The organism is Planococcus sp. TJ-201 (genome assembly GCF_058268495.1).
Genome location: NZ_JBZDOG010000004.1, coordinates 230,687 through 346,029, shown reverse-complemented (window position 1 = coordinate 346,029; position 115,343 = coordinate 230,687). Strand labels below are relative to the sequence as shown.

At 44.6% G+C, this 115,343-nt stretch carries 111 protein-coding genes (2 of these 111 running past the window's edge); 39 read left to right on the top strand and 72 right to left on the bottom strand.

Features of this window, described 5'->3' with window-relative positions:
- The 4 genes from AC4EG4_RS12290 to AC4EG4_RS12275 form a co-directional block, all read left to right on the top strand.
- Window positions 1-37 carry the final stretch of a hypothetical protein gene (locus AC4EG4_RS12290; protein ID WP_490987996.1) on the top strand. It extends 701 nt beyond the left edge of the window, so 37 of the gene's 738 nt are visible here — the last part of the coding sequence; the start codon falls outside the window, past its left edge; the stop codon is at window positions 35-37.
- Between the two features lie 188 nt (window positions 38-225).
- Window positions 226-1,374 (top strand): NAD-dependent epimerase/dehydratase family protein, encoded by a 1,149-nt coding sequence (locus tag AC4EG4_RS12285; protein WP_490987995.1) that lies wholly within the window; start codon window positions 226-228, stop codon window positions 1,372-1,374.
- A gap of 43 nt (window positions 1,375-1,417) precedes the next feature.
- On the top strand, window positions 1,418-2,557 hold the full coding sequence (locus tag AC4EG4_RS12280; protein WP_490987994.1) for a glycosyltransferase family 4 protein: 1,140 nt from the start codon (window positions 1,418-1,420) through the stop codon (window positions 2,555-2,557).
- A gap of 25 nt (window positions 2,558-2,582) precedes the next feature.
- Entirely contained in the window at window positions 2,583-3,038 is a 456-nt protein-coding gene (locus tag AC4EG4_RS12275) for a GtrA family protein (RefSeq protein WP_490979026.1), read from the top strand.
- Between the two features lie 392 nt (window positions 3,039-3,430).
- On the opposite strand, the gene AC4EG4_RS12270 is transcribed toward AC4EG4_RS12275, so the two are convergent.
- On the bottom strand, window positions 3,431-3,979 hold the full coding sequence (locus AC4EG4_RS12270) for an alpha/beta fold hydrolase (RefSeq protein WP_490979027.1): 549 nt from the start codon (window positions 3,977-3,979) through the stop codon (window positions 3,431-3,433).
- A 263-nt stretch (window positions 3,980-4,242) separates the two neighbouring features.
- Between AC4EG4_RS12270 and AC4EG4_RS12265 the strand changes: the two genes are divergently transcribed.
- The 3 genes from AC4EG4_RS12265 to AC4EG4_RS12255 all read left to right on the top strand — a co-directional run bounded on the left by AC4EG4_RS12265 (window position 4,243) and on the right by AC4EG4_RS12255 (window position 6,256).
- Window positions 4,243-4,455 carry a helix-hairpin-helix domain-containing protein gene (locus tag AC4EG4_RS12265; protein ID WP_490979028.1) on the top strand — a complete coding sequence of 71 codons (213 nt, stop codon included), beginning with the start codon at window positions 4,243-4,245 and terminating at the stop codon, window positions 4,453-4,455.
- 160 nt (window positions 4,456-4,615) lie between these two features.
- Complete coding sequence (locus AC4EG4_RS12260; protein WP_490979029.1) at window positions 4,616-4,993, top strand: YidH family protein; 378 nt, start codon at window positions 4,616-4,618, stop codon at window positions 4,991-4,993.
- Window positions 4,994-5,038: 45 nt separating this feature from the next.
- Complete coding sequence (locus tag AC4EG4_RS12255) at window positions 5,039-6,256, top strand: EAL domain-containing protein (protein WP_490987993.1); 1,218 nt, start codon at window positions 5,039-5,041, stop codon at window positions 6,254-6,256.
- Window positions 6,257-6,307: 51 nt separating this feature from the next.
- On the opposite strand, the gene AC4EG4_RS12250 is transcribed toward AC4EG4_RS12255, so the two are convergent.
- From AC4EG4_RS12250 to AC4EG4_RS12210, 9 genes are all read right to left on the bottom strand, one after another.
- Window positions 6,308-7,153 (bottom strand): YitT family protein, encoded by an 846-nt coding sequence (locus tag AC4EG4_RS12250; RefSeq protein WP_490979031.1) that lies wholly within the window; start codon window positions 7,151-7,153, stop codon window positions 6,308-6,310.
- 288 nt (window positions 7,154-7,441) lie between these two features.
- Entirely contained in the window at window positions 7,442-8,305 is an 864-nt protein-coding gene (locus AC4EG4_RS12245; RefSeq protein WP_490987992.1) for a PPK2 family polyphosphate kinase, read from the bottom strand.
- Between the two features lie 130 nt (window positions 8,306-8,435).
- Entirely contained in the window at window positions 8,436-8,879 is a 444-nt protein-coding gene (locus tag AC4EG4_RS12240) for a VOC family protein (protein ID WP_490987991.1), read from the bottom strand.
- A gap of 19 nt (window positions 8,880-8,898) precedes the next feature.
- A complete protein-coding gene (locus AC4EG4_RS12235) occupies window positions 8,899-9,399 on the bottom strand; it encodes an SRPBCC domain-containing protein (RefSeq protein ID WP_490987990.1) in 501 nt (166 codons plus the stop codon).
- 104 nt (window positions 9,400-9,503) lie between these two features.
- Complete coding sequence (locus tag AC4EG4_RS12230; RefSeq protein ID WP_490987989.1) at window positions 9,504-10,628, bottom strand: zinc-dependent alcohol dehydrogenase family protein; 1,125 nt, start codon at window positions 10,626-10,628, stop codon at window positions 9,504-9,506.
- Window positions 10,629-10,647: 19 nt separating this feature from the next.
- Window positions 10,648-12,111 (bottom strand): aldehyde dehydrogenase family protein, encoded by a 1,464-nt coding sequence (locus tag AC4EG4_RS12225; protein ID WP_490987988.1) that lies wholly within the window; start codon window positions 12,109-12,111, stop codon window positions 10,648-10,650.
- A 340-nt stretch (window positions 12,112-12,451) separates the two neighbouring features.
- A complete protein-coding gene (locus tag AC4EG4_RS12220; protein ID WP_490987987.1) occupies window positions 12,452-12,925 on the bottom strand; it encodes an MEDS domain-containing protein in 474 nt (157 codons plus the stop codon).
- 375 nt (window positions 12,926-13,300) lie between these two features.
- Complete coding sequence (locus AC4EG4_RS12215) at window positions 13,301-13,867, bottom strand: MEDS domain-containing protein (RefSeq protein ID WP_490987986.1); 567 nt, start codon at window positions 13,865-13,867, stop codon at window positions 13,301-13,303.
- A 123-nt stretch (window positions 13,868-13,990) separates the two neighbouring features.
- Entirely contained in the window at window positions 13,991-14,791 is an 801-nt protein-coding gene (locus AC4EG4_RS12210; protein ID WP_490987985.1) for an SDR family NAD(P)-dependent oxidoreductase, read from the bottom strand.
- 134 nt (window positions 14,792-14,925) lie between these two features.
- On the opposite strand from AC4EG4_RS12210, the gene AC4EG4_RS12205 reads away from it, so the two are divergent.
- Window positions 14,926-15,783: a GNAT family N-acetyltransferase gene (locus AC4EG4_RS12205; protein ID WP_490987984.1), complete on the top strand. Its 858-nt coding sequence runs from the start codon at window positions 14,926-14,928 to the stop codon at window positions 15,781-15,783.
- A gap of 98 nt (window positions 15,784-15,881) precedes the next feature.
- Here the strand turns inward: AC4EG4_RS12205 and nhaC are convergent, their stop codons facing one another.
- Together nhaC and AC4EG4_RS12195 are read right to left on the bottom strand one after the other, a co-directional pair.
- Window positions 15,882-17,339: a Na+/H+ antiporter NhaC gene (gene nhaC / locus AC4EG4_RS12200; protein WP_490987983.1), complete on the bottom strand. Its 1,458-nt coding sequence runs from the start codon at window positions 17,337-17,339 to the stop codon at window positions 15,882-15,884.
- Window positions 17,340-17,725: 386 nt separating this feature from the next.
- Window positions 17,726-17,989 carry a hypothetical protein gene (locus tag AC4EG4_RS12195; RefSeq protein WP_490988043.1) on the bottom strand — a complete coding sequence of 88 codons (264 nt, stop codon included), beginning with the start codon at window positions 17,987-17,989 and terminating at the stop codon, window positions 17,726-17,728.
- A 347-nt stretch (window positions 17,990-18,336) separates the two neighbouring features.
- Here AC4EG4_RS12195 and AC4EG4_RS12190 point away from each other — a divergent pair, with 347 nt between their 5' ends.
- Complete coding sequence (locus AC4EG4_RS12190; protein WP_490987982.1) at window positions 18,337-20,163, top strand: LTA synthase family protein; 1,827 nt, start codon at window positions 18,337-18,339, stop codon at window positions 20,161-20,163.
- A 139-nt stretch (window positions 20,164-20,302) separates the two neighbouring features.
- Entirely contained in the window at window positions 20,303-20,833 is a 531-nt protein-coding gene (locus AC4EG4_RS12185; protein WP_490987981.1) for a TlpA family protein disulfide reductase, read from the top strand.
- 164 nt (window positions 20,834-20,997) lie between these two features.
- Here the strand turns inward: AC4EG4_RS12185 and AC4EG4_RS12180 are convergent, their stop codons facing one another.
- The gene (locus AC4EG4_RS12180; protein ID WP_490987980.1) at window positions 20,998-22,140 is read right to left on the bottom strand and encodes an SH3 domain-containing protein; all 1,143 of its coding nucleotides are present in this window, start codon (window positions 22,138-22,140) and stop codon (window positions 20,998-21,000) included.
- Window positions 22,141-22,585: 445 nt separating this feature from the next.
- Here AC4EG4_RS12180 and AC4EG4_RS12175 point away from each other — a divergent pair, with 445 nt between their 5' ends.
- The gene (locus AC4EG4_RS12175; protein ID WP_490987979.1) at window positions 22,586-23,131 is read left to right on the top strand and encodes a hypothetical protein; all 546 of its coding nucleotides are present in this window, start codon (window positions 22,586-22,588) and stop codon (window positions 23,129-23,131) included.
- 221 nt (window positions 23,132-23,352) lie between these two features.
- Here the strand turns inward: AC4EG4_RS12175 and cax are convergent, their stop codons facing one another.
- From cax to AC4EG4_RS12160, 3 genes are all read right to left on the bottom strand, one after another.
- Window positions 23,353-24,408, bottom strand: coding sequence for a calcium/proton exchanger (gene cax / locus AC4EG4_RS12170; RefSeq protein ID WP_490979045.1), 1,056 nt, complete (start codon window positions 24,406-24,408; stop codon window positions 23,353-23,355).
- Between the two features lie 101 nt (window positions 24,409-24,509).
- A complete protein-coding gene (locus AC4EG4_RS12165) occupies window positions 24,510-25,409 on the bottom strand; it encodes a 3-hydroxyacyl-CoA dehydrogenase (RefSeq protein WP_490979046.1) in 900 nt (299 codons plus the stop codon).
- A 100-nt stretch (window positions 25,410-25,509) separates the two neighbouring features.
- Window positions 25,510-26,259 (bottom strand): phosphatase PAP2 family protein, encoded by a 750-nt coding sequence (locus AC4EG4_RS12160; RefSeq protein WP_490979047.1) that lies wholly within the window; start codon window positions 26,257-26,259, stop codon window positions 25,510-25,512.
- 155 nt (window positions 26,260-26,414) lie between these two features.
- Between AC4EG4_RS12160 and AC4EG4_RS12155 the strand changes: the two genes are divergently transcribed.
- Window positions 26,415-27,320 carry an oxidoreductase gene (locus tag AC4EG4_RS12155; RefSeq protein WP_490979048.1) on the top strand — a complete coding sequence of 302 codons (906 nt, stop codon included), beginning with the start codon at window positions 26,415-26,417 and terminating at the stop codon, window positions 27,318-27,320.
- A 54-nt stretch (window positions 27,321-27,374) separates the two neighbouring features.
- On the opposite strand, the gene AC4EG4_RS12150 is transcribed toward AC4EG4_RS12155, so the two are convergent.
- From AC4EG4_RS12150 to AC4EG4_RS12140, 3 genes are read right to left on the bottom strand one after another with little or no spacing between them, the layout of a single operon-like run.
- Window positions 27,375-27,848: an NUDIX hydrolase gene (locus AC4EG4_RS12150; RefSeq protein WP_490979049.1), complete on the bottom strand. Its 474-nt coding sequence runs from the start codon at window positions 27,846-27,848 to the stop codon at window positions 27,375-27,377.
- A gap of 42 nt (window positions 27,849-27,890) precedes the next feature.
- Complete coding sequence (locus AC4EG4_RS12145; RefSeq protein WP_490979050.1) at window positions 27,891-28,616, bottom strand: ABC transporter permease; 726 nt, start codon at window positions 28,614-28,616, stop codon at window positions 27,891-27,893.
- On the bottom strand, window positions 28,613-29,341 hold the full coding sequence (locus tag AC4EG4_RS12140; RefSeq protein ID WP_490979051.1) for an ABC transporter ATP-binding protein: 729 nt from the start codon (window positions 29,339-29,341) through the stop codon (window positions 28,613-28,615). Before AC4EG4_RS12140 ends, AC4EG4_RS12145 begins: the two co-directional genes overlap by 4 nt.
- A 189-nt stretch (window positions 29,342-29,530) precedes the next feature.
- Between AC4EG4_RS12140 and AC4EG4_RS12135 the strand changes: the two genes are divergently transcribed.
- The 3 genes from AC4EG4_RS12135 to AC4EG4_RS12125 all read left to right on the top strand — a co-directional run bounded on the left by AC4EG4_RS12135 (window position 29,531) and on the right by AC4EG4_RS12125 (window position 32,730).
- The gene (locus tag AC4EG4_RS12135) at window positions 29,531-30,424 is read left to right on the top strand and encodes an oxidoreductase (protein WP_490979052.1); all 894 of its coding nucleotides are present in this window, start codon (window positions 29,531-29,533) and stop codon (window positions 30,422-30,424) included.
- 241 nt (window positions 30,425-30,665) lie between these two features.
- Window positions 30,666-31,679: an STAS domain-containing protein gene (locus AC4EG4_RS12130; RefSeq protein ID WP_490979053.1), complete on the top strand. Its 1,014-nt coding sequence runs from the start codon at window positions 30,666-30,668 to the stop codon at window positions 31,677-31,679.
- A gap of 139 nt (window positions 31,680-31,818) precedes the next feature.
- On the top strand, window positions 31,819-32,730 hold the full coding sequence (locus AC4EG4_RS12125) for a DMT family transporter (protein ID WP_490979054.1): 912 nt from the start codon (window positions 31,819-31,821) through the stop codon (window positions 32,728-32,730).
- Between the two features lie 57 nt (window positions 32,731-32,787).
- Here the strand turns inward: AC4EG4_RS12125 and AC4EG4_RS12120 are convergent, their stop codons facing one another.
- The 6 genes from AC4EG4_RS12120 to AC4EG4_RS12095 all read right to left on the bottom strand — a co-directional run bounded on the left by AC4EG4_RS12120 (window position 32,788) and on the right by AC4EG4_RS12095 (window position 39,449).
- Window positions 32,788-33,909, bottom strand: coding sequence for an NADH-dependent flavin oxidoreductase (locus AC4EG4_RS12120; RefSeq protein WP_490979055.1), 1,122 nt, complete (start codon window positions 33,907-33,909; stop codon window positions 32,788-32,790).
- Between the two features lie 193 nt (window positions 33,910-34,102).
- On the bottom strand, window positions 34,103-36,085 hold the full coding sequence (locus AC4EG4_RS12115; RefSeq protein WP_490979056.1) for an FtsX-like permease family protein: 1,983 nt from the start codon (window positions 36,083-36,085) through the stop codon (window positions 34,103-34,105).
- Window positions 36,078-36,845, bottom strand: coding sequence for an ABC transporter ATP-binding protein (locus tag AC4EG4_RS12110; RefSeq protein WP_490979057.1), 768 nt, complete (start codon window positions 36,843-36,845; stop codon window positions 36,078-36,080). Before AC4EG4_RS12110 ends, AC4EG4_RS12115 begins: the two co-directional genes overlap by 8 nt.
- Before the next feature lie 121 nt (window positions 36,846-36,966).
- Window positions 36,967-37,983: a sensor histidine kinase gene (locus AC4EG4_RS12105; RefSeq protein ID WP_490987978.1), complete on the bottom strand. Its 1,017-nt coding sequence runs from the start codon at window positions 37,981-37,983 to the stop codon at window positions 36,967-36,969.
- Window positions 37,976-38,665 (bottom strand): response regulator transcription factor, encoded by a 690-nt coding sequence (locus AC4EG4_RS12100; RefSeq protein ID WP_490979059.1) that lies wholly within the window; start codon window positions 38,663-38,665, stop codon window positions 37,976-37,978. The genes AC4EG4_RS12105 and AC4EG4_RS12100 overlap by 8 nt, the downstream gene beginning before the upstream one ends.
- A gap of 172 nt (window positions 38,666-38,837) precedes the next feature.
- Window positions 38,838-39,449, bottom strand: a complete 612-nt coding sequence (locus tag AC4EG4_RS12095; RefSeq protein ID WP_490987977.1) for a type 1 glutamine amidotransferase family protein — start codon at window positions 39,447-39,449, stop codon at window positions 38,838-38,840.
- A 141-nt stretch (window positions 39,450-39,590) separates the two neighbouring features.
- Between AC4EG4_RS12095 and AC4EG4_RS12090 the strand changes: the two genes are divergently transcribed.
- Window positions 39,591-41,063 (top strand): protein adenylyltransferase SelO, encoded by a 1,473-nt coding sequence (locus AC4EG4_RS12090; protein WP_490987976.1) that lies wholly within the window; start codon window positions 39,591-39,593, stop codon window positions 41,061-41,063.
- A 243-nt stretch (window positions 41,064-41,306) separates the two neighbouring features.
- Window positions 41,307-42,194, top strand: a complete 888-nt coding sequence (locus AC4EG4_RS12085) for a fructose bisphosphate aldolase (protein WP_490979062.1) — start codon at window positions 41,307-41,309, stop codon at window positions 42,192-42,194.
- 58 nt (window positions 42,195-42,252) lie between these two features.
- Here the strand turns inward: AC4EG4_RS12085 and AC4EG4_RS12080 are convergent, their stop codons facing one another.
- Entirely contained in the window at window positions 42,253-43,809 is a 1,557-nt protein-coding gene (locus tag AC4EG4_RS12080) for a class I adenylate-forming enzyme family protein (RefSeq protein ID WP_490987975.1), read from the bottom strand.
- 339 nt (window positions 43,810-44,148) lie between these two features.
- Window positions 44,149-45,360, bottom strand: coding sequence for an aminotransferase-like domain-containing protein (locus tag AC4EG4_RS12075; protein WP_490987974.1), 1,212 nt, complete (start codon window positions 45,358-45,360; stop codon window positions 44,149-44,151).
- 192 nt (window positions 45,361-45,552) lie between these two features.
- On the opposite strand from AC4EG4_RS12075, the gene AC4EG4_RS12070 reads away from it, so the two are divergent.
- Window positions 45,553-46,044 carry a BsuPI-related putative proteinase inhibitor gene (locus AC4EG4_RS12070; RefSeq protein WP_490979065.1) on the top strand — a complete coding sequence of 164 codons (492 nt, stop codon included), beginning with the start codon at window positions 45,553-45,555 and terminating at the stop codon, window positions 46,042-46,044.
- 57 nt (window positions 46,045-46,101) lie between these two features.
- Here the strand turns inward: AC4EG4_RS12070 and AC4EG4_RS12065 are convergent, their stop codons facing one another.
- The 3 genes from AC4EG4_RS12065 to AC4EG4_RS12055 all read right to left on the bottom strand — a co-directional run bounded on the left by AC4EG4_RS12065 (window position 46,102) and on the right by AC4EG4_RS12055 (window position 49,868).
- Window positions 46,102-46,548: an SRPBCC family protein gene (locus AC4EG4_RS12065; RefSeq protein WP_490987973.1), complete on the bottom strand. Its 447-nt coding sequence runs from the start codon at window positions 46,546-46,548 to the stop codon at window positions 46,102-46,104.
- Window positions 46,549-46,793: 245 nt separating this feature from the next.
- Window positions 46,794-47,666 (bottom strand): AraC family transcriptional regulator, encoded by an 873-nt coding sequence (locus AC4EG4_RS12060; RefSeq protein ID WP_490987972.1) that lies wholly within the window; start codon window positions 47,664-47,666, stop codon window positions 46,794-46,796.
- A gap of 588 nt (window positions 47,667-48,254) precedes the next feature.
- Complete coding sequence (locus AC4EG4_RS12055; protein WP_490979068.1) at window positions 48,255-49,868, bottom strand: glycoside hydrolase family 13 protein; 1,614 nt, start codon at window positions 49,866-49,868, stop codon at window positions 48,255-48,257.
- 502 nt (window positions 49,869-50,370) lie between these two features.
- On the opposite strand from AC4EG4_RS12055, the gene AC4EG4_RS12050 reads away from it, so the two are divergent.
- Both AC4EG4_RS12050 and mug read left to right on the top strand, forming a co-directional pair.
- Window positions 50,371-50,583, top strand: a complete 213-nt coding sequence (locus AC4EG4_RS12050) for a TM2 domain-containing protein (protein ID WP_490979069.1) — start codon at window positions 50,371-50,373, stop codon at window positions 50,581-50,583.
- Between the two features lie 38 nt (window positions 50,584-50,621).
- Entirely contained in the window at window positions 50,622-51,131 is a 510-nt protein-coding gene (gene mug / locus AC4EG4_RS12045) for a G/U mismatch-specific DNA glycosylase (RefSeq protein WP_490987971.1), read from the top strand.
- Between the two features lie 40 nt (window positions 51,132-51,171).
- On the opposite strand, the gene AC4EG4_RS12040 is transcribed toward mug, so the two are convergent.
- From AC4EG4_RS12040 to AC4EG4_RS12030, 3 genes are all read right to left on the bottom strand, one after another.
- Window positions 51,172-51,711, bottom strand: a complete 540-nt coding sequence (locus AC4EG4_RS12040; RefSeq protein ID WP_490987970.1) for a DUF1697 domain-containing protein — start codon at window positions 51,709-51,711, stop codon at window positions 51,172-51,174.
- 17 nt (window positions 51,712-51,728) lie between these two features.
- Window positions 51,729-52,706, bottom strand: coding sequence for an Abi family protein (locus AC4EG4_RS12035; protein WP_490987969.1), 978 nt, complete (start codon window positions 52,704-52,706; stop codon window positions 51,729-51,731).
- A gap of 171 nt (window positions 52,707-52,877) precedes the next feature.
- A complete protein-coding gene (locus AC4EG4_RS12030) occupies window positions 52,878-53,378 on the bottom strand; it encodes a pyridoxamine 5'-phosphate oxidase family protein (RefSeq protein WP_490979073.1) in 501 nt (166 codons plus the stop codon).
- A 321-nt stretch (window positions 53,379-53,699) separates the two neighbouring features.
- Between AC4EG4_RS12030 and AC4EG4_RS12025 the strand changes: the two genes are divergently transcribed.
- Window positions 53,700-55,025, top strand: a complete 1,326-nt coding sequence (locus AC4EG4_RS12025) for a sigma 54-interacting transcriptional regulator (RefSeq protein ID WP_490987968.1) — start codon at window positions 53,700-53,702, stop codon at window positions 55,023-55,025.
- Between the two features lies 1 nt (window position 55,026).
- Window positions 55,027-56,391: a YjiH family protein gene (locus AC4EG4_RS12020; RefSeq protein ID WP_490987967.1), complete on the top strand. Its 1,365-nt coding sequence runs from the start codon at window positions 55,027-55,029 to the stop codon at window positions 56,389-56,391.
- Window positions 56,392-56,541: 150 nt separating this feature from the next.
- On the opposite strand, the gene AC4EG4_RS12015 is transcribed toward AC4EG4_RS12020, so the two are convergent.
- A complete protein-coding gene (locus tag AC4EG4_RS12015; protein WP_490979076.1) occupies window positions 56,542-56,871 on the bottom strand; it encodes a DNA-binding protein in 330 nt (109 codons plus the stop codon).
- Window positions 56,872-57,235: 364 nt separating this feature from the next.
- Here AC4EG4_RS12015 and AC4EG4_RS12010 point away from each other — a divergent pair, with 364 nt between their 5' ends.
- The 6 genes from AC4EG4_RS12010 (at window position 57,236) to AC4EG4_RS11985 (ending at window position 61,631) form a co-directional block, all read left to right on the top strand.
- Window positions 57,236-58,135 (top strand): excalibur calcium-binding domain-containing protein, encoded by a 900-nt coding sequence (locus AC4EG4_RS12010; protein ID WP_490987966.1) that lies wholly within the window; start codon window positions 57,236-57,238, stop codon window positions 58,133-58,135.
- A 468-nt stretch (window positions 58,136-58,603) separates the two neighbouring features.
- On the top strand, window positions 58,604-59,083 hold the full coding sequence (locus tag AC4EG4_RS12005) for a DUF2975 domain-containing protein (RefSeq protein WP_490979078.1): 480 nt from the start codon (window positions 58,604-58,606) through the stop codon (window positions 59,081-59,083).
- Between the two features lie 10 nt (window positions 59,084-59,093).
- Window positions 59,094-59,318, top strand: coding sequence for a helix-turn-helix domain-containing protein (locus AC4EG4_RS12000; RefSeq protein WP_490979079.1), 225 nt, complete (start codon window positions 59,094-59,096; stop codon window positions 59,316-59,318).
- Between the two features lie 50 nt (window positions 59,319-59,368).
- On the top strand, window positions 59,369-59,854 hold the full coding sequence (locus tag AC4EG4_RS11995; RefSeq protein ID WP_490987965.1) for a DUF2975 domain-containing protein: 486 nt from the start codon (window positions 59,369-59,371) through the stop codon (window positions 59,852-59,854).
- Window positions 59,855-60,123: 269 nt separating this feature from the next.
- Complete coding sequence (locus AC4EG4_RS11990; protein ID WP_490979081.1) at window positions 60,124-60,453, top strand: PadR family transcriptional regulator; 330 nt, start codon at window positions 60,124-60,126, stop codon at window positions 60,451-60,453.
- Entirely contained in the window at window positions 60,450-61,631 is a 1,182-nt protein-coding gene (locus AC4EG4_RS11985; protein WP_490987964.1) for a DUF2812 domain-containing protein, read from the top strand. Before AC4EG4_RS11990 ends, AC4EG4_RS11985 begins: the two co-directional genes overlap by 4 nt.
- 290 nt (window positions 61,632-61,921) lie before the next feature.
- Here AC4EG4_RS11985 and AC4EG4_RS11980 read toward each other — a convergent pair whose 3' ends face one another.
- From AC4EG4_RS11980 to AC4EG4_RS11945, 8 genes are all read right to left on the bottom strand, one after another.
- On the bottom strand, window positions 61,922-62,920 hold the full coding sequence (locus AC4EG4_RS11980) for an SPFH domain-containing protein (RefSeq protein WP_490979083.1): 999 nt from the start codon (window positions 62,918-62,920) through the stop codon (window positions 61,922-61,924).
- A gap of 32 nt (window positions 62,921-62,952) precedes the next feature.
- On the bottom strand, window positions 62,953-63,732 hold the full coding sequence (locus AC4EG4_RS11975) for a TPM domain-containing protein (protein WP_490987963.1): 780 nt from the start codon (window positions 63,730-63,732) through the stop codon (window positions 62,953-62,955).
- The gene (locus tag AC4EG4_RS11970) at window positions 63,729-64,757 is read right to left on the bottom strand and encodes a TFIIB-type zinc ribbon-containing protein (protein ID WP_490979085.1); all 1,029 of its coding nucleotides are present in this window, start codon (window positions 64,755-64,757) and stop codon (window positions 63,729-63,731) included. The genes AC4EG4_RS11975 and AC4EG4_RS11970 overlap by 4 nt, the downstream gene beginning before the upstream one ends.
- 48 nt (window positions 64,758-64,805) lie before the next feature.
- Window positions 64,806-65,522: a PspA/IM30 family protein gene (locus AC4EG4_RS11965; RefSeq protein WP_490987962.1), complete on the bottom strand. Its 717-nt coding sequence runs from the start codon at window positions 65,520-65,522 to the stop codon at window positions 64,806-64,808.
- A gap of 191 nt (window positions 65,523-65,713) precedes the next feature.
- The gene (locus AC4EG4_RS11960) at window positions 65,714-66,913 is read right to left on the bottom strand and encodes an acyl-CoA dehydrogenase family protein (RefSeq protein ID WP_490987961.1); all 1,200 of its coding nucleotides are present in this window, start codon (window positions 66,911-66,913) and stop codon (window positions 65,714-65,716) included.
- Window positions 66,914-67,201: 288 nt separating this feature from the next.
- Window positions 67,202-67,390 (bottom strand): hypothetical protein, encoded by a 189-nt coding sequence (locus AC4EG4_RS11955; RefSeq protein WP_490979087.1) that lies wholly within the window; start codon window positions 67,388-67,390, stop codon window positions 67,202-67,204.
- A gap of 99 nt (window positions 67,391-67,489) precedes the next feature.
- Complete coding sequence (locus AC4EG4_RS11950; protein ID WP_490987960.1) at window positions 67,490-68,446, bottom strand: diguanylate cyclase domain-containing protein; 957 nt, start codon at window positions 68,444-68,446, stop codon at window positions 67,490-67,492.
- 96 nt (window positions 68,447-68,542) lie between these two features.
- Entirely contained in the window at window positions 68,543-69,409 is an 867-nt protein-coding gene (locus AC4EG4_RS11945; RefSeq protein ID WP_490979089.1) for an EAL domain-containing protein, read from the bottom strand.
- 258 nt (window positions 69,410-69,667) lie between these two features.
- On the opposite strand from AC4EG4_RS11945, the gene AC4EG4_RS11940 reads away from it, so the two are divergent.
- The 4 genes from AC4EG4_RS11940 (at window position 69,668) to AC4EG4_RS11925 (ending at window position 72,201) form a co-directional block, all read left to right on the top strand.
- Window positions 69,668-70,042 (top strand): GntR family transcriptional regulator, encoded by a 375-nt coding sequence (locus AC4EG4_RS11940; RefSeq protein ID WP_490987959.1) that lies wholly within the window; start codon window positions 69,668-69,670, stop codon window positions 70,040-70,042.
- Window positions 70,042-70,914, top strand: coding sequence for an ABC transporter ATP-binding protein (locus tag AC4EG4_RS11935; protein WP_490987958.1), 873 nt, complete (start codon window positions 70,042-70,044; stop codon window positions 70,912-70,914). The genes AC4EG4_RS11940 and AC4EG4_RS11935 overlap by 1 nt, the downstream gene beginning before the upstream one ends.
- A gap of 1 nt (window position 70,915) precedes the next feature.
- A complete protein-coding gene (locus AC4EG4_RS11930; RefSeq protein WP_490987957.1) occupies window positions 70,916-71,635 on the top strand; it encodes a hypothetical protein in 720 nt (239 codons plus the stop codon).
- A gap of 176 nt (window positions 71,636-71,811) precedes the next feature.
- On the top strand, window positions 71,812-72,201 hold the full coding sequence (locus AC4EG4_RS11925) for a hypothetical protein (protein WP_490987956.1): 390 nt from the start codon (window positions 71,812-71,814) through the stop codon (window positions 72,199-72,201).
- 67 nt (window positions 72,202-72,268) lie between these two features.
- Here AC4EG4_RS11925 and AC4EG4_RS11920 read toward each other — a convergent pair whose 3' ends face one another.
- Window positions 72,269-72,865 (bottom strand): TetR/AcrR family transcriptional regulator, encoded by a 597-nt coding sequence (locus tag AC4EG4_RS11920; RefSeq protein WP_490987955.1) that lies wholly within the window; start codon window positions 72,863-72,865, stop codon window positions 72,269-72,271.
- Window positions 72,866-73,021: 156 nt separating this feature from the next.
- On the opposite strand from AC4EG4_RS11920, the gene AC4EG4_RS11915 reads away from it, so the two are divergent.
- Window positions 73,022-73,804 (top strand): SDR family oxidoreductase, encoded by a 783-nt coding sequence (locus AC4EG4_RS11915; RefSeq protein WP_490979095.1) that lies wholly within the window; start codon window positions 73,022-73,024, stop codon window positions 73,802-73,804.
- Between the two features lie 264 nt (window positions 73,805-74,068).
- Here the strand turns inward: AC4EG4_RS11915 and AC4EG4_RS11910 are convergent, their stop codons facing one another.
- The 8 genes from AC4EG4_RS11910 to AC4EG4_RS11875 all read right to left on the bottom strand — a co-directional run bounded on the left by AC4EG4_RS11910 (window position 74,069) and on the right by AC4EG4_RS11875 (window position 83,673).
- Window positions 74,069-75,130 carry an aldose epimerase family protein gene (locus tag AC4EG4_RS11910; RefSeq protein ID WP_490987954.1) on the bottom strand — a complete coding sequence of 354 codons (1,062 nt, stop codon included), beginning with the start codon at window positions 75,128-75,130 and terminating at the stop codon, window positions 74,069-74,071.
- A 51-nt stretch (window positions 75,131-75,181) separates the two neighbouring features.
- On the bottom strand, window positions 75,182-76,318 hold the full coding sequence (locus AC4EG4_RS11905; protein ID WP_490987953.1) for an ROK family protein: 1,137 nt from the start codon (window positions 76,316-76,318) through the stop codon (window positions 75,182-75,184).
- A gap of 253 nt (window positions 76,319-76,571) precedes the next feature.
- Window positions 76,572-78,338 (bottom strand): glycoside hydrolase family 2 protein, encoded by a 1,767-nt coding sequence (locus AC4EG4_RS11900; protein WP_490987952.1) that lies wholly within the window; start codon window positions 78,336-78,338, stop codon window positions 76,572-76,574.
- Between the two features lie 22 nt (window positions 78,339-78,360).
- A complete protein-coding gene (locus tag AC4EG4_RS11895) occupies window positions 78,361-79,194 on the bottom strand; it encodes a carbohydrate ABC transporter permease (protein WP_490979099.1) in 834 nt (277 codons plus the stop codon).
- On the bottom strand, window positions 79,194-80,123 hold the full coding sequence (locus AC4EG4_RS11890) for a carbohydrate ABC transporter permease (RefSeq protein ID WP_490987951.1): 930 nt from the start codon (window positions 80,121-80,123) through the stop codon (window positions 79,194-79,196). Before AC4EG4_RS11890 ends, AC4EG4_RS11895 begins: the two co-directional genes overlap by 1 nt.
- A gap of 89 nt (window positions 80,124-80,212) precedes the next feature.
- Complete coding sequence (locus AC4EG4_RS11885) at window positions 80,213-81,487, bottom strand: ABC transporter substrate-binding protein (protein WP_490979101.1); 1,275 nt, start codon at window positions 81,485-81,487, stop codon at window positions 80,213-80,215.
- 46 nt (window positions 81,488-81,533) lie between these two features.
- Window positions 81,534-82,586 (bottom strand): family 43 glycosylhydrolase, encoded by a 1,053-nt coding sequence (locus AC4EG4_RS11880; RefSeq protein ID WP_490987950.1) that lies wholly within the window; start codon window positions 82,584-82,586, stop codon window positions 81,534-81,536.
- A 166-nt stretch (window positions 82,587-82,752) separates the two neighbouring features.
- A complete protein-coding gene (locus AC4EG4_RS11875) occupies window positions 82,753-83,673 on the bottom strand; it encodes an ArsR/SmtB family transcription factor (RefSeq protein WP_490979103.1) in 921 nt (306 codons plus the stop codon).
- A gap of 246 nt (window positions 83,674-83,919) precedes the next feature.
- On the opposite strand from AC4EG4_RS11875, the gene AC4EG4_RS11870 reads away from it, so the two are divergent.
- The 4 genes from AC4EG4_RS11870 to AC4EG4_RS11855 all read left to right on the top strand — a co-directional run bounded on the left by AC4EG4_RS11870 (window position 83,920) and on the right by AC4EG4_RS11855 (window position 88,273).
- Window positions 83,920-85,098, top strand: coding sequence for a galactokinase (locus tag AC4EG4_RS11870; RefSeq protein WP_490987949.1), 1,179 nt, complete (start codon window positions 83,920-83,922; stop codon window positions 85,096-85,098).
- Between the two features lie 2 nt (window positions 85,099-85,100).
- Entirely contained in the window at window positions 85,101-86,096 is a 996-nt protein-coding gene (gene galE, locus AC4EG4_RS11865; RefSeq protein ID WP_490987948.1) for a UDP-glucose 4-epimerase GalE, read from the top strand.
- A 2-nt stretch (window positions 86,097-86,098) separates the two neighbouring features.
- On the top strand, window positions 86,099-87,577 hold the full coding sequence (gene galT, locus AC4EG4_RS11860) for a UDP-glucose--hexose-1-phosphate uridylyltransferase (protein ID WP_490987947.1): 1,479 nt from the start codon (window positions 86,099-86,101) through the stop codon (window positions 87,575-87,577).
- Between the two features lie 132 nt (window positions 87,578-87,709).
- On the top strand, window positions 87,710-88,273 hold the full coding sequence (locus AC4EG4_RS11855) for a DUF4256 domain-containing protein (protein ID WP_490987946.1): 564 nt from the start codon (window positions 87,710-87,712) through the stop codon (window positions 88,271-88,273).
- A gap of 84 nt (window positions 88,274-88,357) precedes the next feature.
- On the opposite strand, the gene AC4EG4_RS11850 is transcribed toward AC4EG4_RS11855, so the two are convergent.
- From AC4EG4_RS11850 to AC4EG4_RS11825, 6 genes are all read right to left on the bottom strand, one after another.
- Window positions 88,358-89,164 (bottom strand): alpha/beta hydrolase, encoded by an 807-nt coding sequence (locus tag AC4EG4_RS11850; RefSeq protein WP_490987945.1) that lies wholly within the window; start codon window positions 89,162-89,164, stop codon window positions 88,358-88,360.
- Window positions 89,165-89,321: 157 nt separating this feature from the next.
- Entirely contained in the window at window positions 89,322-91,271 is a 1,950-nt protein-coding gene (gene ltaS / locus AC4EG4_RS11845; protein WP_490979109.1) for a lipoteichoic acid synthase, read from the bottom strand.
- A 271-nt stretch (window positions 91,272-91,542) separates the two neighbouring features.
- Entirely contained in the window at window positions 91,543-91,908 is a 366-nt protein-coding gene (locus AC4EG4_RS11840) for a hypothetical protein (protein ID WP_490987944.1), read from the bottom strand.
- Between the two features lie 275 nt (window positions 91,909-92,183).
- On the bottom strand, window positions 92,184-92,699 hold the full coding sequence (locus tag AC4EG4_RS11835; RefSeq protein ID WP_490987943.1) for a hypothetical protein: 516 nt from the start codon (window positions 92,697-92,699) through the stop codon (window positions 92,184-92,186).
- Window positions 92,700-92,871: 172 nt separating this feature from the next.
- Window positions 92,872-93,621 (bottom strand): hypothetical protein, encoded by a 750-nt coding sequence (locus tag AC4EG4_RS11830; RefSeq protein ID WP_490987942.1) that lies wholly within the window; start codon window positions 93,619-93,621, stop codon window positions 92,872-92,874.
- Window positions 93,622-93,625: 4 nt separating this feature from the next.
- Complete coding sequence (locus AC4EG4_RS11825) at window positions 93,626-97,399, bottom strand: DEAD/DEAH box helicase (RefSeq protein ID WP_490987941.1); 3,774 nt, start codon at window positions 97,397-97,399, stop codon at window positions 93,626-93,628.
- 297 nt (window positions 97,400-97,696) lie between these two features.
- Between AC4EG4_RS11825 and AC4EG4_RS11820 the strand changes: the two genes are divergently transcribed.
- A complete protein-coding gene (locus AC4EG4_RS11820) occupies window positions 97,697-98,131 on the top strand; it encodes an OsmC family protein (RefSeq protein WP_490979114.1) in 435 nt (144 codons plus the stop codon).
- Window positions 98,132-98,313: 182 nt separating this feature from the next.
- The gene (locus tag AC4EG4_RS11815) at window positions 98,314-98,787 is read left to right on the top strand and encodes a GerW family sporulation protein (RefSeq protein ID WP_490987940.1); all 474 of its coding nucleotides are present in this window, start codon (window positions 98,314-98,316) and stop codon (window positions 98,785-98,787) included.
- A 118-nt stretch (window positions 98,788-98,905) separates the two neighbouring features.
- Here AC4EG4_RS11815 and AC4EG4_RS11810 read toward each other — a convergent pair whose 3' ends face one another.
- From AC4EG4_RS11810 to AC4EG4_RS11740, 15 genes are all read right to left on the bottom strand, one after another.
- Window positions 98,906-100,633 (bottom strand): M28 family peptidase, encoded by a 1,728-nt coding sequence (locus AC4EG4_RS11810; protein ID WP_490987939.1) that lies wholly within the window; start codon window positions 100,631-100,633, stop codon window positions 98,906-98,908.
- Between the two features lie 35 nt (window positions 100,634-100,668).
- Window positions 100,669-101,937, bottom strand: coding sequence for a DUF885 domain-containing protein (locus tag AC4EG4_RS11805; RefSeq protein WP_490979117.1), 1,269 nt, complete (start codon window positions 101,935-101,937; stop codon window positions 100,669-100,671).
- Window positions 101,938-101,941: 4 nt separating this feature from the next.
- Window positions 101,942-102,670: a creatininase family protein gene (locus AC4EG4_RS11800; RefSeq protein ID WP_490987938.1), complete on the bottom strand. Its 729-nt coding sequence runs from the start codon at window positions 102,668-102,670 to the stop codon at window positions 101,942-101,944.
- A gap of 18 nt (window positions 102,671-102,688) precedes the next feature.
- On the bottom strand, window positions 102,689-103,819 hold the full coding sequence (locus AC4EG4_RS11795; RefSeq protein WP_490987937.1) for a M20 family metallopeptidase: 1,131 nt from the start codon (window positions 103,817-103,819) through the stop codon (window positions 102,689-102,691).
- Window positions 103,820-103,822: 3 nt separating this feature from the next.
- Window positions 103,823-105,208: an amidase gene (locus AC4EG4_RS11790; protein ID WP_490979120.1), complete on the bottom strand. Its 1,386-nt coding sequence runs from the start codon at window positions 105,206-105,208 to the stop codon at window positions 103,823-103,825.
- Between the two features lie 2 nt (window positions 105,209-105,210).
- On the bottom strand, window positions 105,211-106,161 hold the full coding sequence (locus AC4EG4_RS11785) for a M14 family metallopeptidase (RefSeq protein ID WP_490979121.1): 951 nt from the start codon (window positions 106,159-106,161) through the stop codon (window positions 105,211-105,213).
- A 101-nt stretch (window positions 106,162-106,262) separates the two neighbouring features.
- Entirely contained in the window at window positions 106,263-107,888 is a 1,626-nt protein-coding gene (locus AC4EG4_RS11780; RefSeq protein ID WP_490987936.1) for an ABC transporter substrate-binding protein, read from the bottom strand.
- Window positions 107,889-107,975: 87 nt separating this feature from the next.
- Complete coding sequence (nikC, locus tag AC4EG4_RS11775) at window positions 107,976-108,791, bottom strand: nickel transporter permease (RefSeq protein WP_490979359.1); 816 nt, start codon at window positions 108,789-108,791, stop codon at window positions 107,976-107,978.
- A gap of 18 nt (window positions 108,792-108,809) precedes the next feature.
- Window positions 108,810-109,823, bottom strand: coding sequence for an ABC transporter permease (locus AC4EG4_RS11770; protein WP_490979123.1), 1,014 nt, complete (start codon window positions 109,821-109,823; stop codon window positions 108,810-108,812).
- A 42-nt stretch (window positions 109,824-109,865) separates the two neighbouring features.
- Window positions 109,866-110,828 carry an ABC transporter ATP-binding protein gene (locus AC4EG4_RS11765; protein ID WP_490979124.1) on the bottom strand — a complete coding sequence of 321 codons (963 nt, stop codon included), beginning with the start codon at window positions 110,826-110,828 and terminating at the stop codon, window positions 109,866-109,868.
- Complete coding sequence (locus tag AC4EG4_RS11760) at window positions 110,776-111,792, bottom strand: ABC transporter ATP-binding protein (RefSeq protein WP_490987935.1); 1,017 nt, start codon at window positions 111,790-111,792, stop codon at window positions 110,776-110,778. Before AC4EG4_RS11760 ends, AC4EG4_RS11765 begins: the two co-directional genes overlap by 53 nt.
- Before the next feature lie 14 nt (window positions 111,793-111,806).
- Window positions 111,807-112,466, bottom strand: a complete 660-nt coding sequence (locus tag AC4EG4_RS11755) for a GntR family transcriptional regulator (protein WP_490979126.1) — start codon at window positions 112,464-112,466, stop codon at window positions 111,807-111,809.
- Window positions 112,467-112,477: 11 nt separating this feature from the next.
- Window positions 112,478-113,530, bottom strand: coding sequence for a ketopantoate reductase family protein (locus AC4EG4_RS11750; RefSeq protein WP_490987934.1), 1,053 nt, complete (start codon window positions 113,528-113,530; stop codon window positions 112,478-112,480).
- A gap of 11 nt (window positions 113,531-113,541) precedes the next feature.
- Window positions 113,542-114,354, bottom strand: coding sequence for an SDR family NAD(P)-dependent oxidoreductase (locus AC4EG4_RS11745; protein WP_490987933.1), 813 nt, complete (start codon window positions 114,352-114,354; stop codon window positions 113,542-113,544).
- Between the two features lie 208 nt (window positions 114,355-114,562).
- Window positions 114,563-115,343 carry the 3' portion of an SMI1/KNR4 family protein gene (locus AC4EG4_RS11740; protein WP_490987932.1) on the bottom strand. The gene runs 503 nt beyond the window's last position, so only the last 781 of its 1,284 coding nucleotides appear in the window; its start codon lies off the right edge, out of view; it ends in the stop codon at window positions 114,563-114,565.

The following is a 115,343-nucleotide window of genomic DNA, read 5'->3' as shown; positions in this document are numbered from 1 at the left end:
TGTTCTTATCACCGTACTGCTTCAGCTCATTTTGTAAAGTGGATACACCCTTTATTTCAGCGACTATAAGATTTCGTAAAAAATTCTCCGTTTCATTGTCAGGTTTAATTTTTGCGGTAAAGTGGTACAAAAGATTTATATAATACCGGTTAAAATTTTATTCTCGTGAGGTTTTTAACAAAAATAGTAAATGTCAGACAAAATGCCTGAATGGGGGAATTTTTGATGAACATTATTATAGCTGGTGGAGATGGATTCTGCGGATGGCCAACTGCTTTGTATTTATCCAGACAAGGACACGATATTTCCATCATTGATAGCTTGGTCAGAAGACATATCGATGAAGAGCTAGACTCAAATTCACTCACACCCATCGCCAGTCTCGAAGAACGAGTAGCAAAATGGTTGGAATTGACTGGCAAAGAAATACGTACATACGAAGGAGACCTCCAGGATTACGATTTTTTAAAAAGTGTTCTTGAAAAAGAACAGCCGGAGGCATTTGTCCATTTTGCCGAGCAGCGTTCTGCTCCGTACTCCATGATTGACCGGGAGCATGCTGTCTATACGCAAGTCAATAATGTTGTTGGGACACTAAATGTCCTATACGGCATTAAAGACATCGTTCCAAATTGTCATTTGATTAAACTTGGAACGATGGGAGAATATGGAACACCAAATATCCCGATTGAAGAAGGTTATTTGGAAATTGAACATAAAGGCCGTAAAGATCGCCTCCCTTTCCCCAAGCAACCTGGTTCGTACTATCACCTGTCCAAAGTGCATGATAGCCATAACATTATGTTTGCCTGTCGAGTTTGGGGGATCCGTGCAACTGATTTGAACCAAGGTGTAGTGTATGGACTTTCCACCGAAGAAACCGAACTGGATCCAATCCTGGCAAATCGGATGGATTATGATTCTGTGTTTGGAACAGCATTGAACCGGTTCATTATTCAGTCTGCCATCGGCCATGATTTAACGGTTTATGGAATAGGCGGACAAACTCGTGGATTTCTAAGCATTGAGGATACGGTTCGTTGCATTGAAATTGCAGCTGAAACTCGGGCTGACGTGGGTGAATTTCGTGTGTTCAATCAATTTACCGAAGAATTCTCAGTAATGAAACTGGCTGAAATGGTTCAAAAAGTAGCCGCCGAAGAAGGATTAAATGCAGAAATTGTCCACTTGGAAAATCCTCGAGTTGAAAAAGAAGAGCATTTCTTTGAAGCCATCAATACAAATTTGTTGGATCTAGGATTGAAACCACATTTTCTGACAGATGATGTCATACGCAAAATTTTAAAAACTGCCATCACTTATAAAGATCGGGTCATTATAGAAAACGTCCTGCCTACCGTTACGTGGAAATAAGCATTGGTTGCCGATCCGAATGTTTTGGAAGGGAGATGTTTCGATGAAGATCATGATCATTACCGAGACTTTTTTGCCTTCTACCGATGGGGTGGTTACCAGGCTGATGGCCTGCATCCGCTGGCTTCACAGGGATGGCCATGAAGTCCGCATTATCGCACCTGATCTGGGGGTTAAGGAATTTGACGGAGCTGTCGTTAATGGTGTCCCTGCCTATACCTTGCCATTTTATCGATCCAGAAAGTTTGCTCTTCCAAGCCGTATGATAAAAAAATACATGAACGACTTTAATCCCGATGTTGTTCATGCCGTCAACCCGGTCGTTGCTGGCTATTCAGGCGTTACTTACGCTAAAAAGCTCGAGATTCCGTTAATTGCGTCCTATCATACCAACATTCCTCAATATATGGCTTATTATAGATTTGGCAAGTTTGACTCACTTGTATGGTGGTATATAAAAAAGCTGCATAATCAGGCGGACTTAAATTTATGCACGTCTCACACAGTTTTAGATGAGTTGACCGAAAAGGGATTTAAGCGGATGCAGGTATGGAAACGCGGAGTCGATACGGAACAATTTCATCCAAGACATGCCTCAGAAGACGTCCGTTACCGGCTATCCGGCGGACAAAAAGATAAAATTGTTCTACTTTATGTCGGTCGTCTGGCGGCTGAAAAAGAAATTGAAAAAATTCGCAGCGTCCTAGCAGAATCAGATCGATTTTGTCTGGCTCTTGTTGGAGACGGCCCCCACCGCTTACAACTCGAAAAATATTTTGATGGAACCCAGACAGTATTTACAGGCTTTTTGCATGGAGATGAGCTGGCTTCGGCTTTTGCTTCGGCAGATGCCTTTATCTTTCCTTCAACGACCGAAACCTTAGGCTTGGTTATTATGGAAGCCATGGCTTCAGGATTGCCCGTAATTGCAGCAGAAAGCGGGCCGACAAAAGAACAGATTACGAACCGAAGAAATGGACTGTTCTACAACTCAAAAGATCCTGAAAGCTTAAAAACCTGCATTCTGCAACTAGAAGATGTCAACTTTCGCCGTCAATTGGGGCAACAAGCAGCCGCAGACGTAGCCGAATTGGGCTGGGCTGCTGCTGCAGAACAGATTCGAGATCTGTACAGCCAGTTAGCTGAAATGAAAACAACAGAGCCTATCCAGACTGCGGAATAAGACGATTGCAGAACGGGGGAAAGTTATGGTGAACAGTCGAAAATCCCAGGCTCCCATCCAAACCCTGCAATTTACTGTAATTGGCATTTCGAACGCGGCTGTGGATATCGGATCACTCAATCTGCTACTGCTGCTCCACCCTACTGACCAAAGCGGCACTTTAACGCTTTTCAATACACTTGCCTATTGCCTGGCAGTGGGCAATAGCTATTTTTGGAATTCCCGTATTACCTTTCGACATACATCCAATGGCAACAACAAGCAACGTCTCGGCTTTTTTCTGCAGGGACTGGTTAGTTTGCTGATCAATAACGGTATTTTTCTGGCTTTCAATATACTGTTTCAATCTATCGGTATGCCCGCATGGATTCGGCATAATCTGTCAAAATTTTTGGCAATGTTTGCTTCTTTCTTAACAAGTTTTTTTATGATCAAGTACTTAGTTTTTAAAGACGGAGAGACTCGAAATCAGCATAAATAAAGCTATCCCCCTCTCATTCGTTTATAGGATCAGAGGGGGATTGCACCGAACAGCCAGACGATCTGTTCTGCTTTACTTTTCACATCAGTGTTATCGTAATTTATGAATGCATTACTCGAAAGTGGAAGTGACAGCTGGATTTGATTTAACCCTTCGTTAAAAAGACAGTCCTTTTCTTGAAAGCGAGAGCTCCAAGTCATTGAGCAAAGGGTTTGACTCCTCCCCTGATTCGGGTACTTGATAGTATCTCCAAAAAGGTGGCATGATTATGCGAATTTCCTGTATGGGCAGCCTGCTCATTTCTATTTTCCTTTCAATCATTGTGACGATTCTGTTGAATCTGTTGTTCTTCTAGATAAAATGCCCCATCATTCCAATGATGAGGCATTTTCTTATGCTTTTCGGATTTCTTCTGCCAACTCTTTAAGGCCGTTCTGAAAAACATGATCATTTCCCGATAGTTGCCTAGCTGTGGCGCTTGGAATATGATTCATGTATTTTTCTAAATGATCGAACGGTACGATGTCGTCACCAATACTATGCAACAAAACGACAGCTGGCAAAAGTGAGCTGCGGGAAACAAAATCCTCTGGCAACGTAAAATTCTCTACTTTCCAATTTGAATTGCTTCCCCAGAAAGGTGCAGCAATCGCAATTAGCTTAGCAAATGACTTTCCCAACTCTTCTTCCGATAAAAACTTAAACAACACCGAGCCGCCAAGTGAATGTCCCACCAACACCGCTCCATCGTCCAGAGAAGCAATTTCTTCTTTTAATTTTTTCTTCCATGTTGCGTATTGTGGATCATCAGGATCCGGCATTTCCGGTGCAACCACTTGAAATTCCGATCCCAATTCATCTACTAGATATCGCAGCAAGCCAAAACTTCCTTCCCCCTCTTCCTGAGGACCCGCGCTGTGGATAAACAAAACCTGCTTCATTAGAACCGCCTCCTGTTATCTCTTCGCACTCCTTCCATTGACCATCAATCAGACCCCGAACTAAAGATATTTTCATTTTATGTTTCTCCATTATTTTGATTTTCAAACATACCTTTTTTCTTGGAACCTTGATAAAATACAGCTAACTATACAAGTCACTTCGCTGTTTTAGAGGCAAATTTTCTAACCCAGTTGTCACCTAGCTTATGAGAGATATGGCACAGACTTACGGACTATACTCGAAAACAAAAGGAGTGATAGAGATGGAAAAGAGAACTTCCGAAGAAAAAGATGCGTTTCCAAAAAGCATCGGCAAACCAGCACAGCGTGCGCTTTTGGCTGCGGGCTATCAACAACTTCAAGATTTGACATCAGCTACCGAACAGGATTTGCTCGAACTGCATGGCTTCGGTCCAAAAGCTTTGGGCATTCTTCGGGAAACACTTGCTGAGCAGGGCCTGCATTTTAAGTCATAAAAATTGTTCTGATAAAGAAATTTGTTGATAAGTTTCCCGAAAAAAATTCGAAATTTCTTTTTATTCCCCCTTCCTTTATACTGGAAATACATTAAGATTTTTCTCAATTCCAGATTTTGAAAATTCCACATCCATTTATTGCTGGGAGGAGAAAATAAATATGTCGCGGCAGTCTTATCGAAAAGAAAAAAATCAATTGATTTATACACAACAGCACCTTGCCAATGAGCGCACGTACCTGGCTTGGATTCGAACGGTCATCTCCATCGTAGGAGTCGGCTTTCTCGCGACAAGCCTGCATTTCACGATGGGGGTTACACGCAACGCTTTTGTTGATGTGTTTACTGTGGCGCTTGGCATTTTCGCCTGTGTTTTCGGGCTCACTGTTATTTTTTCAGCCACCCAAAACTACAAAACAAAGCGGCAGCAAATCATCAATGAAACCTTTACTCCTTCGAATATGCACATTACCTTAATTTCCTCCATGCTTTCTATCATGATTATTATGGTCATTATTTACTTTTTTATGATTATGTAAATGGCATATGCCACATTAACGTTTCGTTGCGAAGGAGCACATGCTATGGATCCATTAGATATTCTTGAAAACCTGAACAAGGTCAAACCCGCATTCCAACCAATCATCAGTGCAGTTAAGCACGATGTGGTCGGTTATGAAGTTTTAGGCCGGTTTCAATTCGAAGACACATGGGTCAGCTTGGACGACTTTTTTCACAACAGCGATGTACCCGATGAATACAAAGTGGAAGTCGATCAGCATTTATTGAGACAGGCAATTGCGCAAATGCTCGATACTGAAAATAGCGGCCTGTTGTTCATTAACCGCAACGCGAAGCAATTACTGATTAATAGCGGGGAAGATTTTTTGGATTCTCTTAAGGAGTACGCGGAAAAGGGCTTTTCTATGAACCGGATTGTTCTGGAAATTACCGAACACGATTTTGATGAAGATTTTGATGTGCTGGAACATCTGCTAATTTACTACAAGACCTATGGAATACAAATTGCCGTCGATCACGTGGGGGCAAAAAGCTCCAATATAGATCGAATTCGCCAACTGCGCCCCCATATTTTAAAAGTGGATACCACCTTTGTCCGTAATTCCAATCCGGATATTTTTCAAGACGTTATTCAAACCCTTTCGGTACTGGCACGGCGCATTGGTGCGAAGCTGTCCTATGAAAATATTGAAGACAATTATCAATTGTATTTTGCCTGGAAACATGGCGGCCATTATTACCAAGGTTTTTATTTGGCAAAACCGGCTTTCGAACTTCCAGTGAATGGGTCCATTCCGGTTGATGTCGGAGAAAAAATTGACGCGTTTGTTCAACGGGAAAAATCAATGGTGGAAGGTCGTTATGCGTTTACCCACATCCAAGAAGAAAAAATAAAAAAGCTATTGCCCAAATGGAAAGGTCCCGCAGAAGCCGATCATTTTATCAAAGCCGTGGCCGAAGCATTTCAAGAAGAAAGTTTCCGCTTGTACATTTGCAACAGTGATGGTCGACAAGTGTCTTCCAACTTCAGGAAACATGGCAGCCAGTGGGTTTTAGAACCGGATCAACTTGGTTCACATTGGGCTTTCCGTCCATATTTTTTGGAAAATACGATGCAGATGAAAACCAGGCATAAAGGGATCCTATCAGACATCTACTCGGATATTGAAACCGGCGAAATGATTCGCACCTTCAGCTACCCGTTATCAGAAGACTGTTATTTGTTTATCGACATCGGCAATGACTTTATTTCTGGCAAAGATTATCTGCTGTTTCAATAATCGGTAGATGAGCACCATACAAAAAACCTCTCCATTTCTGGAGAGGTTTTTTCACAAGATTGGATTTTTCATGAAGTTATCGTCTTTTCTGAAATTCCCCATGACTTCCATTGTCTCACTGATGCTCACAAATGCTTTTGGGTCGATATTTTTAATCAATGGCCGCACAAATGCCAGCTCGTGGCGGCTGATGACGCTATATAAGACTTTAACTTTTGCTTCTGAGTAAGCGCCTTCGCCATCCACTACGGTAATGCCGCGGTAAAGATTATCAAGCAATTCTTTTTTAACGGCATCGCCTTGATTGGTTACAACCATCAAACTCAGTTTAATATGCCGCGTGTGAACTCGGTCTATCACCAGTCCACTAATGTAGATGGAAGCCATCGTATACATGGCGAGTTCCCACGAAAAGATAAATCCTGATACGAAAACAACAGCACTGTTGAGCACGAATACCAATGCTCCTAATGGAATATCCCGCTTCATCGACAACAGCAGTCCGATGACATCAAAGCCGCCAGTTGAGCTGTAGAAGCGGATGATAACGCCAATGGCTGCGCCTGAAATAACTCCGCCAAACACAGAAGACAACAAGGCATCCTCCGTCAACTTAACGACTGGAATATAGAGCATCGCAACTGACGTGACAACGACAGAAAACAGGCTATTCGCTATAAAAGTCTTGCCCAGCTTCATCCAACCTAGAATGAGAATCGGAATATTCAAGAGAATCATCCATAGCCCGGCATTCAACGGCGTCACCAACCCCAACATCATTGCAATGCCCGTCACGCCTCCAGCCAATACTTCATGGGGCAACAAAAACATGTTGAACGCAAATCCAAGAACAATCGAAGAAACAAAAACCAGCAACAATCTCGTCCATTTATTCATAACCAAACTCCAATCGTAAGGCATCCCTTACATAATTTATTTTGTTCAACACACAAAAAAAAGGCCGCGCAGCTGCACGTTACCTTAAGAGCATTTATTAATAGGTAATCTTTAGTTTCTCAATAAAAACTACGAAAAATCGAATAAATTGTTCTTTTTATAGTGGACCAATAGTTCATAGTATAGTGGCTTCGAGGACCAAAAAGCAAGCCTTTCTTCTTTTATTCTCCGTCTTTTCACTCATCCAAAAAGGGATTCGGAATAATGCTATTCCGAATCCCTTTTTCTCTATTCTTCTTTTTCCAATTTACGAATTGCTTTTTCCAACTCTTCTTTTTCTTCCCCTGTAATTTCTGGATATTGAGGATTTATCTTTTCCAGCGCATTAACCATCACTTCCGAAACGATGTAGCGTGTGAACCATTCATCATCAGCCGGAAGGGCATACCAAGGAGCGTGCTCTGTTGACGTTTTGCTCAACATGTCTTCGAAAATTTCCTGATATCCATCCCAATGTTCCCGTTCTTTTACATCGTTAAATGAAAACTCCCAATTTTTATCCGGATTTTTCATGCGTTCGAGCAAGCGTTTTCTTTGTTCTTCATAAGACATGTTAAAAAAGAACTTAACAACCGGGAAGCCATTCTCTACCATATACCGCTCAAAATCATTGATTTGGCGATAGCGGACATCCCAGATATTATCGTCGATTAATTCATCCGGAAGTGGAGTCTCACCAAGCAAATCATGGACTCTCGGTGCAATCACTTCTTCGTAATAAGATCGGTTTAAGATGCCAATCTGTCCTCTCGCCGGCATTCCTTCTTTAAATCGCCACAAATAGTCGTGGGCAAGCTCGTTTTCAGATGGTTTTTTGAATGAGGTCACCTTCAGTCCCTGGGCCGTCAAGTTTGAAAAGATATATGTAATGGCTTCATCTTTCCCTGCCGCATCCATTGCTTGAAGCACAACCACGATTCCTTTTTCTTCCTGAGCGTGCAGTTTCATATGAAGTTCTTCCAGCTTTTTAACGCTTTCCGGAATCATTTTTTCTTTCAGCTCTCGTTCACTAAATTTATCTCCATCAGTGCTTGGGTAATGGGCAAGGTTTATTTCCTCGTCTTTTTTGACCAAGTATTTATTGATGTCCATGTTCAGCCTCCTTCTTGCTTTTCAACCAAGTGAGTTGAATTGTTTACTCTATCTTTATACCCCAAATTGACTAATATATAACAGGCAGTGAAAAAACCGCAATCAGTTGAAGATCGCGGTTTTGTGGCGCTTATTGCGTTTCATCATCGACAGAAACTTGCCAATCGATTCCAAACTTGTCGGTCAAACTGCCATAGAGCGGACTCCAAAAGGTTTTCTGCAATTCCATAGTCACTGTACCGCCTTCAAGTAACTTTCCAAATACGGTTTGCGCTTCCTCAATTTCATCAAAGAGCACCGTGACTGACATATTATTGCCCCTCTTAAACGCTGGCATGCCCATTCCTGGAGGTACATCAGAAATCATCAGCGTATCTCCGTTTTTCAAATCTATCTGTGCGTTCATCACCATGTTCTTCGCTTCCTCCGGCATGCCATCCATATCCGCTCCCTGTGCCTCGCCATAAGTCATGAGGCCAACCAATTTCCCACTTAGTACATCTGTGTAAAAATGCGCTGCTTCATGTCCGCTGCCATCAAAATTCAAATAAGGAAACACTTTTGTAATCATCATGTCCCTTCTCTCTATTGTATTAGTTGGATTGCCGCAGTTCGATCAAATATTTGTCCAGCCGGTTATAAGTTTCAGCCATGCCATCTACAGCCTGCATATCAATTACTTTTTGCAGTTCTTCCTGGGAATCGAACTTCGTGGAAGACACTACCTTGCACATAGCTCCTTCTTCCATGAAATCCGTGGTAATCAACATGATTGGCATATCTGTGACTTCGTTCTCTTCTTCATCGGAAAAAGCATCTACGTAAACAAGTTTGTTTGGGGGATCAATTTCCCGGTAAGTAGATTTCCCCCACGCTTCCTGCCCATCTGAAGAACGCATGCAGTAATGCCAGATGCCGCCTGGCTCCACCTCCATTTTGTATACTGTTGTTTCCCAGCCTTCTGGTCCCCACCAGTGTACAAGATGATCTGCTTGTACGAACATTGAAAATACCAGATCTTTTGGCGCTTCAAAAGATCTTTCCATAATCAATTCCAATCCCTCAACTTTTGAAGAAATCATCTTTTCCGACATCGAAAATCCTCCTTGTCTTTTCAATTAATACCAGCGATTCGATATCTTTGAAAACAAAAGCGATTTTCTTCTGGATTGTTCTTGTATCCATTTCTTCGAGTTCCTTAAAATTTTATAATGATCCGCGAAGAATCTCCTTTTGCCAAAATATCGAAGCCTTTGTTAACCTCATCCAATGTAATAAAATCAGTAATCAGTTTATCAACAGGCAAGCGATCTTCCTGGAACAAGTTCATGTAGCGCGGAATGTCTCGACTCGGCACGCAGCTTCCCAAATACGAGCCTTTAATGGTACGCTCCTCAGCAGTCAGTGACACATACGGAAAAGAAAATTGATGCTCCGGATGCGGCAAGCCCGTGGTGACTGTAGTTCCTCCGCGCTTAGTGACAGCGTAGGCAACTTCCATAGCCTGCACAACACCAGCTGTTTCAAATGCGTAGTCTAAACCGCCATTTGTTGCTTTCCGAATTTGGTCGACCACGTCGGAATCTTTAGAATTAAAAACATCCGTGGCCCCTAGCTCTTTTGCTTGTCTTAATTTGTTTTCGTTAATGTCTACAGCAACTACACGACTCGCACCTGCTGCAATTGCTCCAAGCAGTGCACTGAGACCAACTCCACCAAGACCGACCACCGCAACTGTATTGCCGAGCTTAATGCCAGCTGTATTGACTACTGCTCCAACACCTGTGATGACTGCGCAGCCGAACAATGCCGCTTTTTCAAATGGAATGTCTTTATTTACTTTAACGACTGAATTTCTTGAGACAACGGCATATTCCGAAAAAGCTGATACCCCTAAGTGGTGGTTAATGGTTTCTGTTTCCTTGGATAACCGGTTGCCCCCGCCCAATAACGTGCCTGCCGTATTAGAAGCAGCACCTGGTTCACATAAAGCAGGACGCCCTTCACGACATGGTCCGCATTGACCGCAGCTTGGCACAAATACACAGGCGATATGATCGCCCGGCTCCAAATCGGTCACACCTTCTCCTACTTCAACAATTACACCCGCTGCCTCGTGTCCAAGAGCCATAGGAAGCGGACGCGGACGGCTGCCGTTCATCACCGATAAATCGGAATGGCATAAACTTGCGGCTTTTATTTGAATCAATACTTCGCCTTTTTCCGGCGAATCCAGTTCCAGCGTCTCAATGTGAATTGGCTCGCTTTCTTCGTAAGGAGTTGGAGCTCCAATTTCCCGTAATACAGCTGACCTTACCTGCATACTTCCACCCTCTTCGCAATCAAATTTTTAAATCTCCATATAAGTTAATGCCAATAAATTTTACATCGGTCATTTCTTCAATTGCATGTTCAATTCTTTCTTTTCCAGTACCGCTATTTTTGAGCCCGCCATAAGGAATATGGTCATAACGTCCGGCCGAAACTTCATTAATCCAAACCCCTCCTGTATCAAGTAAATCCGCCATCCGCATAGCCCGGTTGATATCTGTCGTAAAAATACCTGCCTGTGAACCGAAATTTGAATGGTTGGCATAGCATACTGCATCTTCTTCTTTACTAAAAGGCATAACGCTGACAATCGGTGCAAATACTTCTTCGAATATCCCTTTCATCTCAGGTCTTATGTCACTGACAATGGTCGGCTCCATCACATTGCCCTTCCTGTTTCCACCGGCCGATAATGTCGCTCCCTGCCTAAGCGCTTCTTTGACCCACGATTCTGCCTGTTCAGCTGCTTCTTGAGTTATCATTGGTCCTATATCGGTAGTTTCATCAAGCGGATCTCCTGCTTGGAGCGCTTTTACCTTTTCTGTCAGTTTTTCAAGGAAAGCCGAATAGACAGCTTCCTGCACATAAATTTGTTGAGCAGACACAAAGGCTTGCCCAACATGCGTAAAGCCGTTAATCAGAATGGTTGTAACTGCAAGGTCCAAATCCGCATCTGCAGAAACAATGTTCAGTGCATTTGAACGCAGTTCCAAGGTGACTTTTTTCCCTTTTGCCATGTCGTGTATTTTCCATCCCACAGCATTGCTGCCGATAAAAATTACCCGCTTTGCTTTCGAATGGGTAACCAAGGTTTCCGCAAGTTCCTGTTCTGTGCCCATGACAATGTTGATAACCCCTTTTGGCAGTCCGGCTTTTTCAAATAGCCGGCACAACAAAACGGCAGTAAGTGGCGTTTCTTCTGCTGGCTTTAGTACCACAGTATTGCCGGCTGCAATCGCCGGAGCAATCTGATGAATCACTGAACTCAATGGGAAGTTAAACGAGGTAATGGCTACAACCACGCCGAGAGAAACCCGTTTTGACATGCCAATTTGATTTTCTCCCCTAACCGTACTATCTAGTGGAATCATTTCTCCATAAATTGATTTGGCGCTTTCTGAAGCAAAACGCAATACTTGGATTGCACGCGCAACGTCTATCCGGCTTTCCTTAATCGGTTTTCCGGCTTCTAAAGACAACAGATAAGCAAAATCGGCATTTGCTGTTTCCAGCAGATCAGCCGTTTTCCAAAGAATGTCAGAACGTTTATATGCAGTCATCTTTTTCATGGTCTTCACATAAACACGGTGGGCGCTAACAACTGCTTCTGCAGCATCTTCCGGTGTCGCACACAAAATTTTTCCGATCACTTCATTGTTGTAAGGATTAAGTACGCTAATTTCATCGCGCCCTTCTTTAGGCAATTCCTTGCCATCAATAATGGAACCGAAATGGGATTTCCCAATTTCAATCACTTCACGTTCTCCTCCTTTTCAATTTGAAAAGCCTTAGCCACTTTATAGAATATTTTTTTGGATCTCGTTACATAATATAGTATGCTTTTCTAAAGAATTGTCAATATTCTGTCAATATAAAATTCTTTTATTTTAGATCAAATCACTTCTTCAATCATCATTCCAGACGCTACACAACTTTAAAAAATCCATAAAAAACTTTCTGCAAGCTAGCTGCAGAAAGAATTTTTTGTAAAAAAATAATAGGTTATTCCACTTGCCGCAAGATAGGAGCAATATCCTCGTCGGTCATCAAAAAGCCATGACAGTTCATCAGCACTTCTTTAAGTACGCCGGAAACTTACGGTGCATCATAGGCACATATCGAAATCGCTTTGATCTGTGGGATCAACTTATCCACTGCGGTTTCATATTCTTCAATATCCTTTGTAATTTCATCTTCTTCCCGCCATTCAACATGTACCCAAGTTCTAAAAGTGAGTTCTTCTTTTACAAAAGGGCTTATCAAGTGGGAAAAGGAATCGAGAATAGTCGGCGGGTGAAAATCCCCATTCCGCCAATAAAACTTAAAATTATTAACGTGATGAATGTATTTCAATTGTTCTTCGGATACAAGCTCTTCCACCCGTTTTAAAATCATCGGGTAAATCCGCTCGATTTCGATAAACAAAATTTGATCTCCACGATCAATGCCTGCAACAATATAGGAAACAGCATTGTGGATGTAGCACTCCAGTTCATCGACATAGTAAAAAACATGAGCGCCTTCAGACATCTTTAAGGCATCTTGAATGTCTTTGATTTCTTTTCTCAAATTTTTTATCTCCTTTTAGCCAGCAAATTACTGGCTGTTCAGACTATCTTTTTTCCTCCAGTTCACTATACAAAAGTGTGACGATAAAAGATAATGCCAGAGGGTATCACTATTCACTAGACAAATCGAACTGAAGTGATTCATTCAAATTCAATCATTTCGGGCTCTTCTCTTTGTTATTTGAAAAGCCTTGGCCACCCAATGGAATATGAATCTTCATAAGGATCCGTTATTCAGTATAGTCTGCTTTTCTAAAGAATTATTCACATTCTTCCGATACTAAATCCTTTAAACCGTTTGCACACTTTCCCTCTTAAAGCACAAGAACCTTTCCACGGGATATCCGTGAAAAGGTTCTTGTAGTAGGGTTCGGACTTATTCAACTTCCTTGTTGATCGTGGAAATATTTTCGTCCGTCATCAAAAATCCGTGACAATCCATCAAAACTGCTTTAAGTTCGATGGAAATACGTGCTGAATCATAGGCACATACCGAAACGGCTTTGGTTTGCGGCAAAAGCTGTTCAATCCCGCGTTCGTATTCTTCGATATCTTTGATAATCTCTAATTCGTCCCGCCATTCGACATGCCCCCATGTTCGAAAACTTAACTTCCTTTCGAGAAACGGAGTTATTAAGTCAGTAAAATAGGCCAGGATGGTCGGTGGATGGAAATTTCCATTTCTCCAATAAAACGTAAAGTTGTTGACATAGTGAATGTTGGTTAGTTGCTCTTTAGAAACTAACTCCTCCACGCGCTTGAGTATTTTCGGATAAAGCCTTTCACTTTCGACAAGTAGAATTTGGTCTCCTTGCTCAATGCCAGCAATAATAAACGAAACCGCGTTATCAACGTAACGTTCTGTTTTGTCGATACAGTAAAATATATGGGCACCTTTAGATGTCTCTAAAACATCCTGAATATTTGTAATTTCTTTTTTCAAGTGCCCAAACTCCTTTTAACCATAATTTATTGCCTATGAAACCTATTTTTCACTCCATCTATCATACACAATTACGGGATTAAAAGATACTCGATCGAATTCGAATAAAGCCAAAAGACCTATTCACCTCATAACGCTTCCTCCAGAAATCTTAAGCGACTCCCCGACAATATTCTCTGCTGCATCCGTCAACAGGAAAGCGATTGTATTCGCTACTTCCACAGCCGTTGAAAAACGCCCTGAAGGAATGTCCCCTTTCGCATTTTCCAGCTCTTCTTCAAAACTCGTCCCGTTTCTCTCTGCTTTCTTGCGCAAGCTGCCTCGTGCCATCTCCGTATCTACGTAGCCTGGGCATACCGCGTTGACCCGGATCCCATGTTCAATCGCTTCTACCGCCATCGATTGGGTCCAGCCGACCACCGCAAATTTGCTTGCTGAATAAGCTGTGTTGCCGTAAGTTCCGCGCAAGCCTGACAAAGAAGCCAAGTTGACGATATTCCCTTCTTTATGCTCAAGCATCTTCCGGTACACTTCCTGCGTAAGCAGAAAAGTCGAAACAAAGTTTAGCTGCATCATCTCCGAAAGAAATGCTTCGTCCATTTCTTCAACCAGCTTGCCTCCTGAAATGCCTGCTGAGTTCACTAGTCCATTTATAAATCCCAGTTCCTTTTCAGCACGTTCAATGAGCCGCAGCCGATCTTCCGGCTTTGTAAGATCCGCTTCCTGTACACAAAGTCTATCAGCATTCATCTGTTCGAGCAGTTCTCTCTTCAGCTTTTCCAATTTTTCTTTGTTACGGCCTGTGATAGTGATGCGCGCGCCCATTGATGCCAGTGTCTGGGCTGTCTCAATTCCGATTCCTCCGGTTGCCCCAGTAATCAGTACGTGTTTATGCGCCAATGCTTCACTTGAAAATATCGCCATTCGACAGCCTCCTTTTGAATATGCTCCCCTTTTCCCGTCTGCTCACGCCAATTAAACCTTTCGCACATGCAAAATCAAGTTGTACCTGTATATAATAATTATGAATAAACTCAACATGAACAAAGGGGGCAAGTATGGAAAATTCAATTCGCCAATTAAACGCAGATGATTTGCCTCTACTTGAGGCAATGGAAACAGGCATAGAGGACGATTACATTCTCAGAGTATACAACCGGATATCCAGTGGCTCCAGCAGAATGTATGGATTGTTTCACAAAGGCCAGCTGGCAAGCATCGGCGGCTATACCGTCTTTGCCAAACAATACATCATGCTTGGCCGGATGCGCAGTGATTTACGCTTCCGCGGGAAAAATTTATCCACTCAATTAATGACATACATTATGGAACAAGCCTTTAAGTTGCCTGCCATCCAGTGGATTGGTGCAAATACACAGTTTGAGAATGCATCTGCTCGCCGTGTTATGGATAAGCTGCATCTTGACGAAGTATCCACGCTCTACAGCGCCATCTCCCCAACTGCTTCTTCTCTGGAAACAGGCGGCGCAGTTTGGGAGCCTGTAACAGACCTTGCACAGAAAAAGAAGTGGATAGAGCAGCTATACATCAAAACCGGAGCCGTCTTTCCCTACGAATGTTATTACACTTTTCCGGCTTCTGCAGAATTATTTAAAGATGCTAAGCTGGCGCAATGGTCATTTTTTGAAAATCGCGCGAAAGACCGCGTGCTGATCACCAAAAAGGATTACAAACGCGAATACTATCTGCATACTGTTTACCCATGGGAAGATCTGATGGAGCAGCCAGGATTATGGGAGACTGTTTCAATGGCTCAACGCGAATTAAGTGAACAAGTTAAAACGAACACTCTGTTATGGATGGATCTAACTCCTTTACAGGCCAGTAAACTTCCACCACACCATACCTTCGATTTGCCGTCGCCTTGGCTGCTGTACGGCACTGAGCGCATTTAAAAGCGAACTGATTATATAGTAGAGAAAAGAGCTGCCGGTTTTGGGATTCCAAAGCCGGCAGCTCACTTTATTAACGATATTTTTGAAAGGAACCGAACTTAAACGCCTTCTGTCAATTCGTTTTCGCGGTCAATTCTTTGTTGCTTTACTTTCAATTGCGCCAGTTCATCTTCTGTTAAAAACTGAACTTTGTAGCCGATAAACGCCATAATGATTCCAAGAACCGGAACTGCGTAATTCAGTACCGCGTATGGAGCATAGGCGAATGGATGGACCGCCAGCGTTGCCAGGATAAAAACTCCGCATGTATTCCAAGGAATAAAAGGAGAAGTTAAGGTTCCGCCATCTTCGAGTGCGCGCGAAAGATTTTTTGAATGCAGCCCTTTGTCTTGATAGGCTGTGGCATACATTCTCCCCGGAAGAAGAATGGATATGTATTGCTCCGATGCTGTTGCATTGGTGAAAAAAGCCGAAACAATCGTCGCTGCAATCAAGCTTCCGGCAGATTTTGCGACTTTCAATATTTGTGTGACAATGGCTTTCAGCATTCCCGTATGCTCCAAAATCCCGCCAAAAATCATGGCGAAAATAGTCAGCGATACCGTAAACATCATCGATGCAATGCCGCCGCGATTGAACAACTCATCAACCATCTCATTTCCGGAAGCAATCACAAATCCATCATGAAGGGCATTGACAGCTTCTCCTACGCTGCCTCCCTGCACCAAAATTTGGCAGATAAAACCGAGAAACACACCGATCAACAGTGCAGGCAGAGCTGGGACTTTCAAGGCTACCAATACGACAATGGCTGCCGGAACCAGCAGCAGCCAAGGTGAGATCAGAAAATTGCTTTCTAATGCTGACAAAATTCCTTGAATGTTTGCTTGATCAATAGCCGATCCGCCAAATTGGCGCCCGAGGAAAAAGTAAACGATTAAAGCAATGACTAAGCCTGGAACAGTCGTATACGTCATGTGCCGAATATGTTCGAATAAATTCGTATTGGTAATACCCGCTGCCATGTTTGTTGTGTCAGATAACGGAGACATTTTATCCCCAAAATAGGAACCCGAAATGACCGCTCCAGCAACCATTGCAGCCGGAATCCCCATGCTTAGGCCAATTCCCATGCCTGCAACGCCAATTGTTCCCATGGTTGACCAAGAACTTCCGATTGCGAGTGAAACAATTGCACAAATGATGCAGATCGTCAGCAAAAATAGTGAGGGCGTAATGATTTGCAAGCCATAATAAACCATCGTCGCAATAACCCCTCCCCCAATCCAGGATGCAATAATCATGCCGACTACAATAATAATCAATATAGCCGGCAGCGCAAGCCGTATTCCCTTATAGGCCCCTTCTTCAATCGTCTCCCATTTATAACCGAGACGCCAGGCAATAATTCCAGCAACAATCGCGCCCAGAGCTAAAGGGATGTGCGGGCTGCCCTCAAATACAATGATAGTCACGGCCATAGCAGCAATCATGGTGATCAATGGAATAAGAGCTAGTATAAAGGGCGTTTCAATTTCTTGCTGCGTTGTTTTCATCGCTTCTATCTCCTCACTTTGGTTTATGAATCAATATTACAGCAAAATTCCAAATAATCTAGATTTATCTGAATAGAATATAAAAAAAGCCTTCCATCGATATGGACAGCTGAGTTTGCAGACAAAAGAATATTGATAAGATTCCAGTAACAAAATCTCGTTTATTGCGCTCAGATGGAATCCGGCGCTCCAGATTTCGAGTCAAATAATGGCCAGTTCTGTTGATCCCAGTTTCATTGGGAAATGAATGAACGAGCTTCTTCCTTTGTTTAGAGCCGCAAGCTCCAACCAGGCTGGCCGCGAAGACTCCTGAACCCAAGAAAGAGGAGTGGCCGGACCGATTGGGGGTGTACACGGCTATTCTTTTTGATAGACAACTATTGCAATCATGTTTTTTTATTCAATGCCAGATAAATTTCATGTTCAAAAAACTTTCGGCGATGATCTGCGGATCTTTTTCGGGATACTGTGCCGTTTTTGAAAACACGTTTGCATAAGTAAAACGGAGCTTCATCATTTTCTGCAACTTGCCAAGTCCCGTAAAGAGAGGGCTGGCTACCAAAATCCACTAGGAATTTTTGTCCAATAGGCAGTATTGGATACTTGCATTGGACGTTAACACTGCCTTCGCTGGAAATCTTTTTTTGCATATCCAAAATCAACACTCCTTTCTCTTGCTGCCTGAAATTCAATCCTATAGTCTACGATTTGAATTTTGCATCTCTAACGCTGCTGAGCCTAACAAACAAAAGCTAAAACTGGCCATTTAGCATCAAAACCATTTCTTCCCTTTCCAATACCCGTTCTCCAAATGACATCAAACTCTCGTTAATTCCACCCTTTGCCACAATACAGACATGTCCGGATGTTTTCGCCTGTCTAAAGAGTGGTATTAAAAAATAATGGCTTTGTTTTGCAGCACGTACTGAATGGTTCACTGGCAAGTGCTTCATTTACATTGATCAGCAAAGCGCTATAACTTGTCCGGAGGTGCACCATGAAATTCTTGGATTATTGGATTTACCTGCTCTTGTCCATTTCTAAACTTTTTCTATTCAGCCTGTATTCAGGCACTGAATTTCCTTTCAGCTTTTTCGTCCTGAATCTGGCTTCCATTATTGTCTTATCCAGTTGGACGCTCCTGTTAAGCAGCAGCAAACGACGGTGGGTGTTGCTGGCATTTTTATTCCTGCACAGCACGCTGCTTGTTTCAGATCTTTGGTATTACCGTTACTTCAGCGATTTGCTGTCCATTGCCCTGCTTTCTGACATCACGCAGATGAGCGATGTTGGCGGCGGGTTTCTGACCTTGATTGAAATGAAAGATATTCTTTTCTTTGCCGACTTGTTGATCTTTTCGGCAGTTCTTTTCTTCATCCGCAATCGACAAAACAGTGTAAGCCGTCATCAAAAAAGAATGTTTGCCGGTGCAGGTGCTGCTCTTGGCCTTGTATTGTTCGTAGTTCCTTTAGCCTTTAGCTACGCCAACGAAGAAAAATGGCTGGTGGATGAACCAGTTTCCAATATGCGCGAGTATTACCAGTTAGGATTTTGGGGCTATCACGGATTGGATTTTGCTCAGGGGGTCGGCTCGCTGTTCACAAATGACAGCGTCACTGCAGAAGAAGAAACTCAGATTCGCGAACTGAATACTGAAGCGCCTTCCGCTGTATCCGACTCAGCAAAGCCGAACATCATTGTCGTCCAATTGGAATCGTTTCAAACTTCAGTGATTGGCCAGCAAGTGAATGGGCAGGAATTGACGCCACACTTAAATGCGTTAAAAGAAGAAGCGCTGTTTTTCCCGTCATTCTATCACCAAACGCATGAAGGCCGCACATCGGATGCAGAATTTATCACGCTGACTTCCTTGCACCCATTAAAGTCAGGTTCTGTTTACACGCAATATGCCGATAATGAGTTTGATGCGTTGCCGGAACTGTTAAGAGATGCCGGCTACGATACTGCAGCTATGCATGCATTTGAAAAAGATTTTTGGAACCGCGATGATTTCTATCAAAACATTGGTTTTAACCACTTTTTCAGCCAGAAAGATTTCCCGGATAATCAGGAAATCGGCATGGCGTTGAATGATGAAGATTTCTTGAGCACCTCCATCGAAATGGCTGAGCAGCTGAAAGAGCCCTATTTCGCCTTTATGGTTGCGCTGTCGAGCCACACACCATATGAAATACCTGCGGAACTGGAGCAGTTGGATTTGACTGGCTATGAAGATCCGTTGCTGAAAGGCTATTACGAAACCATTCATTATGTCGATGGGGCTGTGGGGGTAATGATTGAAGAACTAAAACAGAAAGATATGTGGGATGATTCCCTTGTCGTTTTCTACGGAGATCATGACAGCGGGTTGACTCAGCCTGGCAGTGAAATGGCTCAGGAACTAGGAGCAGAAACTGAGGTCGAATTGTTCGAGCTCGATCACCAGGTGCCGCTTTTCATTAAACAACCCAATATGGATAAGGGAGCCACCATTGAGGACACGGGAGGACAAATTGATATTGCCCCTACCATCCTCGATATTGTGGATATTGAGCCGCCTTATATGCTCGGTCAATCTCTATTGGACGAAGACAGCAACTTGACGATTTTCCGCCATGGTGCGTTCCGCCACGAAGAGTTTTATTTCGAACCAGATTTGACGGTGGCTGCTGGAAGTGGGACCTGCTACGATACCACTACAGGAGAAGAAGTTGAAATCGATTCATGCAGTGAACAGATTGAAGCATCTACCGACCAGCTTCGCATATCCGATTTAATGATTCAGAAAAATGTGTTGCAGGAAATTGGCCAAAGCAAAAAGTGACAAAAAACCATCTTCGTTTTAAAAACGAAGATGGTTTTTTGGATCAATCCAAGTTGCTTCAATGTCTTTTCTCCTTTTTCCGCTATATGATAGAAGAACAACGAGTCAAACCGTGATTTTACAGAAAAGGATGATGACTATGAGAGCGCTGACAAAAACTTTACTCCTTCTTGTCCTTGTTGCCGCATTAGCTGCATGCAACAGCAATTCGCAAAGCAATGAAGCGAATGCTGGACAATTGAATGACGGCAATCCGGCACCATCTTTTGAATTGGTTGATTTAGAAGGAAACCAACAAAATCTCGCTGACTATGCCGGCCAAAAAGTTTATGTGAAATTTTGGGCTTCCTGGTGCTCTATTTGTCTATCAGGAATGGAAGAACTAAATACCTTAGCTGGTGAAGAAAACGATTTTGAGGTGCTAACCATTGTTTCCCCCGGATCAAACGCCGAAAAAAGTACCGAGTCTTTCGCTAAGTGGTTTGATGGGTTTCCAAATGCCGAAAATATCACTGTGCTGTTGGATGAAGGCGGCACCTTTTTCGATGAATATGGCATAATCGGCTATCCCACTTCTGTCTATATCGGATCTGATGGGACACTTGTTAAAAGCATGACCGGACATTTCAGCAACGAAGAAATCAAAGCCACATTTGAAACGATCCAATAATAGTTTACAACTCCACCACCCGCATACAGCTTGCCTTTCGGCTTGCACAGTATGCGGGTGTTTCTGTAAAAAGTAGATAAAAACAAGTATTTAAAATTGCAGTAAAAAACATCAGCGAATTTTTTACCCTTTAAAATTTCTGGTTCTATTTCAATCTCTATACATTATTTAAAACTCCGTAATTCATAGAGAATACGATTTTTAGAATCTATAACTTTTACTAGTCCATAACCTGGTGCAAAATAATAATGATTTGTAAGTGATGAACCTTTGAATTTATCTTCAATATGCACTACATTTTTAAAGTTTCCTGCGGGTGTTGTAATTGTTCCAGTTGTTGTCCGCAAGTATGAATTTCCGATAGCAAGATATTTTTCAGTAGACCAGTCAAACTCAAGGATAGGAGTAGGTTTATTTTGAACTAGTGGTGTACTAATGTTTGTCCAAATCCAGTCACTCTCAGGGAGCCCCATAAGAAAACCTTTTGATGAAAATGACGTATAAATAGAAGGAACTACATAGCTATATTCATTTTTATAGACATTGCCTTTAACATTTCCTTGGAATACTTCTCCATCAAAATAATATTTCATCCATTTAATTTTCGATGGGCGCAAATCTGTAAATGTTTTAAGTGTTTGAACTGTTGCGTTTGGATTTGTTGCTGATAGTTGGCTAGTAGGCACATATCCTTTCAGAGAACCACTTGTTATATAAGACCAGCTGGAAATCTGTGAATGCACAGATACTTCTTTGTTCTTATCGAGAGAACCCGTTTTCTTTCCACTCGTACTCGCCGTAATTCGAAGGGTCACGCTAGCGTTTGTATACTTTTTAGTAGGCTTAGAAGCAGTTAATAACTGAGAATCGATATAGCCTAACGCATTGCCATACCGAACTAAGTGCCATCTACTTACTACTTTCCCGAAGTCCTCCACAACCATTTGGTATTTTGGAGTAGCTAATGTCTTTGATTTTGTGGATGCAGTTTCCTTTATTTCTAGCCCATTCTTAGAGCCGACAATTTTAGTTGTACTGATTGGAACAATAAGGGTGCTAGTAGCAACATACCCTTTTTTATCGTTAACCTGAACATAGGACCATCCTCCCTGAACCGTTTTCAGCTGAATAACTAATGATCCTTTTGGTAAACTGGATATAATACTAGCCTTCGAGCTTGCAGCTACACGGAGTTCTGTTATTGCTTGCGTTTTCTTTACTTCACTAGTAGTTGAGCCTTCCGCAACTGATGCGAACGTAGGTAGTAAGATAAATAAGATGACGATAATACTTAAAATTTTCTTCAATTTGAAATCCTCCTCTATTTTTTGTGGTCATTTAAACCCATTACTAAGTTCCTAATAATTGTATCAATAGTTCATAATTTAACAACTGTTTTATTTAATAAAATACGAATTATATAACCGTTTCAATCTATAAGAAAGTTACTGAACATTTGTAAAAGAAGAGCCGAAACCCTGCCTTGACTAGTATTAAATATTTAGAGATGCTTCTTATGCAGATTGCTCTAAGCTATTTTGCATTTTTCTAGTTCAACCTAATGATACAAACTATCGACTTTTTAACCAAAAAGAACTACTAGTTTTTATGTGCAAGTTGATTAACTTTTTTAGTCTTTCTTTTAAACCCTTAGCTGTAGTTTTTTCAAAGGTTGTATATGCTATCATTTTTATGTAAAAAATCTTTATTGCCTGCATCTATTCTGTCTAACTAAAAGAGGAGGTGAACGATATGGATGAAACGATTGAACAATTATTCTCGGATTCGAAATCAGCGGACAAGGAGGTGAACTATCTCGCCTATCAGCAAATTCTACTTTTGAGCGAAGAAAAAGTAGATTGGGCATACTTGGTGTGGGATCAGTTGCTTGAGGACTTGGATCATCCAAATAACCACCAGCGCTCTAGGGCCGCACAGTATTTAGCCAACTTGGCCAAGAGCGATCCAGAAAATCGGATGCTGACCGACTTCCCCCGACTCTGGCAAGTAACAAAAGATGAAAAGTTTGTCACCGCACGCCATAGCCTGCAAGCAATATGGAAAGTGGCGCTCGCAGGACTTGCCCAAAAGGAAATGGTTCTCGGCCACTTAACTGACCGATTCCTTTTCTGTGAAGATGAAAAAAACTTTACGCTCATACGTTCAGATATTTTGCAGGCAATGCGGCAGGTATATGATGAAACGCAGGATGAACAAATCAAACTATCCGCCATCGACTTGATCGAAGGAATTGATGATCCAAAGTACAAGAAAAAGTACAAAGCGATCTGGAAATGAAAACAAGCCGCCACCCAAAATATATTTTGGGTGGCGGCTTATTATTTTTGGAACGTACTATGAAGGTTTTTCGTTCTAAACTGAAATTCCAGTTTCAGGAGGCGTCTCATTGTTTGTGTTTCTTGCCATCGCTTTTTTGGACGTAGTGAATTGTCTTTCCTGCTTATATACCTTTCTTCGGAAAAGACAGGTTATCTAGACAAGGACACTGGCTAAAACTATCACAACAAATAAAACCCAATGCCCATAATGAGATAAGCCGAAAGCAAAATCAAGCCTTCGAACCAGTTTGACTCCCCATCATTCATGACACTGCTTGAGAGAAACACTGCAGTAATCATGGCGACCAATTCTGGCACTGTGAAAACCAATGGCATTTGCTGTGGCATAAAAAGCGAAAGGAGCACCAGTATCGGTGCAACAAACATCGCAATCTGCAGCGTAGAACCAATGGCGATTTCTACCGCCACATCCATTTTGTTTTTCATCGCCATAATAAGCGCGGAAGCATGTTCAGCCGCATTTCCGACAATTGCAACGATGATAACACCGATGAACAACTCAGACCAACCAAACTGTTCACCCACTTCTTCAAAGGTACGGACTAGATTTTCGGATACGTAAGCCACGACCAGGGTTGCTGCAAACAAGATGATCATCGCTTTCTTTTTCGACCATTCCGGTTCTTCGTGCTCGGAATGCTGTGCCGCATCCGCATGGCTGTAAACACCGCGATGGGTGACCAGCTTGAAAAAGAGACCCGCTAAATACAAAAGAATCATGATAATCGAAATGCCGACACTCAATTGAATGGTTTCATTTTCATTCATCGTCATCGAAAAAATTTCAGGAATGACAAACGCCACAACAACTGCAAAAATCAACAAGCCAGAATTATGGGTTGCATCGTGGACATTAAACATCTGCCGCTTGAACTTGATGCCTCCCAGGAAAAATGATAATCCTCCAACCAGCAGCAAATTCCCTAAGACTGAACCGGTCAAAGAAGCCAAAACTACTCCAATTAATCCTGCTTGCAATGCAAAAATGGAAATAATTAATTCCACCGCATTTCCGAATGTCGCATTCAGCAAGCCGCCAATACGAGGACCACTGACAATTGCCAAACTTTCTGTAGCTCTCCCCATAAAACTGGATAAGGCCACTACACTAATCGAACAAATAAAGAACATAGCAACGCTCGGCCAATCCAGGAAAGAGCCAACTACAGTCAAGGGCACCCCTATTGCTACTAAAATCCCGAATATCCGATTCATACAATCCCTTCTTTGCATTTTGATAATATTGGATACCCAGTTTCACAAATTTCCTAACACAAAAAACACGCCCGACCATTCATAGCCAAGCGTAGTGGTCTTTAGTTTTTCAGAAAATCCTCATCCATAAAAGCCGGGTTTGGATAGCTATAGAATCCCTCACCTGTTTCCCGCCCCAGTTTTCCTTTGTCCAGGTACTCAATCTTAAGCATATTCGCCAATTCGACAAACTTCGGATTGCCCGTCGCTGCGGCTTTTCCTTGAACAATGTTGTGGGCGGTGTTGATGCCGATTACGTCCAACATCGCGAATGGACCGAGCGGCGCACCCGTTGCAATCATCCAAGTCTTATCGACCGTTTCGACATCTGCCACTTCTTTAACCAGAAGCAGTTCGGCGGCTTCCAGAAATGGTACCAATAAAGAATTTAAAATATAGCCCGGCTGTTCTTTATGCAACGGCAATGGCACCATTCCAATAGCTTTCGCAAACTCTATCACATCATTAAACACTTTATCAGCCGTTCCCGGGTGCTTCATGATTTCAGCAGTGTTATTTATGCGGATCGTATTGGCGAAATGCAGCGCCAAAAACTTTTCGGGCCGTCCTGTTGCTTCTGAAAATTGGCTTGGCAGAAGTGTCGAGGAGTTAGTTGCAAACACAGTTTTCTCAGGAGCTGCTTTGCCCAATTCCGTGTAAAACGCTGTTTTGATCGCTGCAACTTCAGGGATTGCTTCAATCACCAAATCTGCATCACTCACTGCTTCAGCCAAATTTGTATGGAAAGACAACCGTTCATATGCAGCATCCGTTTCTGTTTCACTGGCGCCCATATCGTTCCGATAGTTTTTCATCAACTTTCCCAATCGCTTTTTTGAACTTTCAATCGCACCATCATGAATATCATAAATTGCTACATTGAATCCTTTAAATGCGGTCTGGTAAGCAATTTGGCTTCCCAACACGCCGCTTCCTGCAACTGTAATCTGCTTGTAGTCCATTGCCATTCTCCTCTATGTAAGATTTTTGTCTTCATTCCATCCAAAGCTGGTTTACGTACTAACGAAATCTATGCGTGGAGACACGGAATATCTTTCTTCATTAATCTGAGAAAAAGGGCAGTTTTGTCCGTACCGTTTTGTACAATGGCCCGAGCAGCTTGCGCAACGCATGGACCGGAGGCACAGGGCTCTTACTATGCCACTGAATCCACTCTAAAGCAATTAAGCTTAACAACAACCAAATCGTCCCTGCAATATAACCTGCCATGACATCGCTCGGAAAATGAGCACCCAGGTAAATTCGACTTGCGCCAATCACTAGGATCAGTCCACTCAAAACAGTAACTGTTGTCCACTGAATCCAGGGCCGCTGCCGCGTTCGAATTACCAAATACATCACAAAACCATAAAATATTAAGGACCCCATCGAATGGCCGCTCGGAAAACTGTAGCCGATTGCATCAATTTCAGCATTGATGCCTGGGCGTTCCCTGACGTAAAGGTTCTTTAATAGCAGTGTTAACAGTGAACCGCCGCCTACCGCAATAACAAAAAACAGCATGCCCCATTTGTCCTTCAGCCTAAGTCCCAAAATCGCCAGAATGACGAGGGATGCCAGCGTCAAAAACCAGGCCGATCCCATTTCAGTGAAGATGAACATGACCGTATCCATCGCTTCGCTTGATGTCGCTTCCATCAAAGCAATGATTGCGCGATCAAACAACCCAAACTCTTTCTCCATCACTTCTTCTGCCAGTTCCGCAAACAACACAATAAACATTGCGGCAATGCCCAGGCCGCCAAGCAGCAGCAAAAAAGCCAGGCCGGCCATTTTTTCATTCTTCTTCATCTTCTCGCTCCCGACTCTATAGACTACTTTACTTCTACCCTATTGTGCCAAAAAATATGTAAAAAAATGACCATTCCAATCCTACTATTTGTGGCAAGGGTTGCTGCATGGTATTTTTATCATAAGACTAAGTCTATTAATCAGGAGCTGATCGTTTGAAACAACTAACCGGAAAGACAGCCATCATAACCGGAGCCAACAGCGGCATCGGATTGGAAGCTGCAAAAGTGTTTGCTGACCGCGGCGCACAGGTCATTATGGCTGTGCGCAATAAAGAAAAAGGGGAAAGCGCGCGAAATCTGATATTGGAAACGAATAACGATGCACACGTGACCGTGATGAAATTGGATTTGGCAGACCTTGCCAGCGTCCGCGTGTTTGCCGAAAGCTTTAAAAGCAACCACGACTCACTCGATTTGTTAATTAATAATGCAGGTGTCATGACCCCACCCTATTCAAAAACGAAAGATGGCTTCGAGCTGCAATTCGGCAGCAATCACCTGGGCCATTTCGCATTGACAGGCCTGCTGCTGCCGTTGCTGAAGAATACGCCTGAATCACGGGTTGTCTCCCTCAGCAGCTTGGCGCATAAAGGCGCGTCGATTGATTTCGACAACCTGGACGGCGCTAAAGGATATAAACGCATGAAATTTTATGGACAAAGCAAGCTTGCCAATTTATTGTTTGCACAAGAATTAGACAAGCGCTTTAAGCAAAATGGCCTGAACAGTTTAAGCCTTGCCTGCCATCCTGGAATTTCCGCCACCAATCTCTTTAAATTTGGCAATCAGGATGCTCCAAAGTTTATGAAAACACTCATGCACAACTTTCTGCAGCCGCCTGAAATGGGTGCTTTGCCGACCGTCTATGCTGCCACTGATTTGCAGCTTACAGGCGGCGAATACATTGGACCTGACGGGAAGGGCCAGCGCAAAGGCTATCCAACATTGGACACACCTCATGCAGCAGCTGGAGATGAAGCCGTATCACGCAAACTTTGGGAAGTTTCCGAACAGTTGACCGGAGTGAAATTTGACTTTACCGAACCCGCAATCCAATAAGAAAAGCCGCTATTTATGTTCAATCATGAATAGCGGCTTTCTTTATTCAGCAACTCATCGCTGCAAAGCTGTTAAGCGATGCTTTTCAAGAAATTCCTCAATTACTGTACGGTGGCTCCCAATCATTTGTTGAGGCAGCTGCTCCGGGGAGAAAAACTTAAAGCTCAAAGATTCTTTTTCATCAACAATCAAATCGCCGTGGTAATCATTCGAATAATAAGCGGTCGTTACAACATAAAATTCATCGCCATTTTCCGCTACCACAAAATGTTCGGGTCCGGAATAGACATTGATTAGATGCAAGGTTTTTACTGTTAGCCCGGTCTCTTCCAAGACTTCCCGTTTCGCTGTAGCTTCTGTGGATTCCCCGAGCTCCATCAGTCCGCCTGGCAAGCCCCACAGGTTTTTGGGAAACTTTCGCTCTTCCAACAGCAAACGTCCATTTTCATCTATCATTACAACCACGGCCCCCACAAGTATCAGTGGCCGGTGACCAACAACTGCCCGCAGTTCCTCTATATAGCCCATCTGCTCCAACCCCCTCATCTTTCGTCTTGTGTTGAACCATTCTCAACCGCGCATGCGTTTCTTAAATCCCCAAACGGCAATTCCAAAAATCGCCACAGTATAAGCAGCCACCCATAGCATCGGTGTAAACACTGCCGCATAATCACCTGCAAAAATCGCGCGCGATGCATCGACGGCATGTGCGAACGGCAGCAGGTAAGCGACGTTTTGAAATGTGCCGCCAATCATACCGAGTTCAAACCAGGTGCCGCTTAACCATGTTGTGATATTAACGAATAGCGCAAACATCGCCCCCACTTGCCGATCCGTAAAAAAGGTGCCAAAAAACAAGCCAAAACCGATATAAAGAAGCGATATGATGGCAAGCACCCCGAAAGCAGGAATGGCATGAACCGTCGCTGGCATTCCCAATAGCAGAGCCGTAACATAACAGGCGGTCATCTGGATAAAAGCTACTGGCAAAAGCGGTAAGGCATACCCGATCAAGTAATCGGTCGCAGCCATTGGCGACGCAAATATTCTCATCAAGAACGAACTGCTTTTATCGCGGCCAATGAGCATTCCTGTGAACAAAGTGATAAAAGAAAAACTGAAGACGATGATGGCAGGTGCCAGCTTCTCAAGCGTGAACAAATCAAACGGCATATTTTCAGCCATTAGTGAAAAGAGCCACAGCATCAGCAGCGGCAGCACCATTCCAAAAAGCAGCGTCATTGGGTCGCGTAAAATTTCTTTTCGGTTGCGTTCAGCAAATGTCCAAGCCCTCATTGGTTTTCTGCCTCTGCGGTCAATTGAAGAAAGATATCCTGTAGCTTGGCTTGCCCGGTCTGTTCCTTTAACTCTTCGAGCGTGCCAAGTGCGTACAATCTTCCTTTATGCATAATGCCAATGCGGTCCGCCAATGCTTCCACTTCCTCCAAATAATGTGTTGTCAAAATAATCGTAATCTCACCTTTTAAATCCAGCAAAATCTGCCATAAATCCAATCGCGCTCGAACATCCAGCCCGACTGTCGGCTCGTCTAAAAAAATGATTTCCGGCTCTGAAATCAGCGCCATCGCAATGCTCAAGCGGCGCTCCAATCCGCCAGATAAGGTTCTCCCTTTGTTATTGGACCGATCTGCCAGTCCAAATTTGTCCATCAGTTGACGTGCTTTTTGTTCTGCTTGCTTTTTATCGCTGCCGTAAATTTTGGCAATAAACTCCAGATTTTCTTTTACGGAAAGATTGCGTGCAACCGCGTTTTCCTGCGGTGAAATGTTCAGCTTTTTCTTCACCGCCTGTGGATTTTCAACAATGCTGTCACCCAGCATAAAAGCGTCGCCGCTCGACGGTTCCATCAGGCAGCTCAACAATTTGATGGTCGTAGTTTTTCCTGCTCCATTTTCACCCAAAAGCGCAAAAAACTCTCCTTGACCGATTGTCAGCGAAAGATGATCTACGGCAACCCGGTCTTTAAATGTTTTAGTCAACTCTTTAATCGAAATGTCCATGGATCCGCTATCGCCTCCTTTTTTCTATTCTACCGTTTGCTGCTGCCAATGAATAATAAAGCGGTGCGGACTTTTCAAATATTGCTCGAATTTCCTTTTTAACTTATATGGCTTCCAAATGTTCCAAAGAACCGATAAAGTATTAGCTAGTATTTGCAAACGACTGAATCGATGAAAGGAAGTGGTGTTTTGCCTACAGAAAAAACTGCCATCATCACAGGCGGCAACAGCGGCATCGGCTTTGAAACAGCTAAAGGTCTGCTGGAGATTGGCACACAAGTTATTCTGGCTGTCCGCAACACCAAAAAAGGAAACACGGCCCGGGCTGCTTTGCTCCGGCTTTATCCTTCTGCCCAGATTGCTGTCATGAAACTCGACTTAGCCGATCTTGAGACGGTTCGGGCTTTTGCTGAGAGTTTTCAAACATCTTTTACTAAACTTGACATATTGATCAATAACGCTGGCATTATGGCACCTCCTTACACAAAAACGAGAGATGGTTTTGAACTGCAGTTTGGCAGCAATCACCTTGGCCATTTTGCGTTGACCGGCTTGCTCTTGCCTCTATTGGTAAACACACCCGACTCGCGTGTCGTAACCATCAGCAGCCGGGCACACAGCCGCGGTTCAATCGACTTTGCCAACCTTGATGGGGCAACAGGCTACCATGCGAAGAAATTTTATAACCAAAGCAAACTGGCCAATTTGTACTTTGCGTTGGAATTCGATAAGCGCTTGAAAGAGCATGGCCTCCAAACCATTAGCGTGGCCTGCCATCCGGGAGTTTCTGCGACCAATATTCTAAAGTTGGGCCAACAGGAAATTCCAGCCGTTTTCAAACGCATCGCCAATCTGGTTCTTCAGCCGCCGGACATGGGAGCTTTGGCAACACTTTTTGCAGCCTTAGAACCCGGCTTGAAAGGCGGCGAGTATATTGGGCCCATTGCTCAATTCCAGCGCAGAGGGTATCCGGCACTGGGGAAACCGCACGCCAATGCGACTGATCCTGAAATTTCTCTCAGACTTTGGGAGGCATCGGAAAAACTGACGGGTGTCACTTACGGCTTCAAAGACGGAGGATAAAGAGTAAATAACTTTAGGACAAATTCCATAAGTGTCCCGTAAGAATTTTGACTCTATCTGTGCTAATTGACAAACCTTTTATAGCGGAAACTCCATAAAAGAACGGCACGTGCTAAAAAATAGCGATTCTTAAGTTCAACCTGTATGGTTTTAATTTCTGCTTCCGGTAAAATATCTATAGGAAAACTTTGTATTTTATTCTTAACAAAACAATTATTCATTAGGTGGAGGAATTTATAACATGAGCAAAAAAAATATTGCTGTCGGCGGCGTAGAGTTAGCGTGGGATTTGGAAACGGGACAAGCCCTGTTCGAAGGCAGAGATGTGGTTCTCTTTTGGACAACTGCGATGGAAACCTTTTTTGATACCATCAAAGACATTTCAGGAATTGAAGCAACACAGCTCGTATTGGAAACAACCGGATTTCGCCAAGGCGTTATTGTTGGTGAAGGGTTTAAAGACATGCAGCATATCGATGCCTCGAACATTGTCGAGTGGATTTCCAATACATATGCTCCTGCCGGATGGGGAAAAGTGGAAATTGTTGAAATGGATAGCGAAAAAAACACCTTTACCATGCATATTCAAAATGATTGGGAATACAAAATGAACTTGCTGAAAAATAACCATACAGAAGGTATATTTGTGCCTTCACATTACGCGGGTGTATTGACAGGATTGTTCGGCATCAACTTCTGGTACAAGACCATCCAATACCAAAACCAAGACAAGCCTTACAGCATTGTAGAATATTTTCCATCCGAAGTGACTGTGCAGCAAAACATTCACGAGCTGTCCCGGAAGCAGGAAGCCAATCAAATCCAGATGCTTGAAAAATTGGTTGACGAGCAAACAAAATCTCTTCAGAACTTAGTAAAAGAGCTTTCTTCTCCGATTATTCCCGTTCTGGAAGGCATCATTGTCGTACCGATGATTGGCAGCTATGATGAGCAACGAACAGAAGACTTGATTGTCAAAACTTTGACCGAACTTCCGAAACATAAAGCCAATTTCCTATTGGTTGATTTGACCGGCTTGAACAAGCATATTACGGAGCATACAGCTTCTCTTATCGAGAAACTCGGCGCTTCGGCAAGGCTGTTGGGAACAGAAGTTATTCTTGTCGGCATATCTCCCGAATTGGCCATCATCATCGCACAGGCCCAGAGCAGCTTGAATACATTTGAATCGCTGCAAAGCTTGCAGCACGGAATTTATTACGCGCTGGGCCGCAGCGGCCGGAAAATTGTCTGATGCACTCCATCACAATCCCATCCCCTGCCGCTTCTTCCTGAAGACATTCTTTGCGGAAAAGAATATACTAGTTTCTGTCTGTTGATACACACAGACATTATAGCCACTGGAAGAACCAATGGTTAATGGAGGAGATCATTTGAACGCAAAAGCTTTTTCACTGGCCTTATTTTCTGTATTAATATGGGGCTCTTCATTTGCAGCGATACGGGTTGGTCTGCAGGGCGGTTATGACGCCGGACAAAATGTACTGGTTCGGTTCCTGATTGCTTCGGCCTTATTTCTGATTTTCGCTTTATGGCCCGGAACAAAATTCCGGCTTCCTCAAAAAAGCGACATCATCCGCATTTTGGTGCTCGGCTGGATCGGCATCAGTGTTTATCACATTTTTGTTACCTTCGGCATGGAGACGATTTCTGCGGGAACAGCTGGTATGCTGGTCGGTTCCGGCCCAATCTTTACAGCGTTGATTGCCGCATTTGTCTTGAAGGAACGTTTGACTGGCATTGGCTGGATTGGCTTGGGCATTGGCTTTATCGGCATCTTGTTTATTGCATTCGGTTCAGCCGGCGCTTCTCTGACATTGACAAATGGAGCTTTACTTGTGCTAATCGCTGCGTTTGCATCTGCTGTTTTCTTTGTTTTTCAAAAACCCCTGCTAACACGCTACTCGGCAATTGAACTCACTGCGTACTTTACATGGGCAGGCACTCTGCCGTTCCTTATTTTCTCGCCAGGACTCTTTACGGCGATGCAAGGAGCCACACTGGAGGCACATCTTGCCACCTTGTATGTCGGCCTGTTCCCAGCCGCTATCGCGTATGTAACATGGGCAACTGCTTTGTCACTGGCAAATGCCAGTTCTGTTTCAAGCCTGATTTACCTGGAGCCGGCTGTTGCCATCGCGGTTGCTTGGATGTGGCTGCACGAACTGCCGACTCCTTTATCGCTTATTGGCGGCATTATTGCAATTGGCGGTGTCATGATCGTCAATTTGATGGGCCGAAAACGTCGCGTACTATCCAGAAAAACAGCGGAGTCTTCGCTCTAAAACAAAACAGCGTCACTTGGATTTTTTCCAGGTGGCGCTGTTTTATTTATTGATGAATTACTCTTCGACCCGGAACCAACCCGGAGCATTCGTGACCATATTCCATAGGTCTTCCGGAATATCGAGCTGTTCTTTTTTGCTCAAATGGATTGCCTGAAAAACTTCCTCATCCCGGCTTCCTTTGACTTTCGCCAGCCAGTCGGGATCCATGATCAACGCATGGCCAAGCGAGACGAGCGGTGTGAATTCCAAAGCCTGCTTTACTTGATCAAGCGTCTGCAAGCCACCTACTCCAATTACCGGTACTCGTTTGCCAATGTGCTGCTGAATCATTTCCACGCGTGAACGGCTGTCTTCTTCGCGGATCGAACCTCCAAAAAATCTGCCTACCGATGCATGGATATAATCAATGCCCTGATCTGCAATGGCAGTCAGAAAATCTAGCGTGTTATCCATTGTAATGCCTGGCTCTTCGCGCTCTTCTGGACTAATGCGGTAGCCAACCACAAATGGTTTCGTGGCGTGCTTAGCCACTGCTTCTTGAATCGCTTGGATAACCGCTAAAGGAAATGCCATGCGCGCAGTGACGTCGCCTCCCCATTTATCGGTTCGGGTATTGGAATGTGGAGAAAAGAATTGCTGGATCAAATACGTATTGGCGCCATGAATCTCTACGCCGTCAAAGCCAGCTTCGATCGCACGTCTTGTGGCTTCACCGAATGCCGCAATTGTCGTGTCAATTTCTTCAAGCGTCATTTCACGTGGCGTTTCAGCATTTGGTCGAGGCGCCGGAACAGCACTTGCCGATACCGGTTGTTCCCCCTTCAGGAGCTCACTATTTGACATGCGCCCAGCGTGGTAGATCTGCAGGATCGCTTTTGCTCCGCCTTCTTGGATAGATGCGGCCAGTCGCGTCAAGCTGTGAATGCGCTCATCGCTATCTGCACCAAAAGGGTTTGAAAACCCTACGCCAAGCGGCTCGACATGTGCACAGGCCGTGATGACTGCCCCCAACCCGCTAGCAGCTCGGCGCTTGTAGTAAACCAGTTCCTCTTCAGTAACATCGCCGTTCGTGTCTGAAGATGAAGTCGTCATTGGTGCCATCAGGATGCGGTTTTTAAGGGTCAAACCCGATACAAATGCAAACGGTTCAAATATATTTTGTGTTGTAATGGTCATGTGAACTCCTCCTTGACTATTCGTTTACCCATAAAGAGGTGCCGGCAAGCCAGGCGCCTTCATTCTATCGTAACCGACAGCTCGGGCAAAGGGTGGTGGATATGCCTGGCCTCGCCCCAAATTCAGTCTTTAGGCTGAATGGAAAAAAACCATCCAGCAGCTGCAAGTCTGCTGGATGGTTCTCGTTTTCGATTTATTTAACAATGCTGTAATAAGTACGTGAAGTCAGGCGGTAAATCACCCAATAGATGGCTGCAAATGCGATGACGACGCCCACAAATGACAAAAGCCAATTGGTTTCGTTGGTCACACCAAAAATTAGCAGCAGCTTGCGAACAATCGGATAAGCGAAAATGACGTGAATCGTTGCAACGACAATTGGCAACAGGAACATCCAGACAATTTGTGAACGTGTAGATTCCCGAATCATTTCTTTATCCAGTCCAACCTTTTGCATGATTTGGAACTTGTCACGGTCATCAAAGCCTTCAGACACTTGTTTAAAGTAAGTAATCAATACTGTGCCAATGGTGAACAGCAGTCCCAGGAATACTCCAAGGAACAAGAACCCGCCGTTTAAGCTGTACCATTCTTCTCGCTGAAGCAAACGGGAATCGTAAAGATTGTTGCCTCCAGCGGCCAAGCCGTATTCGCTGTTGAGCTTTTTCGCCAAAGCTTCTTTTTGTTCTTCAGTACCAGAGGTATTCCAGCCAACTTCCGCATCAATGGTCAAATAGTTGGTTTCTGGGTATTGTGCTTTAAAATCGTCCTGCATCTCCAAAAGGTGTGAAACGTCAGGCACCACGACCGCCATGGATTCGACTAAATCCATATCCTCCCCGAATTCATTGTCCACTTCGGCTACCCGGTATGTCTTGTTGCCGAGTGTCAGTTCACTTTCTTTATAGGCACCTGTTGAATGATAATAAAATGCGGCACCGTCTTCCAATGTATAGGATTTACCTGTCATCTGATTAAAATCTTCAAGCGGAAGAACCATCAGCACGGTCGGATTTTCTTGGTCTGCATAACTTTCATCAAAAACAAATTCATTGCCCTGCACCCCGCCAAAGAAGTTCGCGTAGCGGTAACTTTCTCTTTCTGTCACTTCAAGACCTTCAGCATTCACTGTGTTTTGAACCTGACTTTGAAGCTCGAAAAAACGGGTGTTTATTTCATCGGTATCTTCGACCTCGCCGAAAAGAGTCATATTGTTTTCAAAGGGATAGCGGTTTTCCAAGGTTTCCTCTGATCCAATAAAAATCGTCAAAGTCGTCGAGACCGCAATAATGACCATCGAGGCCAGAATGCAGATATTCGCAAGGCCTACAGCGTTCTGCTTCATGCGGTAAAGCATGCCTGAGATGGAAATGAAAGCGCCTGGACGATAATAAATCCGCTTGTTTTTCTTCAACGCTTTTAAGATAAAGATTGAGCCGGAAACAAACAACAAATAAGTGCCGATGATGACCAGCAAAACCGCCAGAAAAAACTTTGACATAGCACTGAGCGGATCGGAGATTGTCACGGAAATTCCATAGCCCCATGCGAGAAACACCAGCGATAGGATAAAGAGGAGGATGGAGCCTTTCGGTTCTTTTTCCCCTTCCTGCTTTCCTTTCAGCAATTTGATTGGATTGGCAAAAGTAAATTGGCTAATGTTATAAAGGAAGGTCACACCAAAAATTCCGATGAATAGCGCAGCCGTTGCCAACATTGTCAGTCCGGAAGTTGAATAAGCAATATCCGATGGCATCCTCAACAAGTAATTCAGCAACATAAAAAACAAACGTCCGAAAAACAGACCCGCAAGCAGTCCGGCAGCGATGCTCAAAAAGCTGGTAAAAACCGTTTCAAAAAACAAAATGATGGCCACATGCTTTTTCTCCAGCCCTAAAATTCCGTACAAGCCAATTTCCCTTTTTCTTCTCTTGATGAGAAAACTGTTGGTATAAAGAATGAAAATAACGGAAAAAATTCCGATCACTATAGTGCCAACTACAAACAACGATACCAACGTACTCGAACGCTCCTGAACGAATTTGTTGGTCAATAAGGAAGCCATCAAGTAAAACATCATGATGATAGTGGTCGAGGACAATAAATACGGAATGTATAACTGCTTATTTGACTTGATGTTACGCAGCGCAAGCGACGAGAAGAAACGGCTATTCATCCTGCTCACCCCGGCTGGACAAGACTTTCAACGATTTTGAAATGCGGTCCATGAACTGGTCCGCCGGTGCATCTCCCCGATAAATTTCATGGTAAACCGCTCCATCCCGAATAAACAAGATGCGGTTTGAAAAGCTCGCAGCCCGTGCACTGTGCGTCACCATTAGAATCGTCTGGCCGGTTTCGTTGATGCCTTTCAAAATTTCCATTAAATTCTGCGAAGCTTTTGAATCAAGAGCGCCCGTCGGTTCATCCGCCAAAATGATTTTTGGCTGGGTGATCAATGCGCGCGCAACCGCAACCCGCTGTTTCTGCCCACCCGATACTTCATAAGGGAATTTATCGATATGGGCTTCGATTCCAAGATTGCGCACAATGGGCATAAGCCGAGCTTCCATTTCATCGACCGGTGTTTTTGACAGCACCAATGGCAGCAGGATGTTGTCGCGAATAGAAAAATTGTCTAAAAGATTGAAATCCTGAAAAACAAAACCAAGGGTGTTTCTGCGGAAAGCGGAAATTTCTTTGTCTTTGATTTTGGATAACGGGCTGCCATCCAAATAAACTTCCCCGGAAGTCGCATCGTCCAGCGTGGAGATAATGTTTAAAAGCGTGGTCTTTCCTGAACCTGACTCCCCCATAATCGAAACAAATTCGCCTTCCTCTATTGAAAAATTGACGGTTGTCAGTGCTTCTGTTTGTTGGTTTGAAAAGCGTGCTGTGTATATTTTTTTTAAGTTCTTGATTTCTAACAAGGTCATTGCCAACCCCTCCTTGCTTTTAATCATACGGCAGGAACGAGCGGACTGCCTGTACCTATCCTTACAAAGAGAAAGGCAATCTTACGGTTTCGTAAGATTGCTTGAGAAATTCAATCCTTATTCAATCAAAAACCTGTAAATCTTCATGCGCCATATCGAGGGCAACGCGGGTTCCCTCGCCTGGCTTTGAGTCAATCACTAAGCGGTGGCCAAGTCGCTGACAGATTTTTTTGCTGAGAAACAAGCCAAGGCCGGTGGATTTTTCATGGAGGCGTCCGTTCAGTCCAGAATAGCCTTTGTTGAAAATTTTCGGCAAATCCTCCGAGCGGATCCCGATGCCGGTGTCTTCAATGATCAGCGTTTCGGCATGTACTGGATCCCTATAAATCGAAATAATGCCTTCGGGCGTGTATTTCAGGCTGTTTGATAAAATCTGTTCCAACAAGTTCTGCAGCCATTTGCCATCAGACAGCACTTGCATCCCGGTCGGATGGTAATCGAGGCGGATGCCTTTGTAGATAAACAGGATCGAATATTTTTTGATTGCCTTTTTAATGATGTCATCCAAATCAACCAGCGATAACTCCAGATCTGTTCCTGACTCTTCCAGCTTAATGTAATTGAGTGCCATATGCGTATAATCCTCGAGCCGCACCAGCTCTTGCGACACCTGTTTTGCTTCTTTTGCCTTTGAACTTTGCGTCAGCAGGCTGATGGCAGAAATGGGGGTTTTGATTTGGTGCAGCCACAACGTGAAATAATCCAGTTGATCGGTTTGACGTTCGGCATGCAGGTTTTCTGATTCCCTTAGCTGTTCCAGCAGTCTGTGCATCTTTTCTATGTAAAGTTGATCAACAGGATCGGCGCTTTGCTGCAGCTCCTCCAGATTTGAGAGATTCTGCAGCTCGAGGCTGCTGATCAGCTCTGAGCGTTTGGCATACTGAAGGTACTGGCTAAACAAATAAATCACCAGCAAAAATCCCGTCAACTGCAGGCTGTATAAAAACAAGGACAGCGGCAATCTGCCTAAAATGTACACCACTCCAAAAATGACGGCCATTCCAGCAAACAGGACCAACTGATGCCGCACCGATACGAAAAAACTTTTTAACAAGAGCGTTTCAGATTTCTTAAACATGGGCCGTTTCCTTGTTCAACGCATAGCCCACATTCTTTTTCGTTAAAATAAAATCGGCAAGTCCGGCCTTGGCAAGTTTTTTCCGCAGCCGGGTGATGTTGACGGCTAAAGTATTGTCATCGATAAACGACTCGTCCTCCCATAGTTTGACCATCATTTCCTCTCTCGTCACGTAGTCGCCTTTTTGAAGAAATAGCAGTTCCATGATTTTCAACTCGGTGCGGGTCAAATCCACTTCCTGATCATTTACAAACAGCCTCGATTCGCCAGGCTTCAGGATAGTCTGATTAAAGCTCAGAAAATTATCCGATTCTTTGAAATCGTAAGTTCTTCTAAGAAGCGCTTGCGTTTTTGCGACCGCAACCGTCAAATCAAATGGTTTGGGAATAAAATCATCTGCACCCATTTGAATCGCCATGACAATATCCATGTTTTCATTGCGTGAAGAAATAAAAATGATCGGCACTTGCGAAAGCTTTCGAATTTCCTGACACCAGTAATAGCCGTTAAAGGAAGGCAGCTGAATATCGAGCAATACCAGCTGGGGTGATTGGGACTTGAATTCTTCCAATACCCGGCTGAAATCTTCGGCCAAAAACGCTTCGTAATTCCACTTCTCCAGTTCTTCTTTCAATATGCCAGCAATCGTTAAATCGTCTTCCACGATCATAATTTTGAACATTTTATCATTCCAATCTTTTTATCTGCAATGCATTAACTAAAGAGGGAAGGCTTCTGCCGCTATATTGATCTGACTTCTTTATCTCTACTCAGTGTAGCGAAATATCGCCCAGCCGACCATAAAAACAAACCACCCTCCACAGTCTGGCAATGGAAGGTGGTTCAGTAGTTGCTTATTGTTTAGTTTTCATGTATTCGTGATGGCCTTTCTTGAAAAAACCGTACCATTCATCAATTTCTTCCTGCGGTGCTGCATTTAATGCCTCCAGCACATTTTTTCCAAATTCCAAAAATGCCGAGCCGTTGGCAGTGATGATGTTCCCGCTCCGAACGGCTTGCTGGTGCAAGTAGCCCGCTTCATTGCTGTAGCTTTCGCCTGCTGTTTGTTTTAAATCTTGCAAGTAATTGCTGGTATGCGGAATATTATTGAACAGTCCATTTCTTCCCAAAAATACCGTTGCATCGCAAATTGCACCGAGTACAACTTCTTTTTTGATGGCTTGGTCGACAAGATCCATAACCTGCTTGCTTTCTTCCTTGCGCCAGGAATTGCCGCCAATCAGAATCAATCCTGCATAATCTTCTGGGGCATCCTCCAACCCATAATCCGGCAGCACCGTAAATCCGCCAATCGACCGGATCGGCTCTTTCGTCAAGGATATGGTCTTTACATCAAATTGCTGCCCTTGTCCTTCCGGTTCTTCATTCAGCGCAGCTGCGAGTGAAGCTGCTTCCCAATCTGCATATTCATCCAGCAAAACAAAAAGAACTTTCTGTTTATCCATCTTCTTTTCTCCTTTCGTTCGAATATTCACTTTCTTATTAACTGGATTATAACACATGCGGTTTGCTCAAACAGCTTGGACATGATCCTACGCCCAAGAGGGTATAATAAGAATAGATCCTCGATAAAAAAGGAGAAGTTTATGATGAATAAAAAGGAACTCCCCCATACCGGATGGCAGCTGAATGACAGCTATTCACGCCTGCCTGAAGTTTTTTACAGCAAGTTCACCGTTAATCCTGTTGCTTCACCAAAACTCGTGGTTTTAAATGAAGCTTTGGCGGCAACGCTTGGACTGGATCCTGCAGAGTTGAAAAGTGAAGAGAACCTGGCCATCCTTGCCGGAAACCAGGTTCCTGAAGGCAGCGTACCACTTGCCCAGGCCTATGCCGGACATCAATTCGGCAATTTCACGATGCTTGGCGATGGCCGTGCCTTATTGGTTGGCGAGCAGCTTACGCCATCTGGCAAACGTTTGGATATTCAATTAAAAGGCTCTGGCAAAACACCTTATTCCCGCGGCGGCGATGGCCGCGCAGCGCTTCGGCCCATGCTGCGCGAATACGTGATCAGTGAAGCCATGCACGGACTCGGCATCCCGACAACACGCAGCCTGGCAGTTGTTGAAACCGGCGAAATGGTTCGCCGTGAAACAGCGCTTCCCGGTGCCATCATGACGCGCGTAGCAGACAGCCACCTGCGCGTCGGCACTTTTCAGTACGCAGCGCGATTCGGTACGAAAGAAGATGTCAAGGCACTGGCTGACTATGCGCTGGAACGCCACTTCCCACATGCCCAAGATGCTGCCAATCCTTATTTGGCACTTTTCCAGGAAGTCATTAAGCGGCAGGCAGCTTTGATTGCAAAATGGCAGCTCGCTGGATTTATCCACGGTGTTATGAATACCGACAACATGGCCATCAGCGGCGAAACCATTGACTATGGACCATGCGCATTTATGGACAGCTTTGATCCGAAGACAGTCTTCAGCTCGATCGATGTGCAAGGGCGCTACGCTTATGGCAATCAACCGATGATCGCTGGATGGAACTTGGCACGCTTTGCAGAAAGCCTGTTGCCTTTGCTGCACGATACTCCAGAAGAGGCCGTCAGCATGGCTCAGGACGAACTTACCAACTACATCGAGCAATTTCAAAGTCATTGGCTTGTGGGCATGCGCAAGAAGCTCGGACTTTTCACCGAGGAAGCCGAAGATATGGCCCTAGCCGAAGGACTATTGGACTTGATGCATCTGCATGCGGCTGATTACACCAACACCTTCCGAGCACTAACCTTCAACGACTTGCAAGGCAGCGATTTATTCGGTGCACCCGAATTTAAGGAGTGGCATAGCTCTTGGCAGGCGCGTTTGGATCGCCAGGAGCAATCACCGGAAGAGAGCCGGCACTTGATGCGCGGCAACAATCCGGCAATCATTCCGCGCAACCATCGTGTGGAAGAAGCATTGGAGGCGGCTGAGTTTCGAGGAGATTACAGCGTACTGCACCAGCTGCTTGCCGCATTGGCTGATCCATACGCCCACTCGCCCGAACAAGAGGCCTATTCACAAGCGCAAGACCCGGAAAGCGGATACCAGACTTTCTGCGGCACATGATAGCATGTTCACTGCTATTTAGTGCTTGGAGCAAAACGTCCGTCCACAGCAAATCTCTTGCTTTAAACATCGCAAGCAGCTGCGCTTGTCGGGAACACATAAAAACCATCTCAATTCATTAAAAAATTCTTTTTGTAGTTTCTCTTATAAGTTGTTACAATATTCAGTGAAAGAGTTTCTTCGCAGTAAATTTTTAAGATGAAGGATAGACCTGTCAAAAAATTTATCTAAGGAGCTGGGACGATGAATCAGGAACAACTGGAATTTGTAAAAAACGGACAAGGTTTTATTGCTGCACTTGACCAAAGCGGCGGCAGCACACCAAAAGCATTGGCGCTTTACGGCGTATCGGAAGACCAATACTCAACGGAAGAAGAGATGTATGACTTGATCCACGAAATGCGGACGCGCGTCATGACGGCCCCTTCCTTCAATTCCGATTCGATTATCGGCGCAATCCTTTTTGAACAAACGATGGACCGTAAAGTGGAAGGCCATTATACACCGGACTACTTATGGCAGAAAAAAGGTGTCGTACCTTTCTTGAAAGTCGACAAAGGTCTGGCAGATGAAGAAAACGGCGTGCAGGTCATGAAGCTGATTTCCGACTTGGACGATGTATTAAAACGTGCCAACGAACGAAATATTTTTGGGACGAAAATGCGTTCCGTGATCAAGGAAGCCAATCCCGAAGGCATTCAAAAAGTAGTCGAGCAGCAATTTGAAGTCGGCAAGCAGATTCTTGCAGCCGGTCTGGTTCCGATTTTGGAGCCTGAAGTAGACATCAATAGTAAGGACAAAGAACAATCTGAAAAAATTCTTAAAGAGGAAATGCTGAAGCATCTCGATCAGCTGAGTGATGATCAGAACGTCATGATTAAAATCACCATTCCGACAACCAATAATTACTACAAAGAATTGATCGACCATCCGCGCGTTCTTCGTGTAGTTGCACTATCAGGCGGCTATAAGCGCGACGATGCCAACAAGAAATTGGCAGCCAATGAAGGGCTCGTTGCGAGCTTCTCCCGCGCTTTGTCAGAAGGCGTCAACGCGAGCCAAACAGAAGAAGAATTCAACACGATGCTGGATAATTCCATCAAAGGCATCTACGAAGCTTCCATCACTTGAAAACTATAAAAGATGCCCCGCTGCCATTCCAGGCAGCGGGGCATCTTTTGGGTGTAAACTAATAACGGCTTTCCGGAATTTTCCGGAACCATTGGAATTCACTGATGTGCAGTTCGCGCAATTGATATTTCATTATTTTTCCAGAAGAGTTTCGCGGCAGGGATTCGGCAAGGAGGTATTTACGCGGAATCTTATACCCAGGTAAGTGTTCCAAGAAATAATCCATCAATTGTTCTTCATCGATTGTTTCGCCTTCTTTCGGCACAATGATGACACCAACGATTTCTCCCCATTCCTCTTCCGGCAATCCGACTGTTGCAGCTTCGGCCACTTGCGGATGGCCATTGATGACGCGTTCCACTTCGAGGGAATAAATATTTTCTCCAGCCGAAATGATGCGATCTGCTTTACGGTCGACAAGCGAAATAAATCCATCTTCATCGATTGTCGCTAAATCCCCTGTCAGCAGCCAGCCATTTTTAAATGCTTCTTCGGTTTCCTCTGGTTTGTTGTAATACTCCTTCATGACCAAATCACCTTTAATCACAAACTCCCCAATCGTTCCTGGCTGAACGTCCAGAAATTCATCGTCCACTACCCGAACTTCTGTGAAATACATCGGCTTTCCGCCAGAACCCAATTTGTATTCATGCTGATTCGGCAAGAGAAAGACGCCGCCAGGGCCGCCTTCCGTCAACAAACAAAGGTTATAGAACTGTTGATGCTTGAAAAAGTCCATGGCCTTCCGAACGAGATCCGGATTAATTGGGTCTGAACCGTACATGCATTTTGAAACAGAAGACAATTCGACTTCTTCTGCATTCGGTACTTGCAGCAGCGCGCTGTACATCTCCGGCAAACCAAAGAAAACCGTAACTTGAAACTCATCCATCGCCTGAATTGCTTTTTCTGGATGAAAGTCGCGCAAGATGACGTTCGATGTTCCAAGCAAAATGCCTGTCACCAAAAACAAATTTAACTGTGCAGAGTGAAAAAGCGGAACGGCGTGCAAAAGGCGGTCATTGGCTCCAATTTCGGCTCCAAAAACAAATGATGCACTGACATTGGCGAGACGCTGATGATCAAATACTGCACCCTTGGGTTTTCCCGTTGTGCCGGAAGTATACAGAATCTCCGCATCATCAGTGTTTAGCACTTCAACTGAAGGTTCTAACGCATTTTCACTCATCATGCTTTCCCAACCCAGATACTCGGTGTTATCAGCCGATGGATGGACAATGACCTGTTGGAGTGAAACGGTCTGCTTGATTGCCTTGGCAATCACATGTTCAAACTCTGTATCGCAGAAGATAAACTTGCTTTCAGATTGGCTGAAAATATAGCCGCTTTCATCCGGACTCAGCAGGCAGTTGACCGGCACCACAACGCCACCCGCCTTCAGCACTGCCAAAAAAGCGAGGACATTTTGGTTGGAATTTTTCATAAAAATCGAGACCTTATCGCCTTTTAGAAGCCCCGTTGCAATCAGCCCATTTGCCAGCTGATTAACTTCTTCATTCAATTCCTGATACGAATAGGAACGGCCGTCGCAAGTGATGGCCATCTTATCCGGAAAGCGTTTGGCGTTCTGTCTAAGTGATGCCGTGATGTTCATTTAATCTCCTCCTTTGTGTGAATGGTCTGTTCAGGCAGGCAAAGCACCTCCAAGTCCAGAAACGTTCAACAGCCGAATAGCCGTTAAAAATTTCCATAATATCTTAAATCGTATAGTTAACTTTACAGTATTCTGAAAATATAGTCAATTTGGATTGTGCGCCATTTTGCCCAGCTCTAATAACCATAAAACCGCGCTCCATCTTGATTTCAATGGGCGCGGTTTCTATTTTAAAACATAAATTTTACATTCAAGTTTTCTCTGCTATGTACAAAGATAACACCTTTTGTGATTTTCAACTTTTTCCTTGTTGCTTGCTGAAGAAAGTACTGCAAATCTCTATTCTGCATCCTCAGGTGCCGGAACCTTAATGCCTGCCACCTGTCCGAGCAATTCCACACCTTTGATAATCTCTTCTTCATTCGCATAGCTGAACGACAAGCGGAGATATTCAAGACCTTCCTGCTGATCCAAGAAAAAATATTTGCCCGGCACAAACGAAACTCCTGCATCCAATGCTTGTGGCAGCAATTTTGATGTATCAACCCCTGGAATTTGGATCCAAACAAAATATCCGCCTTTTGGTACGAACCATGAAACGGCAGGCGGCAAAAATTCTTCCAACGCCGACAGCATGGAGGCACATTTGGATTCATACACAGTTGCCAGCGATTTCAAGTGTTCGTCAAAATCAGTCGCTTCCAGAAACGATGCCATCGCAGCTTGGTCAAATGGGTGGCTTAAGTCTTTCTTGAACCAGTTTAATGGGTCAATGATTTGGCTGTCTGCCACAACCCAGCCAATTCGCATGCCCGGAGCTACCACTTTTGATAACGAGCCCACATAAAGCACGCGATTATTGGTGTCCAATGCCTTCAACAGCTGCGGACTATCGTGAAAGCCCAACTCCCCGTAAGCATCGTCTTCCAAAATGAGAAAATCGTATTGTTCAGCAAGATTCAGCAAATGCTCGCGGCGTTCAGGTGACAACGTCGTCCCCGTCGGATTTTGATAGGTTGGAATGGTATACAACAGTCGAGGAAGCGGCTGCCCCTGCTTTTTGCGCTCTGCCAGCATGTCCGCCAACAGGTCTGTCTGCAGTCCATTTTCATCAATTGGAACAGTCATATAATGCTCGGTATAATTTTGGAAAATCTCTAACGCTTCCATGTAAGTCGGTGATTCAACAGCGACCACAGCTTCGTCATCCAATAAGACACGTGCAATCAAATCAATTGCTTGGCAGGCGCCAGAAGTCACAATCAGTTCACTGTCGGATGCTTCTACACCTCGCTGCGCCATCCGGTTTTGGAGAAACCTTTTTAGCTGTGGAACCCGCGGGCTGCCAAGATAATGAAGCGGCAAGTCCCGCTCCTCATCCAGCAAGCGGTCTACCGCTAACTTGATTTCGTTAGAAGGAACTAGAGCAGGCGCTGGGTAGCCCGAACTCAGGCGCAAGCAGCCAGGAGGCAGAGTGGAAAGCCACTGGCCCGGAGGATCATTTTTAAATGCTTGTTCAATGTCTTTTGAAAAGCGGAAAGTAGTTTTCACGTAAGTCGTTCCCCTTTCTTCTAGCTGATGGCATAATGGTAAATCTCTTAGCCCTTATTCTACAGGGTGCGGACCTCGATGTGTAGGGCAGCATCAAAATCATCTGGTTGGAAATGTAACTTTTCCCTTCCTTTAACGTTCTTATGCTAAAGCGAACTGCTTATCCCTTACGATACAAGGAGGCATATATCCATGAAGAACAAATTTTGGCTGGGCATTTTTTTGTCTCTCTTGGCTGCTCTTATTCTCACAGCATGCGGAACTGAACAAGGAGATGCGCCTGAAGAGCCACCACCATCAGAAGACTCTCAAACAGTGGATGAGACAACAGGAAGCGCAGCAGAAGGCGACATGAATCCAGCACTCCAACAGGTAAACGAGAATACCTATCGCTATAGCCTCATCAACGAGACAGGTGAACCGCATACATTTGATTTTACCAGCAGCCAGCGCTACGACTTTTCTTTGGCAAATGAAAGCGGTGAAGAGGTTTTTCTTTTTTCATCTGTTAGTACGTACATGCAAGCACTCGGTGAAGAAAGCCTCGAGCAAGGGGATCAACTGAGTTATGAATTTGAAATTCCGGCACTCGACCTTGAGCCCGGCACTTATGAACTAACCGCTTGGCTGACACCAAGACAAGGCGAGACCTATGAAGTCAGCACTGAACATGTTGTGGAATAAAATAGACAGACAAAAAAACCATCAATCGATGGTTTTTTTGATGGCATTGCTGCATCATTAATCAGCTTCGCATATGTCTTTGAGATTTTTCATGGTCTGTTCCATCGAATTTGCCATCAGCTTTTGGACGACCAGTTTATTGGCGACTTTGCCGAGAACACTGCCGGGCAATTCGTACTCCATATCAAGATTTACTTCTGTTCCAGATCCTTCCGTATTGTAGGTCCAGGACTGGGTTGAACTGACAGCGCCTTTAATACGGCCGCTCCAGTAGCAGCTGCTGCCTTCGCGTAAATTCTTCGTGACTTCCAGCAAAATTGGAAGGTGCACCCCCAACATGCTGTATTTCATATCCATGGTTGTCCCCACTTCGCCAGTTCCGACCAAATTCTCCGGTTCTGAAAGCCCCACATAAAATTGGTACCAATTAACAGGATTTTCCGCATAGTCAAAAACCTCACCCACCGGCCGATCGATCGTCATCGTTTTTCGAATGGTCCACATGCTTTTCTCCTCCTTGGTTTTACGGACATTGGCTGTCGGGCCAGTGTCCGCGCTATGTAAAGAGTGCATACAAATCCATTTTTCATTATGTAAGTTTAGAGTATTCTCCTTTGGCGTCATTGTAAAAGAAGTTGTCTCAGCCAAATCCATTTTACTGATTGCCAGTTACAGCTCAGGTTTGTTCAAAAAAAACTCTCCGGCACATCTTCCAGCTTCTATAAGCGGGGTGATGTGCGGAGAGTATTTTATTGCTGCTTCTTCACGGGAATCCAAATTTCGCTGTAGACGTTTTGCAGATCCGACAAATCGCCGTTAAAGGAAATTTCAGGTCCTTCAATCAGTTCATAACTTGACGATGGCAGCCAGTCAGAGAAAATTTTTCCCCATGTATCCTGCATTGTTTGCGGAAAAGGCCCTTCTATGATAAAAATTGCCCAGCTTTGTGCCGGCACATTTACACAATCGAAACCTTCAAAATCACCTTCCAGCGTCGTAATCGACCCAATCAGGTGATCAAGCCGCCCTTCCTCCTCATAGCGTCCTTCATCAAAGTTAAACGATGCATTAACAACAGTATCGACGTCTGTATTGCGCCACCTTTGAAGTTGCTCACGTTGCTCTGCTGTGATCGACTGCACCATCTTGGTGATTTCCTGATTCGGCCCTTCAAAAACGATAGGCACACGCTTTTTGATGCCCACCAGGTTAAACGCTTCTTTTTTGGCAATGCGGTAGTCCATTTCTATTCCTCCTTGAATCGTCAATTGGAAAGTCAGGCGCGGAAATGATTTAAAGTGATCGCCATGCTTTACTTCCGACGGATTGATGCCTGACCATTCGCGGAATGCACGGCTAAAACCGTCAGCCGAATCGTAGCCGTATTTGATGGCCACATCAAGAACCCGCTCTTGTTCCTGCTGCAGGTCCATCGCAGCCAACGACAGGCGCCGGTTGCGAATATAGCTGCTCAATCCCATTCCCGACAAATACGAAAACAGTTTACGAAAATGAAATTCTGAAACTCCCGCAATCGCTGAAACTTTGCCGAAATTGATTTCTTCAGCCAAATGTTCTTCAATATAGCGCAGCGCTTCGTTCATATCCTTTAGCATATCCATGCACCCCCTCCTTTCTCATCCTATTGTAAAGGGGATAAATTTAGTGTATCCGATTTTCTGTGTACGGAAATCATCGGCTGTCCGTATTCCATACACTTTAAATGGCAACCTGCAGCCATGAAGTTGACAGATCTAGACAGATGCTCTATTGTTAACTACGCGATGAGCTCGTTTGCGTAAGACGGACAAGCACTCCTTTTAGGAACACGTTGTGGAGCGTGGCTTGGAACGCCGCAAACTATCGAAACCATCTTGCCCTCGGGCAAGGTGGTTTTTTTCTGTTTCTGTTAAAAAAAGTTGAGACCACTTGGTAAAAATAATTAATGTGTAGGCTTCTGCCGATTTTATTCAGATTAACTTGAATAAAATCGGCTTATTTTGTATGCAAGGCATCGTGAAGAAAGTTTGTTTGCGCGATCTTTGCGTTTGTTTGCGGAATACTGGGAGTTGTTTGCGCCATTCTCGACTTTGTTTGCGCTATCCGTGGTTTATTTGCGCTATCTTAAAGTTTGTTTGCAAAACAACCTAGCTCCATATAAAAAAAGCCTCTGTCCTCAAGCATATTGCTCGGGGACAGAGGCTTCTATTTTACAATTCGTAAATGCGTGCTTCAAACGGAAGCAATTGCTTTGGATCCTGTTGTCCGTAGTTGTTGAGCAGGCAACGCGCGCCTTCAGGTTCGTCCCAGTAGCAGGAATGCTCGGTCAAATTGGTGATGACCAATACCGTTTTTTTCTCATCTGTGCGTGTATAGGCATAGATCGATTCGTGGCCGACGTCCTGCAGTTCGTAGGTTCCGTAGATAAGGACTTCCTGCTGCTTGCGTAGCCAAATCATTTTCCGGTAAAACCAAAGAACTGAATTCGGATCGCGCAGCTGTTCCGCTACATTAATTTTTTCATAGTTCGGATTGACGCGAAGCCACGGCTCACCGTGTGAAAATCCAGCGTTTGGACTGGCATCCCATTGCATCGGCGTACGCGAATGGTCCCGGCTCTGCGCTTTGATGATTGTCATTACGTCATCATGTTCCATACCGGCCGAACGGTTGTGATGGTAAAGGCTATGCGTTTGGATATCATTGTAATGATCAAGCTCTTCAAACGGTGCATTGGTCATGCCGATTTCCTGCCCCTGGTAAATGAACGGCGTACCCTGCATAAAGAAATACATTGTCGCGATGGCCGTTGCACTTTCACGCCAGTACTCCTCATCATTTCCCCAAGAGGATACGATGCGGGGCTTGTCATGATTTTCGACAAACAGCGCGTTCCAGCCATGACCTTCCACAGCTTTTTGCCATTTGGTCAGCACTTGTTTCAGCTTCGGCACATCGATCCCGGTTGCCGCATCGGTATCCCACAAGCCCATGCTTTCAAACTGAAACACCATATTGAATTTCCCGTCATCTTCGGAAATCCATTCATCGATATTGTCTGCCTGCACACCGTTTGCTTCGCCGACTGTCATGATGTCGTGTTTTGCAAACGTCTCATCACGCAGTTCTGCAAGCATCGGCTGAATGCCTTTGACATTCATCATTTTTTCCCAGGCCGGCACATGCAGATTTTGTTCTGGATCTTTGATATCACTCAAATCTTTTTTGATATGGCTGATAGCATCCACACGGAAGCCGTCGATTCCTTTGTCCAGCCACCAGTTGACCATGTCATACAGCGCCTGCCGCACTTCCGGGTTTTCCCAATTTAAATCCGGCTGTTTTTTGGAGAACAAGTGCAAATAATATTGTTTCGTTTGCTGATCGTATTCCCAGGCAGTGCCGCCAAAAATGCTTTCCCAGTTGGTCGGCTCATCGCTCCAAATATACCAATCGCGCTTGTCATTATCCCGCGACGCACGGGATTCCATAAACCATGGATGCTCGTCGCTCGTATGGTTGATCACCAAATCGATGATCAGCTTCATATCCCGCGCATGCACTTCCGCAAGCAAGCGATCAAAATCTGCCATTGTGCCGAACTCTTCCATAATTGCCTGATAGTCGCTAATGTCATAGCCGTTGTCATCGTTTGGGGATTTGTACATGGGACAAATCCAAATCACATCAATGCCCAGATCTTTCAAATAATCCAGCTTGCTGGTCACACCGTTAATATCGCCGACGCCGTCACCATTCGAATCCATAAAACTCCTCGGATACACTTGATATGCAACTGCTTCTTTCCACCATTTTTTATTCATAACTGATCCCTCACAAAGACCTTGGCCATTCTCCGCATCCATCCATTGGCTTTAACCTCTGATTTAGCCTGAAGATGTCCGAGCGTCTATTTCTTCTCTATCTATTCCATCGTCCAGCAACATTTTCTTAGAAAATTAATTTCAAGTTGATAGTGTAGCAGAGTTCGCAAAAAATTACCAAGGCATCAGACTGAATTCAGTAGTGGATTTTAGCTGGTGCGGCCACCCTCTTTCTAATTATTATCTATCTAATATAACCGCTATGACAATAAAAAAACGCATATTTTCAAAATTTTCTAACTTTATTTTGATGGTACCGTTTTCATCGCAATATATTTTCAATTTTCGTTTATTTCTATTCAGTTATTAATGAAATTATTTCTTTTCTATGATATTTGGATAATATTTTTACTCGTTTTCACAAAACCAAATTTTTTTCTTTCTCATCCGTTAACTTTCCGTAAATCGGGAATAGTACTATATCTGGAAAGGATGATGGAACATGAAAAGAAAAAGTAAATTAGCATCTGCTTTGCTCGCGATTTTTTTAGGCGACTTTGGCGCACACAAATTTTACCTGGGACGTCCTGGTATGGGAATTCTTTATTTATTGTTCTTTTGGACAGGGATACCCGCAGTCATCGGGATTATCGAAGGAATTATGTACTTGCTTCAATCTGAAGAAACGTTTCAGGAAAAACACGGCAGACGCTAAAATAGCGTTTTGCTTCTACAGGGTAGAGGAGAGAATCTATGTTTCATCTTGAGCCGATTCGTGATCACCTGAAGGAAGACTTAACTATTTTATTTGTTGGCTTTAATCCGAGCATCCGCTCTTCAGAAACGGGTTTTCATTATGCCAATCCGACAAACCGGTTTTGGAAAATTCTTTATGAAGCGGGTTTGACACCGCGGAAATATCGACCAAATGAAAATGAGGAACTGCTGGGCCTTGGGTATGGTTTGACCAATATCGTCGCCCGGCCAACTAAAGAAGCTGCGGAGATTTCCAAAGCGGAGTACACTGAAGGCGCCAAACTGCTGGAGCAGAAAATCAGGAAGTTTCGGCCGAAAGCTGTCTGTTTTGTTGGAAAAGGCGTTTACCAGCAGTTCAGCAAAAAAAAGACAGTTTCCTGGGGCCTTCAGCAAGAGCCTGTCATTCCTGGAGTCGTCGAGTATGTTGTTCCGTCCTCAAGCGGTTTGGTCCGCATAAAGATGGCTGATATTGTTGAGATATACAGCGGCTTAAACAGCTACAAATAAAAATGCCGTCCTCTTCGATAAGAGAGCGGCATTTTTGGATTTACATGCTCTGCAGCAGCGCCGCAATTTTCCGTACCGTATTGACATTTCGGACCGTGATGCGTTGGTAAAAAGCCGTGCCGGCAACTTTCATCATGCCGCTCCGTGTGACATGCTCTTTATCAACAGACCAAAGTATAGCTCCAGGAACATAGCTGACGCGGTCTAGTTCCGGTTTGATCACCAGTCTTTCCAACACGGTTGCCTCGTCTACATCCTGCCACAAAAACAAGACATCGCTTTTCATTTGCGCATCGTTTGACCAGTTGTCCGGAATGGCTTCGACGATTTTTTGAAACTCCGCTGAGTTGTAAATCAATACATTAATCTGAAGTCCAAAATAGCTGTAAATGGCTCTTTCCAACATCAACGCCAGTTGTTCTTTCGAATGGCTGTCATGAGCAAAAATAAGATTTCCTGAATTTATATACGTGACGACTAGAGTCATCCCGGTACTTTCAAACACTTTTTTGAGCTCCTTCATGTCCACTTTGTTTTTGCCGCCAACATTGATTCCGCGCAGCAGCGCCACATATTTCATCAGAATCCCCTCCTCCGCTAACTAAACTTATTTCTGCTGCTATCAAAACCGGCATCTCTCATGATTTTTACAAAGGCAGTTTTCAGAACGGACGCTTCCAGCTCGTGAATCAACAGCTCAACGTTGTTAAAGAAGCTGTCATACTCTTTTTTTGCCAGCACCAGTTTCAGCAGTCGCAGCACAGAAAATACGGTCGCTCCGCTGAGGCTCCCTTTATTCATATTCAGCATGGATTCAACAGCACTTAGTTCCACTGGGTGTGAAAGATGAAAACGGTATAGCACTTCCTCGTGCGCGGACTTGTTGCGGTATGGAAACACGATGTGCAGGATAGCATCCAAATCGCTTGCCTTTAAACCAATAGACGGATGTTCTTCACTGTATTCTTCTGCAAAATCCTTGGCAATACGGTCTCGCAGGTCTTCCCCGATAACAGCATAAAAATGCGTAATCTGTCCAAGCGACAAAAAATTGACCAGCACCCAAAGCGGAACATCTTTGTGCTTATCATAAAATTCCCGGATAGCGGGATATCTCACTTTGTCCCGCTTTTTGTGGCTTTTGATCAAATTCGCGAGCGTCGAAATGATGCGGTCGCGCTCGTGATGGTGACGGCTGTCTGAGCTGTAGTTGTCAGGTTCCAGAAAACTTCCCACTTCCCTAAACTTTTCAGAGAAACGATAAGCTACCTTCGACTTGATGTTTTTCTCGAACTTCAGCAATTCACTCAGCAAAAGCAGGCGCAGCTTTCGGTCAAACTGGTGCAGTGCATACAGGTGGCCAAACTCGGTACCGGCTTGGTACTGTTCAAGGCCGTAGGGATTGAGGGCAATATCATTTTCCAGAAACGGTTCCTTATAGCCATCGATCAGCGCATAATAATTCTCGCGCGACAAAACTCGTTTCGCAGCCGATTTATCTGGAATTTTTAAACCGCGCCCTTCGAGTATTTCCAACTGTTCATCGTGAGTGGCAAACTCTTTCACATATCTCATCCTTTGCGCATTCTTCTCTATTAACTGTAAGCGAATTTCCTTTATTAAGAAACTGTTTATTTGTGCCAACAAGCTATCATGTCTTTTTAGTGAAAATTTCTTTTAAAGCACTTTCCAGAAATTCAAATAAGCTCGCAGACATCAGTATGTCTGCGAGCTTTTCACAAATTCTTATTTAAAATCTACTGTATCGTTCATTTCTTTACGGTCTTGCTCCGTATCCTTGTTGGTCAGCTTTTTAACGAAAGTTTTGACTGATTTCAAGGTGTTGCCCGAATCCCAATATTCAGCGGAATCTGCATCCACTTTGATTAATACAACATTTGGGTCGTCGTATGAGGTGTCCAGCATTTTATCAAAAACCGGATTCCAGTATTGTTTTTTCTTCGCTGCATCTTCAATAAATTCAGCTGTTCCGCTGATCGATACATACGAGCTGCCGGCATATGCCAAGTTAATATTTGGGTTACTGATGATTTCCTCGTACTTTTCCGTGTCTTTCATTGTTATAAACCAGAGCTCTCCATTAAATTCCACTTCCTGCGTTTGCATCGGGCGTGACAAGATTTTATTGTCGGTTGAGATGGTTGTGAACATGGCCACTTTGATGTCTTTAATTAGTTCATTCACTTTTTGCATTGACTCTAGATTATTTGTTGTATTGTTTACCATAATTATTTTTTCCTCCTATATATGTTCGATTAAGTAAGTTGTCTACAGTAACTAGAATTCCCTTTTCCTGTTTCTTTAAACGTTATATTGCCGATACCAGGCTATTTCACGTTTGCAACTGGCATCTCACGTATTTATAAAAATACTTTATAACTTATAAGAATTACACCAATACTTTGTTATAGCGACACGCATATTTACAGATGGACACTCCAGACCCCTAATAACAAAAGAAAAAATAAAGAAAAAGTAACTATCCCCTTGTAAAGTAATTATTCAATCATGTATAGTCTATACAAGAATGAATAACGGAGGCCAATGATGAATACTTTATTTCTGCTTCCTAATACCGATGAAGAAATCATCGATACTTATGACGAGGATATTATTGTGACTACGCGGGATGGACGAATCATCAAAGTCTCTCCCCACAGTGGTGAACCGTATGGAGTGGCTCCTGAAGATTTACTCGGAAAGTCTGTATACGATTTGGAAGCTGCAGGAATTTTTTCGCCTGCGATTACGCCGCTCGTGCTGAAACAGAAAAAAAAGGTGGTTCTGCGTCAGGATACACCTTCAGGAAGAAAAGTCTTGATTACTGGAATTCCATTGTTTAATGAAAAAGGTGATGTGGAGTTTGTGGTGAGCTACTCTTATGACACCTCTCAGCTGATGGTAATGAAAGAATACTTAGAAAATCTGGAGCTGGAAATGTCCAAAGTCAAAGGCGAGCTAGCTCACTTGCGCAATCAGCAGCTCCGCATTGAAGGCTGCATCATGGAAAGCCCTTCTTCCAGACGGGCACTTCAAATAGCTACGAAAATGGCGCAGTTGGAAGTACCAGTGGTCATTGAGGGAGAACCCGGGACCGGCAAAACATCTCTCGCTAAATTTATACACGGGCAAAGTGAACAGCGGGACGGCGGTTTTATTGAAGTCAATTGCAGCGCCATTCCGGAATCCGTGTTCAGCATCAGTTTTACAGGACTAGATGAAAAAGGCTATATGAGCCTGGCATCAGGAGGAACTCTGGTACTAAATGAAATTGACCGTTTGTCTCCTGCATCACAGGCAGCGCTGTTCAATATTCTACAGCTGCCGCACACTGCGCGCATCATTGCCACCGCCACATCTTCCATAGAAAAGGCAGTACTGGATGGCCATTTTCGGGAGGATCTGTTTTATTTGCTGCATGTAGCACCCATCGAACTAAAGCCTTTAAGAGAGCGGCCGGAAGACCTGGAACATGCCACAAGCCGGATTCTGGAAGAGCTCAACAACAACTACAACCAGCAAAAAACTTTGTCAGATAGCGTGTATTTTCATTTGCTGCAGCTGCCCTGGAAAGGAAATTTCCGGGAACTGCACAATGTGCTGGAGCGCAGTTTTATCCAAAGCGAGTCGGCACGGATTACTTTCGACGATCTTCCGATTGCCTATCGGCCGGATTCAGATGAACGCATCGGGATGGAACTTGATGGCCAAACGCTTCCGGATATTTTGGAATCTGTCGAAAAGAATGTGTTGCTGAACGCACAAAAGCGTTACCGGACCACCACTGAGATGGCAAACAACCTCGGCATCAGCCAACCATCCGTCGTCCGCAAACTGAAAAAATATACGACTACATCATCTGGAGGAAAATGACATGACGATGCTTCAAAATGAAAAAAAGAACATTCGGCCAGCGGATACTTGGAAGTTTTTGATTCCTTCCATTATTGGCGCACTGCTATTTCTATGCCCAATCTCTTACAACGGCGAAGTCACTATTGGCGTCGGCATTCTCGCCTCGTTTCTTCTGACAACGTTCGGTGACGTCATTCCGCCATTTATCGTGATCCTGCTTGGTTTTTCTGCAATCGCCAGCTTAGCAGCGACAACCTTAAAACCTGCTTTTGTGCAGAATTCACCTTTTATGCGCACCACGTTTATTAACGGGCCGTTCGGATTGATTGTTCGTGTCCTTGCTTTCGCATTTGGCATCATGGCCTATTATGAAATCGGGCCAGAAGCCATCGCTTCACGCAATACAGGGGGCGTGGTTCTTTATGATTTGGCGCCTGTGCTGCTGACTTGGTTCCTGTTCGCCGGAATCTTGCTGCCCTTGTTGGTGGAATTCGGATTGATGGAATTTGTCGGCACTTTGCTCAATAAATTTATGCGCCCGGTCTTCACTTTGCCGGGCCGGTCTTCAATCGACGCCATGGCATCATGGATGGGTGCTGCCCCGGTTGGTGTTCTGGTAACCATGAAACAGTACGACGAAGGCAATTATACAGAGCGTGAAGCTTCTGTCATTGCGACAACTTTCTCAATTGCTTCTGTTGCCTTCAGCTTGATTGTCGCAAACGTTGTTGGCATTGGGCATCTGTTTTTGCCATTTTACTTGGCTGTCTCGGTTGCCTGTTTGGTCGCCGCCGTTATCATGCCGCGCATTCCACCGCTGTCCCGCAAAAAAGATACATATTACGCACCGGTTGGCAAACAAATTGACGATACCATTCCAGAAGGTGCTTCCCTTTTTAAATGGGGATTTGACGAAGCCCGCCGCAAAGCCAATCGTGCCGCAAGCCCGAAAAAACTTGCGTTGATTGGCATTGAAACCGTACTAGATATTTGGCTGGCATTGATTCCGCTGGTCATGGCTCTTGGTACGATCGCTTTGATCGTCGCAGAATACACGCCGCTTTTCCAAATCATTTCTTATCCGCTGATTCCGGTACTGACCCTTATGGGGTTGCCCGAAGCATCTGCTGCTGCACCTACTTTCCTTGTCGGATTCGCGGATATGTTCCTGCCAGCTGTTCTCGGAAGCGGAATCGAAAGCGAATTGACCCGCTTTGTTTTGGCTGGTGTATCGCTGACGCAAATCATCTACATGTCTGAAATCGGTATTTTGATTCTGCGTTCGAACATCCCAGTGAAATTCTGGGAATTGGCTGTAATCTTCATTTTGCGTACCATCATCACGCTGCCGATTCTTGTGTTGTTCGGCCATTTATTCGTATAAGAAAATTAAAAATCCACTTCTATGAACTTTACGTTCTTGGAAGTGGATTTTCTTTTTGCTTGGTTATGACATATTGTCAGCCTCACTTGAAAAACTTTGTTGTTCCAAATATGATTTAAAGATCTTGCTAATCTTTTAGTCAAGAGCTGATCATTCTCCAATTTTCAATAGCCAATCACGCAATTTTTTCTTCGGGTAGTACACTTTGTTATTGATCATAATATGTGGAACACCGGGATACTCTTTAATTAAAGATTGTGCATCTTCTTTCGAGATTCCAATAAAGTAATGAACTTCATTTTCTTTAATTAGCTCGTGCTCATCCTCCTCATCAAAAGAATCCAAAAAGCTGTCTGCATTTGGATTTTTGAAGTTTTTCAGTCCCTCTCCTATAAAATATCCTGCAACCGCAATCCCTAAGGCTATCCATAACAAGGCATTTCCTCCTCTCACCCAACATAATATTTCTGAATACTTCATTAACTCTGTGCACAGCATAACATATCGCAGCAGGCAAAACAGAAATGCCGGTTAATCTGAACGGCTCAATCACTTCCAGAATCCCAAATCTGGAAGCCAAGTTTGTTTCATTTGAAAGCCTGTATTGTGAAGAGGGAACTGCAAAGTATGCTTTAAAATTTCAGGATCGATTTAGAGAGTAAGCAATACTATAGTTTTTGCCTGTATTTATACCTGCTACTTAGTGAAGACAGTTCTTATCCTCAAAAAAATATACCAAAATTATTCGAATTCTGTCATAATGGTAGAATATATAAATTTAAGTAAAAAACATACATTTCCAGTTTTATAAGTTTGCAGATTTTAAAAATAAGGAGGAAGCCGAATGAACAGCCGCAACCGTTTTGGAAGACAGAGATTTACCTTTAGAAGTTTCATTCGCAACCTTCCAGGATTTCGATCCAATACGTTATGGAAGAAAGTTCTGGTTATTCCAGTTTACTTGCTCATTGCGCTGATTTTACTCACAGGACTTTTGGGTGGCGGCATCAGCAGCATCGTCAATTTAGTCGTGTTCATTGCCGTTATTATTGCTGTCGTTGCATTATTTAAAGGAAGTTTGCCTCGCTTTAAAATTCCAAACCGGAAAGTGGCTGTTCTCCTTCTTGTCGCTGCTCTTGCGGTAAGCTTCTTCTGGCCAAGTCCAGATCGTGCTGCGGATCCGGCAGTCGAAGTTGAAGCAACAGAGACGGATACTGCCGCTGCTGAAGAAGAGCGATTAAAAGCACAAGAAGCTGATGAAGCAGAAAAAGCGGCTGAGGCGGAAACAGCCGAACAAGTACGTATTGCTAAAGAGAAATCTCAAGCAGAGGAAGAACAAGCGGCTTTAGCACAGGCGAAAGCTGAGGAAGAAGCAAAAGCTGCTGAAGCCGAAGAAGCACGCATTGCTCAAGAAGCCGCTGAAGCCGAGGCTGCAGAGCTTGCCGAAGCAGAAGAAGCAAGGATTGCACAAGAAACTGCAGAGGCGGAAGCGGCTGAAGTTGCCAAGGCGGAAGCAGCGGCAGCCGAACAAGCACGCATTGCGGAAGAAACTGCTGCAGCGGAAGCAACACAAGCCACCTCCTCTAGTTCACTGGAGCACGATCCAGCCGGTCCCGATAAAAACTGTCCAGATTTCTCGACACAGGCTGCTGCCCAAGCATTTATGGAAGCATCCGGACCTGGTGACCCACATGAATTAGACGGAAATGACAAAGATGGTCTTGCCTGCGAGAGCCTTCCTTAATTTTATGGCTTTTGACAGTAAACCAATACTCATCGCTATCTAACTCCTCCCTAAATGGACAACACTGAAAAGTGCTGCCATTTAGGATTTTTTTTTGCATAAACCTGCTGCTTTCTTTGTGGAAGCGAAAATTTCCAAGTCCAACACAAAAGCCGCATGCTGCCATGCGGCTTTTGTGTTGGCTACTCACTTTGCCCAGTTGTGGAAGAAGAAATAGGACACAATGAGCACAATGACAATGATAGAAAGGACGAGCATAGGCACAAAGCCAAAGGTAGCTTCCATTTAAACTCCCCCTCCTTTTACCCTTATCATACTCCATCTTTTTTTAAAAATAAATTAAAATAAACTGTTAATTCGGTTTATTTATAGCGACATTTTATATATTTATAACAACAATTATTTATTGTAAAACGATAAATAATCGTTTATACTAAAATTAATCTTACTCAAACGAGGTGTATAAGCATGAAACGAGAAACTTTATTTTTAAAAATTGTTCTTTTCCTGATGGCTCTGCCAGTAGTCGCTGTGTGTATTTTTGTCGTCCCTCCCATGTCGCGGTTTGTCGGGGAAATCATACCGCAATGGTCTTTCTTGCAATACGTCTTTTTAGTTGCCCTATACGGTACAGCGATTGCCTATTTTGCGGCACTGTATCAAGCGATGAAGTTGTTAAGTTATATTGACCAGAACATCGCGTTCTCGGAGAAATCTGTGAAAGCATTAAAGAATATCAAATATTGCGCCCTTATTATTACCGTCCTGTACATGCTATGCTTGCCAATTATTCTGTATACGGCACAAGTTGATGACGCGCCTGGCCTTGGTGGGCTTGGAATGGTTATTACATTCGGCGCTATCGTAATCGCAGTCTTTGCGGCAGTTCTTCAAAAACTATTGGAAAATGCAATTGAAATAAAATCAGAAAATGATCTAACGGTCTGAGGTGAATGAGATGCCAATTATAATCAATATCGACGTGATGCTGGCCAAACGAAAGATGAGTGTGACCGAACTTTCAGAGAGGGTCGGCATCACAATGGCCAACCTATCCATTTTGAAAAATGGCAAAGCAAAAGCGGTTCGACTATCCACTTTGGAAGCAATCTGCAAGGCGTTGGATTGCCAGCCTGGAGATGTTTTGGAATATCGCCCTGAAGAAGAGGAGCCGTCCTCTTAGCAAGCACTTTTCACTATTTCCATCAATAAATCATTAGTGAGGTGTTCTTAATGAAACTAGCAAAAGGTCCACTGTTTTTTCTGAAATCTGTTCTTGTTCTACTGGCCCTTCTAGCACTTGCCTTCTGTATTTTTGCCATACCTGGCATGGCCACAAGAGATGCAGCCGCCCATCCGGAGACAGCCTATCTGCAATATCCTTTCGTGCTGTCTGCCTACTTATTGTTTAGCTTATTTTTTACCGTCCTTTACCAAACCTTTAAACTGCTGGGCTACATTAGCAAAAGCCTGGCATTTTCAACAGAGGCACTCCAAGCTTTGAAGAAAATCAAATACTGCGCACTCACGCTTACCGCCTTCTTCACAGCAGGATTGATAGTCCTGATTTTTGTCATCGGTGGAGACATCGCAGGCATATTCATGATGAGCCTGATCTGCATTATTGCGTCAGCAGCTGTCGGCTCTTTTGCAGGAGTGCTGGAAAAGCTGACAGCCCAAGCAACTCAGCTCAAAGCAGAAAATGAAATGATCATTTAAAACTTTAAAACATAAAAGCCGCTTTCAGGATCTTTATAACGGAAAACAAAAGGCCTTGCAGACTAACCTTAATGGTTAGCTGCAAGGTCTTTTGTCTTCGGTTTTGCTAACCCTGTTTATCTCGGATGCAGGATTCGTTGGTACCGTTATTAGCCATACCCAGTCTTGAACATGATAAAATCTATTTCATCTTAGCACTACAAAAAATGTATAAAAATATGTCACGTTGTGATATAGTCATGTTGTGACATAAAGAAAAGAGGACTCTTATGGATATTCAAAAAATGTTAAAAAAGTATGTACCTATGACGGAAACTGCTTTTTATATCTTATTGTCTTTAAAAATCCCACGCCACGGTTACGGCATTATCAAACATGTTGAGGAAATCACAGCGGGCCGGCTCAGTCTAGGATCAGGAACTGTTTATGGCACTTTGACAAAAATGCAAAAAGACGGTGTCATTGTAGTTTTCGCAGATGAACAACGAAAGACTGTTTACGAAATTACTGATACTGGAAAAAAGTTATTAACGGAAGAAATAAAAAGACTGAGAGAATTACATCAAAATGCATCAACTTTTGAGGAGGACTTTCAATGAAGAAAATATACCGGCCATTTTGGAGTTACGATGTTGCTAAAACAGAGATATGGCTTTCACAAATGGCTCGAAATGGTTTTCTCGTAAAAAAACTAAATCGATGGACACGCTGTTTTTATTTTAATGAAGAAAAGGTAAATGTTCGAACTTACCGAATTGCTTACGATAAATTGAAATCATCCACTATTCCCAAAACGCTGCAAAACGAAGGATGGGAAACTGCTTTTACTACTGGCAAATGGCACGTCACAACAAATAGCCAGCCTGAACAGACGATTAAAAACTCGCCAATTAGAGATGGGATTATTAAACATAACCAAACGATTACATATTTGTTTTTCGGACTCTTATTTTATTTAGCAAGCGTGCTAATTGCACCCATTTCTTTAGCTTACGCTTATCTTTTCACAGATGAATCTATTTTTTTAGAAGACAGCCCTTATTGGGTTGTTACGTATTTGTTCTTCACACTGGTTATTTCGCTGATTGTGCTGGGTATTTATTCAATCATTGCAATAACAAATACGAATAAAAGTCTTCGAGATCCACTAGCCATCGAATCCTCTCAAAGAAGCAATAAAATCAATAAGCAAAAAGAACAAGAGCTGAAGCACTCGGGACGTTGGGTGACAAAAATCCGATTAGCTTGGATGTACTCCCCTGACAAGCTGGAACACTGGCTTGAGTCAATGGAGCAGCGTGGATTCAATTTGTACCGCGTCAATCCGCTCGGCACTATTTTTCACTTTACAAAAGGCGAGCCACGCCACATTGCGTATCGAATTGATTACCAACGCCAACCACCTGAGAGTTATTTTTTTATTCATAAAGAAGCTGGATGGCATAACCGCTTTGTTTCTTCATCCAATTTGGAAAACTGGACCATTTGGAGCCAGGAATATAGAGAAGACCAAGAACGGCCACTGCTGTATAGTGATTACCCAACTCGGATCAAACAGGCTAAAAAGATGATTATTACTTACACGGCTCTCTTTTTGCCCTTTACACTGTTGTATATTTACTTCCTAATTAACAGCTTTAACCAACAAACTGAGTTATTCTTAAAGCCTTCATGGGGAACGCTTGTATTTATACTATGCATCGGCATTTACGGATCCTTCATGGTCAAATTATGGACGTATTATATGCGGTTGAAAAAACAGGCGACAGTTGAATAAGATGCTATTTTCATCACGTCTTATCCGGAGGCACTTTTTTAAGAAAAATAAAGACCCATTCACAGCATTTGCTGAAAACCCATCATGGAATAGATAGCACCCACTATCCTAAGGAAGTGGTCACGTGGCACTAACTTATTAATGAGCACCATGATTTGAACAGAACCCGAGATGGCTAGCTCATTCCTTTTCTTAAAACTGCTGAAGCTTTTCGGCAGCCTCCTACACTTTACTTTATCGCTCAAAACCGCTGCCGGGACAAAATCCCGACAGCGGCTTTTTATATCTGTTCAACCAAGCTTCTGCCCACAATTCGGGCAAAATTTGGCACCTTCATTTTTCTGGCCGCAGTTTGGACAAAACTTCGGTACAGTCTTTTCGCCGCCATCAGATTGTCCGGCTGAATCGTTCGAACCTGAGCCGGCTGTATTTTGCTGATTGCCTGCATTTGATTCTTTCTGGCCATCCATCATTTCTTTGGCAATGTTCATCCCCATCATCATGCCCGCCATGTCGGAAGCCGTGTTGGATCCAGATGATTTGCCCATGGCATCGGCCACTGACATTTGCTGGTACTTCGCCACATCGCCAACCATGCCGTGCGATGCGCTTTTATTAATCATATCCTGGATTTCTTTTGGATAATTAAAGCTCATGACCTGGAAGCCAGTAACTTTCATGCCGTCGTCCATCAGCTGCATGTTCAAGTCGTCCTGGATGCCTTGGCCGATTTCGTGCGCATTGGCCTGCAGATTGAACATGTCTTTTCCTTCTTTGGTGATCCATCTCATCAAGAGTTGATCTAGTATTGCTGTGATACGTATCTTCACATCATCTACAACATAGCTGTTCCGAACACCCGCAATCTTATCAATCAATCCTACATAGTCGCTTACTTTAAACTGGAAGGTGCCGTTTGCACGGATTGGCATGCCACCCGGCAGCTGGGGCGCCGGAATGTTAATCGGATTTTGTGTACCCCATTTAACCGTGAATTCTTTGGTGTTCACAAACAGCACTTCCACGCGCATGCCGCTGTTGAAACCGAATCGGAAGCCTTTCAGTGTTGACAAGAACGGTACAATTTCCGATTCGATGTCGTATTCGCCTTCGTCTTCAAAGATCCCTTCGACTTTGCCATTGTTGATAAAAATAGCATCCTGTCCGGGACGAATAATAAGCCGGCTGCCTTTTTTCACTTCCTTATTGGTCCATTTCCAAAAAATCATATCTTCCCTGAATTCTTCCCATTCCACTACATCTGCAAATTGATTGCTGAAAAAGCCCATCCTGTTCATCCCCTCTTTCGGTTCAATCCATTTTAGAACTTGCGCCCACCGCCACTAAATGAACGTCCGCCTCCAGTACTTCCACCGCCTCCGAAACCGCCGCCCCCGCTGCTTTTCTTCGGAACTTTGCGGCGTGAGATGGTTTTGTTGCGGAACTGATCGAGCTTGCTGGTCACTTTTGTCTCATTGTCGTCAAAATAAGTGGTGGAGTTTGTTGTTACACGGCCACCCGAGTTATAAAGCATAAAACCGACAATGCCTCCTCCCAGCAGCAATGCAATTGCCAGCTGAAACCAGGTTTTCAGGAAAATACTTTCCGGGTTAACGCCAGGGCGATAGTCCATATAGCGGCTCGAAGTAGTCACCGTTTCATCGAAAGCGCCCGCATAGTCACCGTCCTGCAGATCGGGAACAATTCGGTCCAACACCAGATTCACACGCTGATTATCCAGCGTTGTTTCCGCCGTTCCAAAACCCGCCAAATATACGTCACGCGTTGCGATGTTCATCGACAGCAGAACGGCGTTTTCCTGATTGTTCGCTTCTGCCCATTCATCATAAAAATCACCCATGTAATCCTGGATGTAAAATACTTCTTCATCCGAAATCGTTAAAAAAAGAAATTCCGTTTCCTGCTCCTCGCTGTAATTTGCTGCGACAGCCTCCAATTCCACTATTTCTGATTCGCTCAGCAAATTGGCATTGTCGTAAATGTGCTGATCCACAGCAGCAGTCGCCGCTGTCCCACCGATGCCAATAAAAACCAGCAGAAAACAAAAAGCCAGCAGCCATTTCACCTGGAATGTTCTCACCAAAGAACACCTCCTACAGCAAACGCTATTGCTTTCATGACCGCAAAAGCTGAAGCGGCAATGCCGGTAAACCAGGCAGCCACTTTAAAAGGGCTGATCGGCGGTTTGCCAACCACTTTCCCTGTCTGCCCGTTCATGGCAAAAGTGTGTTCCTTGTTTTCAAAATCGTAATAAACCATCCATACCGGAAATAAGGTGTAATAGACATTTTTTTTATTCGTTTGGATTTGTTTGTTTGTGTAGCTGACAGTCGAGTAGCCGGAAACGGTGCTGCTTATGTACGAATCAATGTATGGCACAATCTTGGATTCGATCCGTGAAAACAGCGCCTCGTCATCGTAATCGTATTTTTCAGCCAAATAGCCTGCCAAGTAAGGCATTCTGAAATCTTTCAGTTCCGCATAATTATAAGGCTCGAGCTTATCCATCAGTTCGTCGTCCATTTTTTCAGAGGCATCTGCAGGCACTTTCAAGTAGCTCAGATCCATTTGCCGGCGCACATCATAAAAATCGGTCTCCGTATAGATGGTATCGCCTCTCGTATAGCTGCGCACCCTCGTCGCAAGTGCCGCCACATCCGCTGTTCCATCAATATCGTACAGCCAAAATGGCACATACATGCCCGTCATTTTCTTGATCCGGTCGCCGCTCGCAAAGCCTCTTGGCGTCAGCCGTCCGTTTTTCGTCCATTTCCGGAAAGCAGCGACTGCTTCTTCTTTACTGATGGTGAAAGGAATTACTTTGGCGGGAGCCAAGTCCCCGCTCAGCCGGTCTGCCAACAGCACTGCTGCCCCGCAAAAACTGCAATGGGTCGCAGTGGTTTCCGCTTCTGTTAAAATGATCGCTCCGCAATTTTCGCAATGGTATTCCTTTGCTTCATCTAGATCAAACTTCCGCAGGATGTTGTTTTCCGGGAATGTCTCGATGTCATCCTGCCTGCCGCAGCTCGGACAGGACAGGTGGCCCGATTCGCTGTCGAACGACATATCCGCACCGCAGTTTGGACATTTATACTGAATGACCATTCCATCTGCCCCCTTTCAGCTTAAAGGAAACTGTCCGTACCAGAGCTATCATTCATTTTTGCCCAACTGGCTTTTTAACGCTTCTAGTTCATCATCCACATTAATGCCTGCTTTCAGCGATTCCAACTCGTCCTCTACAGAAGAGTCGCTGTCGTATTTTGAAGCAAGATCTTTAATATCTGTTCCCGAACTTTTTTTCAGTTCCGACATGGCAATCGCTTCATCCAGCTCCTGGTTGATTTTTTGCTCCATTTTGTCGAAAGCGGAAATCCGCTCGCCGGCTCCGTCCACAGAAGAAGCAAAATCGTTCATGCGTTTTTGAGTCTTTGCTACGGATGCTTTACCTTTTAGCTCAGACCGGCGGGATTCCAGTTCGCCAATATCCGATTCCAGCTTGTCATGCATTTGGCGCATTTGCTGTGTATTGGCAGCAGCGAGTTCTACTGCCGTTTGTTTATCCGTCAGTTTTTCGGAAAGCTCTGCTTTACGCTGCAGAAATTTCCGTGCATCTTCTTCGTTGCCGGCTTCCAATGCTTTAACAGCATAGCGCTGCATATCGCCAATCTCGCTTTCAAACTCTGCAAGTTCCCGGCGCTCCCGCTTTTCAGCAGCCATAATGGCAGCTGTTTCTGCTTTTACTTTCCCCAAATCACTGTTTAAATCGCGCAAGTACTGATCAATCATTTTTTTTGGATCTTCTGCTTTGTCTAAAAGCGCGTTAATATTGCTTGTCATGATGTCTTTAAATCGTTTTAAAATTTCCATCATCATTCTCCTCTTTTGTGTGGTTTTTTGGGACTGCGAGCAGCCACTCTTTCTTAATGAAAGAATTACCCTTTACCTGTAGAGATTAAGCATACAAACCAACCAAAATACCAGCTGCTGCGAACAGGAGATGAAAAAAATTCTCTACTTCAGTATATCTTATTGCACGCTTCAAGTAATATTTCGTAAAACTATTCGGTTTGCTGCTCCCATGCTGGCAATGTTTTCGACAAGGCTTTGTCTTCCTTGTAACCGAGAACATATTCCGCTTGCATGATAGTATGGATTTCACGCGTTCCTTCGTAAATGACCGGCGCTTTGGAATTGCGCAAGTAACGGCTGACCGGGTATTCATCCGAATAGCCGTAGGCACCATGGATTTGGAAGGCGTCGTCTGCTGCCTGATTAGCAAAATCACACGCCTGCCATTTTGCTAATGACGTTTCACGCGTGTTGCGTTTGCCTTGGTTTTTCAGTTCGCCTGCGCGGTAAACGAGCAAACGGCTCATCTGAAAACCCGCTTCCATGTTGGCAATCATTTGCTGGACCAGCTGGTGCCGGCCGATTTCCTTGCCGAATGTCTGGCGTTCACGGCAATAGTTGACACTCGCCTCCAGGCACGCCATAATCTGTCCAACCGCTCCGGCAGCAACCGTGAATCGGCCGTTATCGAGCGCCGACATTGCGATTTTGAATCCTTCGCCTTCTTGTCCCAACAAATTCTCCGCCGGAACTTTGAGGTCTTCAAAAAACAGTTCGCCGGTATTGCCTGCTCGAATGCCGTGTTTGCCTTTGATCGCCTTAGAAGAAAAACCAGGCCATGTACGCTCGACAATAAAAGCAGAAATTGCCCCGTGCTTTTGCGACTGCTCGCCCGTATAGGCAAAGACCAGAAAATGATCTGCTACGTCACTCAAGGAAATCCACGTTTTCTGGCCGTTCAGCACATAATGGTCGCCTTTGTTTACAGCTGTCGTCTTCATCGCCGCTACATCTGATCCTGCACCTGGCTCTGTTAATCCGAAAGCGCCGATCCTCTCACCTTTCGCCTGAGGAACGAGGTAGCGTTTCTTTTGCTCTTCTGTTCCCCATTGGAGAATGGTCAAACTGTTTAAACCAGTATGAACAGAAACAGCCGTCCGGAAAGCTGTATCTCCCCGCTCCAACTCTTCACAAACAATCGCCAAAGAATTGTAATCCATACCGCTGCCGCCGTATTTTTCCGGAATGCAAACGCCCATCAGCCCAAGATCAGCAAGCCTGCCATAGATCGCCGGGTCCATTTTGCCAGCACGGTCCCATTCTTCAATAAACGGCATGATTTCTTTATCAACAAAGCTCCGTGTGATGCTGCGCAGCATCTCTTGTTCTTGTGTGAATGAAAAGTCCATTTTGTATCGCCCCTTTCCATTTTGCTTGCTGCAAAAAAAGCCAGCCCAAAAAGACAACAGCAAGACTGCTTGTCTGGATGAACTGGCTTCCATCTACATCTAAAATCTTTGCAGACTTGGCAGTATGTGTTTCTGTTTTCTGTGCTTTTATTTTTGTCATTTTAATAGAGAAAAATCAAGTCAGATCTCAATGTTTAAAGCAAAAGAAAGTGAAGCAAAGGCGTTGCCATCAACCTGAATGGTTTCCTGGCAACGCCCGTTAATCCTGTCTTGTTAATCTTTTCGCCCTTATCTATCTGTTTTGCCCTTCGAGTTTTCTTTTGCTTCTTCCATTTCATCCGTCGTATCTTTGTAATCGGTCGCTTTGTTATCACCGTCTAACGCTTCTTTCGTTTTCTTGACGACTTTATCGATTCCCGACTCTGGAGGAGCCGATTGTTGATCAGGTGATCTGCCTGCTGTACCTTTTCTGGTCATTGCTATTCCTCCATTTAAAAGATTTACTTATTGCTTGTTTACCCCTTGCGCCCAATACTAATCCAAGATAAACAGCGGCAGCCACATTTTATTACATCCTTATGAACTGATCACGGGAGGTTCTGCATAGCAGCAACTGCCGCTGGTCATTTTGCAAATCTTTTTCATGCGTGTAGCTTCTGCGACCAGCTCTTCTACGCTCTGAAACGGTTTGCTGTCATTTCGTACAACCGCAATTGAGATGGCCACCAAAGGAATCGCTTCCATTTCACCCGATCGGTTTTCGCCGTAAACCGCTTGTTGTTCCAGATGCTCTTCTGAGTAAAAATCGAGAATCTCCTTATCAAAGCGAGTAATGACTTCCTCGCACTGGCTTTCGTAATCCAAATGATTCAATAGAACAATAAAATCATCGCCGCCGATATGGCCGATAAAACTATCTCCCGGATTAAAGCACTCTTTTAAAATAGTGGCAGTGGATTGAAGAACTTCGTCCCCTTTTTTAAAGCCGTAGTAGTCGTTATAAGGCTTAAATCGGTCCAAGTCAATGTACATGACCGTGAACTTCTCCTGGTGCCTGAATAGTTGATCCAGTTTTTCGTCAATCGTATAGTTGCCAGGCAAAAAGGTAAGCGGATTTAAATAGCTGGCAGTTTGAGCCTGTATATCTGCTACCTTGAGAAGCAGTTCCTTAATGCTGACTACCCCGTAAACAGCATGCTCTTTTTTAACAATAACATCATCATAGACTTCTTCATTCGGACGGTCCATCGCCAGTTTACTGGCCTCAATAACAGAAACGAAATAATCAACCACCAGTGGAGACTCTTTTGCCAGTAACTCGATAGGTCTTTTCAGATAAAGATTGTAGCCATAGCGTGTCCCCATTTTTTGATAAAAATGGGTCCGGGTAATCAAACCAACAGAATGATCTTTTTTACTCACAACAAGTCCTTGCAGCCCCTGATCCTCATGGAACATGCGATCGATTTGGTCACAAGGTGTATCAAATGGAACACACACTACGTCTTTTGCAATCTCTCCTATATATGCCATTGGCTAGACTCTCCTTTTGCTGATCAGGTAAGTAACCTACTAATCTTTCGCAGCAGCCATTCAGCCAATGCTGCTCGACTCCGTACCCTTCAGACATTAACAGAAAGGCACTTGTCCGCTGACCAATTCCGATTTGGGTTTTCCCAGTGCGTAGCCCTGCCCGAAATGGATCCCTAACTCCTTCAAAAAACTGAGTTCCAAACAATTTTCAATTCCTTCAGCAATGATTTTGGTATTCGATTGTGCAGCAAAATCCAATAAAAGCCCCACCAGTTGCTGTTGAGACGGCTGAATATGAATATCTCGTATCAGGGATTTATCGAGTTTAATGAATTCAGGCTTTAACGAAACAATGGTCTTGAGGCTATTGTACCCTGTTCCTGCGTCATCCACTGCTATCCGAAATCCTTGTTGCCGGTAATTATCTATGATCCTTTCGAATTCTTTGTAATCTGTGACCGATTCTTTTTCGGTTAATTCCAAAACTACCTGGTCGGGAGACAAATTATATTTCTTCAGCAAATCCAGCGTTGTGCCGCTTCGATAAGAACGATCTGTCAGCACTTGCGGCTGGATGTTCAAAAAAATCAAATCGTTTTCATGACTGGTTGTCTTCTTCAATTGTTCTGCATACTTTTTAAGCGATAAATTGCGCAGAAAGCTTTCTATTCGAAAAACATTATTGCTTTTTCCGATGAAACTATAAAATTCTTCTGTCGTTGGAAAAATGGGTGTGCTGTTCGGGCGATTAAGTACTTCGAACCCGATTGTTTCTCCCTCAGCCAATGCCAGAATGGGTTGAAAAGCCGTTTGAAAATTCTCTTGCAGCATAAGTTCTTTTACTTCCCCATCCTTTTTGCTTTCTTCATATATCGCATGTTGGTTTCTCTTTAGGTAGCTTATAAATTCAATGATGCCGGTTAATCTAATGATGTTCAGCCTCCCATACACTTGCGTTAACATTCGTGCCATTTTCCAGTATACGTTAAGGATTTCTTTTAGATTGTTAAATTATAGTAAAGAATTGGACTCCATTGCATATTAGAGACGGGCAAGCTCCCCAGCAATCAGAATAATTTAGCAACACCTTTGGATTTCTTGCTTTCGCCATCTCAACAATTAAAAAAATAAAAATTATTTGACAACAAACCCAAAAGGATATATGGTTATACACATAAGTATATAACCATATTACCAGAGCGAAATAAGGAGGTGTTTGCAGTGAGCAAAACGTTTGATTCGAGCAAGCCGATTTTTATGCAGGTCCGCGAGTTGATTGAAGACCAGATAGTCAATGATCAGTTAAAAGAGGGCGATCAAGCACCGTCCACCAATCAATTGGTCAGTTTTTACAAAATCAACCATGCGACCGTTTCAAAAGGAATCAATCAGCTGGTGGAAGAAGGAATCTTATTTAAGAAAAGAGGGATTGGGATGTTTGTAGCTGAAGGCGCGAAACAGACATTGATGGGACAGCGGAAAGAAGCATTTGTGGACAATTATGTTAAAAGCCTTGTGCAAGAAGCCAACAAGCTTGGCATTACACAAGCTGAAGTTATTGAACTGATCAAAAACATGAAAGGAAGTGAACTCTAATGGCTGCCAAGATCGAACTAAACAATGTCACAGTAACATTTGGAAAGTTTGAAGCTTTGAAAGATATTTCATTGACACTTGAAGCCGGTAAAATTCACGGATTGATTGGGCGCAACGGTGCCGGCAAGACTACCCTGCTGTCTTTGCTCGCTGCTTTCCGTGAACCATCAGAAGGGCAAGTCGAAGTTGACGGCGAAGCTGTTTTTGAAAACCGAGACAAGATGCAGCAAATTGGGTTTATCTATGAAAAAAACTATGCAGACGAGTATGAAAAGGTTCCGGATATGCTTGGATTTGCTGAACGATATCGCCCCAATTACGACAAAGCATACGCTGACCATCTACTCCATCGCTTTAAACTACCGTTGGATAAACCTGTCAATAAACTATCCAAAGGCATGCAATCCGCATTGAATGTCGTCATTGGGCTTGCTAGCCGAACTCCCATAACAATTTTTGATGAAGCATACCTTGGAATGGATGCCCCGGCCCGTGAAATTTTTTATCAGGAAATTTTAGCAGATCAGGAAAAACATCCGCGGACATTCATCCTGTCCACACATCTTGTTTCCGAGATGGATTACCTTTTCGATAATGTCATTATTATCAATCAGGGTCGCCTGTTGCTGAATGAAGATTACGAAACCATCTCTGCTCAAGGAGCTTCTATTACCGGAGCGGCCGATCGAGTCGATGCTTTTGTCTCCGGCATGCAACTCTTGAACGAACAAAAACTTGGAGGTACAAAATCTGTGATGGTCTATGGCGCATTGAATGAAAACGATCAGTTCACAGCCCATCAACAAGGTCTTGAAATTGGACCCGTATCATTGCAGGATCTGTTCATCCACTTAACAGAGGAGGCGCGTTAGAATGAAACAAGTTAAACTTTATCCAAAAGTTGCTTTCGATCTTTTTTACGAACAATTCAAGTGGGCCATCTGGTTTTTCTCATTTTTAATTGTTGGCCATATCGTCGGGATCATTATTGTGGCAAGAAACAACGAAACCATCCAACAGTTCCTCATTTTTTCCAGCGATTCCGTAGCCATTTTCATGCTGGTTTGCGGCATCATCGCTGCCTATGCTTTCATGGGATACTATGTCCAACAAGGCATTACCCGAAAGGACCTGTATATCGGAACCGTCATCTCTACACTTGTGTTGGCATTGGCAGTCACTTTGGTGCCGCTCGCAGTTACCGGGATTGAACATGTGATATCCAACTTTGTCGAACTGCCGATTGATGCTGATGCGGCTCCTTTATACAATCCAGCATCTGGCTGGTTTTCAGCCGGAGGTGTTTTCTTCCTGAATGCTTTTACCTATTATTTAGTTGGTTGGCTGATTGGCCTAGGCTATTATCGCTTTGGTTGGCTGATCGGTTTCGGTTTTGTCGGTATTGCCATAGCAGCACTTAGCATTAATGGCTATTTCTGGGGAGACGGCGACTTAAGTTCCATTATTCCATGGATTCCGGAATTCCCAGCTAACGCCAGCCCAGTCTTTGCGCTCGCCGGTTCGTTATTGTTGATTGCCGTCCTGTTGGTATCCACAAGAATCTTGATCAAACGCATTTCGATAAAAATGTAAGAGAGAACTAAGGCCTTGCCCTTACCCGATTTGGGTTTTGGCAGGTCTTTTTTATGGAATTCCATCTGTAAAAACTGGAGGAAGTATCATTTAACCTGTTAATATATTAGGATAAGAGAGTGAATTCATTCTCACTTTTCCCCAATCGGAAATAGTCAGCAGTTGGAGGTACCATCATGGAAAAAACTTGGAGTCTTCGTTTAATACGTTTTTCAGCCCTATTCGGCTTGTTCGGCACCTTTCTCGGTTCCCAAATGGCTGGAGAAATGGATTATGCCTTGCGCCCGATTCATGCCCATATCCTGCTCGTCGGCTGGCTGTCGGTGTTTGCTTGGGGAATCTTCTACCGTGTCTACACGATCAAATACAAAAGACTTGTCGCCATTCATAGCGTGCTTGCGATGGTCGGTGCTTTTGCATTGACTGGCGGCATGTGGCTGTATAACCTCAATCCATTCAATTGGAACGAAACCTTGGTCATGATCCTGTTTATCGTCGGTGGCAGCATCCTGCTGATAGCATTCCTGCTCTTTGCAGTCATCACATTCCTGACAGAGAAAGATTAGAAAATCCCCTGAAAAAGAGCAACATTCTTTTTCAGGGGATTTCTGTATCGACTATGATTTTAAGGAGCTATTCAACCTGAAACCCTTCCGCAATTGCCTGCAAGATGCCAATCAATTCTTCCGTCACTCTTCTAGGAGATTTTTGGTAGCCATTAGCAGCCCAGTCCAACAGGAGCCCGGCAGTTCCGTGAGCCATATACAGCTTGAACTGGGATGAATTGATATCATGGTCACCTGCCGGCGTAAACGTAAATTGCTCGTCCAGCAGTTCAAAGATGGCACGCGGCAAGTCCTGGTGCAATCCCGGTATCGTGTCTTCCTTCAAGTAAAGATTAAAAAAAGAACGGTTATCGTAAATGAATGTTACCAATTCAAAGGAATCCGCATCCATCGACTTTGTTGCCACCAGCTTTCCGCGGGCATAGCGTTCTCTGCTCGTGCGCTTGGTTTGGCGAAACATCTCCGTCTTCAGCTCTTCCGTAATATGCTGTTTGTCCACGTAGTAGAGGTAAAAAGTTGCTCGGTTGTATTGTGCCCGTTGCACAATGTCCGTCACTGATACATGGCTGAACCCTTTTTCATTGATCAGCTCGGTGAACGCCTGTTTAAACTGGTGCTTTGTCCGTTCAGCTTGCGGTGAAAGACTTTCTTTTTTCTCTCCCATGATTTGCTGCCTCCAGAATCGACATTTTTTACAGAACTGTCGATTTTTTCGACAGTTTCGGATTTTCTACTGATTGAACCCTATTTTGAAAAGGTTTACACTGAATTCGAACCTTGAATTCAGTTTAGCATATCATTCGAAAAGGAGAGATTATTCATGATCAACTACACAGACAAAGTCGTTATCATCACAGGCGGAGGCTCCGGACTTGGGCGTGCAGCCGCACTTTCCATCGCTCAGCTGGGCGGCAAGCTCGTGCTCGTCGATATGAACAAAGAATCGCTCGAGGACAGCAAAAAACAAGTTCTTGCAGCTGCTCCAGAAGCGGAAGTCGAGCTTGTGGAAGCCAATGTAACCAGTGAAGAAGAAGTGAAAAACTACGTACAAATCACCATGGACACCTTCGGGCGAATTGATGGATTCTTCAACAATGCCGGCATCGAAGGCAAACAAAACCTGACTGAAGAATATGGGTCGGACGAATTTGAAAAAGTGGTGAGCGTCAACTTGAATGGCGTCTTTTACGGCATGAAATACGTCTTAAAAGTGATGAAGCAGCAAGGCCACGGCTCGATTGTCAACACGGCATCAGTCGGCGGCATCCGCGGCGTCGGCAATCAGTCAGGCTACGCAGCCAGCAAACATGGCGTTGTCGGATTGACACGCAACTCGGGCATTGAATACGGACAATTTGGCGTCAGCATCAATGCCATTGCACCAGGTGCCATCATGACACCAATGGTCGAAGGTTCCTTGAAGCAAATGGCAGGCGACGACTGGGAGTCTGCAGGCAAGGAATTTGTCAGCGTCAACCCAATGAAGCGCTTCGGCAAGCCGGAAGAAGTGGGCAACCTTGTTGCATTCCTGCTGTCTGATGCAGCCAAATTTATCAATGCTTCCGTGATCCCAATCGATGGCGGACAATCATACAAATACTAATTGCAAAAAAACTTCAAACTGCAGCTCCGATTGAACATAGGAGCTGCAGTTTTTTACTTTTTATTCACAGTAAAAAGCTGTTTAAAAGCGGAAAACCCCTTTTAAACAGCTCCATCTACTAACAAATTCTGAAGCGCCGGCGCATCCTATGGCTAAGCGAGGCAATATCAGGAATAATAATTTATAGGTATAAGCTAATTATTTTATGAATATTACTTGCTCTTTTTCAACAAACTTCTCAAAAAAGACCGCATAATAAAATTGTTAATCGTTGCTGATGCTGGCGAACGTGTAAGTCGTTTCCGACGTGAACTCCTCATCTGCATTGAGGATAGCCGATGGGAAATGCGGATGGCGCAGTGAATCCGGCGGGCTTTGCGTTTCAAGGCAAAGTGCCAAATAATCCTCGGCTTGCGTCCCTCGAATCGAATAAGCTCCGCCGATATCGTTCCCTGTATACAGCACCACAGCAGGTTCTGTAGTTTCCACAATCAGGTTCCGGCCGCTTACTGAATCCGTCAGTCGGATGCCAGATTGTTCTGCAGGATTCAACAGGAATGGATGGTCATACCCGTTTCCAGCCAGTTGGGCTTGCGGATGTTCAGCGGATGTTGCTTCCTTGATGCTTCTGCCGCTGCGGAAATCAAATAGTGTGTCTTCTGCAACCGGAACGAGCTTGCCCGTTGGCAGTAATTCATTGTCCAATTCCAAATAATGATCACTGTTCAGCGTTAATTCGTGGTCCAAAATGGTCCGCTTGAAATTGCCGCTCAAATTAAAGTACGAGTGGTTGGTGACATTCAATACCGTTGTCATGTCGGATTTCCCTGAATAGGATATGACCAGCTGATTGCGGTCATTTTTAATTGTATAGCGGACTGTCATGGACAAGTTGCCAGGGAAGCCTTCTTCGCCATCCGGACTGACATACGTAAATTCGACTGCGGCTTCATTTTCAGTTTGGACCACTTTTGAATCCCAAAGAGTAGAATGAAAGCCATTGGCACCTCCATGCAAATGTTGGCCGTTGGAATTTTTAGGTACTTGATAATTTTTCCCTTCAATTGAAAACTCCCCATCTTTGATCCGGCCGGCAAAGCGCCCCACCAATGCTCCGAAGAAATAAGGTGTATTTTCGTACTCTTCAAGCGTATCAAAACCAAGTACGACATTTTCCAGATTCCCATCGCGGTCTGGGCTGATAATTTCAGTAATCACACAGCCATAATCGATGCAGGACATCCGAAACCCTTGATCATTTTCCAATGTGTATAAGTTAATTGGCCGATCGTTTTTGTAATCAAATACTTTTTCGCTGACTTTCATTTTTATTCATCCTTTCCATCTTTCAGTTTCCTAATATATTGTGGAACGCTATTACTTTACTTCAAAGATATCCACCAGCAGCAAGGTGATCGCTCCGATTAACGTAGCATCATCCCCAAGCTTGGACACTTCCACGTTCGTTTGGCTGGCTGCGGGTGTCAGTGCAGAAGTTCTAATCGTTTCCCGTATGGCAGGCAAAATGAACTTTTCGGCTTTTGAAACTCCGCCGCCCAACACAATTTTTTCCGGATTGACAATGTGAATCAAATTGGTCAGACCGACGCCCATCGCTCTGCCGGATTCTTTCAAAATAGCCGCACATTCTTCATTTCCGCTGATGGCCTGTTCATATACATGTTCTGCTGTAAGCAGCTTGCCGTTTGCTTTTCTCGCGATTGCTGGACCGGTAACAAAGGTCTGCAGACATCCCCGGTTTCCGCATTCACACGTTTCCCCGTACAAATCAATAGTCATGTGGCCAATTTCCCCAGCGATGTCCGAAGCGCCGTGGTAAAGCTTGCCGTCGATGATAAGTCCTGCGCCCACACCACTGCCTATATTCACTGCCAACATGCTCTCCAGTTCCCCGTGATTCCCAAACCAATATTCGCCCAATGCCATGGCCCGTGCATCGTTTTCTACTTTCACTTCCAGGCCAAAAGCTTGTTCCAACTCTTTTTTGATGGGGATATTGCTCAAACCAAGATTTGGTGCGTACAACGAAGTGCCTGTTTCAACTTCCACCACACCGTGCATGGCAACACCAATACCTACGACTTGTTTATCAGTTTCCAGCACTTGTTTAATGGAACTTTTTAATGCGACGATAAACTCTTGGTTGGTGATTGGCAGCTCTAACGTGGTTTTTGATCTTTTAAGCACATTTCCTGCAAGATCGGCCACAATGCATTCAATGCTTTCCGGACCTGCATCCACGCCGATGATGGCAAATGCCTGATGGTTGATCATGAGCATTGTCGGTTTCCGTCCACCTTGCGACTGGCCAATGTCGCTTTCTTCAACGATTTTTTCATCCAGTAATTCTTTTACGTTGCTGCTGACAGTTGGCGGTGTCAAGTTTGTTTCGCGGGCAATTTGTGCTCTCGATATGGGTCCATCTTTTCTTATTTTGTTGAGGATAATCGATTTGTTCATCGACTTCATCCATTTAAAGGTGCCTTGGCGCATCCGAATCCCTCCGTTTATCGGGCTCGTACAGTTTGTAACTGCTTTGAGCTCCAGTAGTTAATAGTTTAACAAAATTCATTAGATCTTTGTTAATTAAATTAACTTATAAGTTTGAGTGGAATGGATCCGCCTAGTGCTGTATTTTTTCAGCCATAGAAAAACACCTTGTTGCCGAGAAGTGAGTGTTCGTAGGCTCACTCTTCAACGAAAGGTGTTTCTCTTCCTGCATTACGCTAAGTACTTTTTAAATGTTTCACTTGCCATCGTTGATTTTCTTAATCTCGGTTAAATCACATTTTGGCTTGCGGTGATACGTCAAAAGCCCGTTAATTTCTTGTTCCACATCGGTCAACTGCGTGTAGCAAAAACCTTGTACTACTGAAGAATCAAGCAATGCTTTCGTGTTTGCTCGATAAGCTTCAATTAGTTCTTCGCCGCCCTGAACGGCTGAATAACCCCATCCATTTTCCTGATCAATTTCTTTCGTGTCGTAGGCGATTCCACCGTATTCCGTGATTAGAATAGGTTCTCCTCTGTATCCAAAGCCTTCTGCATAAATCGGACGGTCTGCGGGTGTAGCCGAAACCGCGCTTTCGACAGTTTGGTAAGCTTCCGCCATCTTGTCAGGAGACTGGTAATTATGGATGCCGCATAAATCCGAAACCGTGTGTTCCCAGCCTTCGTTTGAACAAACGGGACGGGTCGGATCAAGAGACTTTGTTAAATAGTACATAGCAAGTGAATGATGCTGCTGCTGTTTCTCTCTAGCTACGCGGGAAATCCCCCAGCTTTCGTTTAATGGCACCCAAACCACCAAGCTTGGGTGGCTGTAATCGCGTTTCACGGCTTCTATCCACTCTGCTGAAATCCGTTCTACAGCATCTTCGCTGTATTCCGCGCAGTTTGCCATTTCGCCCCATACAAGGTATCCAAGCTGATCTGCCCAGTATAAAAATCGTGGGTCTTCCACTTTCTGATGCTTGCGCGCGCCGTTGAAGCCCATTTCCTTGGCAAGCACAATGTCCTGCTTTAACGCATCGTCCGATTCTGCCGTCAACAGACCGCCTGGAAAATAACCTTGATCCAGAACGAGCTTTTGGTAATAAGGTTTGTTGTTCAGCATAAACGTGCCATTTTCAATGGATACTTTCCGCATTCCAAAGTAACTGGTTATGGTGTCGACAGCTTTCCCATCCGCAATCAATTCCACTTGAGCATCGAATAGGTTTGGATGCTCCGGGCTCCAATACCAGCCCGGTCCGTGAATATTGCTTCTATCCGGGAAGCGTCCGCGGATGTTCACGCTGCGTTTAATATGCGGCTGAAAAACAGTCATGTCTTCGATAAAAACGGGTTCTCCCTGGAACGAAACAGTTATTCGCAGTTTCGTATTTCCGACTGAAATTCCAGCAAGTTCTGTTTCAAACTCAATGTCGCCGCGATCTATTTCCGGTGTCCAGCGCAAACTTTTAATCGACGTTTCAGCTACGGGTTCCAGCCAAACCGTTTGCCAGATTCCGGTCGTCCGCGTATAAAAGATTGAAGCCGATTCTTCGTGCCAATACTGTTTGCCGCGGGGAATGGTCGTATCTTCGGAAGGATCTTCCACTCTGACGGTCAGATTGTTCTTACCTGCTACCAGCAAGTCGGTAACATCAGCAGAAAAAGGAACATTTCCACCTTGGTGATAAGTCGCTTTTTCTCCGTTGACATATACCCATGCCCGGTAGTCAACCGCACCAAAGTTCACTTGAATTCTTTTGTCTTGCCACTCTTCCGGCACCGAGAATGTCCGGTTGTACCAGACCACTTCATGAAAAGAAGGGTCTCCAATGCCGCTGTTTTCAGTCTGGTAGGCAAATGGTACTTTTATGGTCTGTCCTGCCGGGAAGTTCTGGTACCATTTTTCCTTTAATCCGATCTCTGCGTCGTCAAAAGAAAAATTCCACTCTCCGTTCAGATTCAACCAGTCCTCTCGTTGAAATTGCGGTCTCGGGTATTCTGTTTGTAAGTTTGCCATAGGTTTGCGCTACCTCCATCACTTATTTAATGCCTGACTGTGTAATGCCTTTGATCAGTTGTTTCTGTCCAATTAAAAAGACAATTAAAATTGGGATGGTGGCAATCGTTGTTAATGCCATCAGTTTCCCATAAGAAGAAGTAAAACTTCCTTGTTGCATGATGGCAATACCGGTTGTGATCGTTCTCATGTCCGGCGAGTTTGTAGCCACTAATGGCCATAAGAAATCATTGTAAATCCCCATGAAAGAGAAAATCGCTAATGTCCAAATGATTGGTTTTGCAGAAGGAATAACGATTTTAATGAAAATCTGCCATTTGTTTGCTCCATCCAATTTTGCTGCTTCTTCCAATTCTTTTGGAAATGATTTAAAGAATTGATAAAGCAAAAAGACGCCGAATGCATTAGCCGTATAAGGAAAAATCAATACAGCATAGGTGTTCAATAACCCAAAGTTGCTGAATTGCATATACATCGGAAGAAACGTGATGACAAACGGAATCATCAATGTACTAATAAACAATGGGAACAGGAATTTTTTGAAAGGAACATCCAAGCGTGCCAAGCCATACGCAGCTAGCGCATCAATCGCAACGATGATTGCTGTTCCTGCTATTCCAGCAAACAAGGAGTTAAACATCCATCTGAATATCGGAACATCTACGCCTTCACCCGTCAGCGTATACAGGTAGTTTTCAAAAGTGAAATTTTCTGGGATCCAGTTTAATCCTCCAGCGATTGCTTCAAAATCATTTTTAAAAGAAGTGGAAATCATCCAAACAAGAGGAATGAGAAACAAAAATCCTATTACCGAGGCAAGTACGATCAGCCCAATTTGCTTTCCATTCTTTTTCATCAGCTTTCCCCTCCTTGTTTGCGGTTGGCGATTTTAAATTGAATAACGGAAATGACAATCATGATCAAGGACATAAGCAAAGCCATCGCTGATGCTACACCGAGTTCACGTTCCTCAAAAGCGAGGTTGACAATTCCCATTAGCAGCACTTCAGTCGAATCTCCAGGCCCACCTCGTGTCATTAAGTAAGGCTGTCCAAAGACATTGAACGATGCAATGGTTGACGTAATAATAACGAATAGCATAATCGGCCGGATCGTCGGCAAAGTAATGTGGATAAACTTCTGCCAAGCACTTGCGCCGTCAATGGCACCAGCTTCATACAGTTCTTCCGGCACTTCATTTAACGCGTTAATGAAAATAATCATATTAAAGCCAAGCGTCCACCAAATCGTAGCCCCGATAAGGGAAATCCAAGCAAACGGCTGCTTTGTCAGCCATGGAATTGCATCAAAGCCCAAATTCATTAAATACATATTCAGCAAACCGGAATTCGTATCAAGTATCCACAAGAAAATAATGGACACTACTGAAACCGATATAGCATAAGGAATAAAATAAATCGTACGGAAGAGGGTTCTGATTTTTCCGGGTAGACTATTTAACAACAACGCCAGCCCCAAACCAATCGCTACCAGCAAGGGCATTGAAAAGATAACAAACTTGAGGGTGTTTCCCAGGCCTTCGAAGAATAACGAATTCATTGCGGAATCTGGATTGAAAATGGTTGCGTAGTTCTCTAAACCGATAAATGGCTGTACGCTCGACAGTAAATTATAATCGTGCAAACTGATGTAGATACCATATACTAGCGGGATAAAAAGAAAAGCTAAAAACAGCAGTAAATAAGGCAATACAAACAGGAAGGATGTGAATTTGGAGAGTTTGTCTTTTTTTGCTTTTTTCGCAGGCAACTTTGCTTCTTTCATCGCTTTCTCACCTCATTCTGGATAACTTCATACAGCTCAAAAAAGAAAAAGTAAGCAGTGCAGACTCCACCTGCTTACTTTTTAAATTGTTATTCTAGTGCATTGGCAGCTTTTTGCTGTGCTTCTTCCAGTGCCTCTGTTGCATCTTTTTGTCCTAAAAGCACTTCATTGACTGCTTCCATTAATGGACCTGTTGCTTGTCCCCAGTTTTCCACATCCGGACCAAACTTAACATAGTCAAACTGTTTTGCTACTTCTGGAGATTGTGCGTTTACTTCCTGGAACTCGTCGCCTTCATACACTGCTTTTGAAGCCGGTGCCTGGCCGGACTCTGCCCAAGCCAACGCATTGTCTCCTACATAACCTAAGAAGTTCGTAATTCCGTCCAGCTTCTCTTCGTCCACACTTTCAGGAACAACAAAATTGTGCGAGTTTGCATAAACGCCTTCTTGTTCTGTTCCTAATTGCGGTACGGGTGCTACACCGTAATTAAGGCCTGAATCTTCCCATTGCTTCATCATCCATGGGCCATTCATGTGCATGCCGCTTCTTCCTTGCAAGAACATCGTCACTTCTCCATCTTGTTGTACGTCGCTAGGAGAAACTGCATATTCATCAATTAAAGAACGTTCAAATTCTAAGGCTTCTACAACTGCATCCGAAGTAAATTGAACTTCTCCATCCGCATATAACTCCCCGCCATTTTGGAAAACAATCGTTGGGAAGATAAATTCTTGCGGCCATAAAGTTGGAACAACATAGCCGTATTGATTTTCGTCTTCATTTGTCAATGCCTGTGCATATTCGATAAATTCTTCACGATTCGTTGGCGGCTGTTCTGGATCTAATCCAGCTGCTTCAAACATATCTTTGTTCCAATAGAAAAGTAGTGGGTGTATGTCTAAAGGTACGCCGTAAAGTGTGCCATCTACGGAAGCGCCTTCAATTCCATTTGGGTGATACTCATCCTCTGAAATCTCATCGCCCATTAAATCGCCAAGGTCTCTTATAATGTCTTTTTCAGCATAGGTAAATATTTGGTCTCCATGCATAACCATTACATCCGGCATATTCGATTCTCCGTTAACAGCTAAGTCAACCGTTCTGTAATATTCACTTTGCGGAACAATTTGGAAATTCACTGTGTAATCTTCTTGTGATTCGTTATAGCTATCAACAATTTCTTTCATATAAGGACCATCTGGACCTGAAAAGGGTGCCCATAATGTGATTTCTGAGCTGTCTCCAGAACCTCCGGAATCTCCGCCTTCTTCAACTACACCGCTGTTTCCGCTGCACGCTGTCAATAAAACTGCTGAACAAGTTACTGCTAAAGCACTCCATCGTTTATTCGTCTTCTTCATTTCCCCACTCCCTTTTCTTAGTTAAAGCACAGTGATTCATTTACTTTTAATCGGTCACTGGAACCGATATTTCGTCCTCACTTGGCTGTCCGCCTTCGACTGCTGGCCAGCCATCTTCCCAGATAATAGGATCGATCATCAATGGCCTTCTGGAAGCTCCCGTCCACAACACCGGATCGGCTTTTTCAATGGCATGATAGACAAGCCAATCTTCTCCTGCCTCGTCTGTAACAATCGAGTTATGTCCTGGACCGGCAAATTTGCTTTCTTCACCGGAAGAAAGAATTGTTGTCCCGCCGTTGTCGAGAAGCGTCTTTCCTTCACGGTCAACATACGGACCTTTAAAACTTTCCGATCGCCCAACAGCTAGATGATACGTGCTGTTTTGCCCATCACAACAAGAGCCTTTGGAGCCAAAAAAGTAATAATATTCATCCCGTTCGATAATATAGGGTGCTTCATAATCCTCTCCAGCAAGCTGGAACTTTTCACCCACTGTCGTCATTCCATCTTGTGACAGTTCAATTCCATAAATGCCGTGGAAACTTCCCCAAGCAAGATAAGGCACTTCATCTTCAACGTAGAAAAATGGATCAATCGAATTTTCCACTCCAATTTCTTCGCTTGTGAACATCTTCCCTTGGTCTCCAAAAGGACCCGCTGGGCTGTCAGCAACTGCTACGCCGATGCCGGGATTTGTATCTCCCCATAAAGACAAAGAGTAGAAAAGCAAATATTGATCATTATAGAATTGGATATCTGGCGCCCAAAGATCTCCTGCTGCTTTCCAATCCGGCTTTTCTTCGAATGCTTCACCCACATACTCCCAATCAATTAAATTTGTAGATCGAGAAATTGGCACTAGCTTTGTTTCAGAATCATCTCCCCACGCATCTTCTGTCCCATAAGCGTAATAACTGCCATCCTCTACTTTTAGAATTGAGGGATCCGCCAAAACTGGTTCATATACAGGATTGCTAAAAACTTCTGGTTCGGCCGTCTCCTCTTCTGCCGAAGAACAGCCTGCCAAAATAACTGAAAGTAAAAAGACTGGGTAAATTGGAAACTTGTAAATTGTGGAATCAGCTCCTTTCTCCAATTGATGTAAGCACTTACATAATGCCATTGTATTACACAATATTGTTTCATTACAAGTATTTATGTAACAAAAAAGTATTTTTTTCACTTTCTCCCTTGTATATGCAGTCAAAAAAGCCCAATCCACAGTGTTTTCTGTAGATCGGGCTTTTTAAAATTAAATTTAATTATTTATGTTCTGTCAGCAAACGCATAACAATCCCCTGCCGGTAGTTCCCAAATTTGTGGCCAAACAAATTGATTCCACCTACGTTAAGCGCATCCTCTTTGACGCCAATTTTAAAAGATATGTAAGGATTTTCTGCTATTTTTAAGGTGTCTATTGTACAGTCGCTGTTTACGAGTTTGTCATCCACGAAACAGCCTTCTTTGGTCACCCGCCAGTTTTTCAGCAAGCCGTATTGCGTATGGTTGGTCATCCACCATTTAGGTGTCAGAAATCCCCGCTCGCCTCCAAAATCACTTGGCGATGTCCAAGTTGCAATTTCATGTCCGTTAATCCAAACCGTTATATCAGATGGCCAGTCGAGCTTGAATAGCGGCGCTTCCGAACAAACTTCTGCACTGAACTTGATTTGGTCCGCTTTTTCACCACGAGGAAGGCGATTTGGAAACCGGTATTCCAAATAACCCGTTTTAAAGAAAATAAGTTGCGCTTCGTCTCTTCCAATTTCATAAAAAGCACGCGGGTCGTCGTGGCCATTAATATAATCGGATTCCCCTACTAAACCACAGCTCGGTTCAATGCTGCAGTCCGTAAAGTGGCCGATTGGCATATCATAAATAATCGTTTCTTCGATTTCTTTGCTTTCTTGCGGTGCAATATCAATAATGATTTGATCGTATTTCTTGGTGTTGATTTTTTGCGTACCTCTGCCTGGCAACAACTCTGTGGTAATAAGATCTACCTCTTCGAGCTTTTTAACATTTACTGCAGTGGTAGAAAAAGGCAGGCCAAGACGTTCCGACAGTTCGTTGACGTTATGCGGACGCTCACTTAAAAGGCGCAGAATCGCCATCCTGTGTTTGTTGGCTAAAGCTTTGCATACTTCAATGGATTCTTCAAAATTTAGCTCTAAAGTTCTCATGGGCATATCCTACTTTTACTCTAAGTTTTATTGTAATAAAATTATAACACTCTATGGATGAAGTCAAGCAGAGATAAATGAATAAAATCTGACAATTCGTTAATATTTCAGTCGAAAAGTTGTTTTGTGTGTGCATGTTGCTTCCATTCACTATATCACTATGTGTAATTTCAGGATTGAATAGTTTCACAACATCCACTATACTGAAGTTAATTAAATTAATTTATAAAGTATTGGAGGAATTGGATGAACCAGCACGACTTGTCCCAGACGTTTCATGATATTTTCAAGACTGATCAAAATCCACGCTTCTTTTTTGCACCAGGCCGCATTAACTTGATTGGTGAACACACCGATTACAATGGCGGGCATGTGTTTCCGGCAGCCATCTCTTTTGGCACCTATGCTGTTGCCCAGCAGCGCAAGGATCAAAAACTGCGGTTTTATTCCATTAACTTCCCGGAAACAGGCATTATCGAATGCGATCTTAGCAACCTGTCCTTTAACAATGATCATGAGTGGGCAAACTTCCCGAAAGGCATGATCCATCATTTTATTAAAGATGGATTTTCAATCCCCTACGGATTAGATATTTTATTCTATGGAAATATTCCAAATGGTGCAGGGCTATCCTCTTCCGCTTCCATTGAAATGGCCACGGGCGTTGTCCTTGAAGGTTTGTTCAAGTTAGAAATTGACCGCTTGCGCATGATTCAACTTGGACAAAATGTAGAGAACCAATACATCGGCGTTAACAGCGGCATCATGGACCAGTTTGCGATTGGAAAAGGAAAAAAAGACTCGGCCATGTTGCTGAATTGCCAAACACTGGAATACCGCTACGCGCCAGTTGAACTGAACGATCATGAAATTGTCATCATCAACTCCAATAAACAACGCACCTTGGCCGGTTCAAAGTACAATGAGCGCCGCGCCCAATGTGAAAGTGCGCTGGCGGATCTCCGAACTGAACTCGAAGTCAGCAGCCTCGGCGAATTGACAGGCGAACAGTTTGACCAGCACAAGCACTTGATCCAAGACGACACCAACCGCAAACGCGCCAAGCATGCCGTTTATGAAAACGAGCGGACCTTGCTGGCACTCCAAGAGCTCCAACAAGGCAATATCGAAGCGTTTGGAGAATTGATGAATCAATCCCACATCTCTCTTCGTGATGACTACGAGGTGACGGGTGACGAACTTGACGCCATTGCAGAAACAGCCTGGAAGCACCCGGGTGTCATTGGTGCACGAATGACCGGTGCCGGATTTGGCGGATGCGCCATTGCAATTGTCCACCACTCGCAGATCCAGAGCTTTAAAGAAAACTTGGCCGCCAGCTATAGCGAAAATTTTGGTTTTGCCCCTTCCTTTTACGAGGCAAAAATTTCGGACGGCGCCAAAGAACTTGTAGAGGAGTTTTGACCATGAGTGTTTTAGTATTAGGCGGAGCTGGATATATTGGTTCACATGCAGTCCATCAGTTGATCGATCAAGGGCTAAGCGTTGTCGTTGTAGATAATTTGGAAACAGGACATGAGAAAGCCGTGCATCCAAATGCTGTTTTTTACAAAGGCGACATTCGCAATGCAGACTTTTTGAACTCGGTATTTGAAAAGGAATCCATTGACGAGGTGCTTCATTTTGCCGCCAATTCGCTTGTTGGCGAATCGATGGAAAACCCTTTAAAGTATTTCGATAACAATGTTTACGGCACACAGGTTTTATTGAAAGCCATGATCGAACACGACGTGAAGAAGATCGTCTTTTCTTCTACCGCTGCAACGTATGGCCAACCAGAATCCGTGCCGATTACGGAAACCATGCCGACGAATCCGGGCAATACGTACGGCGAAACCAAGCTGACCATGGAAAAGATGATGAAGTGGACTGGATTGGCGCACGGTTTGAAATTTGTTTCGTTGCGCTATTTTAATGTAGCAGGCGCCAGAGAAACGGCAGAAATTGGCGAAGACCACCGCCCTGAATCCCATCTCGTTCCACTCATCTTGCAAACAGCACTCGGACAGCGCAAGGAAATCACGGTGTTTGGTGATGATTACGATACCCCTGATGGCACATGCATCCGCGATTATGTTCATGTCGAAGATTTGATCCGTGCCCACTTGTTAGCTTTAGAGTACTTGAGAAACGATGGCGAAAGTGACGTCTTTAACCTTGGAAGCAGCCAAGGATTTTCCGTGAATGAAATGATTTCCGCTGCACGTTCTGTCACCGGAAAAGACATTCCCGTCAAAATGGGGCCGCGCAGAGCAGGCGACCCAAGCGTGTTAATTGCCAGCTCGGATAAGGCAAAACAAGTATTGGGCTGGGACCCCGTCCATACGTCTATCACCAAGATCATTGAAGATGCATGGAATTGGCATTCTTCGAACCCCAACGGCTATGAAAAGGACGTGTAAATATGGTCTATGAAAATCTGGAAGGACTTCTTGACAAAGCGCTCGAATCGGACTTGATCGAAGCAGCAGACACTGATTATGTTCGCAACCAGGTGATGAACCTGCTGGGCTTGGAATCGTTTCCTGATGAAAAGATTGATCCAACAGATGACACAATACCAAACTTACTGGAAAACTTGATTGCTTATGCCATCAAGCAAGGCGTGATCCTGAATATTTTTGACGACAAGGAAATACTGTCAGCCAATATCATGAATTGCTTTGTGGCCCGTCCTTCTGTCATCAACGCGGCTTTCAATGAAAAATACAAAGACTCACCCATCGCCGCAACGGACTATTTTTACGAATTAAGCAAAAACAGCAATTACATCCAAATGAACCGCATCGAAAAAAACATTTCGTATAAAACGAATACACTTTATGGCCAGATGGACATTACGATTAATTTGTCCAAACCGGAAAAAGACCCAGAACAAATCCGAAGAGAACGTGAAATGAAACAAACGCTCAGCTACCCGAAATGCTTGTTGTGCAAAGAAAATGAGGGCTACACTGGGCGAATCGGCTATCCGGCGCGCGCCAATCACCGGGTCGTGCGAGTGCCGCTTACCGGAGAAAACTGGTATCTGCAGTACTCACCATATGTGTACTATAACGAGCACAGCATTTTGCTTTCAGGCGAACACCGGGACATGAAAATCAATCGAGGCGGCTTTGAACGGTTGCTTGCTTTTACCGAGCTATTTCCCCATTACTTTGTCGGATCGAATGCCGACTTGCCAATTGTTGGCGGATCGATTTTAAGCCATGACCATTACCAGGCCGGGCGCTATGAATTTGCGATGACCAAAGCCGAAGATGCCTTCGAGTTTAAGATGAATTCCTATCCGGACATCACCGCATCCGTCGTGAAATGGCCAATGTCGGTGATTCGCTTGAAAAGCAAAAAAATCGGCAGCCTGGTAAATGCAGCAGATGAAGTGTTGCAGACGTGGAAGAACTATTCGGATGAATCGGCCGATGTTCTGGCTTTTACTGGCGAGACACCGCATAACACCGTTACACCAATTGCAAGACAGCGCAACGGGCTGTTCGAAATCGATCTGGTATTGCGAAACAACCGGACAACGGAGGAATACCCGTCAGGAATATTCCACCCGCATGAGGACGTACACCATATCAAAAAAGAAAATATCGGCTTGATTGAAGTGATGGGCCTTGCTGTTTTGCCGCCGCGCTTAAAAGAGGAACTTGCGGAAATCCAGGAGTTTTTGCTTGGCAATGCCAGCAACGTAGCACCTTTCCACCTAGAATGGGCGGAACAGCTAAAAGCCCAATACGGCACTCTTTCTCTTCCGGAAGATGCGGAAGCAATCCTGCAGGAAGAACTGGGGAAAAAATTTGTACGCGTTCTTGAAGATGCCGGTGTTTTAAAAGAAACAGAGGCCTTCCGCCGATTTATCAGCAAACTGAATACGTAACAGCAAAGACAGGATAGACCCTTTAGTTGAGGTTCATCCTGTTTTTTGTTCATCATCGATCGTATTCGCTCTCTTTTTTGACTATACTGGAACTACCACGATCATTATTCAGAAATATAAGGAGGAAGCAAAATGAGTGGAACAAACGAGTTAACGTCCGAACAACGCGAACAACTGCTTACGGCTCTGAAAGAACGGTTTGAGAAGCATATCGACCGCCACGAGTGGATGAAGTGGGACAAAATTCAAGCAAAGCTGGAGTCGAAACCTGTTAAGCTATGGCCACTCTATGAAATGGAACGGACTGGCGGAGAACCCGATGTTTTGGAGTTCGATGAAGCTACAAACGAATACATTTTTTACGATTGCTCCGCAGAAAGCCCAAGTGGCCGCAGAAGCCTTTGCTTTGATCAGCAGGCGCTGGAGTCACGGAAGAAAAATAAACCTGAAAACAGTGCAATGGCCTTAGCCCAAGATATGGGCATCGAGCTGTTAACAGAAGAACAATACCGAACGATGCAACAGCATGGCACATTTGATATTAAAACATCCAGCTGGGTGCAAACGCCTGCAGACATCCGGGAACGGGGCGGCGCCCTTTTCTGCGATTCCCGTTACGGGCATGTGTTCGTCTACCACAACGGGGCGGATTCGTATTATGCGGCCAGAGGATTCCGCGGTTTGGTGAGGATTTAATTTTGAACAAATAAAAAAAGGCATTGCTGGAATCCTTCATAGGAACCCGCAATGCCCTTTCTATTCTGTACGTGTATGCCAATCCTACAACCGCTCTTCCATCCATTCAATCATTTCACCATAAATTTTGTATTTAACTGGTTCATTAAGAATTTCGTGCATCAGGAAAGGGTAAACTTTCAAGGTTTTGTCCTGTGAACCAATTTCGCCATAAAAGTCCCGCGAATCTTTTTCAGCAACCAGTCCATCTTCATTGCCATGCAGCACCAATACCGGCTCAATGAAACTTGCTGCATGTTCTTTCAACCAAGCAATACCCGGGGCAAATTCATTGATCAGACCTACCGAGATCTTCTTTTCCACCAGTGGATCTTCCCCGTAGGCTTTGACAACTTCCGGATCGCTGCATACTCCTTCTCCAAGTTCATTATCTAAATAGGTGTCAGCCGGCATGTCCATTGGTAGCGAGCCGAAAATTTCTTTGTTGTAGCGAGTTAATGCCCCCGATAAGATAACGCCCGTTGTTTCCCCTGGATATTTTGTTGCGTACGCAGCTGCTGTGAAGCCACCCATGCTATGGCCAATTAAAAAGACCGGCTGTCCGGAATTTTCTTCTTTTGCCCAATCCATAACGGTTTTCAAATCATCCGGCATTTCATTGAAATCCTGGAAAAACGTGCGTTTGCCTTCTGAACGCGCGTGGCCCCGCTGGTCGTAGCGATACACCGTGAAGCCGCGCTGCAGCAAAGTGTCTGCCAGCGCATCGTACCTTCCTAAATGCTCCGCTAACCCGTGAGTAATGACCACGGCTGCTTTTTGCTTTTCAGCCTGGTCTTTGCGGGTAAACAGGGCTGTTCCATCAAAAGATCTGATCATTTTTTCTTCGCCCATCCAACATCCTCCATTCCGTTAATCTATTTCCTATTGAGTAGTATTCTTCATCTATCGAAAATCTACCTTCCTATGGAAAACATTTATTTCAATACATAAAAAAGCTATTTCTTGAGACGGTAAACCCGCCTTAAGAAATAGCTTTGTGCTCTAACAATTACTCTTCTTCATCTGAAATTCCTTGATAGCTGTAATCTGCTGGATCGATGGGTGTAAATCCGTTCGGTGTGTAAAACCTCAACAAATCTCCATTGACCAGTTTATCGGAAAGTTCAAGTTCAAAACTTCCGTGCTCCTGGAATTTCTCCGCTTGCTCCAACTGATCCTCTTCTATCGGCAACCCGGTTTCCGGATTGTAGAAAGTTTCACTGATTGAGTAAATTTCCGGACTCACATAGTCACCGTTTCGGAATGTGACCAGTTCTTCATGTTCTTCAGACAACAGATCTGTACCGAATTGCATGTAGTTTTGTGTTTCAACGCCAAGCAAATGCATCACTGTCGGCAGCAAGTCGATCTGGCCGCCGTACGTTGAGTTGATGCCGCCTTCCATGCCCGGTACATGGATGAACAGAGGCACACGTTGAAGCTTGGCATTTTCAACCGGTGTGATTTCTTTCGAAAGCACTTGTTCCATCGCCTGGTTGTGGTTGTCGGAAATGCCGTAATGGTCGCCGTACATGACAATCATCGTGTTATCGGCTAAACCGGATTCTTCCAGCTGTGCAAAAAACTGTTCGAGCGCTTCATCTGCATAACGAGCCGTTTGGAAGTAATTATCAACACTGGCATCGCCTGTTGTTCCTTTATCAATAGTCGCTAAATTTTGATCCATCGTATAAGGGAAATGATGCGAAACGGTAATCATTTTCGTGTAAAACGGTTCGGGCAACGACTCTAAAAGAGGCGCAGACTGCTCGAAGAATGGTTTATCCATCACGCCGTACTCTGCCATATCTTCTTCTGTCAGATCCGTGTAAGATTCAATATCGAAGAAATGATCGTAACCGAAAGATTTATAGATTTCAGACCGGTTCCAAAACGTTCCGTTGTTGCCGTGGAATACCGCTGACGTATAGCCTTTGTCTTTCAACATAGCAGGCGCAGCTTGGTACGTATTTTGACCTTTGGTAATAAATGCTGAGCCTTTTGGCAAACCGTACAAGGAGTTATCCAGCATAAATTCCGCATCCGCTGTTTTGCCTTGAGCTGTTTGGTGGAAGAAGTTATCGAAATACAAGGTTTCCTCTTCCCCAATCAATGAATTTAAGAACGGTGTTACTTCTTCTCCGTTTAATTCATAATCCATCAAGAAGGTCTGGAATGACTCCAAGTGCAGGTAAATGACATTCATGCCTTCTGCTGCACCAAAGTAGTCTTCATTGGCGCTAGCGTAATTGGCTTTCGTGTAGTTCAATACTTCCGTACCGTCATCGCTGTCAGCTAGAACCCGCTGGGAAGAAGATTTCGCCGTTTCCACCGTGTCATAGAGAGCATAATTGTACATGCCTAAATACTTAACGATATAGTTCCGGTCAAATCCGCGGGTCAATAATTCTGGGCGATCAGCTTCTGCCAACGCCAAGTTAAAGAATGAGATCGCTAACGCAATCGTAATCACTGGCAGGACAGCTTTTGTTTTGAAACTCCCTGACTCTTTTTTCGTTTTTGTCATGACAATCAACCCAACCAGAACCGCAACATCCACAAAGAATAAAAAATCGGTTGGCTGAATCAATGTAGCGACACTGCCGCCCAAATCGCCAAAGTTCTGCGTTTGGAACAGCGTCGGCAACGTGATAAAATCACTGAAAAATCGGTAATAGACCACGTTTGCATACAACATGAAAGACATGCCGACGTAAATGATTAAAAGTGACATGTATTTTCGCGTTCCTTTAAAGAACAGCGACAAGCTTAGTAATAAGAGTGCAGAGCCTAGCGGATTAAGCAGCAGCAGGAATTCCTGAAGCGAACCTTCCACATCTAATGCAAATTGCGTTTTTTGGGAAACATAAGTTTTCATCCATAACATGAACACTGCAAGCACAAAGAGCGGTATAAACTTGTTCAGCGTTTTTTTATCCATCTTTTTTGTCTGTTTCATAGTACACCTTCTCATATTGCGTATTTCACAAGGATTTTGGGACATTGAATTTTATAATTGTTAAGCTCAAGTAAACGGTAGGTAAAAATTATGACAGAGTCTATTTTACTCCATTACTCCAAAAAATGACAGTTTAAGGTTTTTTCAGATTATTTTAAGTGTTTGAGCTTAGGGGAGAGAGCAGTTTCTCTACCAATAAAAAAGCCACACCCAAAATATGGTTGCAGCAATGCATGTGAGTCTATTGTATAAGGACGTTACCAAGGGCACATTAAGTTCCCGATTGATCGTCAATTGCTGCAATCGCAAGTTCCAGTGAAGCGATCCTTCTTTCCAGCAAGGTTTGTTGAGAGCTGCCGATCTTCGAATTGGCATACACCTTTTTAAGCGATGGCAATAAATTCAAAAGCACGTTGCGTGCTGCAGTTAGTTCTTCCTGATTAAATGAATGGGGCTCCTCATGCCAAGCCTTATTCAGCACAGCTAAACCGATGTGTAGAGCTTGGAGCCGTTTTTCTATCAAGCTTGTGTTTGCACCTTTTTCATTCATTTGCGCCAGTGCCTTTTCCAATTTCCGGATAGTTGATTGGAAGGAATTGATTGAGTGTGCCTTCACTTCTGCTGAAACAGTTTTCATAGTAGACAACCCGCCTCTCGTGATCAATTAAGTGGAACTGTTTTTCTATAACTAAAAAATCCTCTTGCCCAAAAGCAAGAGGATTTCATGGAAGGAGTTTTAAAACAAGACTGTGGTCATCGACCGTCATTTGCTTTTGGTTGGGAATCGGTAACAGGTAACAGTGTAATGGGGTATTGGTCATTGGTTTGCCAGTAGCCATTAAATTTGGTTGCACCGAAGTACAATAGAGGTTTCCTTCCATGCCTTGAAGCGGAGTCTCACCGCTCCAAGGATTAGAAATACTTGTCGCTGTCGAAATCCAAAACGATTGAATAATTTTTGGTGTTGATGGCATTTGACAGCCGGTTAGCCAACCGCTCCAATTCAACCGCTTTGACACGGTATTCTTCGGGGTCGAACATTGCCCGCCTGACGATTGGCGTGCCTTCCCCGTAGCCAAATTGAAGATCTTCTTTCACTGCAGACCCAAACTCCTTGAACTTGCGTGCCTTGGCACGAAGCTGGGTCGCCAATTCAATTGCCTCGACAATCGCCAGCTCTTCTCCATTAAAACTCACTTCGTTTTCGAAATTGGCGCGGTACATCAATTTATCCAACAGTCGGAAATCTTTTCGAATGTCGTCGATTTCTTCCTCAACTTGCGAGAGAGAGCGCGCTTGTTTCGGCTTTTTGCTGCCTTTTTCCATTTCCACAAATGCCACCCGGTCCATCTCTTCTTCTAACTCACGGATGCGTTTTGCTAATACGGATTTCAATTTGACTGCTTCTGCCAGCGAAAGATTCGACATGATCCGGTCTCCTTCAATTCATAATCGTTCGTATAATGAATAGCATATCAGACCGCCTATTTTTTTACAATAATCGAATGAATAAATTTTAGACTATTCAGTTTTTAAAAATGAATAAAGACAGGTACCTATTCAGCTTTGCACCTGCCGTTTCTATTTACATTGCTTCTTCTTAATTCAACTGTTCCATCATTGCATTGCGCCATTTCACGAGTTCACGTGCCTCGATCTGCTTTTCCAGTGCTTCGTCCCAGTTGTTGGTTTCCCCATTCCAGACGCGGGCATAAAAAATATCCTGCTTTTGGTCGTATAACTGAAATTCGATGCATGAGATGTAAACCGTCTGGTGCTCAACGCAGCTCGTAATCCCGTTGACGATTGTTTGAAAGCTTTCTTCTCCGCCCGACAGTTCCTTTGAAAGAAGCTGCTGCATGCGGTCCTTATTCAAACTGCCTTTTACCGGATAGCGATACAACGGAAGCTCGTCTTCTGCCTCCGAATAGGCACCATCTTCCACCAACCGGTACTGGTCATGGACGGCACTATAAGCGATCACGGTTTTATCGCCGTCCATTTCTTCATCAAAAATGCCTTTGGCCAAATAATCATAGCCTTTCGCCGTCAGCTTATAGCCGGACTTCTCGAGCTCAATCAAACCAGTGCGCTGCATCTTGCCGATCAGGTCGCTAATAAAGAGCTCTTCCACAAACAACATGTCAGACAAAGTAGCAGCACGGCGGACATCCGCTTCCTGAAAAGCCACCAGCAGCATTTTCATCAAAATATCCATCTTCAAACGTTTGACCCGGCTAAAGCCCACATCGTATAAAACGACAGGCAGCTTCCACACCTTGTCGTTGATGATTGACACATCGGGATTTTCTGTTACCCGCGTCCGCAGTTCTCCTATCAGCCCATCCACATGCCTACCCCCTGCTCTTCTCCAACAGCTTCAAGCCGTTTTTCTTTGTTACAACGTCCAATACATGCTTGTACATGGTTCGTGTTTCCGGCTGTTTGGCCCGCTCGGTGAACATTTGCGAACTGCCGACCAGTACCAGCAATTCCTTGGCACGTGAAAGCGCCACGTTCAGCCGCCGGTAATCTTTGGCAAAGCCGATATCGCCTTGTTTGTTTTGATTGTTTCGTACCATGCTCAACACGATAATGTCCCGTTCGCTTCCCTGGAATCGGTCAACGGTCCCTGTGCGGACCGTCAAATGCGGCAGGCGCAATTCCTGGTCGATCATGCGCTGAATCCGCTTGACCTGTTCGCCGTAAAAACTGATGACCCCGATGCTCTTTTGCTGCTCAGCATAGATGCGGCCCGCTCTTTTTGCTTCTCCCGCTGCATCGTTCAATTCCACTAGTAAAGTACGAATTTCTTGAAGCTCGGATGCATTGAACAAACTTTTGCCACCGTTCATGCGTTCTTCAAAATACGCCGGCTCGTTCGGCAAATCCAGCCACATAAGGTGGTTGTTCCGCTTCACCTTTGGGGATTCCAACAGGTGGTCGCGCTCCCGGTCAGAATCGGCAATGCCGCATTGCAGCTGATCCCTTTCCCGTTTGTAGAACGGTGAAATAGTTTCCATGATGTCTTCGTGCATCCGGTATTGAATGGCAAGCATCGTCTTGTTGGCAGCTGGCAAGTTTTTGTAGAGGCGTTCGAATAATGACTCTTCCAGGAGCTTTTCAAGCTCTTTCTTTTCTTCAAAGCCGTTGTCCTCATCAATCATTTCCTGAAGCGTTTCCTCCAGAGTGTCATTGCCAAGAAGCGGCGGCAATTGATGATGGTCGCCGACTAAAATGATCTTCTTGCCTTTTAGCATCGGCAACAACAGTTCTGGCGGTGTGGCTTTAGAGACTTCGTCGATAATGACAACATCAAATTCCGGATAATTGTCGATAAAGTCCTTGCGTGCTGATGCAACACACGTTGTTCCGATCACATTGGCGTGTTTGATGTACAATTTCCGAATCTCGTCCAGATCGTGCTCGTTCGCTCCTGCCAATAACTCCAGCCATTTTTTCTGAATGGATTGAAGCAAGGGCAAATGTTTCATTTCCTGCTTGAGCGATTCCTTCTTGAAAGACAAACTGGCGAGGTCTTTAGCCGCTTGTTCCAGCTGCTGCTCTACATCCGAAGACAAAACCTCGCGCAGAGCAAAAAGCTCTTCTTCGTGCGTCTTTATTGCCAATGCGACTTGCTGAATCTCAATATTTAGTGCCTCAATACCGGCATCGTTTGTTTCCAGTGCCGCTGTTTTTTGCGTGCGTTCCGCTTGGTGGTTTGCGATGCGCTGCTTGGTCTGTTCATAAAGAGCTTTGTCTTTTTGCAATTTGGCCAGTTCTGCTGTCGCATCGCGAACTGCCCCTTCAAGATCGGCTGGCAGATCCGCCCGGCTTGGCATTTGCCGGTAGCGCTGTTCAAGAGGTGCCATATCCTCCTGCTTTTTCTCTTGCTGCTCCAGCAACTTTTCGTCCCATGATCGGTATTGTTTTTGTTGGTTGACCAGCTCTTCGCATAACTGCTTTTTCAAGTCCTGGAAGGCCCGTTTCGACTCGGCTGCATAAACATCAAACGCCTTAAGCTTGGCGCCTCTTCTCCACAAATCATTTTGCCGCCTGTACAAACCAGTCAACGCTTTTTGCAGAAGAGCCGGGTCATGGTGCTTCGCACTTTTCAACAGCTTGCGGAGTTTCTCCAAATATTCGTCGATTTCCGCTGATGTATAAGCTTCTGTCTTGACCAATGCCTGCTGTTTCAACTGTGCAACAGAAATGCCGGCAGGTGCCACCAATTTTTCGATGTAAGCAATCGCCGCCGTGACTTGTTCGTTGTATTGATTGAGCTTGCCCCATTCTGCCATGTTTTCACGGTTCGCTTCGAGCCGGTTGATGAGGTACGTAATGGTCGGCGTTTCTTCAACCCGCTGTTCTTTAAGCACGCGAAGCAAGTCATCAATTTTTTTGATGCTGTCCATATCACTGACGACCACTCTTTTTTGTTCAATGATACCGGCAATTTGGTCACGTCTATCGGTGACCACGGCGAGGTCCTGCCGTTTGGCAGCCAGGTCCTGTTCCAGCCGCGGCAGTCCGATGAAACGCTCATACAGCTTGATCTGTTTATGGATCCGCAGGTGTTGTTCCTGGAACCACGTGCTGTTTTCTTTGCCGTCAATCAAAGCGGAATCCCGGTCAATCAAATCCGCAAGCTCATGCAGGCGATGCGCCAGTTCTCGGCTGTCGTTTACAGCTTTTCCTTTTTCGCGTTCATATGCTGTCAGTTTCAACTGCTCTTTTTCGAGCAGTTTTTGAACTGATTGCTGCTGAGTTTGTGCTTGTTTTTTCTGCTCAACCGCCTTGCCCAAACTTTCGTAAACCGGCTGCAATTTCAAAGTAGCTTGTTCATTCGCCAACAATTCGGCTTTTAACTCAGGTTCGCGTTTTTCACGCATACTGTATTGTTCGGTGATTTCTTCCAATGTATGGTCTTTCCAGTACTGGCCCACGTTTTCCTCAATAAACTTCTTGCCTTCTTCTTCGATGCTTTCGGTCCGGCCGACCCGCAAAATGCGGATGTCTTTGTTGGCAAGCAAGCGGCCCAGTGCATTATCAACCGCCAAATTGGATTGTGAAGCAACCAGCGTCCGCAATCCTTTCCGGGCATTTTGCAGGCAGATTTCTGAAATAACAGTGGTTTTACCTGTGCCCGGCGGACCTTGGATGACGTACAGATCTTCTGCCGCCATCGCACCCGATACCGCTTTTTGCTGGAATTCGTTGAGACGATTGTGGAAAGACAGCTTCTCCAGCGACCGGAGCGGTTTGACCGGTGGTTTTTCCTCGAAAAGAATCCGGTCGAGATTCGGGTTAACCGCAAGGCCTTTCTCCAGATTCGCAAAACCTTGCCGCAGCCGCCTGATTTGGCTCAAAGCTGCAAAGTTGCTGAAGACCACTTCCTTTTTATCGAGTGATAACCCTTTTTCTCGGAGCTGTTTGACGATGTAGCTTTGAAGCTCGACTTCTACCGTCCGGTTTGCTGCCTTCATGACCGTTCCGACATCCCCTGCGATTCCGGTAAGGCGCACCGTTAAACTTTTTAGCTGCTTCCATTCCGGATCTTTCAGTTGGCATCCTTTTAATGTGATACGGCTGAAATCGTGGCTGAACGACAGATTGGAATAACTGGTTTTGATATCCGGAATGTCCATGCCGCGTTCCTGGATTTTCAAATAGCCTTCCCAGCTGCCGATTCGTTTCTTAACATAATCCGAGCTGTCCTTCGCCGGTGTCATCCGGTTGATCAAATTGATCAAGGAGACTGGTGCCGGATCACGGGATCGGTCGAACGTCAAGTATTCCTCACGTTGCCAATTGGTACCGAGCGCCTGGTAAGATTTCCGCATGGTCAAGTTGGTGACCAGCAGGTTGTGATTGGTGAAGACTGCGTGAAGGACAATCGATCCTTCGATGCTTTTTCCAGTTAGCCGGACATTTTCCGCACGATCTAAAATCAACGCTACAGAAAGTTCGCCGTCCGCATTGGATGGGTATCTTTCAATAAATAGCTTGAATGGTTTGTCCGCAACAAAAAACGAGCGTTCGCTGATGCCGAACCCTCCCATTTTTTCCATAGCTGTCTTGGTCAACCGTATTGAAGTTTTGTATGTCGCTGCATGTACCTTAACCATTTGATCACCTGTTCTTTTAAAGCTTTAAAAATTTCAAACCGACAGATTTTGCCTGATCTGTTTTCAACTAATCATATCATCTATTAGAGACTAAGAGCTGAAAATTTATAAGAATATATGTTCTAGTATTTTATCATAAATAGATTTAAAGAGATAACAGTTTTAAAAACTGGTTCAGCAGAAGCTTTACTCTCTTTCTATTTAGTAGTTTTATTAATAACATATAAGTTTTCATAAAATAAAGTATATTCAGACAATAGGTGTTAAACTATAAAGAAAAATATGAGGGGGCATGTGATGGAGACGGATCAATTAATTCTTAGTACAAAATGGCAAGGGGATTTTGTTTTTTCGGCAGTTGGACAAGGTGGCCATATCTTGACAATGGATGCTCATCAAGGCATAGGAGAAGAGCAAGGCTTGTTGCCAATGCAGGCTTTGCTTGGTGCGCTTGCGGGTTGTGTCGGAATGGATGTCGTTATGATTTTGCGGACGAAAACGGAAAAAATACGCTCTCTAGAGATTATCACTGAAGGCGTAAAGCGGCGTAATCCACCGAAAGAGTTTCTATCGATTGTGGTAACGTTCGTCGTTGAAGCCGATATTGCAGCGGAACAAATGCTGCATGCCATTGAAGTAAGCGGAGAAAAATATTGTCCCGTCGCTCATTCGTTGAAAGCGGATGTTCATTACCGACTCATACTGAACGGTGAAAGAGCCAGTACCGATTAGCCACTGATTTTAAAAATTGAATGTAACATTTCAAACCTAAACTGCGCTGAACTATTCACACCATTAAGTCTTGCTGTCGCTTTCTATTCTGTGATTTTGAATGTTTTAGATCTTCCGTAGACCACTTGATAGACTTAATAGCAAAAGATATATGCCACTAAAACTTAGAAGGAGTGAAAAACATGGCACAGACTGCAAAAGTCCCATTTATGTTGTCGCCGGTGCGCTCAATTTTCGATAAGTTTTCCAAGGTACGGGATGTTTCACTTGTTTTCGGGGATCCAATTGGCATGGGAGGCACAATCATTCTTCCTGTTGCAAAAGTAAAATACCGCGTCGGAGCCGGAGCTGGTACAGGCTATGAGCTCAAAGATAAGGATACTGAGCATCCTGGCTTAGAAGAAGCTGAAGGCGGCAGCGGTGAAGGCAGCGGCGGTTCTTTTCTGATCAAACCGCTCGGTGTATACAGCATCACCCCGGAAAAGACGGTATATAAGCCCATCATTCCTGTGGACCTCCTTCTTCTGTTGCCAATTGTAGTTACCGGGCTCGCTTTTATGGCGGCATCCAATCAGAGTGAACAAAAAAACAGTTGTGGAAAAAAAGGACAAAAAGGCAAAAAGACGAAGAAAATGCATCTCCATAAAACCAAATAACAAACAAAAGCCATCAAATGATGGCTTTTGTTTTGGAAAAATGACAGTTCCTTAGAATTCCATGGTTGCTGGATTGGTGGCTACTATCCTTTATTCTGTTCATTTTTGGAACTTTACCTCAAATCATTCGTTGTGCAATACGGCAGGCTTTGAGCAGACTATACTCTACTTGGTTCAACCGCCTTTTTAAAAAAGTTTGCCATTCCAAACCTTCTGCACTGCCCCGTTCCGTCAATGCGAGCAAGCTGATATCCTTCAAGAGCGGCAGGACAGGCTGGTTCATGGCCAAATCTTGATCGAACTTGTCCCCGCTCACGTAATTAAGTGGAATCAGTTCATGGGAAATCGCAAGCATCGAATCATTGAACAGTTTTGCGGAATCGTCACTCCAATTTCTGTCGTGTATCGCAGCATTGAGCTGAATGCCTAAACTTTCAAGCAATGCAGTTCGTTCAAGGGCCCGGGTTAAATCCAGTCGATCACCGGCAATTTTTTGATAGTTTTCTAAAGCATCCCGGATTTCGCGCGCACCGGCTGCGTGATTTAAAGGCAAAACTTTTCTCGTACAGGCGTCATGAATTACGGAAACATACACTTGGCAATCGCGGCACAAATTGGCGGGATCCAATTTATCGAGTGTATCTTCGGTCGTGTGCCACCACCAACCAAAACCGCCAGAGTTGATGCCGCCGAACAGGCTGACAAGCGTCTGCGAAGCCATATCGTCGCTTAGCGGCTGTTCGGACATGCCCATAAAAAGAGCCGGTATGCCCGTTCCCCAGAATGATTGGTCACCGCCCCTGCCAAAGCGCTTGCCGATAAAGTCCTCTCCGGTCAACGCCTTGACGAAAGAACCTCCATAGTCCCTGGTTTCCGCCATGCAATTGCTCTCGCCAAGAATGACAGCCCCTTTGCCCCCAAGTGAGTCAGCATAAACATGCAACAAGCAGTTTTCGTGAAGATCTTCCCAGTTCATATCGTTATAATAAGCCGATCCAGAGTAGCGGCCATGTGAATGCCCCGACCAGAAAGCGAGGCGCAACGTTCGGCGCAACGCCACCCTGTTTTCGGCCAGTACTCTCGCTGTCTCAAGCATTGCCGCATTGGCACTGCCATTGTCCATAGCTCCATAATGCCAAGAATCAATATGTCCGCTAAACAAAATAAACTTCTCTGGTTCTGTTTCGCCTTTAAAGTCGGCGGTCAGCGTTGGGATTTTTCGCCACCCCGTATCGACGATTGTTTTCAACCAAACTCTAACGGGTTCAGTTGTATGCGCGAACTGTTCCAGGAGTTTATTCCCTTCGGTTTCGGTGATGGACAGCACTGGAATTTTTGGAAACTCCTCTTTTGTTTCCGGGGTCGGATTGCCCCATACTCGGGATACCGTCATTTCATGAGTAATCGAACCGTTGATGAAGATGCCCGCACAGGCACCGGCTTTTTCCAACATCTCGACCCCTCCGGGTGTAGCAATCCCTGGTGTCAGGACTATTTTTCCGGCCGCTTTCAAGTCGGGGGAAACCGATTTTATGTAGACCAATTCCCCTTGCAGACCCTGCGCTCCGGTAGAAGCAGACATCGAATGGGTAATGCATGGTAGGTCAACACCACCTACTTTTAGTTCTGCGGCCACTGGCAAACTAATCAAGCCATCATGGAAGGTCAAAGCTGTTTCTGCTCCTAAACTGTCGAGTACACTTTTGGTATATTCGAACGCCCTTAGTTCTTCTTCTGACCCAGACAGCCTTACTTCTTTTGCTATCTCCGCCGTATACGTCATCAGACTATCAGCAGAAACAGCATCTACCAGGCTTTTTTGCACCTTATTCAAATCCGTGATCATGCCAACATCCCTTTCTTCGGGCTAGGTGCCTTCAGTTAAATGACGAAATCTTCTTTCGGAGTCTTCACCTGTTCAAACGGCTGAAATTTTTTGCCGCTCAATCCACTGATTGCATCGATGAATGTATTCGTAGTATGCGGCGTATCGTATAGGATTTTGAAAAACTCTGACCGCTGCTCTTTCGGAATCAGATCGTACGCTTTGCCGACCATCCAACGCCCGTAATAATAGGAAGGGTAATATGTTTTCTGAATAGGGTCTGAGAAAAAACGATAGCAATTGTTCGCCTCGATTTCCCCAAGCAAGCCTTTTTCCATCATATAAGCGACCGCTTCTTCCTTGCTCATTTCTCCTGTATTAAACAAGTAGCAAGCGTTTGTCATGGCCATACGCTGCATATCAATCCAATCACGTGCCAGCTTGTATTGGCTTTTATGCTCAAGATCGATCCCTTCTGTCTCTTCTTCGTCACGGTCCCACCCTAAGAAATGAAGAGCACTTTCCGGTCCGCCTTCAAAAAGGGCATTGGTTGGTGAATTAATCAGGTAATAGGAGGCTTCAAGCGGCAGTTTTCCTTGCTGGAAAAGGTAATCCCACCGGCAATAAAATGCTTGGTGTCCTGGGTAAGCTTCATGTGTCATGATTTGTCCAAGTACCGGTTCCGTCCAAGGGCGGTCAATGTTGAATGTCAGATTGCCCCGGAAATCACCGGTATATTTTGAGTAGCCGCTCCAAAAAACACCGCGAATGGACTTGATGTAATCAATGCCGTCCTGTTCCGGCAATTCAATGATGCGTTTGAGGGTGCCTATTTTACTTTTCTCCCTCATGGATTCCGCTACTTCGATCACTTTTTCCGGTGGGATCATTGTGTCTTGGAGCCAACGTTCAGCTTTTTCTTTCAAACTTCCCCCGTAACCAAGATCGGTCAATCCCTGCTCGACAAGTTCCCTGTGCCCTTTCATCATTTCTTCTGAAATCAGCGTGGAAGGCAGTTCCTGAATGTTTGCGATGTATTCGGCATAAGGCAAATCATCCCCTTGCAGGCTGCGCACGAAATATCCATAGGCATTGAGCATCGATCGCAGGTATCTTCCGGGATGCCCCCCAAGCCCTTGTATATCTTTTTCCACTCTTTCTATCTTCTGTCCGATGGCGTCTAAACTGCCAATAGAAGGTGTTATGCTGCTGTAGCTTGCTGTCGCCACTTCTGTTCCATGCATTGATTTTGCTTGTTCATTCAGACTCAGGACAATATCCACAATAGATTCGCCCACCGGCTGTGCAGTCCAACGTAAAGTCATTTTCCTATCCCCTTTCCTGTTTCCATTCAATTCCCCAAAGTGTATCGAGATCCTGCAGCACCAAGTCCAGCATCATGCTGTACAACTCTTCGCCTTTTTCTGCTGTTGCCGCTTCTGCATTTCCCGAGAAAGCTTCCGGATACAAGACAGCTCCTGCGTTTTTAAAGCGAAAGCGTTTCGCCAAGGGAATTTTGTGGTGGCCTACTCCTTTGGTGAAAGCATAGCTCTCATCGATCGCCAACACGAGCGAAGTTTCGTCTTCACCTGCATGGCCTGGGTCCGGTGTAATCTTTTTGATATCTTCCCGGTAGTCCAGATACCAGTTAATGGTCAGTGTCCGCACACCCATGTCTGCCAGCTTTTCCGTCACGATATCAAGGCTTGAGATATTGCCGCCATGGCCGTTGAACAAAATAATATTTTTAAAGCCATTTTGATAAAACCCTTTGCAAATCTCAAATACGTAATTGCCGAAGGTTTTTGCCGAAATATCAATGGTTCCTGAAAATGACGCGAGCCCCCAGGAATGGCCATATGCTACTTCCGGGGCCATCAAAATCCGGCTTCCTCTCGCTTTTTCCAACCGGCGGACAAATTCCCGGGGAATCAATACATCTGTGCCGAGCGCGCAATGCGGTCCATGAGCCTCAATCATTCCAATGGGCACCAGCACCGTATTGACTGTCTTTTGCATTTCTTCAAAATCTCTCAAGTTCATTGTCATCATATCCATTACCAGTAGGCACCTCCTTCAAATCAACTTGCGTTCAAGGAATTCCGCAATCAGCGCCGCACGATACGGCAAATTTTCAAGGACGATATGTTCATGTACAGCATGAGCCCCGTCACCCACTGGCCCAAGTCCATCAATCGTCGGAATGCCAAGTGACGCAGTAAAGTTGCCATCGCTGGCGCCGCCGGAACCACCGTTTTCAAGCACATAATCGTGCCCAGCAGCAATTTCTTTGAGTTCGCTAAACAAAGCCAGCACTTCCTGTGTTTCTTCCATTGGAAAACGGTTAATATCTCCCTTTATGGCGACGACAGCACCCTGAGTGATGGGCAAAATATGGTGAAAAGCCGCAGCAAGCGCCTCACCTTGTGTTTTTGTTCGAAAGCGCAAGTCAACGATGGCTTCCGCAGAATCAGCCACTACGTTCGTGCGGACACCTCCGGAAATCGTTCCTACGTTGACTGAAATTCCGGCATCGCGGTCGTCCAACTTTTTAATGTTCTGCAGTTGAAGGACAAGTTCATCAATGGCGCTGACGCCCTCCCATGGATTGATGCCGGCATGTACTGCTTTTCCACCAACTTTCACCTTGAAGATTCCGATGCCTTTGCGGAAAGTTTTGACGGCTCCAGAGTTGGAAATGCTCGACTCGGGTACCAATACCAACTCGCTTTTTCTGGCCTCTTCTTCAATCAGCGAACGAGAGTGAAAACTGCCGATTTCTTCATCTGAAGTAACCAAAAACACAATTTTTTTCGTTAAGCTGATGTTTGTCTGCTTTAATGCTCTAAGCGCCCACAATGTGACCGTCAGTCCACCTTTCATGTCGAATACTCCCGGTCCATAAAGCAAACCATTTTCTTCGCGCAGCGGAATAGCGCCTTGATCCCAAACTGTATCGTAATGGCCAATAATTAAAATCTGCTGCGTGCCGGAACCAATTGTGAAACGGTACTGATTTCCGACCGCTTCTTTTTCAATCCCTTCCGTCTGTCCCCCAACCAGTTCTTCAAACAGATCAGCGAGCACTCGGCCGCAGCGATCCGCCAAAGTTTTGTTGCGAGAAGGTGATTCTGCCTCGGCAAGCCGAATTAACGTTCCTTCCATCTCTTTTTTATGCTGTTCCAAGTATTCTAATATGGTTTGCATCGTTTAAACTCCTTTTCGAATCAATGGCGGCAATGGTGCGGTCCTCAACTGTTCGAGCTGGTGAGCGGCACGCAAAAGTTCAATATCCTGAAAATGCGGAGCGATAAGCTGCATGCCAATCGGCAGCCCGTTTTCCGTGAATCCCATATTGATCGTGACTGCTGGATGCCCTGAAATATTGAATGGACCCGTAAACACCATTTCGTTTTCTTCCTCGCTGCCTATAACTGGATCTTCCGCGGGTGCAGCAAATGCCACTGTCGGCATCATCAAGAGGTCTCTTGTCCTAAACAACTCAGATACGTCATTGCTGTAGGTTCTTAAATCCCGCAGGCCATTCAAATAATCGATCGCTTTCTTTTCCATCCCCATTTCAATCTGCTGATATGTCATCGCGGCGTATTCGGATTTTCGGTCAAGCCATTGCTGATGAATCTGTGCCGCTTCAGGAAGCAGCACGTCCATAATAATTTCTTCTGTCTGTTGCCAGGCAGGAACTGTGATTTCTTCTATATGCCACCCGAGCGAAGCCATATGCAGCAATGTATCGTTATAAACGCGGCGAACTTCCGGCGTAATCCTCACCAGCTGATGCTCGGGCAAGACGCCAACACGCTTCGCACCAAGTGCCTCGAAGTTGTCGGCATCCACCTCTCCTAATTTCCCTGCAAGTGAGTGCGGATCTTCCGGATCGAATCCTGAAATTGCTTCAAGAACAATTGCAGCGTCAAGTGCATTCCGGGCTATTGGTCCTGCATGGTCCAGTGACCAAGACAACGGAAAGACACCGTGTGTACTGACTAAACCACGTGTCGGCTTTAATCCAACCACACCGCAATAGGAAGCAGGAATTCGAATTGACCCTCCGGTATCGGTGCCGAGCGAGAAAAACCCAATGCCGCTTGCGACTGCTGCCGCTGATCCGCTTGAAGAGCCACCTGAAGTTTTTGAAAGATCCCACGGATTATTTGTCTTGCCAAAATCCGGATGGACGATACCGTAAGCAAATTCCAGCATGTTGTTCTTGCCAAGCATCACGGCGCCATTTGCCGATAATTTACTGATAGCAGTGGCAGTAAAGTCTGGCACAAAATTTTTGAGAATGTTTGAAGCACACGTTGTGTGAATGTCTTTCGTATAAAATAAATCTTTTGCAGAGAACGGAACACCGGTAAGCAGGTGAACAGGCCTGTGCGTCAAAAAACGCTTTTCTGCTGCTTCTGCCTGCTCAAGCGCTTGTTTCTCGGTAAGTAAAAGGAACGCATTCAATGCGGGCTCAAGTTTTCGCTGCCGCACAAAAGTAGCTTTCGTGATTTCGACCGGTGATACTTCAGTTTTCCGGTAAAGCTTGGCGAGTTCAGTAATCGAGAGATCCAGTAAATGATCCATGGCTACGCCCCCACTGCAAGCAAAGGATCATTTTCATTGATGGCAAGTGAACTGACAAGAAAAAGAACAATGCCCGCTGAATTTGAGTGCACTTCCCGAATCGTTTCTCCAAATTCATCTGTCAGTCGGCCAAGCAGCTGACCTGCCTCTACACGTTCTCCGATACCGATCTCAGGATACCAGAGGCATTGCAGTTCCGAGCGGTACCAATCGAAAACCGATAGATAAGTCGAATCTTCACTGGCTGGATCGCCTTCCACTATATCGAAGGATGCAAGGATATTTCGTACCCCTTCTTGCAACATCTGCGATTGTTCTGTGCTCAGGATTCCCTGCTGTCCAGCTTCAGCAATAATGGAGGGAATCCCTTGTTCTGCAGCGCAGCTGTATGTAGAGCCCGGCACTTGTTCGCCACTTCCAATAACATATTCAATATCAAAAAGGGAGGCCATCTTCTTGGAAACTTGTAGAACTTGTTCATCTTCTGTCTTGTGGTAAATGGTGAATGGCACCAATGCTTCAATCATGTCACCTCCATGAAGGTCGATGACATAGTCCACTTGTTTGAAAACCATTTCATTGAGCCAATACGCCAAGCGCTCTGCTTCCGTGCCATGTTGTTGTCCCGGAAATATGCGGTTCAGGTTTTTGTGGTCGGCAGGATGTACATAAATGCTGCGGGCATAAAATGAAGACGGGTTAGCAATTGGGACGACTACCACTCGGCCGTTCATATTCTTGGGATTTAGTGAGGCACCTATTTTCAACGCAGCATCGATAGAGGTGTACTCACACCCATGAATACCTGCCATGACTAAAACAGAGGGGCCTTCTTGTGAACCGTTTATCAAAAATACAGGCAGTCTTTCGCTAAGTGTTGGCATTTCCAGATGCCCTTTTATCTTTTCTCCCGCAGCAGCGAATAAGTTGCCTATCTTCCATTCATTGTCCATCAGGTTCTCCTCCATCCAATAGATTTACTGTACAAGCCCTTGAACTGCTGCTTCTAAAAAAGAGGGAGGCAGCTGTGTTTCCACAACTTCTCCCATCTTCCTTATTCTTCTTTTGTAATTTTGTGGAACGGCACGTACCAGGAATTCATCGGGTTCAGTTCATAGCCTTTCACCCATGTGCGCATAGGCGCTTCCAATTTTGGTTGGGCAACGAAGATATAAGGAACTTCTTCGGCCATGATGTTCTGGATTTCCATGTAATTGTTTTCTCGAAGTGCTTCGTCCGTTGAAGATCTCGCTTCTTCAAGCAAGCCATCAATTTCACTGTTTTCATAGAAGGCCAAGTTGAACCCAGGGCCTTTGCTTGATGAATGAGCAAAATACCAGAGGTTATAGTCGGGATCTGGATAATCTGGCGTCCAGGAAACGAGACCGAAATCATGCTGGCCGGTTGTCACCAAATCAAGGAATGTCGGCCATGCATATGTTTTAATGTCCAGCGTTACGCCAACTTTCTCCAAGTCAGATTGCAGCAATAATGCCGTGTTGCTTCGCACTTCGCTATCTTCTGAAATTGCAATTTCAAGAGTCAGCCCAGTTTCATGCCCCGCCTCTTTCAGCAGCTCTTTTGCTTTATCCAAGTCATACTCGTAAAGTTTAGCGTCTTCACTGAATCCGAACATTCCCTGCGGAACTGCTCCACCAATACGATCAGCCTGATCCAAGTAGACACTTTCAAGAAGCGCATCATAATTAATGCTGTGGGCAATTGCCTGGCGTACTTTAACATCAGCAAGCGCACCTTTTTCCGTATTCATCGGCATGTAGTCGATTTGGTAACCTTCCGCTTCTACGACTTCCACGCCTTCGGTATCGCGCATCTGTCCAAGAACTTCAGGTGAAATGACCGTATTGTCGATCAAGTCGATTTCCCCTTTTTCCAGCATCAGGCGTGCAGTAGAAGCTTCTGTGATAAAGCGGATGTTGACTGTTTCCATTGTTGGCGCTTCTCCCCAATAATCTGGATTCGCCTTCATGACCATCGTTTCCCCGCGATCCCAGCTTTCCAAGACATACGGGCCAGAACCCATCTCAGTTTCTGCCAGGAAGCTTTCTCCCAGATCATCGCCATGGTTTTCTTCCAGCGCCGGGTTGATAATGTTCCCAAAAGCTGTTCCCAATGTGCTGATAAATGGCGCAAACGGTTCTTTCAACGTAATTTTAATGGTGTGGTCGTCAATGATTTCAAAACTGTTTTCGTCAATAACTTTGCTGAAAATCCCTGCGGCAGATTTCCCTACATCAATAGCTCGGGTAAATGAATACTCCACGGCTTCAGCTGTCACTGGCGATCCATCGTGGAAAGTTGCATCTTCGACCAGATGGAATGTGTATTCAAGCCCATCTTCAGAAATGTCCCAGCTTTCCGCAAGCATTGGCGTCGGTTCAGTCGATGCCCCTTCATAAGTTACAAGACGATCGTACATCAGGTAAATGACCCGGAAGGTCGTATTCGCTGCCGAACCGTGAGGATCGAGTCCCGGAATATCCTGGTTGGTGGCGAAGTTAAAGACTTCGGCATCAAAGTTCTCATTTGATTCGGCCGCTGTTCCGTCCGGCGAATCCGTTTCTTCAGTTTCTTCACTATAATTTTGGCAGCCTGCAAGCACTAACGCAGCGATAACGAGGAATAGAAATAGTTTTGACCACTGACTTTTAAACTTCACTGTATTTCCCCCTTTGGTTTCGTTGGTAATGATGGAAAAAGCATTGGCAGACAACCCCTATCCCCCTTTCAATGTTTCAGCAAAAACTCAGCGCTGTTTCGGATCGAGCACATCATTCAATCCATCACCGAGCAAGTTAAAACCAAGTACGGTCAACAAAATAGCAATCCCAGGGAACGTTGCTGCCCACCAAGCTTCACGCAAGATTTCACGGCTGTTTGACAGCATCGCACCCCATTCCGGCGAAGGCGGTTGTGCGCCAAGGCCGATAAAACTAAGTCCGGCAGCAGATAAAATAACAAACCCAAGATCCAAAGAAGCCTGAATAGTGGCTGGCGCAATCGAATTCGGAATAACTTCTTTGAATAAAATCCGAAATGGATTTGCTCCAAGTGCCCGAGAGGCTTCAATGAATTCCGAATGCTTGATGGACAGCACCGACGAACGGACAATTCGGGTATACCAGGGCCACCAGGTCGCGGCAAGCGCGAGCATGACATTTTCAATAGAAGGTCCCAGTGCTGCTGCAATCGACATGGCCAGGATGATGCCCGGAAAAGACAGGAACACATCTGTAATGCGCATGATAACCTGATCGACCCGTCCGCCAACATAACCAGCAATGGCGCCAAGTATGGTGCCAATTGGGAACGCGATTAATACAACCAACAGTCCGATGCGCAACGAAATCCTTGTGCCGTATACAATTCGGCTGAAAATATCCCGGCCTACTTCGTCGGTGCCAAAATAATGTTCGGCGCTTGGCGCATCGAGTTTACTCACCAGGTCCACTTCCGTTGGGCTGTGAGTAGCAATTGCCGGAGCAAATAATGCCACTATCAATATAAGTACTACGATGAAGAGCCCGAGCACCGTCAACGGGCTACTAAAAATTCTTCGCACCAACTCGACCACTCCCCCCTAGTTATGTTTCAGCCTTGGATCAATAAAGAAATATAATGTATCCACAATTAAGTTCACAAGAATGAACATGACTGCAATCAGCAACGTCACGCCCATAACAGCCGGGAAGTCCAGATAGTTGATGGCATTAACCGCATACTGACCCAAACCCGGCCACGAAAACACCGCTTCTACCAAGACACTGCCGCCAAGAGCATGGCCAAATGCCATCCCGAGAAGCGTGATGACGGGCATAATGCCGTTGCGAAGCGCATGTCCGTAAAGAACCCGGTTTTCAGGTGCTCCTTTGGCGAAAGCTGTTCGGATGTAATCACTTTGCAACACCGTCAGCATACTCGATCTGGTCATTCTGGTAATCATCCCCACCGTCACGGCAGCAAGCGTAATTCCCGGTAAAATCAAATGCATAACGGCGGCATAAAACACCGGCCAATTTCCTGTTAGCAGCGCATCAATTGTATACATGCCGGTAATATATTCCGGTGGGGACATGCCCCCATCCAATCGCCCGGAACCCGGAAGTACCCCAAGCTTCAAGTAGAAGAATAAGAGCAATAGCAATCCAAGCCAGAACGCTGGCATGGCGACGCCTATCAGTGCGAAAATCCGGGTGAACTGGTCAGCAATCCTGTCTTTCCTGCTCGCACTGATAACACCAAACGGAATGCCAATTATCAATGTGATGAACATCGCGAACATCGTCAGTTCAAATGTAGCCGGTGAGTACCTCAGCAAATCGTCCATAACCGGACGTTGAGAGTAGGTACTTTCCCCGAGATCACCCTGGACGATTCCACTCATATAGCGTCCGTACTGGACATAAAGCGGATCGTTCAACCCCATGTCTTCACGCAGCGCTTCAAGTCCATCCGGAGTTGCTTTCGGCCCAAGAATAAGACGGGCTGGATCTCCAGGAATCGTGTTGGAAATCGCGAAAGTCAAGATACTGATGCCGATTAAAATCGGAATCATCAGCAACATTCGTTTTCCGATAAATCGTAAGGCATCCATTAGGCTGTCCCCCCTTTACTAGCTTCAGATTATCTGCGTACTTTAAACATGAATGCAGGCAGCAAAATGACCAGGTTCTTTTTCTTCTAGCGGCGGTATGATTTCTGCACATTCTTTTGTCGCCATCGGACAGCGTGTATGGAACGTGCAGCCTGTCGGCGGATTGGATGGGCTCGGCAAATCTCCCTGCAAAATGATTCGGTTTTTGACATAGGTTGGATCTGGAACTGGCAATGCGGATAACAGCGCCTGCGTATACGGATGGATAGGCGTATCGTAAACTTTGGCAACATCTGCAATTTCGACCACTTTGCCGAGGTACATGACGGCTACTTTATCTGAAATATGCTGGACTACTGACAAATCATGCGAAATGAACATATAGCTCAAATTTCGCTCCTGCTGGAGATCCAGCATCAAGTTCAGCACTTGCGATTGCACCGAGACATCGAGCGCGGAAACCGGTTCGTCAGCGATAATCAGCTTCGGATCTAAAGCCATTGCCCGCGCGATGCCGATCCGTTGGCGCTGCCCTCCCGAAAACTCATGCGGGTAATTGCTCAATTGTTCTTTTCGCAGCCCAATCTTTCCGGCAAGATTTTCAATTAACTCTTTGCGGTCGGTCTTGTTGCCGATATTGTGGATAATAAGTGGGGCTTCTAAAATTTGGCGTACCGTTCTCCTTGGATTTAAGGATGCGTAAGGATCTTGAAAGACAATCTGCATATCCTTGCGCAGTTCCTTCATTTCTTTTGCGGAAATACCGACAATTTCTTTACCTTCGAATTTGATGCTTCCTTCCGTCGGTTCCACCAACCTGAGGATGGAGCGGCCAAGGCTCGATTTTCCACAACCGGATTCCCCTACGACACCGAGTGTTTTGCCTTCTTCAATCGTGATCGAAACGCCATCAACTGCTTTAACAATTGTCTTATTGCCGACGAAACCCTTTTTAGTTGTAAAGTGCTGTTTCAAGTTCGTGACTTCCAGCAGCGGCATTGGCATTCCCCTCCTTTTCATCGTATAGCCAGCAAGCGGTTTGGTGGCTTTCTCTGATGCGAATCATCTCAGGTGTAGCGTTCCGGCAAATATTCATCGCATGCGGACAGCGGTCAGCAAATCTACAGCCCACCGGCATGCTTCCAGGTGTTGGAACAGTTCCAGGAATCGATCCAAGTTTTTCTTTGCGCCGTCCAAGTTTTGGTATGGATGCCAACAACCCTCGCGTATAAGGATGTTTGGGATTTCCAAACAACTCAACAACTGGTGCTTCTTCAACAATTTTCCCTGCATACATCACAAGTACTCGATCGCAAACTTCTGCGACAACGCCCATATCGTGGGTAATCATAATGATTCCCATGTCGGTTTCCCGCTTTATTTCATTCATTAATTCCAAAATTTGAGCTTGAACGGTAACATCCAGTGCAGTTGTCGGTTCGTCACAAATCAACAGTTGCGGCTCACAAGCCATCGCGATGGCAATCATAATCCGCTGCCGCATCCCCCCCGAAAGTTGATGTGGATACTCGTCCATGAGTTCTTCGGCTCGCGGAAGCCCAACCGCATTTAGCAGTTGCAGAACTCGCTCTCTGCGCTCTTTTTTGCTCTTTTTTGTATGCAAAATGAGTGATTCTTCAATCTGGACTCCAACTGTCTGAAGCGGATTAAGGGATGTTAGAGGATCCTGAAAAATCATCGACATTTGGTTGCCTCTAATTTTTTCAAGTTTACGCTTCGAGGATCCCGAAATAATTTTCCCCTGTAAATCAACTGCTCCTTCAAGCCGAGCTTTTTCAGGCAGGAGCTGCATTAGCGATAATGCTGTCATGCTTTTTCCGCAGCCCGATTCCCCAACGATTCCTAATGTTTCTCCTTGTTGCAAGTTGAACGAGATATCATCCAGGATTTTTGAATATTTCCCCGCTCGTTTCAAGGACAACGACATATGTTTAACATCCAATAACATCTTTCCACCGCCCCTCAGTCTTTTTTTGCAACGTTTCTCGACAAGTCTTTCAGCGCCTCTGTATAATGATTTGAAAATGCTTTTTTGATTTTTTTCTTGTCGCCTGTTCGAAGGGCATCCAATAGGAGCCGATGGTTATAGACGACTTGCTCCACGCGCATGGGTACTTGATTGGCGATAGTTAAATACATAACCCCTACTTGTGTATCGAGATTTTTGTGAATATTGATCAATCGGTTGTGCTTGGACGCTGCGACAATTTTCCCATGGAACAGGATATCGCACTGCACTTGGTGTTCGATGTCATGGTTGTGCATAGCTTCAGTAAACTCTTCGATATACCCCTCGAGTTCCAACAAGTCCTGGCTCGATAAATGAGGCAAGGCCAGCTGGGCTGCTTCCCCTTCAATCAGTGCCCGCAATGTATAGATTTCAAATGCGTCCTGATCAGAAAGTGTGGCAACAAATGTGCCTTTATTGGTCTCATGTTTGATAAGCCCTTCGTTTTGCAAAAGTTTCAATGCTTCTCGGATGGGGCCTCTTGATATGTTAAATTTTTCAGCCAAATGAGCCTGATTAATCCAGCCACCCGCCTTCAACTCTCCATTCAGAATCATTTTCCTGATAATTTTTGCTACATCGTCCGATAATGTTCTTTGGTCTGGGATAATCATCTCTTTCACTCCTAGATTTGCCTTACCCTGGGAGGCAAAGCTTCATATATTTCCTGCAGTTCATAAAGGTTTTGCCAACTCATGTGCCGGCTCCCATCTTCAATTTCTTTGATGGATTTTACGAGCGCCGCCAAAAGCGGCATTTCTACTTGGTGGCTTTTGCCGATTTCAAGAATTGGCACAAGCTGTGCATCCACTTCAGTTTTGCGTTTTCTGACCGCTAAATCCCGCCAAATCCCACTTTTTGTTTTCTTGTTTGCGGCCATCCGCTCGGCTAATTGCTCCAATTGTGCATCCAACTTTTCAGGATTCCTGCTTTCTCGTGGGTAGATCAAGTCTGGTTCCCAATCATCAAATCCAATGGGTTTGATTTCTTCTTTGTCTGCTGTTTCGAGAATTTCTGAGCACAATTCCATCAGCATGTCGCGAAGCTCACGATTTTCAACAACTGCTGCCATCGTCTCATCTACTAAAGCCGTCGCATAAAGCAAACCAGCATAAGACATCTTGCTCCAAAGGAATCCCCATATGTTGTCGGTGACCTGTGCCGGTCCCCAAACTTGTAATTTATCTTTTAGTGCGGTGACCCGTTCAGATACTGTGCCGTCAAGTTCACCGAGATAAAGTGAAGCGACCCCGCCATAAAGAATTTTTCCAGGTCCAAGATAATCTGCAGAAAAGTTGACGAAGCAGCCTATTGTCCGTTCGGCCCCTATCAGTTTTAAAATTTCTCTTTCGCATAAGCCATTTTGAAATGACACCACTTGTGAGGTTTGAGTTAACAGCGGTAAAAAAGGCGCTAGCGCTTTTTCTGTATGCTGGGCTTTGACGCAAAGAAAAACAGTTTCCAAAGGTTGATCCTGTTCAATTAGTTGAGCAGGAGTAAAGGCAGTGCTTTCTACCGTGAATGTTTCATCAGGTCCTTCAATTGTGAGTCCATCTGAATTCATCTGGTTGACGTGGTCTTGAGCGGTATCACAAAAAACTACTTGTTCCCCTGCACGAATGAGATATGCGCCAAGAACTCCTCCTATTGCACCTGCACCGATTATCGTAATAGCCATCCCGTGTCCTCCTAGAAAAGTTGTAGCCCGCCATCGGCTGAAACAATCTGACCGCTCACATAACGGGAGAAATCTGAAGCAAAAAAGAGTACGGGATGGGCGATATCTTCCGGAGTGCCAAGACGCTTGACTGAAATAGACTCAATCAGCTGATCCTGTTGGCTCTCAGACATTGCCTTCCATTGCCGTTCGGTCGATGGATTCGATAGAACGAAACCCGGTGCGACATTGTTTACCGTGATGCCAAAGGGTCCGAGCTCCCGTGCCATTTGGCGGGTCAGTCCAATCTGTCCGGCTTTTGCACTAGTGTACGCTTGGATGCCGGTGAGGCTGCTGCTTCTTCCTGCCCCGCTTGAAATATTGACGATTCGCCCATATGCCGCTCTTTTCATGTGGGGCGCAAATTCTCGGATCATGTAGAATGTGGTCGTTAAGTTAACAGCAATTACAGCCTCCCACTCCTCATCCGAAATGTTTTCAATCGCTCGATGCACTTGACCTGCTACGCCCCCTGCTACATTTACGAGGATATCCGTTTTCCCAAAATCCTGGATTACTTTTTCTCCGAAGCTTTTTACTGCATTCGAATCAGCAGCGTTACAAACATAAAGTTGGATTTTTCCTGTGGAACTGCTTTCTTTGATTGCTTGTTCTACTTCATTTTTGGTTTCTTCAAGCGCTTCTTTGAGGATGTCGACTGCCACAACATGTGCACCTCGGGCAGCCAATTCTTTACAAATGGCTCGGCCAATACCGTGGGCAGCGCCAGTCACTACTGCAACTCGATTTTCAAAAGTTAACTGTAAACTGTTAACACTTTGCACTAAACCCACTCCTCTGCCGCGATTTTTTTTAGTATATGACTAATTTTCATTAATTGCAATAATATTTAGAATATTTAGTATTTTAACGTAAACTTTCTTTACATTATTCTTTTTCGTAGACAAAATAAAAAAGTGGACGACATAGAAATGTCATCCACTTTCATTCAGTTGGCAGCTTTTTATCTCTCGTCAGCCACTTTTAGTTCAGTTACTTATTTTTGAAGCTGCTTATCCAACTATCTTGCTCGCCCTTTGTCATGCTGCCAGTAATTTTAGAAAAATCGATTGAACTAGCCACTAATGGCTGTAACACCTCAAACTGCTGGAAGCTTCCTGAAAACTTTCGCAGCGCTGGCGACTCGGCAATTACTTCAATATTTTCGATAGGCGTCCGGATGCACTCCAAGGTTTCAATTTGCGTCTCTTTGATTTCCGTTGCATCGAAGATTTGGCAATCGATCAAGGTAAGCTTTTTTAGATTTCTAAAGTTCCCCCAAAGATGCATAGTGTAAAATGCACAATGTTCAATCGTCAGCGACTGCAAGTTTTTTATATCCCTGAGTAGTCTTAAATCCGGGTGGGCCACCCCTACTAACTGTCGAATGTGCAAATGCTCCAATTGAGTTGCCTTCTTTGCAATCTCTTCAAACTGATCGATGCTGAAGATCGACACGTCCAAACTTTTTACTTTGTCCAGCTCTTCACTGCCATTTTCGTGGAGCTTAGTCGGATTCGTATTTGCTTTCTGCGAGCTAGTAGTGGTAATCCGGCCATCTGCATAGATGGTTTCTTCCCACGGATCACCGGCAAAGCTTTGTGCACGCTTTTTAGCTTGTTCTTTCCGCTCCATTTCCAGTGCGTCTGCTGTGGCTTCAGCCGTTTCAGGATGCAAAACCGGCAGCGGCATTTCTTCCAGGGCATGAAAAAAATGCAGCTCCTTTTTTTCACTATAGCTCCACGTTCCTCCCCCATCAATTGTGTAAGAGCCA

Bases quoted from the DNA above. Each gene is read 5' to 3' on its own strand.
- AC4EG4_RS11820 (WP_490979114.1), top strand. From the start codon at position 97,697: ATGGAGACGGATCAATTAATTCTTAGTACAAAATGGCAAGGGGATTTT.
- AC4EG4_RS11765 (WP_490979124.1), bottom strand. From the start codon at position 110,828: ATGCCAATGCCGCTGCTGGAAGTCACGAACTTGAAACAGCACTTTACA.
- AC4EG4_RS12050 (WP_490979069.1), top strand. From the start codon at position 50,371: ATGAAAAGAAAAAGTAAATTAGCATCTGCTTTGCTCGCGATTTTTTTA.
- AC4EG4_RS12160 (WP_490979047.1), bottom strand. From the start codon at position 26,259: ATGAAGAAGAATGAAAAAATGGCCGGCCTGGCTTTTTTGCTGCTGCTT.
- AC4EG4_RS12065 (WP_490987973.1), bottom strand. From the start codon at position 46,548: ATGTGGACCATTCGAAAAACGATGACGATCGATCGGCCGGTGGGTGAG.
- AC4EG4_RS12235 (WP_490987990.1), bottom strand. From the start codon at position 9,399: ATGTCGGAAAAGATGATTTCTTCAAAAGTTGAGGGATTGGAATTGATT.
- AC4EG4_RS11955 (WP_490979087.1), bottom strand. From the start codon at position 67,390: ATGACCAGAAAAGGTACAGCAGGCAGATCACCTGATCAACAATCGGCT.
- AC4EG4_RS11970 (WP_490979085.1), bottom strand. From the start codon at position 64,757: ATGGTCATTCAGTATAAATGTCCAAACTGCGGTGCGGATATGTCGTTC.
- AC4EG4_RS11930 (WP_490987957.1), top strand. From the start codon at position 70,916: ATGAAACAAGTTAAACTTTATCCAAAAGTTGCTTTCGATCTTTTTTAC.
- AC4EG4_RS12120 (WP_490979055.1), bottom strand. From the start codon at position 33,909: ATGACCATTACAACACAAAATATATTTGAACCGTTTGCATTTGTATCG.
- AC4EG4_RS12040 (WP_490987970.1), bottom strand. From the start codon at position 51,711: ATGAAATATGTGGCGCTGCTGCGCGGAATCAATGTTGGCGGCAAAAAC.
- AC4EG4_RS12140 (WP_490979051.1), bottom strand. From the start codon at position 29,341: ATGGACATTTCGATTAAAGAGTTGACTAAAACATTTAAAGACCGGGTT.
- AC4EG4_RS11755 (WP_490979126.1), bottom strand. From the start codon at position 112,466: ATGATTATCCCAGACCAAAGAACATTATCGGACGATGTAGCAAAAATT.
- galE (WP_490987948.1), top strand. From the start codon at position 85,101: ATGAGTGTTTTAGTATTAGGCGGAGCTGGATATATTGGTTCACATGCA.
- AC4EG4_RS11895 (WP_490979099.1), bottom strand. From the start codon at position 79,194: ATGAAAAAGAATGGAAAGCAAATTGGGCTGATCGTACTTGCCTCGGTA.
- AC4EG4_RS11925 (WP_490987956.1), top strand. From the start codon at position 71,812: ATGGAAAAAACTTGGAGTCTTCGTTTAATACGTTTTTCAGCCCTATTC.
- AC4EG4_RS11935 (WP_490987958.1), top strand. From the start codon at position 70,042: ATGGCTGCCAAGATCGAACTAAACAATGTCACAGTAACATTTGGAAAG.
- AC4EG4_RS12275 (WP_490979026.1), top strand. From the start codon at position 2,583: ATGGTGAACAGTCGAAAATCCCAGGCTCCCATCCAAACCCTGCAATTT.
- AC4EG4_RS11825 (WP_490987941.1), bottom strand. From the start codon at position 97,399: ATGGTTAAGGTACATGCAGCGACATACAAAACTTCAATACGGTTGACC.
- AC4EG4_RS12100 (WP_490979059.1), bottom strand. From the start codon at position 38,665: ATGTTCAAAATTATGATCGTGGAAGACGATTTAACGATTGCTGGCATA.
- AC4EG4_RS11770 (WP_490979123.1), bottom strand. From the start codon at position 109,823: ATGGATGCCTTACGATTTATCGGAAAACGAATGTTGCTGATGATTCCG.
- AC4EG4_RS11850 (WP_490987945.1), bottom strand. From the start codon at position 89,164: ATGGGCGAAGAAAAAATGATCAGATCTTTTGATGGAACAGCCCTGTTT.
- AC4EG4_RS12255 (WP_490987993.1), top strand. From the start codon at position 5,039: ATGGATCCATTAGATATTCTTGAAAACCTGAACAAGGTCAAACCCGCA.
- AC4EG4_RS11805 (WP_490979117.1), bottom strand. From the start codon at position 101,937: ATGACTTTACGTTGGACTGCACAGCCGGTGGGCGAATCTATTGTGGAT.
- AC4EG4_RS11920 (WP_490987955.1), bottom strand. From the start codon at position 72,865: ATGGGAGAGAAAAAAGAAAGTCTTTCACCGCAAGCTGAACGGACAAAG.
- AC4EG4_RS11835 (WP_490987943.1), bottom strand. From the start codon at position 92,699: ATGTCGAATCTTTCGCTGGCAGAAGCAGTCAAATTGAAATCCGTATTA.
- AC4EG4_RS11945 (WP_490979089.1), bottom strand. From the start codon at position 69,409: ATGTTAACGCAAGTGTATGGGAGGCTGAACATCATTAGATTAACCGGC.
- AC4EG4_RS11855 (WP_490987946.1), top strand. From the start codon at position 87,710: ATGAGTGGAACAAACGAGTTAACGTCCGAACAACGCGAACAACTGCTT.
- AC4EG4_RS12010 (WP_490987966.1), top strand. From the start codon at position 57,236: ATGAACAGCCGCAACCGTTTTGGAAGACAGAGATTTACCTTTAGAAGT.
- AC4EG4_RS12195 (WP_490988043.1), bottom strand. From the start codon at position 17,989: ATGCAAAAAAAGATTTCCAGCGAAGGCAGTGTTAACGTCCAATGCAAG.
- AC4EG4_RS12115 (WP_490979056.1), bottom strand. From the start codon at position 36,085: ATGAATAGCCGTTTCTTCTCGTCGCTTGCGCTGCGTAACATCAAGTCA.
- AC4EG4_RS12035 (WP_490987969.1), bottom strand. From the start codon at position 52,706: ATGAGATATGTGAAAGAGTTTGCCACTCACGATGAACAGTTGGAAATA.
- AC4EG4_RS12015 (WP_490979076.1), bottom strand. From the start codon at position 56,871: ATGAAGTATTCAGAAATATTATGTTGGGTGAGAGGAGGAAATGCCTTG.
- AC4EG4_RS12025 (WP_490987968.1), top strand. From the start codon at position 53,700: ATGAATACTTTATTTCTGCTTCCTAATACCGATGAAGAAATCATCGAT.
- AC4EG4_RS11810 (WP_490987939.1), bottom strand. From the start codon at position 100,633: ATGATCACGGATTTGAATAAGGTGCAAAAAAGCCTGGTAGATGCTGTT.
- AC4EG4_RS11980 (WP_490979083.1), bottom strand. From the start codon at position 62,920: ATGGGCTTTTTCAGCAATCAATTTGCAGATGTAGTGGAATGGGAAGAA.
- AC4EG4_RS12030 (WP_490979073.1), bottom strand. From the start codon at position 53,378: ATGGTAAACAATACAACAAATAATCTAGAGTCAATGCAAAAAGTGAAT.
- AC4EG4_RS11990 (WP_490979081.1), top strand. From the start codon at position 60,124: ATGGATATTCAAAAAATGTTAAAAAAGTATGTACCTATGACGGAAACT.
- AC4EG4_RS12210 (WP_490987985.1), bottom strand. From the start codon at position 14,791: ATGGCGATATTTTCAAGTGAAGCATTGGCGCATAAACACGTACTGATT.
- AC4EG4_RS11785 (WP_490979121.1), bottom strand. From the start codon at position 106,161: ATGGACAATGAATGGAAGATAGGCAACTTATTCGCTGCTGCGGGAGAA.
- mug (WP_490987971.1), top strand. From the start codon at position 50,622: ATGTTTCATCTTGAGCCGATTCGTGATCACCTGAAGGAAGACTTAACT.
- AC4EG4_RS11985 (WP_490987964.1), top strand. From the start codon at position 60,450: ATGAAGAAAATATACCGGCCATTTTGGAGTTACGATGTTGCTAAAACA.
- AC4EG4_RS12020 (WP_490987967.1), top strand. From the start codon at position 55,027: ATGACGATGCTTCAAAATGAAAAAAAGAACATTCGGCCAGCGGATACT.
- AC4EG4_RS12190 (WP_490987982.1), top strand. From the start codon at position 18,337: ATGAAATTCTTGGATTATTGGATTTACCTGCTCTTGTCCATTTCTAAA.
- AC4EG4_RS12265 (WP_490979028.1), top strand. From the start codon at position 4,243: ATGGAAAAGAGAACTTCCGAAGAAAAAGATGCGTTTCCAAAAAGCATC.
- AC4EG4_RS12000 (WP_490979079.1), top strand. From the start codon at position 59,094: ATGCCAATTATAATCAATATCGACGTGATGCTGGCCAAACGAAAGATG.
- cax (WP_490979045.1), bottom strand. From the start codon at position 24,408: ATGAATCGGATATTCGGGATTTTAGTAGCAATAGGGGTGCCCTTGACT.
- AC4EG4_RS12110 (WP_490979057.1), bottom strand. From the start codon at position 36,845: ATGACCTTGTTAGAAATCAAGAACTTAAAAAAAATATACACAGCACGC.
- AC4EG4_RS12285 (WP_490987995.1), top strand. From the start codon at position 226: ATGAACATTATTATAGCTGGTGGAGATGGATTCTGCGGATGGCCAACT.
- AC4EG4_RS11885 (WP_490979101.1), bottom strand. From the start codon at position 81,487: ATGAAGAAGACGAATAAACGATGGAGTGCTTTAGCAGTAACTTGTTCA.
- AC4EG4_RS12080 (WP_490987975.1), bottom strand. From the start codon at position 43,809: ATGAACATCACGGCATCACTTAGACAGAACGCCAAACGCTTTCCGGAT.
- ltaS (WP_490979109.1), bottom strand. From the start codon at position 91,271: ATGAAACAGACAAAAAAGATGGATAAAAAAACGCTGAACAAGTTTATA.
- AC4EG4_RS12095 (WP_490987977.1), bottom strand. From the start codon at position 39,449: ATGGATAAACAGAAAGTTCTTTTTGTTTTGCTGGATGAATATGCAGAT.
- AC4EG4_RS11800 (WP_490987938.1), bottom strand. From the start codon at position 102,670: ATGGATATGATGACAATGAACTTGAGAGATTTTGAAGAAATGCAAAAG.
- AC4EG4_RS11905 (WP_490987953.1), bottom strand. From the start codon at position 76,318: ATGCGCCAAGGCACCTTTAAATGGATGAAGTCGATGAACAAATCGATT.
- AC4EG4_RS12245 (WP_490987992.1), bottom strand. From the start codon at position 8,305: ATGGACATCAATAAATACTTGGTCAAAAAAGACGAGGAAATAAACCTT.
- AC4EG4_RS12005 (WP_490979078.1), top strand. From the start codon at position 58,604: ATGAAACGAGAAACTTTATTTTTAAAAATTGTTCTTTTCCTGATGGCT.
- AC4EG4_RS11890 (WP_490987951.1), bottom strand. From the start codon at position 80,123: ATGAAAGAAGCAAAGTTGCCTGCGAAAAAAGCAAAAAAAGACAAACTC.
- AC4EG4_RS12145 (WP_490979050.1), bottom strand. From the start codon at position 28,616: ATGAGGGCTTGGACATTTGCTGAACGCAACCGAAAAGAAATTTTACGC.
- AC4EG4_RS12230 (WP_490987989.1), bottom strand. From the start codon at position 10,628: ATGCAGGTAAGGTCAGCTGTATTACGGGAAATTGGAGCTCCAACTCCT.
- AC4EG4_RS12090 (WP_490987976.1), top strand. From the start codon at position 39,591: ATGATGAATAAAAAGGAACTCCCCCATACCGGATGGCAGCTGAATGAC.
- AC4EG4_RS11750 (WP_490987934.1), bottom strand. From the start codon at position 113,530: ATGGCTATTACGATAATCGGTGCAGGTGCAATAGGAGGAGTTCTTGGC.
- AC4EG4_RS12250 (WP_490979031.1), bottom strand. From the start codon at position 7,153: ATGAATAAATGGACGAGATTGTTGCTGGTTTTTGTTTCTTCGATTGTT.
- AC4EG4_RS11995 (WP_490987965.1), top strand. From the start codon at position 59,369: ATGAAACTAGCAAAAGGTCCACTGTTTTTTCTGAAATCTGTTCTTGTT.
- AC4EG4_RS11760 (WP_490987935.1), bottom strand. From the start codon at position 111,792: ATGTTATTGGATGTTAAACATATGTCGTTGTCCTTGAAACGAGCGGGG.
- AC4EG4_RS12055 (WP_490979068.1), bottom strand. From the start codon at position 49,868: ATGAATAAAAAATGGTGGAAAGAAGCAGTTGCATATCAAGTGTATCCG.
- AC4EG4_RS11960 (WP_490987961.1), bottom strand. From the start codon at position 66,913: ATGGACTTTTCATTCACACAAGAACAAGAGATGCTGCGCAGCATCACA.
- AC4EG4_RS12130 (WP_490979053.1), top strand. From the start codon at position 30,666: ATGAGCAAAAAAAATATTGCTGTCGGCGGCGTAGAGTTAGCGTGGGAT.
- AC4EG4_RS11870 (WP_490987949.1), top strand. From the start codon at position 83,920: ATGAACCAGCACGACTTGTCCCAGACGTTTCATGATATTTTCAAGACT.
- AC4EG4_RS11915 (WP_490979095.1), top strand. From the start codon at position 73,022: ATGATCAACTACACAGACAAAGTCGTTATCATCACAGGCGGAGGCTCC.
- AC4EG4_RS12085 (WP_490979062.1), top strand. From the start codon at position 41,307: ATGAATCAGGAACAACTGGAATTTGTAAAAAACGGACAAGGTTTTATT.
- AC4EG4_RS11900 (WP_490987952.1), bottom strand. From the start codon at position 78,338: ATGGCAAACTTACAAACAGAATACCCGAGACCGCAATTTCAACGAGAG.
- AC4EG4_RS11790 (WP_490979120.1), bottom strand. From the start codon at position 105,208: ATGGATCATTTACTGGATCTCTCGATTACTGAACTCGCCAAGCTTTAC.
- AC4EG4_RS11875 (WP_490979103.1), bottom strand. From the start codon at position 83,673: ATGAGAACTTTAGAGCTAAATTTTGAAGAATCCATTGAAGTATGCAAA.
- AC4EG4_RS12165 (WP_490979046.1), bottom strand. From the start codon at position 25,409: ATGGACTACAAGCAGATTACAGTTGCAGGAAGCGGCGTGTTGGGAAGC.
- AC4EG4_RS11910 (WP_490987954.1), bottom strand. From the start codon at position 75,130: ATGAAAGTCAGCGAAAAAGTATTTGATTACAAAAACGATCGGCCAATT.
- AC4EG4_RS11840 (WP_490987944.1), bottom strand. From the start codon at position 91,908: ATGAAAACTGTTTCAGCAGAAGTGAAGGCACACTCAATCAATTCCTTC.
- AC4EG4_RS12070 (WP_490979065.1), top strand. From the start codon at position 45,553: ATGAAGAACAAATTTTGGCTGGGCATTTTTTTGTCTCTCTTGGCTGCT.
- AC4EG4_RS12185 (WP_490987981.1), top strand. From the start codon at position 20,303: ATGAGAGCGCTGACAAAAACTTTACTCCTTCTTGTCCTTGTTGCCGCA.
- nhaC (WP_490987983.1), bottom strand. From the start codon at position 17,339: ATGAAAACAACGCAGCAAGAAATTGAAACGCCCTTTATACTAGCTCTT.
- AC4EG4_RS11950 (WP_490987960.1), bottom strand. From the start codon at position 68,446: ATGGCATATATAGGAGAGATTGCAAAAGACGTAGTGTGTGTTCCATTT.
- AC4EG4_RS12270 (WP_490979027.1), bottom strand. From the start codon at position 3,979: ATGAAGCAGGTTTTGTTTATCCACAGCGCGGGTCCTCAGGAAGAGGGG.
- AC4EG4_RS12205 (WP_490987984.1), top strand. From the start codon at position 14,926: ATGGAAAATTCAATTCGCCAATTAAACGCAGATGATTTGCCTCTACTT.
- AC4EG4_RS12060 (WP_490987972.1), bottom strand. From the start codon at position 47,666: ATGGATATGCTAAAGGATATGAACGAAGCGCTGCGCTATATTGAAGAA.
- AC4EG4_RS11815 (WP_490987940.1), top strand. From the start codon at position 98,314: ATGGCACAGACTGCAAAAGTCCCATTTATGTTGTCGCCGGTGCGCTCA.
- AC4EG4_RS12260 (WP_490979029.1), top strand. From the start codon at position 4,616: ATGTCGCGGCAGTCTTATCGAAAAGAAAAAAATCAATTGATTTATACA.
- AC4EG4_RS12240 (WP_490987991.1), bottom strand. From the start codon at position 8,879: ATGATGATTACAAAAGTGTTTCCTTATTTGAATTTTGATGGCAGCGGA.
- AC4EG4_RS12150 (WP_490979049.1), bottom strand. From the start codon at position 27,848: ATGGGCTATATAGAGGAACTGCGGGCAGTTGTTGGTCACCGGCCACTG.
- AC4EG4_RS11965 (WP_490987962.1), bottom strand. From the start codon at position 65,522: ATGGAAATTTTAAAACGATTTAAAGACATCATGACAAGCAATATTAAC.
- AC4EG4_RS11795 (WP_490987937.1), bottom strand. From the start codon at position 103,819: ATGCAAACCATATTAGAATACTTGGAACAGCATAAAAAAGAGATGGAA.
- AC4EG4_RS12175 (WP_490987979.1), top strand. From the start codon at position 22,586: ATGGATGAAACGATTGAACAATTATTCTCGGATTCGAAATCAGCGGAC.
- galT (WP_490987947.1), top strand. From the start codon at position 86,099: ATGGTCTATGAAAATCTGGAAGGACTTCTTGACAAAGCGCTCGAATCG.
- AC4EG4_RS12280 (WP_490987994.1), top strand. From the start codon at position 1,418: ATGAAGATCATGATCATTACCGAGACTTTTTTGCCTTCTACCGATGGG.
- AC4EG4_RS12105 (WP_490987978.1), bottom strand. From the start codon at position 37,983: ATGTTTAAGAAATCTGAAACGCTCTTGTTAAAAAGTTTTTTCGTATCG.